We start from the raw sequence: 111,706 nt of genomic DNA, 5'->3' as shown, positions 1-111,706 counted from the left end.
GCCCATCCCGCCTATGACCAGTGCATCAAGGCCAGCCATATCTTCAACCTGCTCGACGCGCGCGGCGTGATCTCGGTCACCGAACGCCAGGCCTATATCGGCCGGGTGCGCGCGCTGGCGAAAGCCTGTGCCGATGCCTTCGTGCAGACCGAGGCGGGCGGATACGTGGTCGGGGCGGCCGGGTAAATGAACGGGAAACTCGTCGCAGGCTTCATCGTGGTTCTGGCTGTCGTATTCGGGGCGGGGCTCTATTATTTCCAGGTCTACGCCTATTACGACCGGCTCGACGCCGCCGCGCCCGCCGCGCAGATCCACGCCACGGGCTTCGCCGGCGCGTCCGAGGACATTCTCGCGGAGAATTTCGAGGGCATCGACGCCGACACCTCGCCGATCCGGTTCCGGGCCTGTTTCACCACGCCGCTGTCGCTTTCGATGATGACGGAGAGTTTCGTCCCCTATGAGCGTCCCGCGCCGCTCGTCGCGCCGAACTGGTTTTCGTGCTTCGACGCGAACCGGATCGGCGAGGACCTGGAGGCCGGGAAGGCCGTCGCCTTCATGGGCGAGGAGAATATTGAATATGGCATCGACCGCGTGATCGCCGTCTATCCCGACGGGCGCGGCTATGCCTGGAACCAGATCAACCATTGTGGCGAGGCGGTCTTCGACGGCGACCCGACCCCCGCCGACTGTCCGCCTGCTCCGCAAGGAAACTGACCCATGCCCGATTTGCTGATCGAACTCTTTTCCGAAGAAATCCCGGCCCGGATGCAGACCCGCGCCGCCGAGGATCTGAAGGCGCTGGTGACCAACGGTCTCGTGGAGGCGGGGCTGACCTATGCCTCCGCCGGCGCCTTCGCGACGCCGCGCCGTCTGGCGCTTTCGGTCGAGGGCCTTCTGGCGCAGAGCCCGACCACCGTCGAGGAGCGCAAGGGGCCGCGGGTGGACGCGCCCGAGAAGGCGCTCGAGGGGTTCCTGCGCGGGGCGGGGGTGACGAAGGACGCGCTCGAGATCCGCGACGAGAAGAAGGGCAGGGTCTATTTCGCGAAGATCACGAAGCCGGGCCGGCCCGCGGCGGAGATCGTGGCCGAGGTGCTCGAGGCGACGGTGCGCAACTTTCCCTGGCCGAAGTCGATGCGCTGGGGCGCGGGCAGCCTGCGCTGGGTGCGCCCGCTCCACGCGATCACCTGCATCCTGGTGCGGGAGGACGGGGCCGAGGTCGTGCCGCTCGAGATCGACGGGATCGCGGCGGACAACACCGTCCGGGGGCACCGCTTCATGTCGAAGGGCAGTTTCAGGGTGACCTCCTTCGAGGATTACACGGCGAAGCTCAAGCAGAATTTCGTTGTGCTGGACGCCGGGGAGCGGGCCGAGCACATCTGGCACGACGCCACCAACCAGGCCTTTGCCCAGGGGCTCGCGCTGGTCGAGGATCGCGGCCTTCTGGACGAGGTGGCGGGGCTCGTGGAATGGCCCGTGGTGCTGATGGGGGAGATCGGGGCGGAATTTCTCGACCTGCCGCCCGAGGTGCTCCAGACCTCGATGAGGGAGCATCAGAAATTCTTTTCGGTCCGCAATCCGAAGACCGGGCGGATCGAGAAATTCGTGACCGTCGCCAACCGGGAGACGGCGGACAACGGCGCGACCATCCTTGCGGGCAACCGCAAGGTGCTCTCCGCACGCCTGTCGGATGCGAAATTCTTCTGGGAGAATGACGTGCGGATGGTGGAGCGCGCGGGCCTTGCGGCCATGGCCGCGCCGCTCGAACATGTGACCTTCCACAACAGGCTCGGCTCGCAGGCCGCGCGCATCGCGCGGATCGCCGCGCTCGCGCGCCAGATCGCCCCCGTGGTCGGCGCCGATGCCGACGAGGCGGAACTGGCCGCAAAGGTGGCCAAGGCCGACCTGTCCTCCGAAATGGTCTATGAATTCCCGGAATTGCAGGGGATCATGGGCCGCTACTACGCGAAGAAGGCGGGGCTGTCCGATGCCGTGGCGGACGCCTGCCGCGACCATTACTCGCCGCTCGGCCCTTCCGACGCCGTGCCGACGGAGCCGGTCTCCGTCGCCGTCGCGCTTGCCGACAAGCTCGACACGCTGACGGGCTTCTGGGCGATCGACGAGAAACCGACGGGGAGCAAGGACCCCTTCGCCCTGCGCCGCGCGGCGCTGGGGGTGATCCGGCTGCTGCTGCTCAACGACGTGCGCGTGAAGCTGGACCGCTTCATCGACGCGCAGCTTCTTGCGCACAAGATCGCGGCAGTGGACGAGACGGACGGGATCGTCGACACGCTGAAGGAAATCCTCGACGAGATCGCCGGGCACGGCGTCTTCGGCGCGGCGTTCGACGCGATTGCCGACAGGCTCTCCGATGCGGAGAAATCGCGGGTGAAGGACGTGGCGGGCGGGCTGCCGGACGTGTCCGACGACCTCCTCTCCTTCTTCCACGACCGTCTCAAGGTCTTCCTGCGAGACGAGGGCATTCGCCACGACGTGATCGACGCCTGCCTTGTGATGGAGGGCGCCGATGATGTCACGCTCCTGGTCAAGCGCGCGCGCGCGTTGCAGGAGGTGCTCGAGACCGAGGACGGGGCGAATCTCATCCAGGGGTTCAAGCGCGCCAACAACATCCTCACCCAGGCGGAGGAGAAGGACGGCGTCGAATACAGCTTCGGCCCCGACATCAAATTCGCCGAGACCGGCGAGGAACGCGCGCTCTTTGCGGCGCTCGACGTGGCGGAGACGAAGATCGCCCCGGCGATGGCGGAGGAGGATTTCGCCGCCGCGATGGCCGCGATGGCGGTGCTGCGCCCGGCGGTCGATGCCTTTTTCGAGGCGGTGCAGGTCAATGCGGAGAACGAGGTGGTGCGGCGCAACCGGCTGAACCTGCTGAACCGCATTCGCGCGATCTGCCTTTCCGTCGCGGACCTGAGCCGGGTCGAAAGCTGACGCGCGTTCTGGCGCAGCGGACACGATTGCGGCGTCATCGGGACACCGCCGGACGATTGCGGTTGCGCGGCAAAGGGGCCGGGGCGTAACCTTTGCCGCGAAAGGGAGGTGCCGCAGTGCAGCAAGAGAGCGACATCCTCGGGTTCACCCGCATTCGCCGCGTCGCCCCGGTTTCGGTGGCGACCCATGGCGGGCGGGCGAAATGCCTCCAGCGGCTGATCCGCCTCGATCTGCCGGTGCCGGACACGGTTGCCCTGTCCTTTGACGCGGTGCATCGCCTTGCGGAGGGGCAGAGCTTCGACATGCAGGCGTTGCTGCGCGTCTTCGGGGACGCCCCGCTCCTGTCGGTGCGCCCCTCCTCGGAGGATCCCGACTGGGGCGGACCGGGGGCCGTGCTCAATATCGGCATGAACGACGCGCGCCACGCGGCGCTTGCCCGGACCCACGGCAAGGAGGCTGCGGATTCGCTCTACCTTCGGTTCGTGCAGACATTCTCGGTTCATGTGGAGCGTCTGGACCCGGAAGTGTTCGAATTCGACAAGTCCACGCCGGTCGCCGAGGCGCTGAAAGCGGCGCTCACGGCGCATGAGGACGAAACCGACGAACCGTTTCCGCAGGATCCGGCGGTGCAGCTCGGCCAGGTGCTGCGCTCCATGGCGCGGGCCTGGGAGGGGACCAGCGCGCGGCTCCTGCGCCAGGCGAAGGGCGCGCCCGCCGATGCCGGCCTCGGCCTCATCGTGCAGGCGATGGCGCTCGGTCTCGGGCCGGGGGAAAGCGGCGCGGGCGTGATCCAGCTCATCGACAGCGACACGGGCGAACCGATGATCAAGGGCCGCTACCTGCGGCAGGCGCAGGGACGGGAGGCGCTCACCGCCAACGGGGATGCCATGTACCTGACGCAGGACGAGCGCGGCTGCTCGCTCGAGGAGGCCGAGCCGGAGCTCTTCGCGCAGCTCGTCGCCACGTCCGGCCTCTGCCGCAGCCGGCTGCGCGAGGAGATGCAGGTCGAGTTCACCATCGAGAACGGGCGCCTCGCGATCCTCGACGCCGTGCGCGCGCCGCGCAGTTCCCGCGCCGCCCTGCGCGCTGCGGTGCAACTCGCCGAGGACGGGATCATTCCGAAGGAAGAGGCGATCTGCCGCGTGCCGGCGCGGTCGCTCACCGAGCTTCTGCACCCGCAGGTCGATCCTTCCGCCCCGCGCGAGGTGATCGCGAGGGGGATCGCCGCCTCGCCCGGCGGCGCGGTCGGGCGGATCGTCTTCAGCTCCTCCGCCGCGCAGAGCTTCGAGGCGCGGGGCGAACATTGCATCCTCGTGCGGCGCGAGACCACGCCCGACGACATCCGCGGCATGCACGCCTCCGTGGGCATCCTGACCGAACGCGGCGGGGTGACCTCCCACGCTGCGGTGATCGCGCGCGGCATGGGCGTGCCCTGCGTCGTCGGCGCCTCGATCCGCATCAACTCGCGTGAGCGCACCCTGACCTTCGAGGACGGCTATACCCTCTCCGAAGGGGAGATCCTGACGCTCGACGGGGCGAAGGGGGAGGTGATCCGCGGCGCGGTGGAGATGCTGCCGCCGGTGAAGGATCACTGGTATCTTCAGCTCATGGACTGGGCCGACGCGATCCGCGACATCGGCGTGCGCGCGAATGCCGACACCCCGGCGGATGCGGCGATGGCGCGCGACTTCAAGGCGCAGGGGATCGGCCTGTGCCGCACCGAACACATGTTCTTCGAGGGCGACCGCCTCACGGTGATGCGGGAGATGATCTTCGCCGCGACCAACGAGGACCGGATCGAGGCGATTTCGCGCCTGTTGCCGATGCAGAGATCTGATTTCATAGAGCTTTTCCGGATCATGGAGGGGTTGCCCGTCTGCATCCGCCTGTTCGATCCGCCGCTGCACGAATTCCTGCCCGCCGACCGCGAAGGGGCGAAGGAGCTTGCCGAGGCGCTCGACCTGCCGCTTTCGGACGTCACGCGCCGGATCGAATGGCTGTCGGAATTCAATCCGATGCTCGGCATGCGCGGCGTGCGCCTCGGCATCACCTTCCCGGAGATCTACGAGATGCAGGCGCGCGCGATCTTCGAGGCGACGATCGAGGCGAGCAAGCATGGCGCCCCGGTCGTCCCGGAAATCATGATTCCGCTCGTCTCCGCCAAGCGCGAGGTGGAACTCGTGAAGACGCAGATCGACGCGGTGGCGGCGGCGGTCAAGAACGCGACGCGCAGCGAATTCACCTATCGGCTCGGCGTAATGGTGGAGACGCCGCGCGCCGCCCTGCGCGCGGGCGAGATCGCGCAGCATGCGGCCTTCCTGTCCTTCGGCACCAACGATCTGACGCAGATGGCCTACGGCCTGTCGCGCGACGACGCGGGGCGGTTCATGAACGCCTATGTGCAGCAGGGCGTCTTTCCCGAGGACCCGTTCCACATGCTCGATTTCGACGGCGTGGGCGAGCTTTTGAAGATCGGCGCGGAACGCGGTCGCGCCGCACGGCCCGACCTGACCCTCGCGGTCTGCGGCGAGCATGGCGGCAACCCCGAATCTATCGCCTTCTGCCGCGACGCGGGCTTTGATTACGTGTCCTGTTCGCCCTTCCGCGTGCCCGTCGCCCGGCTTGCTGCAGCGCAGCTTGCCGCCGATGTGCCAAAATAGCGACAGGTTGTCGTCAAAACGCTGAAAACAAAGGCTCTGACAGGGTCATGACAGAGGTTTTCGGGCCCTTGTGCGCGGGATCTCTTGACAGGTCCGAAAGGACCTCCCGCCCCCTCGGGTGGACCTTCCCGACGAATTCGCCTATGTCCGCCGCCGGACACCGAACCGTGAAGCCCGATTTCCGGGCGCAATGGAAGGCAGAGACATATGCGATTTACGACGAGGCTCAGGGCGGTCGCGCTTTCGGCCGCGATTGGTTTATGCGCGGCTCCGGGCGCAGGTTTCGCGGATATCACCGTAAGCCATGCGAACGATCCCGCCCTTGCCCTGGGCAGCGAAGTCAACGCGCTTCTCGCGCGGGAACGCAGCGGATTGCAGAACCTGGACGAGGGCGCGATCGCGCGTCTTCTGGCCCATCTGAGGCCGAGGGCGGACGCCCCGGAGGGGACACTCGAATACACCGGGGATTTCCTTGCGCGTCAGCCGGCGGCGAGCGGTGGCGAAGAGTGGCAATGCCTCGCGGAGGCGCTCTATTTCGAGGCGCGCGGCGAGAGCGTGAAAGGCCAGTTCGCCGTGGCCGAGGTCATCCTCAACCGTGTCGCCTCCCCGGCCTTTCCAGGCACCGTCTGTGGCGTCGTCCACCAGGGGACGGGCCGCAAGTATCAGTGCCAGTTCAGCTATACCTGCGACGGCCATGCCGAGGTGATCGCGGAAAAGGGCGCATGGCAACGGGTCGCGAAGGTCGCGCGGCTGATGCTCGACGGCGCGCCGCGGCGGCTGACCGGCGGCGCCACCCATTACCACACCCGCGCGGTGACGCCCCGCTGGGCGCGCAGCTTTCCCCGCACCGCGCAGATCGGGGTGCATTTCTTCTACCGCATGCCGCGGGCGTGACGCCCGATCACGGATTTGTTTCAGGCCCCGCCGGGAAAACGGCGGGGTTTTGCTCTTTCCGGCAAAGCGCGGGCGGCGGGGGCATTTGATCTTGGAACGACCCGGCGAACGCGGTAGCTAGGCCCTTGTAACAGCAGGAAAGGGCGGGATTTGTCCGAGATATGTCAGGCCTTCGATCATCCCGAAGCCCGTGCCGCCGCCACGGCCGGCGAGGCGCCGCATGACCGGATCTCCCTGCGCGATCACGTCGTCGAGGTGGAGATCGGCGCCTTTCAGGCCGAGCGTGGCGTGCGCCAGCGCGTCTCCTTCAACATCGTGGTGGAGCTGACCCCGCTGGACGGGCCGATCGACGACGATGTGGACCGGATCCTGTCCTATGACCGGCTGACCGAGGCGATCCGCACCGAGCTCGAGGCGGAGCGGCTCAACCTTCTGGAAACCCTTGCCGAGCGCATCGCGGAGCGGATCCTGCTCGAACCGCGGGCGTTCCGGGTGTTCGTGCGGGTCGAGAAGCTCGATCGCGGGCCGGGCGCACTCGGCGTCGAGATCGTGCGCTCCTCCGGGCAGTTGGGGGAGCGTGCGGCGCAGATGGCCGCGCCGGTGCCGCACCCGCTCGTGGTGCATCTGGGGCCGGAGGCGCTCGCCCATCCGCGGCTGTCGGACTGGATCGACGCCTGCGAGGCCGACCCGCGGCCGGTGATCCTGACCGTCGGGCTGCCCGGAGGCGAGCGGCCGAAAGCCGACAATCCCGCGGTGCAACGGCGGATCGAACTGCTGGCGATCGAGCAGAACGCCTGGGTGCTCGCGGGGCGGGACGCACGCTGTGTCGTGCGCGCGACGCGGACCGAGCTCGACTGGGCGATGAAGCAGGGGCAGATCTCGGTCTGGGCCCCCTCGAAAATGGTGCTCGACGCGGTCCATGGTCCGAAAGGCGGGGTCGGGGACTGTGTCGCCTGGCTTGCCGCCGAGCTTTCCGCGATCGCGCTTTTGTCTCTCGGGGCGGCCGGGATCGCCGGCGCGACCCGTCTCGACCCGGACGGGCCGGTGGATCTGGGCTGACCCATGGCCGCGACGATGTATTACCGCCCGATCCCGTCGACCGATGCCGCGCGGCCCGAGGGTGCGCTGACGCTCGCCGGCGGCTGGACCTGGTTCGACCGGGTGGAGCTTCTGTCCCGCGACGCGGCGCCGAGGATCATTCCCGCGCGGGATCTGCCGGAGGAGATCCGCACCCGCCTCACCGCGCCGCGCGCGCCGGTGGCGGGGCTCGACCTGTCGCGGCCCGCGCTGATGGGCATCCTGAACGTCACGCCGGACAGCTTTTCCGACGGCGGGCTGTTCGCGACGCCCGAGGCGGCGCTCGAGCACGCCCTCGCGATGGTGGCGGACGGGGCCGACATCCTCGATATCGGCGGGGAGAGCACGCGGCCCGGTGCCGCCTATGTCGAGACCGGCGACGAGATCGCCCGCACCGCGCCGGTGATCGCGGCGATCCGCGGCGGCGCAAACGTGCCCGTCTCCATCGACACGCGCAAGGCGGCGGTGGCACAGGCGGCGCTCGCCGCGGGCGCGGTGCTCGTCAACGATGTCTATGCCTTCACCCATGACCCGGACCTCGCGCGCGTCGTCGCCGGGGCGGAGGTGCCCGTCTGCCTCATGCATGCGCAGGGCGATCCCGAGGTGATGCAGGCGGATCCGCGCTATGACGACGTGCTGCTCGATGTCTACGATTTCCTCGCGGCCCGTATCGCGGCGGCGGAGGCGGCGGGCATCCCGCGCGCGCGCATCCTCGTCGATCCGGGCATCGGGTTTGGCAAGACCGTGGCCCATAACCTCGCGCTGCTGCAACGGATCTCGCTGTTTCACAGCCTCGGCTGCGGCATCCTCCTCGGTGTGTCGCGCAAGGCGTTCATCGGCCGGATCGGAGCTGCGCCCGAACCGCGGGAGCGTGCGCCGGGCTCCGTCGCCGCGGCGCTCGCGGGTTTCGCGCAGGGCGTGCAGATTGCGCGGGTCCATGACATCAGGGAGACGCGCCAGGCGCTCAGGCTCTGGCGCGCAGTGACCACGGGGAGAGAGCCATGACACGTAAGCTTTTCGGCACCGACGGGGTGCGCGGGCGGGCGAACAGCGCGCCGATGACGGCGGAGATGGCGCTGAAGCTCGGTGCGGCGGCGGGGCGGTATTTTCGCCGCGACCGCTCCCGCGAACACCGCGTGGTGATCGGCAAGGACACGCGCCTGTCGGGGTACATGTTCGAGACGGCGATGACGGCGGGCTTCACCTCCACCGGCATGAACGTCTTCCTCCTCGGGCCGGTGCCGACGCCGGCGGTGGGGATGCTCACCACCTCGATGCGGGCCGATGTGGGGGTGATGATCTCAGCCTCGCACAATCCGGCGGAGGACAACGGGATCAAGTTCTTCGGTCCCGACGGGTTCAAGCTCTCCGACGAGGCCGAAAGCGAGATCGAGCGGCTGATGGAGGAGGGCGTCGAAGCGGCGCAGGCGGCCAATATCGGGCGCGCGAAGCGGATCGACGACGGCCGGTTCCGCTATAACGAGCGGGTGAAATCGACCCTGCCGCGCGGGATGACGCTCGCCGGGCTGAAGGTCGTGATCGACTGCGCCAACGGCGCGGCCTATCGTACCGCGCCCGAGGTGCTCTGGGAGCTCGGTGCAGAGGTGATCCCGGTGGGCACGGCGCCGAACGGGTTCAACATCAACGACTGCTGCGGCTCCACCCATCCCGCCACCGCCGCCGAGGCTGTGGTCGCCCATGGGGCGGATGTGGGCATCTGCCTCGACGGGGATGCGGACCGGGTGATGATCCTCGACGAGAACGGCATCGTGGCCGACGGCGATCAGCTCATGGCGCTGATGGCGCAGCGCTGGGCCGAGCAGGACAGGCTCGCGGGCGGGGCGCTCGTCGCCACCGTGATGTCCAATCTCGGGCTCGAGCGCTTTCTCGAGGGGCGGGGCCTCCGGCTCGAGCGGACGGCCGTGGGGGACCGCTACGTGGTGGAGCGGATGCGCGCGGGCGGCTTCAACCTCGGGGGGGAACAGTCGGGCCATATCGTGATGACCGATTACGCGACGACCGGCGACGGGCTTCTCGCCGGGCTCCAGTTCCTCGCGGCGATGGTGGAGACGGGGCGGCGGGCCTCCGAGATCGCGAAGGTCTTCGATCCTGTGCCGCAGCTTCTGAAGAACGTGCGATACGGCACGGGGCAAAAGCCGCTCGAGGCCGCGGGCGTCAGGGCGGCGATCGCCGATGCGGAGGCGAAGCTCGACGGCAACGGGCGGCTCCTGATCCGCAAGTCCGGCACCGAGCCCCTGATCCGGGTCATGGCCGAGAGCGTGAGCGAGGCGACGCTTTCCGAGGCTGTGGAGATGGTGGTGGCGGCGGTGCAATCCGCGACGCGCTGATGTTCGAACAGGACAGGACAGAGGCGCCGCGTTGCGGTGCCTCGGGTGCCGGCTGTCGTGAAAAGACAGGCGTCAGCGCCCGATGTCAAAGATCAGCCCGGTCGAGACGACGCCATAGACCCCGTCGTCATAGCCGGTGGCGGCATTGATGAAGAGATGCTTGTAGTTGACCTGAAGCGAGGGGGCGAAGCCGGTATAGCCCTCTCCGAAGGAGTGGAGATAGGCGCCGACGATCCCCGCCTCGGCATAGGGCCCGATCTGCCACATCTTCGCGGCCGACAGGTGCAGCGAGACGTCCGCCATGCTGTCGCGATAGGCCCCGAAGGTATAGTTCAGCCCGCCCGCGCGTTCCGCCCATGTGAACAGCAGGCCGGGGTTGAATTCGGTGAAATCGTCGCCGTCGTCCTCCCCCCAGTCGCCGTAGTGATGCGAGGCGAGCGGGATCAGCGCGTAATCCGGCGCGAGATCGGCGGCGGCGAGCGGCGTGGAGAGCGCGGCGGCGAGGGCGGCGCGGAGGGTCGTCTTGAGCATCGGAGTCCGGCGGTGTGGCGTTTCGGTCGCCTCCTGTTTAGCGCGGGCGCGGGAGGGGCGTAAGGCCTCCGGACGGCTTTTTCGTGTCACGCGCCGCCGCTGAACGGCGTCATCATCAGGCTCATGGCGGCGTTCATCAGCGTCCAGATCACCCCCGCGATCTTCCACCCGATGCCCGCGCCGCCCTTCGGCTTCGCAAGCCAGACCGCACGGGCCACGAACAGCAGGTAGATCCCGAACAGCGCGAAGACGACGGGGATCAGGACGTAGAACGGTGGGATCGCGAGCAGCAGGATATAGACCGGGATGAAGAACAGCGCGGCGAGGTAATTGCCCGCCCAGAAGGTGTCGCCAAGGCCCTCGCGGCCGGCGAGCAGGCTCTTCCAGAAGCCGAAGGTGAACATCCGCGCCCGTTCCGCGCGGATCTCGCCCTCGTTCTCGGGCGTGAGGTCTTCCGGCGTGTGCTCGTCGTGCTCGGGCATGGTCTGTCTCCTTTGCCTTATCCTGCGCAGGAAAGGGGACGCCCGGCAAGGCGCCCTTTCGCCGCGTCCCCGTCGCGGCCATGTCCGGCCCGACGCAGAAAGGGGCGCCCGATGGACGCCCCTTTCCCGCATCGCCCGCGGCGCAGGCTCAGTTGCGTTCCTTGTCCACCATCTTGCCGGCGGTGATCCAGGGCATCATGGCGCGGAGCTTCTCGCCGGTCTGTTCGATCAGGTGCTCGTCGTTCAGACGGCGCGTACCCTTGAAGAACGGCTGGCCGACGGCGTTTTCCTGCATGAAGTCACGCACGAACTTGCCGGTCTGGATGTCGGTCAGAACCTCTTTCATCGCCTTTTTCGTGGCTTCGTAAGGCACCACGCGCGGGCCGGAGACGTATTCGCCGTATTCCGCGGTGTTGGAGATGGAGTAGTTCATGTTCGCGATGCCGCCCTCGTAGATCAGGTCGACGATCAGCTTCACCTCGTGCAGGCATTCGAAATAGGCCATTTCCGGCGCATAGCCGGCTTCGACCAGGGTTTCGAACCCGGCGCGGATCAGCTCGACGAGGCCGCCGCAGAGCACGGCCTGTTCGCCGAACAGGTCGGTTTCGCATTCCTCGCGGAAATTGGTCTCGATGATGCCCGACCGGCCGCCGCCGATGGCGGAGCAATAGGACAGGCCGATCTCGAGCGCCTTGCCGGAGGCGTCGTTATGCACCGCCACCAGACAGGGCACGCCGCCGCCCTTGGTATATTCGCCGCGCACGGTATGGCCCGGACCTTTCGGCGCCATCATGATCACATCGACGCCCGGCTTCGGCTCGATCAGGCCGAAATGCACGTTGAGGCCGTGGGCAAAGGCGATCGCGGCGCCTTCGCGGAGGTTGTCGTGGACGTATTTCCGGTAGGTGTCGGCCTGGAGCTCGTCGGGCATGGTGAACATGATCACGTCGCACCAGGCGGCGGCTTCGGCGATGCCCATGACCTTCAGCCCTTCGGCTTCGGCCTTCCGCGCCGAGGGGGAGCCTTCGCGCAGCGCAACGACGAGGTTCTTCGCACCCGAATCGCGCAGGTTGAGCGCATGGGCATGGCCTTGCGAGCCGTAGCCGAGGATGGCGACTTTCTTGTCCTTGATGATGTTCACATCGCAATCGCGATCGTAATAAACGCGCATCGGGCGCTCCTTCTCGTTCGTTCCTTGGGCGACTTCGTGAGTCTGGGCGCACTATCGGGCGTTTCACGCTCCGGCGGCGTTCAAAATTTGACGGAAATTCGGAAATATGAGATAAGTAATTCTCGATTTTGGCAAATTATGAAGAATCCATGCAAGTCGATGACACCGACCGCCGCATCCTGCGCCAGTTGCAGGCAGAGCCCGATGCGTCCGTGGCGGACCTCGCCGACCGGGCGGGGGTGACGCCCGCGACCTTCGCCCGCCGCCTCGAGCGGATGCGGGCGGGCGGCGTGCTGCGCGCGATCCGGGAGGAGGTCGACTGGCGCGCCCTCGGCTATGGCGTCGAGGTGTCGCTGCGGATCACCCTCGACAAGACCGAGGCGCGGGCCTTCGACGAATTCATCGCCGCCGCGCGGGAGGTGCCGGAGGTGATCTCCATCGGCACCTTCCTCGGGCGTGTCGATGCGCGGCTTCTGGTGATCGCGCGCGACATGGCCGACTACCAGCACATCTATCGCGACAAGATCCTGACGCTTCCGCACATGACCGATATCGAGGCGCTGATGCAGGTCGCGACGATCAAGGACGCGCAATCGGTCCCGCTGTGAGGGGGAGGTGAGGGGGACGGCATGATAGAGCTCGACGAGATCGACCGCAGGCTCGTGCGCGCGCTCTGCGCCGATGCGACGCAATCGGCGGGGGCGCTCGGGCGGGAACTGGGGCTCAGCCAGCCCGCCACCTGGCGGCGGATCAGACGGCTGCGCGAGGCGGGGGTGTTCGGCCCGCGCCGCCGCGTCGATCTGGATCTGGAGGCGCTGGGCTTCGGCGTGATGGTGTTTCTTGGCGTGAAGCTCGCCACCAAGGGCCGTGTGTCGCTCGACGATTTCGAGCGCGCCGTGCGGGCGATCCCGGAGGTGCAGACCGTGCAGCACGTTCTGGGGCTTTTCGACTACCGCCTGCGCGTGGTGGCGCAGGACCTGCCGGATTTCGAGCGGATCCTGCGGCGGCGGATCATGACCCTGCCGGGGGTCGGCAATGTGGAGGCGAATGTGGTCCTGTCCGAGGAGCGGTTGCCGGGGCCGCTCTGAGCCTCATTCCGCCGCCGCGTCCGGCGCCTTTCGCCGCGGAAGCCGGGCGTAGCCCGTCACCATCGGCCAGACGAGATTCTCGCCCTTGCGCCAGCGGTACCAGACGATCGCGCCGATATGGCCGAGCACCATCACGAGCAGCAGCGTCGAGAGCGGTTCGTGCCAGGACAGCGCCCAGCGGGCGGTTTCCAGCGACACGTATTGCGCGAGCGGACCGACATTGATGTAATCCTCCGGGTCCGAGAACAGGCCGGAGAGCACCTGCATCACCAGCACGACCAGAACGCCGACGACGAAGATCGCGCCCACCGCGTTGTGGCCATGGCTGTGCGAGGGCCTGTCGGAGGGCAGGGTGCGCGCATAGGCGAGCACCCCTTTCGGCCCTTTGACGAAATTGGCGAACCGTGCCGTCGGCGTCCCGACGAAGCCCCAGAGGATCCGCAACACGACGATCGCTGCGACGGTGTAGCCCGCGTAGAAATGCAGCGTCATCTGGTCCGGGCCGAACTTGCCCAGCCCCCACGCGGTCGCGAAGGCAATCACCAGCGCCCAGTGCAGGACGCGGACGACGGGATCCCAGAGATAAGTTTTTTCAAGCACTTCGGACATCGGTTCGCCTTTGTTCACGTCGCTTCAGAAATCGGCAGCACGATAATCGTCGTGGCATGCCTTGCAAGTGCCGCCGAGCTTGCCGACCGCGGGTCGCAGCGCGTCGAGCCCGTCCCCGGCGACCGCATCGAGTTCCACGACCGCGTCATGGAGGGCCTTGCCCTTCTCCTGCACGCCGGGCATGTCCTCCCAGAGCGCGGGGCGCGCGCGGGTCTCGCCGGGCAGCTCCGAGGTCGAGGTGCCGGGGGCGAAGAGATCGGCGGTAGTATAGCCGAGAAGCGTCAGCATGTCCTGTGCGGACTGGCGCGCGGTCTCCGCGTCATACGCCGTCTTTCCCTGCGCCATCTCCGCGAGCGGGGCCATTTCGAAGCCCAGAAGCGTGTAGAAGGCCCGGCGCGCCTTGGCGGTCTCGGAGGGGGAGTCGGCATGGGCGCCGGTGGCACAGATCACGGCGGCGGCGCCGGCGAGCAACAGTTTCTTCATCGGTGGGGTATCCTTCCTGAAGCAGGGGTGATCGCGCGTTCTCCGCCAGTCTCCTCAAATATCAATGGAATTGAATGTGACAAAGGGACCGCACTCCCGCGGTGCGGCGGGAATGCGGTCACATTTTCGTCAAATCACTGAAACATATCCGGGTTTCAGTCTCCGAGGATGCGGGTCACCATCTCCGTCACGTCCCGCGACAGGCCGGTCTTTGCGCGGATGCGCTCCAGTGCGGCGCGGATCATCGCCTGGCGGTCGGCGTCGTAGCGCCGCCAGGTTTCGAAGGCTCCGGTCATTCGTGCGGCGGTTTGGGGGTTGAGCGCGTCGAGGGCGATGATCTGGTCGGCCAGAAGGGCGTAGGCAGCGCCCCCCGCGTGGTGGAAACCGGCGTGGTTGCCGGGGAGCGCGCCGAAGACGGCCCGGAAGCGGTTCGGATTTTTCATTGTGAAATCAGGATGATGAGACAGGTCGCGCGCGACATCGGCGGCGCGGGCGGGGGCGGCCAGGGCGACTTGGAGGGCGAACCATTTGTCCATCACGAGGCGGTCGTGGCGCCACATCTGGCCGAAGGCGGCGAGTTCCTCCTCGCCGAGGCCCGCGGCGAGCAGCGCGGCGAGGGCGCCGGCCTGTTCGGTCATGTTGTCGGCCTTTGAAAACAAGGCCTTGGCCTCTTTCCCCGCATCGAGGAGGGTCAGCAGCGAGAGCACCGACAGCCGCAGCGCGCGTTTGCCGGAGCCGTCGGCATCGGGCACGAAGGCGCCGGTTTCCATCTGTCGGAATACCGTCGGCAAAGCGTCGGACAGATGTCGGGCAAGACTTCCGCGCAGCGTCTCGCGCGCGTCGTGGATCTTTTGCGGATCGGGGGTGACGCCCGCGTCGAACAGGGTCTGGGCGAGATCGTCCTCGCCGGGCAGGCCGAGCACGAGGGCGCGGAAGGCCGGGTCGAGGCTGTCGTCGGTGAGCACCGCGCGGATCGCGTCGAGATAGTCGCGCGCCGGCGGGGTGTCCTCGAGGATCAGCGCGACGAGCGTGTCCTTCGCGAGCATCCGGCCCATTTCCCATTTCTGGAAGGGATCGGTGTCATGGGCCAGCAGGAAGGCGCGGGTGGCGGCGTCCATCTCGCGTTCGAGGATCACGGGGGCGGAGAAGTCGCGCAGGATCGAGGCGACGGGGCGCGCGCCGAGCCCGTCGAAGGTAAAGCTCTGCGTCGCCTCGGTCATCTCGAGCACCCTGGTTTCCACCACCTCGTCGCCGTTCGGGCCGATGAGGCCGACGGCGATCGGGAGCACCTGTGGCGCCTTGTCGGGCTGGCCGGGCGTCGGTGGGGTCGACTGGGCGAAGGTGAGGGTCAGCCTGCCCTCTGCGAAGCTCTCGGAGACCTTGAGGCGCGGCGTGCCCGCCTGGCTGTACCAGCGGGCGAATTGCGACAGGTCGCGCCCGGTCGCATCCTCGAAGGCCTTGAGCCAGTCCTCGATGGTCACCGCCTCGCCGTCGTGGCGTTCGAAATAGAGGTCGCAGCCCTTGCGATAGGCCTCGTCGCCGATCAGGCGGCGCAACATGCCGATGATCTCCGCGCCCTTCTCGTAGACGGTCGCGGTGTAGAAATTGTTGATCTCGACAAAGCTCTCGGGCCGCACCGGATGGGCCAGCGGGCCGTTGTCCTCGCGGAACTGGCGCGCGCGCAGGGCGAGCACTTCCTCGATCCGCTTCACGGCATGGGAGCGCATGTCGCCGGAGAACATCTGGTCGCGGTAGACCGTCAGCCCCTCCTTCAGGCAGAGCTGGAACCAGTCGCGGCAGGTGATGCGGTTGCCGGTCCAGTTGTGGAAATATTCATGGGCGATGATGCCCTCGATGCGCTCGAAATTCGCGTCGGTCGAGGTCTCCTTCGAGGCGAGCACACAGGAGGAGTTGAAGATGTTCAGCCCCTTGTTTTCCATCGCGCCCATGTTGAAATCGTCCACCGCGACGATGTTGAAGATGTCGAGATCGTATTCGCGCCCGTAGGTGTCTTCGTCCCATTTCATCGACTTCCTGAGCGCCTCCATCCCGAAGGCGCATTTGTCCTCGTCGCCGGGGCGGACCCAGATGTTGAGCTCCACATCGCGCCCGGAGGCCGTGGTGAACCGGCCGGGATGGTTGACGAGCTCGCCCGCGACGAGCGCGAAGAGATAGGCGGGCTTCGGCCAGGGGTCGTGCCAGACGGCGAAGCCGTCGCCGCGCTCCACCGGATTGCCGTTCGAGAGCAGCACGGGTAGGTCGCTTTCCACGCGCACGGTGAAGACGCCCATCACGTCGGGACGGTCGGGGTAATAGGTTATCTTGCGAAAGCCCTCGGCCTCGCATTGGGTGCAATACATGCCGTTCGACATGTAGAGCCCTTCGAGCGCGGTGTTGGTCTCGGGCGAGATCTCCACCTCGGCCTCGAAGACGAAGGGTTTTTGCGGCAGGTCGGCGGAGGCGATGCGCAGGTGGGTGTCGTCCACCTCCATGTTGACGATCGCCCCGTCCACGGTCGCGGCGATGAGCTGAAGCTCCTCGCCGTTCAGCACCAGATCGCCGCGGTTGAGCTCGTTTGGAACGAAGGTGATGCGGGAGATCACGCGGGTCGTGCGGGGCGCGAGGCGGAAGGTCAGCGCCACGTCACGGACCCAATGATGCGGCGCCTCGTAATCCCTGAGGAAGATCGTTTGCGGGGCGGGGGTGGCGTCTTTCATCGGATGGACCTTTCGCGGATGGAACCTGCTTTTCGAAAGAGACGTTAGTTTGCCAGTCGTGGGGCTTCAACTGCCGGTCCCGCGAAAGTGACGCCGGGCTTCGGCCCGGCCCTGGGCAAGGAGCGTATCATGTCCGCGCCAGACACCAATGCGAAACGCAAGAGGCGCCGCGCCTCGCTGATCGGAGCGAGCGTCGCGGTGCTGCTCGTCATCCTCGTGCTCTTCGGCGGCCTCGGCTTCGTCTACAACGAGGAGGGCCGGGACGAGGGCGGCGAGGTGGTGACCGAGCCGGTCGAGTGACCTGCGGGCCGCGGGGGCCGGCCTGCGGGATGGCATCGGGTTGTTTCCGATGGGAAACGGGGTAGGCTGGCCGCTCCTCCGAACCAAAGAAGTGATTCCCAGATGTCCCGCACAGAACGACTCGGCCTTCAGGTCGCCCCGGAACTTGCCCGTTTTATCGAAGAAGAGGCGCTGCCGGGAAGCGGTGTGTCGCCGGAGGCGTTCTGGGAGGGTCTGGCGGGGCTCGTGCGGGATTTCGCGCCGGAGAACCGCGCGCTTCTGGAGACGCGGGAGAGGATCCAGGCCCGGATCGATGACTGGCACCTCGCGCGCAGGGGGCAGCCGCACGATGCCGCCGCCTATCGCGCCTTTCTCTGGGAGATCGGCTATCTCGTCCCGGAGGGGCCGGATTTCGAGATCGACACGCGCGGGATCGACCCCGAATTCGCGCTGAAACCCGGCCCGCAACTCGTGGTGCCGGTCACCAATGCGCGCTACGCGCTGAACGCGGCGAATGCGCGCTGGGGCTCGCTTTACGACGCGCTCTATGGCACGGATGCGCTGGGCGATCTGCCCTCGGGCAAGGGCTATGACCCGGAGCGCGGGGCGCGGGTGATCGCCTGGGCGAAGGCGCATCTCGACAAGGTGGCGCCGCTGGCGGGCGGCTCCTGGGCGGAGGTCACGGGGCTTGCGGTGAAGGACGGCATGTTGCTGGTCACGGGCGCGGCGGGGGAGACCGGGCTTGCCGATCCGGCGCAGTTCGCGGGCCATGCCGGGGGGCATGTGCTGCTTTCGCGGAACGGGCTTTATATCGACATCGTGATCGACCCGGCGACGGACGTGGGCGCGCAGGATCCGGCGGGGATTTCCGACATCCTGCTCGAAGCGGCGGTCTCGGCGATCATGGATTGCGAGGATTCGGTCGCCACCGTGGATGCGGAGGAGAAGGTCGGGGCCTATCGCAACTGGCTCGGCCTGATGCGGGGCGATCTGAGCGAGGAAGTGACGAAGGGCGGGGAGACCTTTACGCGGCGGCTGTCGCCGGATCGGGACTTCCGCGACCCGGAGGGCGCGGCGCTGACGCTCAAGGGCCGGGCGATGATGCTGGTGCGCAACGTGGGGCATCTGATGACCAACCCGGCGATCCTCGACGTGGACGGCGCGGAGATCCCCGAGGGGCTGATGGATGCGCTCGTGACGGTGGCGATCGCGCTGCACGACCTGAAGAAGACCGGGGGGCCGCGCAACTCCGTGGAGGGGTCGGTCTATGTGGTGAAGCCGAAGATGCACGGGCCGGAGGAGGTCGCCTTTGCCGACCGGATCTTCGATCGGGTGGAGGAGATCCTCGGCCTGCCGCGGCACACGGTCAAGCTCGGGATCATGGACGAGGAGCGGCGCACCTCGGTGAACCTGAAGGAATGTATCCGCGCTGCGCGGCATCGCGTTGCCTTCATCAACACCGGCTTTCTCGACCGCACCGGCGACGAGATCCACACGAGCATGGAAGCCGGGCCGATGGTGCGCAAGGGCGAGATGAAGGACCAGCCGTGGATCCGCGCCTATGAGGAGCGCAATGTCGACATCGGGCTCGCCTGCGGGCTGAAGGGGCGGGCGCAGATCGGCAAGGGCATGTGGGCGATGCCCGACAGGATGGCGGCGATGCTCGAGGCGAAGATCGGCCATCCGCAGGCGGGCGCGACCTGTGCCTGGGTGCCCTCGCCGACGGCGGCGACGCTGCACGCGACGCATTATCACCTCGTGGACGTGTTTGCCGTGCAGGAAGGGATCGCGAAGGGCGGCGCGCGCGGTACGCTGGAGGATCTGCTGACGATCCCGGTGGCGCGCGGCGTGAACTGGTCGGAGGAGGAGATCGCCGCGGAGATCGAGAACAACGCGCAGGGCATCCTCGGCTATGTCGTGCGCTGGATCGACCAGGGGGTCGGCTGTTCGAAGGTGCCCGACATTCACGACGTCGGGCTGATGGAGGACCGCGCGACCTGCCGGATCTCCTCCCAGGGGCTCGCGAACTGGCTGCATCACGGCGTGGTGGACGAGGCGCGGGTCATGGCGGCGCTGCGCAAGATGGCGCAGGTCGTGGACCGGCAGAACGCGGGCGATCCCGGATATGTCCCGATGGCGCCGGGCTATGACGGCATCGCCTTCAGGGCGGCCTGCGACCTGGTGTTCGAGGGGCGGGTGCAGCCTTCGGGCTATACCGAGCCGGTGCTGCATGCCCGCCGGCTTGAGCTCAAGGCCAGAAACTGAGGCGAAAGGCGGCGGATGCCGCCTTTTTCGGGCAAATTTTACCGGGAATGGGCAAGATGCGCATTCATGCAGGGTGCTTGCGCGGGAGCAGGGGTTTTCTCCGGCCCCGCGGACGTTAATCTATATCCGGTAAGGAGACGCATTCCATGAAGAGACCTGTCGTCGGCATCATCGGCAATACCGACCTGATCAACGGGGAATATCCGGCCTTCACCGGCGGGCGGATGAATGCCGAGGCGGTGGCCGATGTCGCCGGGTGCATGCCGCTGCTGATCCCGCCGCATCCGAATTTCGTCTCCGTCGCCGAGCTCATGGAGGTCTGCGACGGCTTTCTGCTGACCGGAGGGCGGCCGAACGTCCACCCCTCGGAATATGGCGAGGAGGAGACAGCGGCCCATGGCGCCTTCGACCGCGCGCGGGACGCGGTGACCCTGCCGCTGGTGCGCGCCTGCGTCGAGGCGGGGCAGCCCTTCCTCGGCATCTGCCGCGGCTTTCAGGAGGTCAATGTCGCGATGGGCGGCACGCTCCATCCCGAGATCCGCGAATTGCCGGGACGGATGAACCACCGCATGCCGCCCGAGGGCACGCTCGAGGAGAAATTCGCGCTGCGCCATCCGGTGACGCTTTGCGAGGGCGGCGTATTCCACGCGCTGTTCGGCGCGCCCGAGGTGATGACCAACACGCTGCACGGGCAGGGGATCAAGGCGCCCGGCGCCCGCGTGGTGATCGACGGCCGCGCGCCCGACGGCACGCCGGAAGCGCTCTATGTGAAGGACGCGCCGGGCTTCACCCTCGCGGTGCAATGGCATCCGGAATATCGCGCGGGCGAGGACCCGGTGTCGCGCCCGCTGTTCGAGGCCTTCGGCGAGGCCGTGCGCCGTTTCGCCAGATCGCGCGGGAAGACGGTCGAGGCGGCGTGAGCCGTTGCATTCCATTTTCATGCGGAATGCCCGGTCTTCAGGCCGTGGCGGAACACCGTCTGACGGGCGGTGACGGGCCAACCCCTCGCTCGAAGACGCGCCGGGCGAGATGCGAGGCGGCGGTGTGTGGATGGGCGGTCTCCGGGCGTCCGTTTTGCAGGCCTCACGGAGCCTGAACGCGGGCGCCCCGGCCCATATCCCCGAGCGCGGCACAGGCAAGGGCGATGTGCCCGTGATGGCCCATGGTGAAGACGCCCACGATCCGCCCCCGGCGGGTGGCGCAGATCGCAAAGCCGCTGGCGAGGCGTTTCCACGAGGTTTCGGGCCCGGCTGCGTGCAGGCGCCCAGGCGCGCGCTTTCCGGCCCCTGTGAAACGCCGCCGATCCGCCGCGGATCGTGCGGAGGAAGGGCGCATGGCAGACCATCGCGCCGGCCGGTTTCAGGGAGCGCAACCTCATGCCCGCCCTTCGGGACTGCCGTTCGCGTTGTCGAGAGACACCGGATTTGTCCTTTTGGCCCGTGCCAACGCCTTGAAAACACGCGGACCGATTTCGGATCGGCAACGAAACTGCCCTTTTCTTCACGGGCCGTGTCCGGGACGGACACGGCCCGAGGGGCAACTATGCGGGACGAAGTTGCCGTTGGTCAGAGCGAGCGGAGTGCAGAGATGACAGCGCTCTTAATGGTTTCACGGGACTGACTGCTGTTAACCCGACAAACAGGTTTTGACTGTCGTGCAAGCCATTCTTCGTGTGCCGCCAGATTACGGCCCCGAAAACCGGGGTCGTCATAACCTTGCGCCCATCGGATGAAGTCTTTGTGGATTTCACACATGTCTCCACCTTCCTCGATCCGATTTCCAAAGCGAGCTTTTTCTCGCATTCTCAACCGCTCTATCCGCATCGGCGTCGGCAGAGTGACGAACACAATTAAGTCAGCCTGCTCAATCAGCCCATGGCCCCATCCATTGCATGCCCCGGTAAGCACCCAGCCTGCATTCCCGAGAGCACCAGACATTGACGCAACCCGTTCATGGGGCTCTCTTTTGACAGAGAATGGAGGCTCGACGGGAGCCCAGTAGTGGTCATCGCAATCGACATGAACCAACGACAATTCAGCCGCAATATTCTCACCAAGAGTCGTTGTCCCAGTACCGGACGCGCCGAAGATATATACACGATGTCGGGAAGGCTCAGGCATGACGGTTCAGCAGTCGTTTCTGTTTCCCACTGTCTAGTATGCAGCCGCAGAAAAACGCAAGTTGGGCTCCCAGCCGACCTTCAGGTTTTCATGAAGCGGCGCACCCGCGCGGCGGGTGCAGATAAGGTGTTTGCCCTCTAGCGGCGGGGGCAAACCGAGCCGAGGCGCGCAGCGGCACCCAAAGGGCATTTCGTGACCCGAAAGGGCAAATGCCCTGACGATCGACACGCGTCAGGCTCAGAGATGACAACATTCTGTTCATCCCCCCGGTCCGGCGTCTGGCGAAGGCTCTGGCGTCGCTCGCCCTTCGTCGCGCCGCCGCTCTGGCTGCGCTGGCGTGCCGGGCGCTCGTCGCGGGAGCGTCCTGCTCCTGCCCGGCAGCATGGCCGCGGTCGCGCATCTGTTCATCCGGGACGAGGAAACGGGGGGCCGTCCGCGGTTCGGCAAGGGGGCGGCAAGAGGGTGCGGACCGGGCGGAATGGAACGGGAGTGTCCGAGCCGCCAGGAACGTGATCAAGGGCGGGGCGCGTGTTGCGCTGGCGCCGGCGCGCGCGGTGCAGGTTCGGAAGCCGGGGCATGGGGGCCTCGCGGCGCGCGGTGCGGATGACGCCGCGGCGGTCACGGGAGCGCGCGGATCGTCTGCCCTTTCACCGGTTCGCCCCGCTCGACCCGCTGGCCGTCCGCGAGATAGTGCGTGAATTGCGCGGGAAGGCCCTCGCCCCGGCCGAGATCCGGCGTCGTCTGAAGATGGAAATGCAGATGCGGCTCCGAACTGTTGCCGCTGTTGCCGCAGAGGCCGATGTCCTGTCCCGCCGTCACCCGGTCCCCCTGCGCGACGCGGAGGCTGCCCTCTTGCAGATGGGCGAGGAACCCGTATTCGCCCTGGCCGAAGTCGATCACGACATGGTTTCCCGCGGGATGGGCCGGATCGAGGCGGCCGATCGGCTGGTCCGGGAGACCGTCGACGGCACGGACGACGACACCTTCCGCCGGGGCGAGGATCGGACGGCCCCAGCACTGGTAGCTTGCCGGTTCGGCCGGATCGCCGGAATGGCTTTGCCCCTCCTCGAGCACCAGAATGTCCAGCGCGAACCGCTGTCCCGGATCGGCGGCGTGGTAATTCTCCCCGATCTCCCGCCCGCCCCAGTAGACATGCCAGTCCCCCTCGACCGGCAGGCGCAGCCGTGCCTTCGTCTCGTATTCCAGATGCGGGCTCGGCGCGGCGACTGGCTGCGGCCGGACGAGGAACCCGGCGATCCGCCCGGTCCCGTCGAGCGCGACGACGAGTTCCACGGGGACCGCAGAACCGGACCAGCGCGACAGCCGGGTGAAGACCTCGTGGCCGGACTGCGTCTCCACGCTTTCGGAGAGGATCGTGTCCTCTGTTCCCAGATCGCGGCGCAGCCCCTCCCGCAGCCCCGCGAGATCGTCGACCGAACCGAAGGCCTCCCGCATCTGCGGGGTCGCGGCCTGCCAGACCGTCTCCACGTCGCCGCGCAGGAAGGCCTCCGCCATGCGCCGGGCGGTGGCGAGCGGATCGGCCCCGGCGGCGCCGGCAAGGCCGAGCAGGGCGAGCGCCGCAATGCGGATGCTCCAGCGTGTCATCCTGCGTCCTCTCCTCCGCGCGATCCCCGTTTCGCGCGTCTCCCGTGTCTCCCCGTCAGGATGACATGCGTCCCCGCCGGGGGGCAAGCTCTTCTCCATCCGGAAATTCTCGATCCCGACGGAGGCGCGGATCACGGTCTGGCGCGCCGTGACGCGCCAGCCGCGCTTTTCGAAGAAGCGGCGGGCGAGGTGGGAGGCGGCGGTGTCCATCTGCGGCAGTCCCAGGCGGCGCGCCTCCGCCTCGCAGGCGTCGTAGAGCCGCCCGGCCGTGCCCCGGCCCATTTCCTCGAGCGCGACATAGGCAAAGTCGATATGCCCGTCGTGGCCCATGGTGAAGAAGCCGACGATCCGCCCCCGGCGCGTGGCGCAGATCGCAAAGCCGCTGGTGAGGCGTTCCGGCCAGGTTTCGGGGGCCCGGTCGCGTGCAGGCGCCCAGGCGGCGCGCTGTTCGGCGGAATAGAAGGCCCCCGTTCCGCCATGGACGGTGCGGTGGAAGAGCGCGTAGCAGGCCGCGGCGTCGGCAGGTGTCAGCGGGCGCAGGTTCATTCCTCCGATGTAGCGCGCGCGGCGGGCGGGCGCCAGACAGGAGGGGGCGGTCATGGCGCGGGCCGGGATTTACAGATTTACGGGAGCGCCGATTCAAACGGGGCGATGTCTTTACTCCTTCAGGCTTTTCTTTACTGTGCGGCCAATCTGGCGGCGCGTCCGGCGGGGAGACATGCGATGCGGGGGGAACCGCTCGGAGGAGCGCGACAACCGCATCCGTGACGGGGCTGGCAGGCCGGAGGTCGATTTTTATGCGCAATAATGTTGCGTTTCGACAGGGGTATTGAATAGGACTGGTGCCAGCCAGTGATTTTGGACTGGGGAAGAGAAGGAAATCCAGGTGAGATTCGGTGTTCCGAGGGAAGTGATTGAGGGCGAGGCGCGTGTTGCGCTGACGCCTGCGAGCGCGGCGCAGGTTCAGAAGCTGGGCTATGAATGCCTTGTCGAGAGCGGCGCGGGTGTGCGTGCGGGGTTTGCGGATGCGGAGTATGCGGCTGCGGGTGTTGAGGTGGTGGAGAGCGCCTCGGACCTCTGGGCGCGGAGCGACGTCGTCGCGAAGGTGCGGGTGCCGACGGAGGCGGAGCTGGGGCTGCTGCGCGCGGGGCAGACGCTGATCTCCTTCTTCAACCCCGGCGGCAATGCGGCGGGTCTGGAGGCGGCGAAGGCGGCGGGCGCGACGGTGATCGCGATGGAGATGGTGCCGCGGATCAGCCGGGCGCAGAAGATGGACGCGCTGAGTTCCATGGCCAATATCGCGGGCTACCGGGCGGTGATCGAGGCGGGGAGCAATTTCGGTCGGTTCTTCACCGGGCAGGTGACGGCGGCGGGCAAGGTGCCGCCGGCGAAGGTGCTGGTGGTGGGCGCGGGCGTCGCGGGGCTTGCGGCGATCGGCACCTCGACCTCGCTGGGGGCGGTGACCCGTGCGTTCGACGTGCGGCCGGAGGTGGCCGAGCAGGTGGAGAGCATGGGGGCGGAATTCGTCTATCTCGACTTCGAGGAGGAGCAGGGCGACGGGGCGGCGACGGGGGGCTATGCCTCTGTGTCCTCGCCGGAATTCCGCGAGGCGCAGCTGAGGAAGTTCCGCGAGCTCGCGCCGGAGATGGACATCGTGATCACCACGGCGCTGATCCCGAACCGGGAGGCGCCGGAGCTCTGGACCGAGGAGATGGTGGCGGCGATGAAGCCGGGTTCGGTGATCGTGGACCTCGCCGCGGAGCGCGGCGGCAACTGCAAGCTGACGGTGCCGGACGAGAAGATCGTGACGCCCAACGGCGTGACGATCATCGGCTACACCGATTTCCCGAGCCGGATGGCGACCCAGGCCTCGACGCTCTATGCGACGAACATCCGCCACATGATGACCGACCTGACGCCCGGCAAGGACGGCCAGGTGGTGCAGGACATGGAGGACGACGTGATCCGGGGGGCGACGGTGACCCATGCGGGGGAGATCACCTTCCCGCCGCCGCCGCCGAAGGTGCAGGCGATCGCGGCGCAGAGGCGCGAGAAGCCGAAGGAGCCGACGGCGGAGGAGAAACGCGCGCAGGAGGCCGCGGCCTTCCGGCGGGAGACGCGGACGCAGGTCGGGCTGCTCGCGGCGGGGGCGGTGCTGCTGCTGGGTGTGGGGCTGGTGGCGCCGGCCTCCTTCATGCAGCATTTCATCGTCTTCGTGCTGGCGGTCTTCGTCGGCTTCCAGGTGATCTGGAACGTGAGCCACGCGCTGCACACGCCGCTGATGGCGGTGACGAACGCGATCAGCTCGATCATCATCCTGGGGGCGCTGATGCAGATCGGCTCGGGGAGCTGGCTCGTGGTGGTGCTGGCGGCGCTGTCGGTGTTCATGGCCGGGATCAACATCTTCGGCGGCTTCCTCGTCACCCGGCGCATGCTCGCCATGTTCCAGAAATCCTGAGGCGGGAGAGAGACAATGGACTTCGGATTCACGACGGCGGCCTATGTGGTCGCGGCAGTTCTCTTCATCCTCTCGCTCGGCGGCCTGTCGGGGCAGGAGAGCGCGAAACGCGCGGTGTGGTACGGGATCGCGGGCATGGCGCTGGCGGTGTTCGCGACGCTGATCGGGCCGGGCTCGGGCCTGTGGCTGCTCTCCGCGCTCCTGATCGCGGGCGGCGGGGTGATCGGCTGGTATGTGGCCGGGAAGGTCGAGATGACCGGGATGCCGCAGCTCGTGGCGGCGATGCATTCGCTGGTGGGGCTCGCGGCGGTGTTCGTGGGCTATAACGCGCATCTGGTGATGGGGCGCGTGGCCGGGATGGATGCGGCGGGGCTGGCCGATCTCGGCACGTTCGCGGCGCTGGTGGCGCACAAGGCGCCGGTCGAGCTGACGATCCTGAAGGTGGAGCTGTTCCTCGGGATCTTCATCGGGGCGGTGACCTTCACCGGCTCGGTGGTGGCCTTCGGCAAGCTCGCGGGCAAGGTGAGCTCGAAGGCGGAGAAGCTGCCGGGCGGGCACCTGCTGAACGCGGCGGCGGCGGTCCTCTCGGTGCTGTGCCTGGTGTGGTACGTCAACACCGGCGGGGTGGTGCCGCTGCTGCTGATGACGCTCTGCGCGCTGTTCATCGGCTATCACCTGATCATGGGGATCGGCGGGGCGGACATGCCGGTGGTGGTGTCGATGCTGAACAGCTATTCGGGCTGGGCGGCGGCGGCGATCGGGTTCTCGCTGTCCAACGACCTGCTGATCGTGGTGGGGGCGCTGGTGGGCTCCTCGGGGGCGATCCTGAGCTACATCATGTGCAAGGCGATGAACCGCAGCTTCGTCTCGGTGATCCTCGGCGGCTTCGGCGGCACCGCGGGTCCGGCGATGGCGGTGGAGGGCGAACAGGTGGCGATCGACGCCGACGGCGTGGCGGCGGCGCTGGAGGAGGCCGACAGCGTGGTGATCGTGCCGGGCTACGGCATGGCGGTGGCGCAGGCGCAGCAGAACGTGGCCGAGCTGACGCGCAAGCTGCGGGCGAAGGGCAAGCAGGTGCGCTTCGCGATCCACCCGGTCGCCGGCCGCCTTCCGGGGCACATGAACGTGCTGCTGGCGGAGGCGAAGGTGCCCTATGACATCGTGCTGGAGATGGACGAGATCAACGAGGACTTCCCGGAGACGGATGTGGTGATCGTGATCGGCTCGAACGACATCGTGAACCCGGCGGCACAGGACGACCCGAATTCCCCGATCGCGGGGATGCCGGTGCTCGAGGTGTGGAAGGCGAAACAGGTCTTCGTCAGCAAGCGCGGCCAGGGCACGGGCTATTCCGGCATCGAGAACCCGCTGTTCTACAAGGACAACACGCGCATGTATTACGGCGACGCGAAGCAGTCCGTCGGGGAGTTGCTCACCCGGATCTGATAAGCGTCCGGCATCGGGAGACGGAGGGGCGGCTTTCGGGCCGCCCTTTTTCGTGCTCCGGTGCAGGGACCCGGTGCGGATCTTCCGCGGTGGGTTTCCTTCGCCGCGCGGGCAGGGCATTCTGCCGCAAAACGGGAGAGACCATGCCGCATATCCGAGCCGATGACATCGCCGCCGACCATGACTTCGTCGGACGGATCACCGCGATCCGCCGCGACCTCCATGCCCATCCCGAAACCGCCTATGAGGAGCTTCGCACCAGCGACATCGTCGCGGCGTTTCTCGAGGATCTGGGGCTCGAGGTGCATCGCGGGCTCGGCGGGACCGGCGTGGTGGCGACGCTGGAGGGCCGCCGCCCCGGCCAGCGGGCGATCGGCCTGCGCGCCGACATGGATGCGCTGCATATCGCGGAGGAGACCGGACTGCCCCATGCCTCGACCGTGCCGGGAAAGATGCACGCCTGCGGCCATGACGGGCATACGGCGATGCTCCTGGGCGCGGCGGAGCGGCTGAGCCGGGCGCCGGATTTCGCGGGGCAGGTGCGCTTCGTCTTCCAGCCGGCGGAGGAGGCGGGTGGCGGCGCGGCCGCGATGATCCGCGACGGGCTGCTCGAGCGCTTCCCGATGGATGCGATCTACGGCCTGCACACCGGGCCGATGGACCCGCTGGGCCTGCTGACGACACGGGTCGGGCCCTATACCGCCGCCTCCGACGACTGGGAGGTGGTGTTCAGGGGCACCGGCGGGCACGGGGCGGCGCCGCACAAGGGCACGGATCCGACCGTCGCGGCGGGGCAGTTCATGGCGCAGCTCGGCAATATCGTCGCCCGCAAGGTCGCGCTCACCGACTGGGCCGTGGTCTCGGTCGGCCATGTGGCGGGCGGGGAGCGCGACAGTCCGAACATCATCCCGGCCACGGTTCTCGTGGCGGGCACCGCGCGCAGCTATCTGCCGGAGGTGCGCGACAGGCTCGAGCGGGAGATATCCCGCCTTGCCGGGGGCGTCGCGCTGGCGGCGGATGTGGTGGCGGAGGTCGACTACCGGCGCGGCTATCCCGCCCTGATCAACACCGCGGCCGAGGTCGGCGTGGCCGGCCGCGCGCATGCGGCGGGCACGGGGGCGGAGCTGACCCGCACCGCCGCCCCGGCCATCGGCGCGAGCGAGGATTTCGCCTATTACCTCGAACGGCTTCCCGGCGCCTATGTCTCCATCGGCAATGGCGACGGGCCCGGCGCGGCCTTCGTGCACACGCCGAAGTTCGACTTCAACGACGCGCTGATCCCGATCGGGGTCGCCTACTGGATGAACGTCGTCGCGGAGGAGCTTGGCGGCGCCGAGGTTCCGTATACCGTGGTATCCAGATAAGGCGCTGATAACGCATAAGAATATATTTGCCTCGCGGGCGTCCGGCAGGCTATAGCCGGGGGCGGAATTACGTGCCGCCCGGAGAGGACATGCCCCTGCTCGAAGACCATCCGCGCCGATACGACCTGGCGAACGAACTCCATGCCCGGCCCTTCCCGGAGGTGCCCTCCCAGGCGCGGGCGGCCTATCTCGCGGTGCGCGCGGCGGGCGATGCCGCGCGACGCGACCGCGATCTCGACCGCGCGCATCTTCTGGCGCTGCTCGACCGCCACGGCGCTGCGCATCCGGCACCGGGGGCGACGCATTACACTGGCGCGCTGGGGAAATACCGGCTGAAATGGGAAAGCCACACGGAATTCGTGACCTACACGATCTTTGCCGAGGGCGTGGCCGACCGGGCCTTCGACAGGGGGACGTTCGATCTCTTCCCGGAGGACTGGCTGGCGGCGGCGCCGGGGCAGCGGATCACCTCGGCGCTGATCCGGGTGGAGAGCGTGGGCGAGGAGGCCGAGATCCTCGGGCGGGTGGAGCAATGGTTCGACCGCGAGAGCCTTGCCGTGGCGCGGGTGCTCGACGGGGCGCTGGTCGTGGCGGCGGATTTCCGCATCGACGAGGCGGGCCATATGCGCTTTGCGCTCTTCCCGGCGCAGGGCTGCGGCCGGCGGCGGATCGGGCGGGTGGTGCAGCGGCTGTGCGAGATCGAGACCTACAAGGCGATGTCGATGCTGGGGCTGCTCCAGGCGCGGAAGGTCGTCGCGGAGCTGGCGGAGATCGAACAGGAGCTCGGGCATCTCATGGGGCGGCTGACCGGGGGCGACGGCACCGGCGCGGAGGAGGTGCTGGGCGAGATCCTGCACCTCTCGACGCGGATCGAGAAGATCGTGACGCGGTCGAATTTCCGCTTTGGCGCGACGGGGGCCTATGAGGCGATCGTGACCCAGCGGATCGAGGCGCTGCGGGAGACGCGCCTTGCCGGGCGGCAGCTTTTCGGGGAATTCATGATGCGCCGCTTCGATCCGGCGATGCGCACGGTGAGGGCGGCTGAACGGCAGCTCGAAAGCCTCGCGACGCGGGCGGCGCGGGCGGCGAACCTGCTCAGGACGAAGGTGGACGTGGCGCGGCAGGCGCAGAACCAGAAGCTCCTGGAGAGCATGGACCGGCGCGCGGACCTGCAACTGCGCCTCCAGGAGACGGTGGAGGGCCTGTCGGTCGTGGCGATCAGCTATTACGCGCTGGGGCTTGCGGGCTATCTCGTCCATCCCGTGCTCGGGCCGCTCGGCCTGTCGAAGGGGCTTGCGCTCGCCTGTCTCACGCCGCCGGTCGTGCTCGCGGTGTGGCTCGGCCTGCGGCGGATCCGGCGGCGTCACCTGGGGTAAGGAAGCGCGGCGGGGCCTCCCGTGGAGGCGCGGATCGGACGCGTCTTGGGTTTCCCGAGGGCGCGCGCGCGTCGCAGCGGGCCCGAGGGGCGCCGCGGGGGGGGGGGGTGTTCGGGAAACGGTGCCGGAAAACCTCCGGCCGGGGTTTGCCTCGGGTCCGGCGGTGCATTTTTTTACCGGCTGATAGATCCGGCGGCAGTCCGGCTTGACCTGCGCCCAATCCGCCATCACCTTGGCAGAAGCGACCCTTGCGGGCGCGTGCCACGGCGCGTCGCCCTTGCCCCCGGCCGCGGGCGGGCGTCCTCTGGGACCGACGCCCGCCCGGCCGTGCGGGACGGGCGCAGGAAACCGTCTCGGAGCCCATGATGCCGATCAAGAACCGCCTCGCCGAACTGCTGCCCGAAATCACCGCATGGCGGCGGGACATCCATGAGAATCCCGAACTGATGTTCGACCTGCCGCGCACCTCGCGGAAGGTCGCGGAGCTGCTGCGCGACTTCGGCTGCGACGAGGTCGTGGAGGGCATGGCGAAGACCGGTGTCGTCGGCGTGATCCGCGGCCGGACGGATACGAGGGGCCGCACGGTGGGGCTGCGCGCGGACATGGACGCGCTGCCGATCCTCGAGGAGACGGGGGCGGACTACGCCTCGAAGACGCCCGGCGTGATGCATGCCTGCGGCCATGACGGGCATACCTCCATGCTGCTCGGGGCGGCGAAATACCTCTGCGAGACGCGCAACTTCGACGGCACGGCGGTGGTGATCTTCCAGCCCGCCGAGGAGGGCGGCGGCGGCGGCCGGGTGATGTGCGAGGAGGGGCTCATGGAGCGTTTCGGCATCGACGAGGTCTATGGCATGCACAACTGGCCGAACCTGCCGACGGGCACATTCGCGATCCGCTCGGGCCCGTTCTTTGCCGCGGCCGACGAGTTCGAGATCTATGTGAAGGGCAGGGGCGGCCATGCCGCGAAGCCGCATGAGACCGTCGACAGCACGGTGACGGCGGCGCATCTCGTGCTCGCGCTCCAGACCATCGCCTCGCGCAACGTCGATCCGACGGAACAGGTGGTGGTGTCGGTCTGTTCCATGGAGAGCTCCTCGAAGGCCCATAACGTGCTGCCCGCCCAGGTGGTGCTCAAGGGCACGGTGCGCACGCTCGATGCCGGCGTGCGCGACCAGGCGGAGGCGCGGCTCAGGGAGATCTGCGCGGGCGTCGGTGCGACCCATGGCGCGGAGATCGTGGTGGACTTCCATCGCGGCTATCCGGTGATGGTGAACCACGACCGCGAGACCGACTATGCGCGCGAGGCGGCGCGCCGGGTGACGGGGGCGTGCGGGGAGTATCCGCTGGTGATGGGCGGGGAGGATTTCGCCTATATGCTCGAAGAACGTCCCGGCGCCTATATCATCCTCGGCAACGGGCCGGGCGCGCCGGTGCACCATCCGAAATACATGTTCAACGACGAGGCGCTGCCCGCCGGGTGTTCGTGGTATGCCGAGATGGTGGAAAGCCGCCTGCCCGCGGGATGACGTCGAGGGCGGGCCGGTGAGTATTTGAGGCAGCAAAAAGCGCAGGGCGGCTTGCGGTACCGGGACGTCTGTCCGCCTGGAAAGCGGTTGGCCGGAGCCTAGCCGCCGGTGTGGGACATGTGGCGGGAGACTTGGCCGTCCGGTTTCTGCCGCGAATAATCGAAGTCATGGCCTTCGGGCTTGCGCGCGATGGCGGCCTCGATGGCGCGGAGCAGCGGGCCGTCGTCTTCGGGATGGGCGCGCAGGATGTCGCGCAGGCTCGCCTTGTCCTCCTGTCCGAGGCACATGAAGAGATCGCCGGTGCAGGTCATGCGCACGCGATTGCAGCTTTCGCAGAAATTATGCGTGAGCGGGGTGATGAAGCCGATCTTCTGCCCGGTCTCCTCGAGCCGCACGTAGCGCGCCGGGCCGCCGGTGCTTTCCGGCAGGTCGGTGAGGGTGAAGCGGGTGGCGAGGCGGGCGCGCAGGTCGGTGATCGGCCAGTATTGCCCGATCCGGTCCTCGTTGCCGAGATCGCCCATCGGCATCACCTCGATGAAGGTGAGGTCCATGTCCTCGCGCGCGCACCAGGCCGCGAGGGGGAAAAGCTCGTCCTCGTTGAAGCCCTTGAGCGCGACGGTGTTGACCTTGACCCTGAGGCCGGCGTTGCGCGCGGCCTCGATGCCGGAGAGCACCTTGGCGAGGTGGCCCCAGCGCGTCACCTTCTGGAATTTCGCCGCGTCGAGCGTGTCGAGGGAGACGTTGATGCGCCGCACGCCGGCGGCGTAGAGGTCGGTGGCGAAACGGTCGAGCTGCGAGCCGTTGGTGGTGACAGTCAGTTCCTCCAGCGCGCCGCTGTCGAGATGGCGCGTCATGCCGTCGAAGAAGGTCATGATCCCGCGCCGCACCAGGGGCTCGCCGCCGGTGATGCGCAGCTTGCGGATGCCGCGGCCGATGAAGGCGGAGCACATGCGGTCGAGTTCCTCGAGGCTCAGCAGTTCCTTCTTCGGCAGGAAGGTCATGTTTTCCGACATGCAGTAGACGCAGCGGAAATCGCAGCGGTCGGTGACCGAGACCCGCAGATAGGTGATCGGGCGGGCGAACGGGTCGATGAGGCGCGGTGCGTTGGACATGAGGGACAACATAGGGCCGCGGCGGCGCGGATGCAAAGGTTATGCCTCGTCGCTCTCCGGGTTTTGAGCGGCGGCCTCCCGTGCGCGGCGGATCGCCTTCGCGCTTGCGGGGTCGTGTTTTGCCAGGGTGCGCAGCCAGCGTTCGGCGGGGCGGGCCACGTCCTTGTCCGGATCATCGAGCAGGTCGGGCAGCCAGCCGGTGACCGCCTCGCGCGCCGCGGTTTCGGCCTCCGAGGGATGTTCGGCCTTTGCGAGCGGGGCGGCGAGCAGGATCGCGGCGCGCCGGTCGAGCGCGCGGCCGGAGGCGGCGAGGGCGTGCACCTGCTCCATGCGCGACAGCTCCGCGCCGACCCGGCGGGCGCCGGCGGCGGCGAGCGCGTCGAGCTCGGCCCAGCTCGAGGCCTCGGAGAGCCAGTCGCAGATCTGGGTCCAGACCTCCCCGTCCTCTGCGATCCGGGCCTGGGTCAGCAGCTTAGCGGCCATGAGGCGGCCCTCGAAGACGCCGCTCGTCCAGAGGTGGCGGGCGAGTTCGAGCCGTTCGGGGAAGGGCACGGAGCGCCGCCATTCGCGTGCGAGGCTTTCGAGCCGGTCGGGCGCGACGCCCCAGAAGCGGCGGGTGCCGAAGCGACTTTCGAGATCGCGCACGCGCGCGGCGTCGCCTTCGCCTTCGAGGGTCCTGAGCGCATCGTCGAGCGTCATGTGCTGTCCTTCCTGCGGGGGCTGTCGGGGAACGCGCGGGGCGGGGAAACGGTTTCCCGCCCCGCCCGGCACGGCGTATCGCCGCCGGTCATTCCACCGTGACGGATTTGGCGAGGTTGCGCGGCTGGTCGACATCCGTGCCCTTGGCGACCGCCGTGTGATAGGCGATGAGCTGGGCGGGGATGGCGTAGAGGATCGGCGCGAAGAGATCGGGCACCTCCGGCATGGTGACGGTCTGCCAGACGCCGTCGGAGGCCAGGGCCAGCCCCTTGCGGTCGGAGACCAGCAGCACCCGGCCGCCGCGGGCCATCACCTCCTGCATGTTCGAGACGGTCTTGTCGAACAGCGTGTCATGGGGGGCGAAGACGATCACCGGCGTGTGGCTGTCGATCAGGGCGATGGGGCCGTGCTTCAGCTCGCCGGAGGCATAGCCCTCGGCGTGGATATAGCTGATTTCCTTGAGCTTCAGCGCGCCCTCGAGAGCGAGGGGATACATCATGCCGCGCCCGAGGAAGAGCACGTCGCGGCTTTCCGCGAGATCGTTCGACACGGCGTTGAGCCATTCGTCGAGGTCGAGCGCACGGGTCAGGAGCCCCGGCAGGCTGCGCAGTTCGGCGAGGCGGACGGCATGGCTGTCCGCCGTCATTTCGCCGCGCTGGAGCGCCGCCTCGAGCGCGAGCAGGGCGAGCACGGTGAGCTGGCAGGAGAAGGCCTTGGTCGAGGCCACGCCGACCTCCACGCCCGCGCGGATCGGCAGGGCGAGATCGCTTTCGCGCGCGATGGAGGATTCGGCCACGTTGACGACGGAGAGGATCGTCGCGGCCTTCCCGGCCATGTAGCGCAACGCGGCGAGCGTGTCGGCGGTCTCCCCGGACTGGGAGACGAAGATCGCGAGCGTGTTCGGCGCGACCGGCGGTTCGCGGTAGCGGAATTCGGAGGCCACGTCGATCTCGACCGGGATGCGCGCAACCTGTTCGAACCAGTATTTCGCCGTGTAGCAGGCGTAGAAGGCCGTGCCGCAGGCGACCATGACGATGCGGTCGTAGGCGGTGAAGTCGAGTCCCGGATCGGGCAGCACGATGCCGTTGCCGTCGGCGGAGAGATAGTAGCTCAGCGCCTCGGCGATGACGGTGGGCTGTTCGGCGATCTCCTTGGCCATGAAGTGCTTGTGCCCGGCCTTCTCGATGCGGGCGGCATCCATCGCGATGGTGCGGCGCTCGCGCTGGACCTGCGCGCCGGTGGCGTCGAAGATCGCGAGGCTCGTGCGGGTGATCACTGCGCGGTCGCCTTCGTCGAGATAGGTGATCTGGTCGGTCATGGGCGCGAGGGCGATGGCGTCGGAGCCGACGAACATCTCCCCGTCGCCATGGCCGATGGCCAGCGGCGAGCCCTTGCGCGCGGCGACGAGCAGGTCGTCCTGGCCGTCGAACAGGAAGCAGAGCGCGAAGGCGCCGTCGAGCGCGTCGATCGTGGCCATGGCCGCCTCGACCGGCGGTTTGCCGGCGTCCATGAAGCTCTGGCACAGCAGCGCCACGGTCTCCGTGTCGGTCTGGGTGACGAAATCGTAGCCCTTCGCGCCGAGCGCCTCGCGCAATTCGCGGAAATTCTCGATGATCCCGTTGTGGACGACCGCGACCGGCCCCGCGCGGTGCGGGTGGGCATTGGTGACGGTCGGCGCGCCATGGGTGGCCCAGCGGGTGTGGCCGATCCCGGCCTTGCCCGCGAGCGGTTCGTGCACGAGCAGGTCGGAGAGGTTCACGAGCTTGCCGACCGCGCGGCGGCGGTCGAGCTTTCCGTTCGACACGGTGGCGATACCGGCGCTGTCATAGCCGCGATATTCGAGCCGTTTCAGCGCCTCCACGAGGATCGGCGCGACTTCGTGGTTACCGAGAACCCCAACAATACCGCACATTTTACTGCCCTTTTTGCTTCTTTGCTTTCAAAGACTTCAACTTTTCGAACATCCGCACCGCCAGCATGGGCTTGTTGACCTGCCTGGCGCGCCCGATCGCGAGCGCGCCCGCCTCGACGTCGGAGGTGATGACGGAGCCCGAGGCGGTCATCGCCTCGTCGCCCACCGTGACGGGCGCCACGAGCATCGTGTTCGACCCGATGAAGGCGTTGCGCCCGACCACGGTGCGGTGCTTGAAGACGCCGTCGTAATTGCAGGTGATCGTGCCCGCGCCGACATTGGTGCCGTCGCCGATTTCCGCATCGCCGATATAGGTGAGGTGGTTGACCTTCGTGCCCTCGCCGATCTGGGCGTTCTTCACCTCGACGAAATTGCCGACATGCGCGTTGTTGGCGAGTTCCGCGCCGGGGCGCAGCCGGGCAAAGGGGCCGACCGTCGCGCCCATGGAGACGTGACAGCCCTCGAGATGGGAGAAGGCGCGGATGTGTGCCTCCGATTCCACCGTGACACCGGGGCCGAAGACGACATGCGGTTCCACCACCGCGTCGCGCCCCACATAGGTGTCGAGGGAGAAGAACACGGTCTCCGGCGCGGTCAGGGTGACGCCGGTCTCGAGCGCCTCGGCCCGTTTCGCGGTCTGAAAGATCGCCTCGGCACGGGCGAGTTCCGCGCGGGTGTTGACGCCCAGCGTCTCCGCCTCGTCGCAGGAGACGGCGGTGGCGCTGCGCCCGGTCTTCCACGCAATGTCCACGATGTCCGGCAGGTAGTATTCCCCCGCCGCATTGTCGTTGCCGACCTGTTCCAGAAGATCGAACAGCACGCCGGCATCGGCGGCGACGAGGCCGGAATTGCAGAGCGTGATCGCGCGTTCGGCCGGGCTCGCGTCCTTGTATTCCACGATGCGGGTGAGCCTGTCGCCCTCGGTCACGAGCCGTCCGTAGCGTGCGGGATCGGCGGCGTCGAAGCCCAGGACGACGACATCGGCCGTCCTGCGCGCCTCGGCCATGCGCAGCACCGTCTCCCCGGAGATGAAGGGTGTGTCGCCGTAGAGCACGAAGACGTCGCCCTCGAAATCGCCAAGCGTCTCACGGGCCTGGAGCACGGCATGGGCGGTGCCGAGCTGCTCCTCCTGCCGCGCGACGACGATCCCCTCGTCGATCTTCGCCGCCTCGGCGGCCACCCGGTCGCCGCCATGGCCGACCACGAGCACCGTGCGGACGGGGTCGAGCGCCGCGCCGGAGGCGAGCGCATGGGCGAAGAGCGGCGCATTGCCGATCTGGTGCAGCACCTTCGGCAGGTCGGAATTCATCCGCGTTCCCTGTCCGGCGGCGAGGAGAATGAGGGCGTTGGCCATGTCTGTCCCGATCTGCTCTTTTCTTTGTTCGCCTGCCGTTTTACCCATGTCGCGCGGGGTCGCAAGTGCCGCGGGCTTCACTAATTGCGACGTCAGGTTACAGCGAATGGGCGGCGATTTGCCTCTGGGGCGAGGGCCGGGCCGGAGAGGAAGGCGATGCGGACGGTGATTTTCGATCTCGACGGGACGCTCGCGGACACGTCCGCCGATCTCATCGCGGCGGCGAATGCCTGTTTTCGCGGGCTCGGCCATGGCGACCTGCTGAGCCCGGTCGCCGATGCGCATACCGCCTTCCGCGGCGGGCGGGCGATGCTGCGGCTCGGGTTCGAGCGGCTGGGCCACGGCGGGGAGGCGGAGATCGCGGAGCAATATCCGGTGCTCCTCGACTATTACGGCGAGCATATCGACGTGCACACGCGGCTCTACGACGGCGCGGCGGAGGCGGTGGAGGCGCTGCGCGCGGCGGGCTATGCGCTGGGCATCTGCACCAACAAGCCGGAGGATCTGGCCGACCGGCTGCTCATGCGGCTGGGCGTGCGCGATCTCTTCGGCGCGATGATCGGCGCGCGGACGGTCGGCGTCTCGAAACCCGATCCGAAGCCCTATGTGGCGGCGGTGGAGGGGGCGGGCGGCACCGTGGCGCGCAGTTTCCTCGTGGGCGACACGGAAACCGACCGCGCCACCGCGCGGGCGGCGGGGGTGCCCTGCGCGCTCGTGACCTTCGGGCCCGACGGCGACCGCGTCGCCGCGCTCGAACCGGAGGCGCTGCTCGGCCATTACGGCGATCTGGCGGATGTCACGCGGGAGTTGATCGGATGAAAGAGGTCTTCACCGGGAATTTCACCCAGCAGGAGCCGATCCCCGAAGCTGCGATCGAGGCGGCGGTGGCGGTGATGCGCAGCGGGCGGCTGCATCGCTACAACCTCCTGCCCGGCGAGGTGGGGGAGGTCGCGCGCCTCGAGGAGGAATTCGCGGCCTTCACCGGTGCGGCATACTGTCTCGCCGTGGCCTCGGGCGGCTATGCGCTCGGCTGTGCGCTGCGGGCGGTGGGGGTGAGGCCGGGCGAGCGGGTGCTGACCAACGCCTTCACGCTGGCGCCGGTGCCGGGGGCCATCGCCTCCGTCGGGGCCGAGCCGGTCTTCGTCGGCGTGACCGAGGGGCTGGTGATCGACCTCGACGATCTGCGGCTCCGCATCGCGGAGAGCGGCGCGCGGGTGCTGATGCTCAGCCACATGCGCGGCCATATCGTCGACATGGACGCGCTCATGCGGGTCTGTACCGGCGCGGGTGTGCTGGTGATCGAGGACTGCGCGCATACGATGGGCGCGAGCTGGAACGGTGTGCCTTCGGGGCGGCACGGGGCGGTCGGCTGCTATTCGACGCAGACCTACAAGCATATCAATTCGGGGGAGGGCGGCCTGCTCGTCACCGATGACCCGGAGATCGCGGCGCGGGCGGTGATGTTGTCGGGATCCTACATGCTTTACACAAAGCACACCGCCGCGCCGGGGCCTGAAGTGTTCGAAAAGGTCAAGTACGACACGCCGAACGTCTCCGGCCGCATGGATCAGCTTCGGGCGGCGATCCTGCGGGTGCAGCTCGCGGACCTGCCGCGCCAGGCGGAAAACTGGACCGCGCGCTATCGCGTGGTCGAGGCGGGGCTGCGCGGCACGCCGGGACTGACGCTGGTCGAGCGGCCGCCTCAGGAGCAGTTCGTCGGCTCCTCCCTCCAGTTTCTCCTGCTCGACTGGCCGGGGGAGCGGATCGCGGCGCTGGTGGAGGCCTGCCTCGCGCGCGGCGTCGAGCTGAAATGGTTCGGGGCGAAGGAGCCCGTGGGCTTCACCTCCCGCTACGACAGCTGGCGCTATGTCGCGCCGCAGAGCCTGCCCGGCAGCGACCGGGTGCTGTGCGCGATCGTGGACATGCGCCTGCCGCTCACCTTCAGCCTCGAGGATTGCGCGCTGATCGCGCGGATCATCGGCGAGGAGGTCCGTGCGCGCGCAGCATGATCCTGACCCGGACTCGGGGCGCGGCGGGCGGTATGCGAAGGCATACAGGGGTGAAAATCCGACAAAAAGCATAAGGATAGAGGCTCGAATCGCGCTTTCGGCGGTTTTTGGACCGCGCGGTGCAAAATCTTGCGGCGCCAGCGAAAAAACTTTTGAGAGCCCCTTGAAAACAAGGGCTTTGCGCCGCGCGCTTCGGTTGACCGCGCTGGCCGGTGGGGCTAAACCACGCAAAGCTAGCAAAGCAGCGCGCCCGAGGTTGCTCGACATCTGAGTTCCCCCGTGAGTGCGCGGATCAAGGAGCCGCTCGTGGAAGACTTGCTTCGGGAATATCTCCCCATCGTCATTTTCATCGGCCTCGCCATCGCGCTGGGTCTGGTGTTCATCTTCGCAGCCCTCATCCTCGCCGTCCGCAATCCCGATCCCGAAAAGGTCTCGGCCTATGAATGCGGGTTCAACGCCTTCGACGATGCGCGGATGAAGTTCGACGTGCGGTTCTACCTCGTGTCGATCCTGTTCATCATCTTCGATCTCGAAATCGCCTTCCTGTTTCCCTGGGCCGTCGCGTTCAAGGATCTGAGCATGACGGGCTTCTGGTCGATGATGGTGTTCCTCGGCGTGCTGACCGTGGGCTTTGCCTATGAATGGAAGAAAGGGGCTCTCGAATGGGCGTGATGACCGGAGCCAACACCGCGGGGGCGGACCGCGAGGTCGCCACCCAGACGCTGAACAGGGATCTCCAGGACAAGGGCTTCCTGCTCACCTCGACCGAGGACATCATCAACTGGGCGCGCACCGGCTCGCTGCACTGGATGACCTTCGGCCTCGCGTGCTGCGCGGTCGAGATGATGCAGACCTCGATGCCGCGCTACGATCTCGAACGCTACGGCACCGCGCCGCGCGCCTCTCCGCGCCAGTCCGACCTGATGATCGTCGCCGGCACGCTCACGAACAAGATGGCCCCGGCGCTGCGCAAGGTCTACGACCAGATGCCCGAACCGCGCTACGTGATCTCGATGGGCTCCTGCGCGAACGGCGGCGGCTACTACCACTACAGCTATTCCGTGGTGCGCGGCTGCGACCGCGTGGTGCCGGTGGATGTCTACGTGCCCGGCTGCCCCCCGACGGCGGAGGCGCTGATGTACGGTATCCTGCAACTGCAACGCAAGATCCGCCGCACCGGCACGATCGCACGCTAAGGAGTGGAGCAATGAGCGAAGCCCTCATCGAACTCGCCGCCCATATCGAGTTCAAGCGTCCCGGCGACGTGCTCGCCACGGCGATCGCCTATGACGAGCTGACGGTCACCGTCGCGGCGGCGGGGATCGTCGAGTTCATCGACTTCCTGAAGACCGACGGGAGCTGCAAGTTCTCCTCGCTCACCGACATCACCGCGGTGGACTATCCGGCGCGCGAGCAGAGGTTCGACGTCGTCTATCACCTCCTGTCGATGTACCAGAACCAGCGCATCCGCGTGATCGCGGCGGTGCGCGAGGAGGAGACGATCCCCTCGATCCTCTCCGTGCACCCCTCCGCCGGCTGGTTCGAGCGGGAGATCTTCGACATGTTCGGGATCATCTTCTCCGGTCACCCGGACCTGCGGCGCCTGCTGACGGATTACGGCTTCCGCGGCTTCCCGCTGCGCAAGGATTTCCCGACCACCGGCTATACCGAGGTGCGCTATGACGAGGAGCTCAAGCGCGTCGTCTACGAACCCGTGCGGCTGACCCAGGAATACCGGCAGTTCGACAGCCTCTCGCCCTGGGAGGGTGCGAAATACATCCTTCCCGGCGACGAAAAGGGGGCGTGATCCAGAGATGAGCGGGCATCCGGCCATCATGATCTGCGTGGGAGCGACGAAGGCGGGCACCAGCTCGCTCTACCGCTATCTGCACGATCATCCGGAGTGCCACATGCGCTCGGTCAAGGAGATCCACTATTTCGACACGGTGGATTTCGACGATTACACACATCAGTTCGATGTCTATGCCCGTCTGCGCGCCGATCTTGTCGGTCGCCAGAATATCGCCCGCAACAATGGCAACCTGTGGAAACTTGCCAATCTCGAACGTCAGATCATGGATGTGGACGAGATCGTGCGCATCCTCGAACTGGGCGAGGCGGGGGTGCCGGACTACCTGTTCTATCTCCTGGACGGGATCGGGGAGAAGAAGCTCGCGGGCGACATCACGCCGGGCTATGCCCTTCTGTCCGAGACGCGGCTGCGCGAGATGGCGGCGATGGCGCCCGACGTGCGCTTCGTCTTCCTGATGCGCGATCCGGTGGACCGGCTCTGGTCCCATGTGCGGATGCAGGCGACGCGCCAGCGCCGGGAGGGCGAGGAGGTGGCGGTGAAGGCGAGGCGGATCCTGAACCGGGTCGTGAACCGCGATCTGGAGACGCATATTCCGCCGCGCGGCGACTATGCCGCGATCATCGAGAAGCTGAACCGCGCGGTGCCGGACGAGAAGCTGATGATCGGCTTCACCGAAGAATTGCTGACGGGGGAAGGGCTTTCGCGCCTCTGCGCTTTCCTCGGGATCTCCCCAGGCAGGCGCGTCGAGGCGGAGCCGCGCGCCCACGAGGGGATCCGGCTCACGCTCAGCGACAGACAACGGCGGGAGGCGGCGGCATTTCTCGCCCCGCAATACGCCTATGTGGAAAAGACATTTGGCCGGCTGCCCGAGCGGTGGCAGGCGAATATGGCAAGGATCTGAATGATGGACGGCGACATCCGGCAAAACACCTATGACGACGGCTCGCGGGACGCCCGGACGGGCGAACAGCAGATCCGCAACTTCAACATCAACTTCGGCCCGCAGCACCCCGCCGCCCACGGCGTGCTGCGCATGGTGCTCGAGCTCGACGGCGAGGTGGTGGAACGCGCCGACCCGCATATCGGGCTGCTGCACCGCGGCACCGAAAAGCTGATGGAGAGCCGCACCTATCTCCAGAACCTGCCCTATCTCGACCGGCTCGACTACGTGGCGCCGATGAACCAGGAACATTCCTGGTGCCTCGCGATCGAGAAGCTCGCGGGTGTCACCGTGCCCCGCCGCGCCTCGCTCATCCGCGTGCTCTATTCGGAGATCGGCCGCGTTCTCAACCACCTGCTGAACGTGACGACGGGGGCGATGGACGTGGGCGCGCTCACCCCGCCGCTCTGGGGCTTCGAGGAACGCGAGAAGCTCATGATCTTCTACGAACGGGCCTGCGGCGCGCGCCTGCACTCGGCCTATTTCCGTCCCGGCGGCGTGCACCAGGATCTTCCGCCCGCGCTGCTCGACGATATCGACGCCTGGGCCGATCATTTCCCGAAGGTGCTCGACGATGTGCACGAGCTGCTGACGGAGAACCGCATCTTCAAGCAGCGCACCGTGGATATCGGCGTGGTCTCCGAGCAGGAGGTGCTCGACTGGAGCTTCTCGGGCGTGATGGCCCGCGGCTCCGGCCTCGCCTGGGACCTGCGCCGCGCGCAGCCCTACGAATGCTACGACGAGTTCGAGTTCGGGATCCCCGTCGGCACGAGGGGAGACTGCTACGACCGCTATCTCTGCCGGATGCAGGAGATGTACGAGTCGACAAAGATCATCCGGCAGGCGGTCGCCAAGCTGCGCGAGCCCGCGAACCAGGGCGACATCCTCGCCCGCGGCAAGCTCACCCCGCCGAAGCGCGGCGACATGAAGACGTCGATGGAAGCGCTCATCCACCATTTCAAGCTCTATACCGAGGGCTTCAAGCTGCCGGCGGGCGAGGTCTATGCCGCCGTCGAGGCGCCGAAGGGCGAGTTCGGCGTCTATCTCGTCTCCGACGGCACCAACAAGCCCTACCGCGCCAAGCTGCGCGCGCCGGGCTTCCTGCATTTGCAGGCGATGGATCACATGGCCAAGGGCCATCTGCTCGCGGATGTCTCCGCCCTCATCGCTACCATGGACATCGTTTTCGGGGAGGTCGACCGCTAATGCTCCGCCGTCTTTATCATGAACAGCCCGCCGCCTTCGCCTTTACCGAGGCGAACCGCGCCTGGGCCGAGGGCCAGATCGCGAAATACCCGGAAGGGCGCCAGCAATCGGCGATCATCCCGCTGCTGTGGCGCGCGCAGGAGCAGGAAGGCTGGCTGACCAAGCCGGCGATCGAACATGTCGCGGACATGCTGGGCCTGCCCTATATCCGGGCGCTCGAGGTGGCGACCTTCTACTTCATGTTCCAGCTTCAGCCGGTGGGGACGGTCGCGCATATCCAGGTCTGCGGCACCACGACCTGCATGATCTGCGGCTCGGGCGACATCATCGAGGTCTGCAAGCGCCGGATCGCGCCGACGCCGCACACGCTGTCGGCGGACGGGCGGTTTTCCTGGGAAGAGGTGGAATGCCTCGGCGCCTGCGCCAATGCGCCGATGGCGCAGATCGGCAAGGATTACTACGAGGACCTGACGGCGGAGAATTTCGAGCGTCTGCTCGACCGGATGGAGGCGGGCGAGGTGCCGCTGCCGGGATCGCAGCAGGGCCGCTATTCCTCCGAGCCGGCGGGCGGTCCCGTGGTCCTCGCGGATTACCGGGGCACGGGTGCGGACCATAACGGATCGGTGCAGCGCGCGGTCGATATCGGCGACACGCTCAAGCGCATCGACGGCACCGAGGTGCCGCTCCTGACCCCGTGGATCCACAGGGGCGCGGGCCATGGCGCGACGCCGAAGCCCGAGCCGATGGAGAAATCCGCGGTGCAGCAGGCGGCGGAAAGCGCGGCGCGGGAGCCGAAACCCGCGAAGGGGCATCCGGCGACGAAACTCGGCGTGACCGAGCAGGAGGCCGAGGCGGAATCGAAGGCCAAGCCGGATTCGAAGAGCGATCCGGCGGGCGAGGTGGCCGAAAGCAGCGGCCCGACGGAGCCCGTGCACGGCGAGGAGATCGTGCCCCGCACCGGCGCGGAGGCGGGACCGACCCTCGTCGCGCAGAAGAAGCCGCGCACGATGAAGGCGCCGCGCAAGGCCGGGGCGGACGATCTCAAGAAGCTCAAGGGCGTGGGTCCGAAGCTCGAGGCGACGCTCAACCAGCTCGGCTTCTGGCATTACGACCAGATCGCGAAATGGACGCCGGAGGAGATCGCCTGGGTCGACGAGCGTCTGCGCTTCAAGGGCCGGATCGAACGCGACGGCTGGACCGAACAGGCGAAGATCCTCGCGGAAGGCGGCGAAACCGACTTCTCGAAACGCGCGAAATACTGAGGACTGGCTGAGACGAGAGGGCGGATGCCCGCGACCGAAAGAAGGCGACGACATCCGGCAGGGATGGACAGAGGAGCGACGCGATGACTGACGGCACTACGGGAAAGACGGCGAAGATCTGGCTGATCGCGGCGATTTGCGGCGTGCTGGCCTTCATGGCGCTTCTGTGGATCGCGGATTACACGACCGCGGCCTCGCTGATCGTCGGGGTGCTCGTGGCGCTTCTGGTCGCGATCCTGCTCTGGATCGGCTGGCACGACGCGGGGGAGGCCACGCCGGCGGAGGGCCGTCCGGCCGCGGCGGCGCGCACCGAAGGGGTGATGGAGACGAGCGGGATCGGCGACCAGCCTGCCTCCGCCGCCACGGAGATCGCGACGGACCCGCACCCGGCGGACATCCGCGAGGAGCCGGTGCAGGGCAGCGCGGCGGTGGAGGCCGAAGAGGTCGCGGAAGAGGACGAGATCGCGGAGCCGATCGCGGATATCGCCGCCGAGCCGATCGTTCCCGCGGCACCCGTTCCGGTCGCGCCGGTGCCGACGCCGCTGCCGGTCGAGGGCAAGCCCGACAACCTCAGGGATGCGCCGCGCGAGGGCGGGCCGGACGATCTGCGCGTGATCCGCGGCGTCGGGCCGAAGCTCGAGGCGGTGCTGCACGAGATGGGCGTTTACCATTACGACCAGATCGCGGCCTGGGGGCCGGCGGATGTGGCGTATATGGACGAGAACCTGAAAGGCTTCAAAGGCCGGGTGACCCGCGACGACTGGGTCGGCCAGGCGACGCTCCTCGCGCAGGGCGGGGGGACGGAAGGTCAGGACCGCGCCGAAGAGGGCGGCGCCGACTGAGGGGTGAAGACGATGGTTCCCGACAAGGACCTCCAGCAGGCGAAGAAGGCGCGGATGGTCGCGCTCGTCATCGCCGCGACGATGGTGGTCTGGCTGGGGGCCCAGTGGGTCGGGGCGAAACTCGGATGGCCTGAGCGCTACGCGTTTCTCATCGACCTCTCGGCGCTCGCCGCATTCGTGTGGGCGTTCGTGGTGATTTATCAGATCTGGCGCGCGCGCCAGCAGGACTGAAGGGACAAGAGCGATGCTCAAGGATCAGGATCGGATCTTTACCAACCTCTACGGGATGAACGACCGTAGCCTCGCAGGTGCGCAGAAACGCGGCCATTGGGACGGCACCGCGGGCATTCTCGCCAACGGGCGCGACTGGATCATCGAGCAGGTGAAGGCCTCCGGCCTGCGCGGGCGCGGCGGCGCGGGCTTTCCGACGGGTCTGAAATGGTCCTTCATGCCCAAGGAAAGCGACGGGCGCCCGGCCTATCTGGTGATCAATGCCGACGAATCCGAGCCCGCGACCTGCAAGGACCGGGAGATCATGCGCCACGACCCGCACACGCTGGTCGAAGGGGCGCTGATCGCCGGCTTCGCCATGGGGGCGGTGGCCGCCTATATCTACATCCGGGGCGAATACATCCGGGAGAAGGAGGCGCTTCAGGCCGCGATCGACGAAGCCTATGAGGCCGGCCTGATCGGGCGCAACGCCTGCAAGTCCGGCTATGATTTCGACATCTACCTGCACCACGGGGCCGGCGCCTATATCTGCGGCGAGGAAACCGCGCTGATCGAGAGCCTCGAGGGCAAGAAGGGCATGCCGCGGATGAAGCCGCCGTTTCCCGCGGGTGCGGGGCTCTACGGCTGCCCGACCACGGTGAACAACGTGGAAAGCATTGCCGTCGTGCCGACGATCCTGCGGCGCGGACCCGAATGGTTCGCCTCCTTCGGGCGTCCGAACAACGCCGGGACGAAGCTCATGGCGCTGACCGGCCATGTCAACACGCCCTGCGTCTTCGAGGAGGAGATGTCGCTCTCCGTGCGCGAGATCATCGAGAAGCACGGCGGCGGCATCCGCGGCGGCTGGGACAATCTCAAGGCGATCATCCCCGGCGGGGCCTCCTGCCCGGTGCTGCCGAAATCCGCGCTCGAGGATGCGATCTTCGACTTCGACTGGATGCGGGAGAACAAGAGCTCCTTCGGCACCGGCTGCATGATCGTCATGGACAATTCGGTGGACGTGGTGAAGGCGATCTGGCGCCTCTCCTCCTTCTTCAAGCACGAGAGCTGCGGCCAGTGCACCCCCTGCCGCGAAGGCACGGGCTGGATGATGCGCGTGATGGAGCGGCTCGTGACGGGCGATGCGGAGATCGAGGAGATCGACATGCTGCTCGACGTGACCAAACAGGTCGAGGGCCACACGATCTGCGCCCTGGGCGATGCCGCGGCCTGGCCGATCCAGGGCCTGATCCGTCACTTCCGCGACGAGATCGAGGACCGCATCAAGGCGAAGCAGACCGGCCGCGTCACCGCGGCCTATGCGGCGGAGTAAACGGAGATCATGCCACGGGCCACGCCATATCTCGCGGATCTGAACGTCGGGCGACCTGTCGCACCGGGCGGCGATCCGCGCGTGGCCCTGCCGCATCCGGCGATGCGGCATGTCGAAAAAGGGCACAGGCCCGGCCTGGACGAGGCGCACGAACGTCTCGCCGTCACACGGGAACCATGGGGACAGCGACCGCGCCTTCGGCGGGCCGGATCTGAGGCAGGCGCGGCTTTTCCGGGAGGAATGCCGTCGCCCCATGGCAGCGGAGTGACCCCATGACGACCCTGAAACCCCTCCTTTTCGCGATGGGCCTCGGCGCCGGCGCCTCGGCGGCGGCGGCCGAACTGCCGCCGCTCAGGGAGGTCGAGGAGATCGACCGGAACATGCTCTGGGCGGCGATCGCGATCGAGGTGTCCGACGAATGCCCGACGCTCGAGGCGCGCAAGCTCAAGGGGCTGAATTTCCTCTGGGGGCTGAAGCGGCAGGCGTCGTCCATGGGCTACAGCGACGCGCAGATCCGCTCCTACGTCGAAAGCGACGCCGAGGAGGCGCGCATCCGGCGGCTCGGCGAGAGCTATGTGCGCCGGGCGGGCTTCGATCCGAAGACGGAGGCGGGGCTCTGCGCCTTCGGCCGGGCGGAGATCGCGCGCGGCTCGCTGATCGGGTCCTTCCTGAGGAGCACGCGATGATCCGGCACCTTGCATATCCCGCGCTGATCGCGTTGATGGCCGCACCGGCCTCCGCCGCGCCGATCACCGAAGATCCCGAAATCAAGTCCGTGATGATCGAGAACATGATCGTTACCGAACTGACCTCCCTCTGTCCGGGCCTCGCGCCGCGCACCCGGCAGGTGAACGCACAGGCGAAGTCCATGTTGGCCCGCATCACCGAAAAGGGATATGGCGCCGACGAGGTGCAGGCGCTCCAGGACCCGGCCTATCTGGCCGAGCTGTCGCGCGAGTCGGACGCATTCTTCGCCGCCAACGGCGTCGAGAAACGGAACACGGAGGCGATGTGCGCCTTCGGCAAAGCGCAGATTGCCGCGCGCTCCCCGCTCGGCAAACTCATGAAGAACAGGTGATCTCCTATGGCAGATACGCGCAAAATCATCATTGACGGGAACGAGATCGAGGTCGATCCGGCCATGACGATCCTCCAGGCCTGCGAAGTGGCCGGGATCGAGGTGCCGCGGTTCTGCTATCACGAACGGCTGTCCATCGCGGGCAACTGCCGCATGTGCCTCGTCGAGGTCGTGGGCGGACCGCCGAAGCCCGCCGCCTCCTGTGCGATGCAGATCAAGGACCTGCGTCCGGGACCGGAAGGCCAGCCGCCGGTGGTGAAGACCAATTCGCCGATGGTGAAGAAGGCGCGCGAGGGGGTGATGGAATTCCTGCTCATCAACCACCCGCTCGACTGCCCGATCTGCGACCAGGGCGGCGAATGCGACCTCCAGGACCAGGCGATGGCCTATGGCGTCGATTTCTCGCGCTACCGCGAGCCGAAGCGCGCGACCGAGGACCTGAACCTCGGGCCGCTCGTCGCGACGACGATGACGCGCTGCATCTCCTGCACCCGCTGCGTGCGCTTCACGACCGAGGTCGCGGGGATCACCCAGATGGGCCAGACGGGCCGGGGCGAGGACAGCGAGATCACGAGCTATCTCAACGAGACGCTGCATTCGAACCTTCAGGGCAACATCATCGACCTCTGTCCGGTCGGCGCGCTGACCTCGAAGCCCTATGCCTTCACCGCGCGTCCCTGGGAGCTGACGAAGACGGAGACGATCGACGTCATGGACGCGATGGGGGCGAATATCCGCGTGGACACGAAGGGGCGCGAGGTCATGCGCATCCTGCCGCGCAACCATGACGCGGTGAACGAGGAGTGGATCTCCGACAAGACGCGCTTCGTCTGGGACGGCCTGCGCCGCCAGCGCCTCGACCGGCCCTATGTGCGCCGCGACGGGAAGCTGAAGCCCGCCACCTGGGCGGAGGCGCTCGGGGCGGCCGCGGCCGCGATGAAGGGCAAGAAGGTCGCGGGGCTCGTCGGCGATCTCGCCCCCGTCGAGGCGGTCTATGCGCTCAAGGGGCTGGTCGAGGGGCTCGGCGGCTCGGTCGAATGCCGCACCGACGGTGCGCGCCTTCCGGCGGGCAACCGTGCGGCCTATGCCGGCACCGCCCGGATCGAGGATATCGACGACGCGCAGATGATCCTGATGATCGGCAGCAACCCGCGCGACGAGGCGCCGGTGCTCAACGCGCGGATCCGCAAGGCCTGGGCGAAGGGCGCGCAGGTCGGGCTGGTGGGCGAGGCGGTCGACCTGACCTATGGCTACGACCATATCGGCACCGACCGCGCGGCGCTGCAATCGCTTCTGGACGAGGAGATCTCCGAGGAGACGAAGGCGACGCAATCGCTGATCATCGTCGGCGCGGGCGCGATCGGCGAGGCCGATGGCGAGGCCGTTCTCTCCACCGCGATGCAGATCGCAGAGGCCACCAATTCGCGCCTGATGATCCTGCACACCGCCGCCTCCCGCGTGGGGGCGATGGATGTGGATGCGACGACCGAGGGCGGGCTGAGCGCGGCGCTCGACGGGGCCGAGGTGATCTACAACCTCGGCGCGGACGAGGTCGAGATCGGGGACGGCGCCTTCGTGATCTACCAGGGCTCGCATGGCGACCGCGGCGCACACCGCGCCGACGTGATCCTGCCGGGCGCGGCCTATACCGAGGAGAACGGGCTCTTCGTGAACCTCGAGGGCCGTCCGCAGCTCGCGCTGCGCGCCGCCTTCCCGCCGGGAGAGGCAAAGGAGAACTGGGCGATCCTGCGGGCGCTCTCGGCCGAGGCGGGGGCGCAACTGCCCTACGATTCGCTCGCGCAGCTGCGCAACGCGCTGATCGCGGAGGTGCCGCACCTGTCGCAGATCGACACGGTGGCGGAGAACGAATGGCTGCCGCTTCCGGCCGCGCCGCTCGGCAAGGCGAGCTTCCGCAACGCGGTGAAGGATTTCTACCTCACCAACCCGATCGCGCGCGCCTCGGTGCTGATGGCCGAACTCTCGGCCATGGCGAAGGCGCGCGACGCGGCGCCGGTGGCCGCCGAATGATGGCCGCGGCGCCCGCATATCCCGCGGCGACGGCCGCGCTCGCCCTGACGGCGCTGGCACAGGTCTCCGCCTGCGCCGCGCCGGAGGGTGCGGCCGATCCCGGCGTGCGGGCGCAGAGCGACTATCTGGGCGTGGAGACACGTCTTCTGGACGGCGATCTGGTGAATTTCTTCGTCGCGGCACGGGGCGAGGGCGCCAGGGAAAACGTGGTGGCCTATGCGGATTGCGCCGCCGCGCAATATGCGCTGATCCGGGGATACGGGTTTGCGCGTCATGTGCGCACGAATGTCGCACAAGAGGGTGGAATTTGGCGCGCGGATGCTGTTTACACCATCTCGCCAGCGCTCCCCGACGGTTTGCGCCAGCTCGACGCCGAAGTCGTCGTCGCGAACTGCCGGGACAACGGAATACCGACGGTGTGAAAGGCTAGGACGACATGGTCGAATTTTTCACGACAACAAATCTGGGGATCTTTCTGCTCACGCTCGGGCAGATCTTGCTGGTCCTCGTGCCGCTCTTCGTGGCCCTCGCCTTTCTGATGTACGGCGACCGCAAGATCTGGGCCGCGGTCCAGATGCGCAAGGGGCCGAATATCGTCGGTATCTTCGGCCTGTTGCAGTCCTTCGCGGACTTCATCAAGTACCTCGTCAAGGAGGTGGTGGTGCCGGCCGGGGCGGACAAGTTCGTCTTCTACCTCGCGCCGATGATCACCTTCGTCACCGCCTGCATCGCCTGGGTCGTGATTCCCTGGAACGACGGCTGGGTGGTCTCCGACATCAACGTCGCGATCCTCTACATCTTCGCGATCTCCTCGCTCGAGGTCTACGGCGTGATCATGGGCGGCTGGGCGTCGAACTCGAAATACCCGTTCCTGGGCTCGCTGCGCTCGGCGGCGCAGATGATCTCCTACGAGGTCTCCATCGGCCTCATCATCATCGGCGTGATCATCTCCACCGGGTCGCTCAACCTCGGCGACATCGTCATGGCGCAGAAGGGGAGCTATGGCCTCTTCTCCTGGTACTGGCTGCCGCATCTGCCGATGGTCGTGCTGTTCTTCGTCTCCGCCCTTGCGGAGACCAACCGCCCGCCCTTCGACCTGCCGGAGGCGGAATCCGAACTCGTCGCGGGCTACCAGGTCGAATATTCCTCGACGCCCTTCCTGCTGTTCATGATCGGCGAGCTGATGGCGGTGGTGCTGATGTGCGCGCTCGTCTCGCTCCTGTTCTTCGGCGGCTGGCTGTCGCCCATTCCGGGCCTGCCCGACGGCATCCTGTGGTTCGTTCTCAAGATGCTCGTGGCCTTCTTCATCTTCGCGATGGTGAAAGCCATCGTGCCGCGCTACCGCTACGACCAGCTGATGCGCATCGGCTGGAAGGTCTTCCTCCCGCTCTCGCTCTTCTGGGTCGTCCTGGTCGCGTTCCTTGCAAAATTCGAAGTCTTCGGCGGGGCCTATGCCCGCTGGGCGATTGGAGGCTGATCCATGGCGCTCGATTACACCCGCGCAGCCAAATACTTCCTGATGACCGACATCTGGACCGGTTTCAAAATCGGGCTGCGCTATTTCTTCGCCCCCAAGGCGACGATCAACTACCCGCATGAAAAGGGCCCGCTCTCGCCGCGCTTCCGCGGCGAGCACGCGCTGCGCCGCTATCCCAACGGAGAGGAACGCTGCATCGCCTGCAAGCTCTGCGAGGCGATCTGTCCGGCGCAGGCGATCACCATCGACGCCGAACCGCGCGAGGACGGCTCGCGCCGCACCACGCGCTACGACATCGACATGACGAAATGTATCTACTGCGGCTTCTGCCAGGAGGCCTGCCCGGTGGATGCGATCGTCGAAGGACCGAATTTCGAATTCTCGACCGAGACGCGGGAGGAGCTGTTCTACGACAAGCAGAAGCTTCTCGACAACGGTGCCCGCTGGGAGGCGGAGATCGCGCGCAATCTCGAGCTCGACGCTCCCTATCGCTGAGGATGTGACCCGCGCATGACCGATTTCGCCAAGATGTTCGGAGAGATGATGGAGCAGAGCCAGAAGATGGCCGCTGCCTTCAACCCGGCGCTCCAGAATTTTCAGGTGCCCGCGTTCGACAAGCTCTTCCCGACCATGACCAAGGCGCAGATGGACATGCTCTGGGGCAATGCCTTCAACCCCGACGGGCTCGACAGCAAGACGCGGCTCCTGGTGATCCTCGCGGGGCTCACCGCCCAGGGGGCGCAGGCGGAGATCCCGTTCAAGATGACGGTCCGCCACGCGCTCGAGGCGGGGGCGACGAAAAAAGAGATCGCGGAAGTGATCTATCAAATGTCAATGCTGGGCGGCGTCCCGGCGATGTCAAAGGCACTGGAGTTGGCGCAGGGCGTCTTCTCCGAGACGCAGGAGGACAGTGAATGACTGTCGCGGATTTCGCATTCTATTGTTTCGCCATCCTGATACTGGCGGCCGGCACCTTCACGGTGGTCGCGAAGAACCCGGTGCATTCGGTGCTCTGGCTCATCCTGACCTTCCTGTCGGCGGCCGGGCTCTTCGTGCTGCTGGGCGCGGAATTCGTCGCCATGCTCCTGATCATCGTCTATGTCGGCGCGGTCATGGTGCTGTTCCTCTTCGTCGTGATGATGCTCGACGTCGATTTCGCGGAGCTGAAGGCGGGGATGGCGAAATACCTGCCCTTCGCGCTGCTGATCGGGGCGGTCCTGCTGATGCAGCTGGGGCTGGCCTTCGGGGACTGGACCGTCGCGGAGGGCGCGGAGGGGCTGCGCCGCTCGGTGACGCCGGATACCGCGGAGGTGCACAACACCGCCGCGCTCGGGCTGCTGATGTACGACAAATACCTGATGCTCTTCCAGCTCGCGGGTCTCGTGCTCCTGGTCTCGATGATCGGGGCGATCGTGCTCACGCTGCGCCACCGCTCCGACGTGAAGCGCCAGAACGTGCTCGCGCAGATGTATCGCGATCCGGGCGAGGCGATGCAGATCAAGGACGTGAAGCCGGGGCAGGGGCTCTGAGCCCCGCCCGCAGCCAAGATTTCACGGGGCGACAGCCGGGCCGCCCCGCGACGAAGGCCGCCAGAGTGCGGCGAGAGAACAAGAACTGAGGGACGACATGGTCGGACTTGAACATTACCTGACAGTCGCGGGCGCGCTGTTTGTCATCGGCATCTTCGGTCTTTTCCTGAACCGCAAGAACGTCATCATCATCCTGATGTCCATCGAGATGATCCTGCTGTCGGTCAATATCAACCTGGTCGCCTTCTCCTCCTTCCTGGGGGATCTGACGGGACAGATCTTCACGATGCTCGTGCTCACCGTCGCGGCCGCCGAGGCGGCCATCGGCCTCGCGATCCTCGTGAGCTTCTTCCGCAACCGCGGCACGATCGACGTCCAGGACGTCAACGTGATGAAAGGGTAACAGGCATGGAAACGATCATCCTCTTCGCGCCGCTCGTCGGCGCCGTCATCGCGGGCTTCGGCTGGCGGCTGATCGGAGAGAAGGCGGCGCAATATCTGACGACCGGCCTTCTGTTCCTCGCCGCGATCCTGAGCTGGATCGTCTTCCTGACCTTCGACGGGACGACCGAACACGTCACCGTGCTGCGCTGGCTCGACAGCGGTTCGCTCACCGCGGACTGGGGCATCCGCCTCGACCGGCTGACCGCGATCATGCTGATCGTGGTGAACACGGTCTCCGCCCTCGTGCACATGTATTCGCTGGGCTACATGGCCCATGACGAGAACTTCGGCCATGACGAGCCCTACCGGGCGCGCTTCTTCGCCTACCTGTCGCTCTTCACCTTCGCCATGCTGATGCTGGTGACCGCCGACAACCTCATCCAGATGTTCTTCGGCTGGGAGGGCGTCGGCCTCGCCTCCTACCTGCTGATCGGATTCTATTTCAGGAAACCCTCGGCGGGCGCGGCCTCGATGAAGGCGTTCATCGTCAACCGGGTGGGCGATTTCGGCTTCATCCTCGGCATCGCGGCGCTGTTCTTCCTCACGGACAGCGTGCGCTTCGACGAAATCTTCGCCCAGGGGGCGGCGCTCGCGGACACGCAGCTGCACTTCCTCTGGACCGAATGGAACGCGGCGAACCTGATCGCCTTCCTGCTCTTCGTCGGCGCGATGGGAAAATCGGCGCAGCTCTTCCTGCACACCTGGCTTCCCGACGCGATGGAAGGCCCGACCCCGGTCTCCGCGCTCATCCACGCCGCCACCATGGTGACCGCGGGCGTCTTCCTCGTCTGCCGCATGTCGCCGATCTTTGAATATGCGCCGGCCGCGCAGACCTTCGTGATCTATATCGGCGCCTCGACCGCCTTCTTCGCGGCCACCGTCGGCCTCGTGCAGAACGACATCAAGCGCGTCATCGCCTATTCGACCTGTTCGCAGCTCGGCTACATGTTCGTTGCCGCGGGCGCCGGCGCCTACGGCCCGGCGATGTTCCACCTGCTGACCCACGCCTTCTTCAAGGCGATGCTCTTCCTCGGCGCGGGCTCGGTCATCACCGCGATGCACCACGAACAGGACATGCGCAACTACGGCGCGCTGCGCAAGAAGATCCCCTTCACCTTCTGGATGATGGTGATCGGCACGCTCGCCATCACCGGCGTCGGCATCCCGCTCACCCATATCGGCTTTGCCGGCTACCTGTCCAAGGACGCGATCGTCGAGAGCGCCTATGCCTCCGGCGTCGGCTATGCCTTCTGGATGCTGGTGATCGCGGCGCTCTTCACCTCCTTCTACTCCTGGCGCCTGATCTTCCTCACCTTCTTCGGCAAGGAACGCGGCGACCACCATGCCCATGAACACGCCCATGAAAGCCCGCTCGTGATGCTGATCCCGATCGGCGCGCTCTCGCTCGGCGCGATCTTCGGCGGGATGATCTGGTACAACGCCTTCTTCGGCGACCATGACCGGTTCACCGAATTCTTCGGCCTGCCGCACCACGCCGAGGAGACCGTCGCGGAAGGCGAGGGCGCCGGCGAAGGCGATCTCGAGCTTCTGCAAACGCAGGACGAGGACACGATCGTCGCCGAAGGCGTCGAGGCGGACCATTCCGCGGAGGCGGCGGTCACGGGCGCCATCTTCATCGGGCCGGAGAACACCGTGCTCGACGATGCGCACCATGTCCCGACCTGGGTCAAGGTCTCGCCCTTCATCGCCATGCTGATCGGCCTGATCACGGCGCTGTGGTTCTACATCTGGAGCCCCGCGACGCCGCGACGCCTCGCCGCGAGCCAGCCGGTCGCCTACCGCTTCCTGCTCAACAAGTGGTATTTCGACGAGGTCTATGACGTGATCTTCGTGCGTCCGGCGCTCGGCCTCGGCCGCGTCCTGTGGAAACGCGGCGACGAGCGCACCATCGACGGCGTGATCAACGGCGTCGCCATGGGCATCGTGCCCTTCTTCACGCGGCTCGCGGGCCGTGCGCAGTCGGGCTTCATCTTCACTTATGCGTTCAGCATGGTTCTGGGGATTGTGATCTTGATTACCTGGATGTCGATCGCGGGAGGGACGAACTGATGGATAACGTCCTCTCCTTCGTCACCTTCCTTCCGACGGTGGCCGCGCTCGTCCTCGCGCTCTTCCTGCGCGGCGACGACGAGACCGCCCAACTCAACGCCAAGCGCCTCGCCCTCTTCGCGACGATCATCACCTTCCTGGTGTCGCTCTTCATCCTCTTCGGCTTCGATCCCTCCGACACGGGCTTCCAGATGGTCGAGGAGGCCGACTGGATCATGGGCCTGCAATACAAGATGGGCGTGGACGGCATTTCCGTCCTGTTCATCATGCTCACCACCGCGCTCATGCCGCTGGTGATCTGGTCCGCCTGGGACGTGACGACGCGCGTCAAGGAATACATGATCGCCTTCCTGCTCCTGGAAACGCTCATGCTCGGCGTCTTCGCGGCGCTCGACCTGTTCCTCTTCTACCTCTTCTTCGAGGGCGGGCTCATTCCGATGTTCCTCATCATCGGGATCTGGGGCGGGGTGAACCGCATCTACGCGGCGTTCAAGTTCTTCCTCTACACCTTCCTCGGCTCGGTGCTGATGCTGGTGGCGATGATCGCGATGTATATCGACGCGGGCACCACCGACATCGTGCAACTGCTGCAACACGACTTCTCCTCCGACACGATCCAGGTGCTCGGCTTCTCGGTCTTCGGCGGGTTCCAGACGCTCGCCTTCCTCGCCTTCTTCGCCAGCTTCGCGGTGAAGATGCCGATGTGGCCGGTGCACACCTGGCTTCCCGACGCGCACGTCCAGGCGCCGACGGCGGGCTCGGTCGTGCTGGCGGCGATCCTGCTGAAGATGGGCGGCTACGGCTTCCTGCGCTTCTCCATTCCGATGTTCCCGGTCGCCTCCGAATACCTCTCGACCTTCGTGCTCTGGCTCTCGGTGATCGCCATCGTCTATGCCTCGCTCGTCGCGCTGGTCCAGAGCGACATGAAGAAGCTCATCGCCTATTCCTCCGTCGCCCACATGGGCTACGTGACGGCGGGGATCTTCGTGATGAACCAGCAGGGCGTCGAGGGTGCGATCTTCCAGATGCTCTCGCACGGCTTCGTCTCCGGCGCGCTCTTCCTCTGCGTCGGCGTGATCTACGACCGGATGCACACGCGCGAGATCGACGCCTTCGGCGGGCTCGTGAACCGGATGCCGGCCTATGCGGCGGTCTTCCTGTTCTTCACCATGGCGAATGTCGGCCTTCCGGGCACCTCCGGCTTCATCGGGGAATTCCTGACGCTCATGGGCATGTTCCAGGCGAACACCTGGATCGCCCTGGTCGCCGCGACCGGCGTGATCCTCTCGGCGGGCTATGCGCTCTGGCTCTACCGCCGCGTCGTCCTCGGCGATCTCATCAAGGAAAGCCTGAAGTCGATCTCCGACATGAGCGCGCGGGAGAAATGGATCTTCGCCCCGCTCGTCGCGATGACGATCCTGCTCGGGGTCTACCCGTCGCTGGTGACCGACATCATCGGCCCGTCCGTCGAGCTGCTCATCGACAATTACAACGCCGCGCTGCCGACCGAGATGGCCGCAGACGTCGCAAGCCACTGAGGGACAAGGGATATGACCTCTTCCGATTTCTCCATCGTCCTGCCGGAGTTCCTTCTGGTCACCTATGGCATGGTGGCGCTGCTCGTCGCCGTCTACACCGGCAAGGACAAGGTCGCGGGCGCCGTCACCTGGCTCACCGCGGCCGTCTTCGTCCTCATCGCGCTGATCATCGGGCTCGGCGCGGGCGGCACCCATCGCGCCTTCGACGGCATGTTCATCGACGACGCCTTCTCGCGCTTCGCCAAGGTCGGCGTGCTGCTCGCGGGGGCGGCGGTGCTGGTGATGTCCTTCGACTTCATGGTGAAGCGCGGCATCGCGAAATTCGAATACCCGATCCTCGTGCTGTTCTCGACGGTCGGGATGATGGTCATGGTCTCCGCCGGAGACCTCATGGCGCTCTATCTCGGGCTCGAGCTCATGTCGCTCTCGCTCTACGTCATCGCCTCCTTCCGCCGCGACAGCGTGAAATCCACCGAATCCGGCCTCAAGTATTTCGTGCTCGGTTCGCTCTCCTCGGGCCTGCTGCTCTATGGCGCCTCGCTCACCTACGGGTTCGCCGGCACGACCTCCTTCGAGGGCATCCTGACCGTGGTGCGCGACGACGTGCCGCTGGGCGTGCTCTTCGGCCTCGTCTTCATCATGACGGGGCTCGCGTTCAAGGTCTCCGCCGTGCCCTTCCACATGTGGACCCCGGACGTCTACGAGGGCGCGCCGACCCCCACCACCGCCTTCTTCGCCACCGCGCCGAAACTCGCGGCCATGGGCCTCTTCGCCCGCGTGCTCCACGACGCCTTCGGTGGCATTCCGGGTGACTGGCAGCAGGTGCTCACGGTGATCGCGGTCGCGACGATGTTCTGGGGCGCCTTCGCCGGCATCGGGCAGACGAACATCAAGCGCCTGATGGCCTATTCCTCGATCACCCACATGGGCTTCGCGCTCATGGGGCTCGCTGCCGCGAATGCCGCGGGCGTGCAATCGGCGCTGATCTACATGGCGATCTACATCGCGATGAACATCGGCACCTTCGCCTTCATCCTCACGATGGAACGGGACGGGCAGCCGGTGACGGATCTCTCCGCGCTCAACCTCTACTGGCGCAGCTCGCCGGTGAAGGCGCTGGCGCTCCTCATCCTCATGTTCTCGCTCGCCGGCGTGCCGCCGATGCTCGGCTTCTTCGGCAAGCTCGCCGTGCTCCAGGCGGCCTGGGGCGCGGGGCTCGGCTGGCTCGCGGTCCTGGGCGTGATCGCCTCGGTGATCGGCGCCTTCTACTACCTGCGCATCGTCTACTACATGTATTTCGGGGCGGAGACCGAACCGCTCGACACCGGGTCCAATCCGGTCGCCTTCGCAATGCTCACGGTGAGCGCGCTCATCATGCTCGTGGGGATCGTGAACATGTTCGGCGTCGAAACCATGGCGGCGATCGCGGCCGATGCACTTGTCAACTGACGCGCTGCGCTGGCCCGACGGCGTCGGGCGGCGCGTCCTGCCCACGGTGGACAGCACGATGTCGGAGGCCGCGCGCGTCGCGGCCTCTTCCGCATTGCCGCAATGGATCCTCGCCCTGTCGCAAAGCGCCGCGCATGGCCGGCGCGGCCGCCCCTGGTCGATGCCCGCCGGCAATTTCGCCGCCACCCTCCTCATGTTCCCCAAAGAGGCGCCCGCGGGCGTCGCCCTGCGCAGCTTCGTCGCCTCCCTCGCGCTCTACGACGCCTTCGTGACCGTGACCGGGCGCAGCGCGCCCTTCGCGCTGAAATGGCCCAACGACGTGCTGCTGAACGGCGGCAAGGTGGCGGGGATCCTGCTCGAACGGGGGCCGGCGCATCTCGCCATCGGCATCGGCATCAACCTCGCCGTCGCGCCCGGTGCCGCGGATGTCGAGCCGGGGGCGGTGCCGCCCGTGTCGCTCGTCCACGAGACCGGCGCGCGGGTCGCGCCCGAGGACTTCCTCGACATCCTCGCCCCCGCCTTCGCCCATTGGGAGGCGCAGTTCACCGCCTACGGCTTTGCTCCGATCCGGGAGGCCTGGCTCGCGCGGGCGGCGCGGCTCGGCGAACCGATCCGCGCGCGCACCCTGCGCGAGGAGCATCACGGCACGTTCGAGGGGATCGACAGCGCCGGAAATCTCGTCCTTGCCGCGCCGTCGGGCAGGCTTACCATTCCCGCCGCGGAGGTCTATTTCTGATGCTGCTCTGTATCGACACCGGGAACACCAACACCGTCTTCTCCATCTGGAACGGGTCCGAGATCGTCGCCACCTGGCGCACCTCGACCGAACACCAGCGCACGGCGGACCAGTATTACGTCTGGCTCTCCACCCTCATGAACGTGCGCCGGATCGAGGCGGAGATCACCGAGGTCATCGTCTCCTCGACCGTGCCGCGCGTGGTGTTCAACCTGCGCGTCCTCGCCAACCGCTATTTCGACTGCCGCCCGCTCGTCGTCGGCAAGCCCGAATGCCTGCTGCCCCATGTGCCGCGGGTGGATGTCGGCACGACGGTCGGCCCCGACCGCCTCGTCAATTCCGCGGGCGCCTTCGACCGCTATGGCGGCGACCTCATCGTCGTCGATTTCGGCACCGCGACGACCTTCGACGTGGTGGCCGGGGACGGGGCCTATGTAGGGGGGGTGATCTCGCCGGGGGTCAACACCTCGCTCGAGGGGCTGCACCACGCCGCCGCCGCCCTGCCGCATGTCGACGTGACCATGCCCGAGAAGGTGATCGGGACGAATACGGTCGCCTGCATGCAATCCGGCGTCTTCTGGGGCTATGTCGGCCTCGTGCGCGAAACCTGCAACCGGATCAAGGCGGAATACGGCCGCCCGATGCGGGTGATCGCGACCGGGGGGCTTGCCCCTCTCTTCAATCAGGGTCACAAACTCTTTGATGCCTTCGACGAGTTTCTGACCATTCATGGCCTCGTGGTCATCCACCAGTATAACAAGGAACAGGGTAACCTATGAGCGATCGTCTTCTCTACCTGCCTCTCGGGGGCGCCGGCGAGATCGGCATGAACTGCTACGCCTACGGCTACGGCCCGGTTGGCCAGGAGCGGTTCGTCGTCGTCGATCTCGGCGTGACCTTCCCCTCCATGGACGGCACGCCGGGGGTCGACCTGATCTTCGCCGACGTCCAGTGGCTCGAGGAGCGGAAGGACCGGATCGACGCGATCTTCATCACCCATGCCCACGAGGACCATGTGGGGGCCGTCGGCCATCTCTGGCCCCGGCTCGACGCGCCGATCTATGCGCGCGCCTTCACCGCCCATATCGCGCGGCTGAAGTTCGAGGAGCACGGCCATGACGAGTTGCAGATCAGGACCGTCGCCGCCTGGCCGGAGACGGTCGCGGCGGGGCCCTTCACCGTCGGGTTCCTGCCGGTGTCGCATTCGATCCCCGAAAGCTCCGCGCTGGTGATCGACAGCCCGGCGGGGCGGGTGATCCACACCGGCGACTTCAAGCTCGACGAAAACCCCGTGGTGGGCGAGCCGTTCGACCGCGAGCTGTGGGAAAGCGTCTCCGCGCAGGGCGTGAAGGCCCTGGTCTGCGACTCCACCAATGTCTTCTCGCCCCATCCCGGCCGCTCGGAATCCGAGGTGGTCGGCCCGATCACCGAACTCGTCGCCTCGCTCGACGGGCTGGTGGCGGCCACGACCTTCGCCTCCAATATCGCGCGGGTGCGCACGCTCGCGGAAGCGGGGACGAAGGCCGGGCGCTCCGTCGTCCTGCTCGGCCGGGCGATGCGGCGCATGATCACGGCGGCGATCGAGACGGGCATCATCAACGATTTCCCGAAGACGGTGGCGCCCGAGAACGCCGCGGACATCCCGCATGAGAACCTCATGCTGCTCACCACCGGATCGCAGGGCGAACACCGCGCCGCCACGGCGCAGCTCTCGCGCGGCAAGTATCTCGGGCTGAAGCTCGCGGAGGGAGACACGGTGATCTTCTCCTCGAAGACGATCCCCGGCAACGAGATCTCCGTCGCCCGCATCCTCAACAATTTCTCGGAGATGGGCGTCGACACGATCACCGGCCGCGACGAATACCATGTCTCCGGCCATGCGAACCGGCCCGACCTCGCGCTGCTGCACGAGATCGTCAGGCCGGATGTCGTGGTGCCGATGCACGGCGAGCACCGCCACCTGCGCGAACATGCCAAGCTCGCCGCGGAGGGCGGGTTCCGCGCCATCGTGGCGCCCAACGGCGTGGGCGTCGACCTGGCGGGAGAGGCGCCGCGCGTCAGCGAATATGTCGAGACCGGACGCACCTATCTCGACGGTTCGGTGCAGATCGGCGCGCTCGACGGGATCGTGCGCGACCGGGTGCGGATGTCGATGAACGGGCTCGTGGTCGCGACCGTGATCATCGAGGACGACGAGCCGCTGGGCGATTGCTGGTGCGAGCTGCGCGGGCTTCCCGAGGCGGGCCTGTCGCGCGCGCCGCTGGTCGATGTGCTCGAGGAGGATGTGAACCAGTTCCTGATGCGGGCGGGGAAAAAGACGCTCTCCGACGAGGACAGGCTCGAGGAGGAGATGCGCCGCATCATCCGCAAGACGGTGCAGGACGAGGTGGGCAAGAAGCCCGAGGTGCAGATCGTGATCTCGCGCCTGTCGAGCTGAGGCGAGGGGCGGCGCGCCGCCCCCCGGCCGAAACCGAAGACCGGCACCAAAGGAAAACCCGCGCGGGAGCGCGGGTTTCGTCTGTCTGCCTGACTGTATATCCGGCCGCCTGTCCCGGCAGCCGCGCCGGGGATCAGCCCGTCATGCGCTCGGCAAAGCTCAGCGCGATGAAGCTCGGCAGGTGATCGCCGAGGCCCACGACCTTGCCGTCGTCGTCGCGGCGTCCGCGCCCGCCGCTGCGCGACCTGCTCTCCGACGATTTCGGCGCGGCTTTCGGCTCGTCCTTCGCCTCGGCGCGCGGGGCAGGGGCCTCGGCCTCCGCCTCCGGCCTGTCGGTCTTGCGCTTGCGCGTCCGGCTGCGCTTGGGCTTCTCGGCGCTCTCCTCCTCGGCGGCGGGCGCGTCCGAGGGCGCGGTCCCGAGCGGGTTCTCGAGGCGCGGGATTTCCTTGTCGATCAGCCTTTCGACATCGACGAAATTCTTTTCGTCGCGCGGCTCGCAGATCATGATCGCCTTGCCATCGCGGCCCGCGCGCCCGGTGCGGCCGATCCGGTGCACGTAATCCTCGGCATGGCTCGGCACGTCGAAGTTGAACACATGGGTCACGGAGGGCACGTCGAGCCCGCGCGCCGCCACATCGGAGGCCACGAGGATCTTCAGCCGGCCCTCGCGGAAGTCCTCGAGCGTCGCATTGCGCTTGCTCTGGTCGAGGTCGCCATGGATGGGCGCCGCGTCATAGCCGTATTTCGCGAGCGATTTCGCGACGATATCCACATCCGTCTTGCGGTTGCAAAAGATGATCCCGTTGCGGAGCTTGTCGCCCTCCGCGTCGATCAGCGCCCGCAGGAGCGCGCGCTTCTCGGAGGCGGCGCGGTCGCGGCGCGAGCCCTTGAACATCACCACATGCTGTTCGATCCGTTCGGAGGCGGTCGCCTGGCGCGCCACCTCCACCTTCTCGGGGGCCGAGAGGAAGGTGTTGGTGATCCGCTCGATCTCCGGCGCCATCGTGGCCGAGAAGAACAGGGTCTGGCGGGTGAAGGGCGTGAGCGAGAAGATGCGTTCGATATCGGGGATGAAGCCCATGTCGAGCATCCGGTCCGCCTCGTCCACCACCATGATCTGCACGCCGGTGAGCAGGAGCTTGCCGCGCTCGAAATGGTCGAGCAGCCGGCCGGGCGTCGCGATCAGCACGTCCACGCCCCGGTCGATGAGCTGTTCCTGCTCCTTGAACGACACGCCGCCGATCAGCAGCGCCTTCGTCAGCTTCATGTATTTGGTGTATTGGTCGAAATTCTCGGCCACCTGCGCCGCGAGTTCCCGCGTCGGCGCGAGCACGAGCGAGCGCGGCATCCGCGCCCGCGCGCGGCCCCGGCCCAGCAGCGTGATCATCGGCAGGACGAAGGAGGCGGTCTTGCCGGTGCCGGTCTGGGCGATGCCCAGCACGTCGCGGCCCTGGAGGGCGGGCGGAATGGCCCCCGCCTGGATGGGGGTGGGGGTCTCATAGCCCGCGTCGGTGACGGCCTTGAGAACCTTGGGATCGAGATTGAGATCGGTGAACTTGGTCAAACTGTGCCTTTCGAGATGTGCGGCGGTGAAACGGCCGCGAAATCCCGTGCGGCCCGTCCGGCCATATTGCCGGAACGCTTGTTGCCCCGCGTCATACGCCGCAATCGCGAAAAGGTCAAGAATAGCTGCCCGCCGGCTGCCGTGGAACGTCGCGAGGGCGCCGTGCGTTGTCCGTTCGACGGGCTTTTGCAGCGAAAGGAGACATGCGATGATCAGGAAATACGGATCCGCGAAATGGAGCGGCGGGCTGAAGGACGGCCGCGGCACGCTCTCGACACAGAGCGGTGCGCTGGAGGATCAGCCCTACGGATTCAACACCCGTTTCGAGGAGGGCCGGGGCAGCAATCCCGAGGAGCTGATCGGGGCCGCCCATGCCGGATGTTTCTCCATGGCGCTGTCCAACATCCTCGGCCAGGACGGCATCGTGCCGGAGAGCGTCGAGACGCGCTCCACCATCCACCTGTCGACGGAGGGCGGGCCGAAGATCGTGAAAGCCCATCTCGACGTGACGATCCGCGCGGAGGGCGACCGCGGGACGATCGAGGCCGCCGCGAAGAAGGCAGAGACGGGATGCCCGGTGTCCCAGCTCCTCAATTGCGAGATCACGATGGACCTCCAGATCGCCTGAAGGTTCGAAAAGGGAAAGAATAACGCCGGTTTCTGCATGGAAGCCGGCGTTTTCGTTCGAAAAAGGCAGGTTCAGGAGGCGACGAGCACCGCGTTCTCGAGCACGGCGGCCTGCCAGGTCTCCGGGTCGAGCACCGGTTTCATGTCGCCGCGCAGCGTCACGCGCGCCCCCTCCTCGAGCCCGACGATCGGCTGGTCGAGGTTGACCTGCACCGAGGCGCCGTGATCGGCGCTGCCGCAGAAGGGGCAAAGGCCCATGTCGGAGACGAGGATCAGCTCGCGCACCTCCGCGCCGGGGGTGAGCGGGACGGCATAGCCCGTCAGCTCCATCCCCTCCACACCGTTCTTCAGGCGGTCGGGAAAGCCCTTGCGCACCTCATAGCTCGTCTCGGTGACGATCTCCTCGATGGAGATCCCCTTGAGCAACTCCCAGCCCGGCGCCTCCGCGAAGGTGGCGGTGGCGGTGGTGCAGAGACCTGCGGCGAGCGCGGTGCGGCTGACGAGCGACATTGCATAACCCATGGTGGTGTTTGGTTCGGCGCCATCTTACCCATCCTGCACGCGCTGAATATCCCTTTTCTCGCCGCAAGGCGGAAAATTGCGGACCGCCGGCGCGCCGCCGGGTCAGAGCACGAAGCGCGTGACCAGGATATAGGCCACCGGCGCCAGCAGCACGACCGCGGCGAGGATCCACGCCCCGTCATTGCCGCTCATGCCGATGCCGAGCACGATGAGCGGCACGGAAAGGGCGGGGGGCAGCCCCGGTATGAAGCCGATGACGACGAGCGCGACGCCGAAGATGGCGGTGATGAGCGCGATGAGCGATCGCTGGAACACCCCCTCGATCATGAAGGTCAGCCGCTCGCGCACGAAGGGGGCGATGCGCACCGCCGCCCTGCGCGCCCGGTCGCTCACGAGGTCGAGATTGTCAGCTGGCAATTTCAGCCGGGCGATCGGCCGCGGCAGCCAGATCCCGCGCGAACTGCGCACCATCTGGACCGAGACGAGGACGAGCAATATGCCCGCCACCGCCGGCAGTCCGGGGATGGAGCCGATCAGCAGGACCACCGCCCCCGTGAGCACATAGAGCGGCCCGACGCCGCGCGATTCGATGGTCTCGAGGACATGGCCGAGAGAGACTTTGTCGCGATCCTCGCTGATCTCCTCGAGATCGGCGAAGACGCCGGTGAGATTGTCGTCATCCTGTGGCATGAGCCCTCCTTTCCCAGACCAGACACGCCGGGCGGGAAAAGGTTCCGATCTTTCGGAGCTCAGACCATCATTTCCTTCGTCGCCGACAGTTTCAGCGCCGGATAGTCGCGTTCGATCCGGTCGATGTCCCATTGCAGGCGCGTCAGGAACACCGGGTCGCCGTCATGGTCGTAGGAGATATGCTGCTTGTTGGCGTTGATGAACTTGTCCATCTCCGCCTTCGGTCCCGTCACCCAGCGCGCGGAGGTGAACTGCGAGGCGTCGAAGCGCACGGGAAGCCCGTATTCGAGCTCGATGCGCGAGGCGAGCACCTCGAACTGGAGCGCCCCCACCACGCCGACGATGAAGCCGGAGCCGATGGCCGGCTTGAACACCTTCGCGGCGCCTTCCTCGGCGAATTGCATCAGCGCCTTCTCGAGGTGCTTGGCCTTCATCGGATCGCCCGCGCGCACGCCCTGCAAAAGCTCGGGGGCAAAGCTCGGGATCCCGGTCACGCGGATCTCCTCGCCTTCGGTGAGCGTGTCGCCGATGCGCAATTGCCCGTGGTTCGGAATGCCGATGATGTCGCCGGCCCAGGCCTCCTCGGCAAGCTCCCGGTCCGAGGCCAGAAACAGGACGGGGTTCGAAATCGCCATCGGCTTTTTCGAGCGCACATGGGTAAGCTTCATGCCGCGCCTGAAATGCCCCGACGCGAGGCGGACGAAGGCGACGCGGTCGCGGTGCTTCGGGTCCATGTTCGCCTGCACCTTGAAGACGAAGCCCATCACCTTGGTCTCGTCGGCGGAGATCGGGCGCGGGGAGGCGGCCTGCGGCTGCGGCACGGGTCCGTATTTGCCGATGCCGTCCATCAGCTCCTTCACCCCGAAGGAATTGATCGCGGAGCCGAACCAGATCGGCGTGAGCGTGCCGTCGAGGAAGGCCTGGCGGTCGAAGGGCGGCAACAGCTCGCGCGCCATTTCCAGCTCTTCCCTGAGCTGTTCCAGCAGATGCGCGGGCACATGCTCGGCAAGCTTCGGATCGTCCAGCCCCTCGATCTTGATGCTCTCCGCGACCTTGTTGCGGTCGGCGCGGTCCATCAGCTCGAGCCGGTCGTTGAGCACGTCGTAGCACCCGAGGAAATCGCGCCCGACCCCGATCGGCCAGCTCGCGGGCGTCACGTCGATGGCAAGGTTCTCCTGGATCTCGTCGATGATCTCGAGCGTGTCGCGGCTCTCCCGGTCCATCTTGTTGCAAAACGTCAGGATCGGCAGGTCGCGCAGGCGGCAGACCTCGAAGAGCTTGCGCGTCTGGCTCTCCACCCCCTTCGCCCCGTCGATCACCATGATCGCCGCGTCCACCGCGGTGAGCGTGCGATAGGTGTCCTCGGAGAAATCCGAGTGGCCGGGCGTGTCCACGAGGTTGAAACGATAGCCCGAGAAATCGAAGGACATGGCCGAGGCCGACACGGAGATCCCGCGATCCTTCTCCATCTGCATGAAGTCCGACCGCGTCCGCCGCGCCTCGCCCTTGGCGCGCACCTGCCCGGCCATCTGGATCGCGCCGCCGTGAAGCAGGAACTTCTCCGTCAGCGTCGTCTTCCCGGCGTCCGGGTGCGAGATGATGGCGAAGGTCCGGCGACGGGCGATCTCCGGCGGCAATTCGGGGGCGTTATGCAAGCGATCCAACATGCGCGCTCATATACGCGCGGGCGGGGGGCACGGCAAGCGGCGCCGTCGCGCGCGCGCCTGTTTCCTTTGCTGCAAAAAAACTCAGCTGCCCGAGGCCGCCCGCAGCAGGTCCGCCGCCACCGAAGGCTCCAGCATCCCGTCGCGCAGCTCGAAGGCGCGCGGCATCTCCGCACTCCGCCCGGTGTCGAGGCGGGCGCGGATCTCGGCCGGAAGATGGGGCGTCAGCCGGCCGTCCACGAACATGCTCTCGGCCGCGATGCCCTCGGCATAGATGATCTCGTGGCTGTCGAAGAGGATCTGGAAGTAATCGACGAAACCGCCTTCGGACTGGATCACCGAACTGCCGTTGACCAGCAGCTTCGCCTTGACCAGCACCTCGGCCCGGCCCGCGCGGACATGGTCCCGGCGCTGGTAGATGAAGATGCGGTGATTGGGCGACACGGTCAGGTCGTGCTCGTTGTTGAGCGCACCCTTGCGGATGACGATCGGGGCGAAGGCGCCGGTGGCGCGGATTGTCTGCTGGCCGATCCAGCGCACCTCCTGCGCGCCGTGGTCGCGGGTGAGGACGCGGTCGCCGACCCGGATCTCCTCGATCGGCTTCTGCGCCCCGTTCGCCAGCGTGATGCGCGTGCCGCGGGTGAAGGCGACGGAGGCGATCTCCGCCAGCCGGGTGCGGGCGGTCTCGCGGTCGAGGGTGACGAGCGCGTAATCCGTGTCTGGCCGGAGCGGCGCGAAGGGCAGCAGATAGGTGGCCTCGATCAGCCCCTCGGGATCGGTCTCCACGAGGACGAGCACTTCGACGGTGACGCCGGACCCGGCCATGAAGATCGCCACGCAGTCGAGATGCAGGGGCGCACCCGCTGTGCCGGCCTCGCTGTCCGCGGCGATGCGGAGCACGGCTTCGGCGCCGACCCGGAGCGCGAGGCGCAGGCGCGGGGCCTGCCGGCGCAGGCGGTAGACATCGGCAAGCTCCATCTCGCCGGCATGGCTGAGCGCGTCGCCGAGGTTGACGCCGCCTGTCACCCGGAAATCCTCCGCCCGGTAGACCGGTACCGTCTGCACCGGCAACCCGGCGTCCCGCTCCGCGCGCCAGCCCGGCGCGGAGAGGTCTTCGGGGCCGGAACCGCCGGCGTTGCGCATCCTGTCTGCCATCCGTCCCCCCGGACTGTCCTGCATGTGGTCTTCGCGGACCCCCTGTCCGCCGTTCGGCACGTCGCCATGGCCGCGGCGGGGTCCACGCTCCCGGAGCTTGTCCTGCCCTCGTTCCGCGCGCGTCCTGCCGCCTGCTGCAAAGCAGCATCCATTATGGCGTGAAACAAATCTACTGTATACAGGGCAGAGCGGAAACATTCCGTTTCCTTTTCCTCACATTTGCGCGAGAGGGAGCGCCCCTTTGGCCCCTCCGGCGCGCCTCGCGCGATGCCGCAGTCGCGGGGGGCAGTCGCGGGGGGAGGTGACAGGCGCGCGGGCGCGGGCTAGAACCGCGGGGAAAGCCGCAAAGGGAGAACAGGCATGGATCTCGGGATCAGGGGAAAGCGCGCGCTGGTCTGCGCCTCGTCGAAAGGGCTCGGACGCGGCTGCGCGCGGGCGCTTGCGGAGGCGGGCGTCGATCTGGTGATGAACGCCCGCGGGGCCGACGCGCTCGAGGCGGCGGCGAAGGAGATCGCGGCGGAATTCGGCGTCTCCGTGGAGACGGTCGCCGCGGATGTGAGCACGGAGGAGGGGCGCGCGGCCCTGATCGAGGCGGCCGGCCCCGTGGACATCCTCGTCAACAATGCCGGCGGCCCGCCGCCGGGGATGTGGACCGACTGGGAGCGGGAGGATTTCATCCGCGCGCTCGACGCCAACATGCTCGCCCCCATCGCGCTCATCAAGGCGCTGGTCCCCGGCATGATCGAACGCGGCTGGGGCCGGGTGGTGAACATCACCTCCGTGTCGGTGAAGGAACCGATCGCCGCGCTGGGCCTGTCGAATTCGGCGCGCGCGGGGCTGACCGGCTATGTCGCCGGCACGTCGCGCCAGGTCGCGGGGCAGGGCGTGATCATGAACAACCTGCTTCCGGGGATGCACGCGACCGACCGCACCGCCTTTCTCGACGAGGCGCGCGCGGCGCAGAGCGGCCGGTCCGTCGCCGAGATCCGGGCGGGCAAGGAGGCGAATATCCCGGTCGGCCGCTACGGCACGCCTGAGGACTTCGGCGCCACCTGTGCCTTCATGTGCTCGCAATACGCGGGATTCATGGTCGGGCAGAACATCCTGCTCGACGGCGGCGCGTTCAATTCGACGATGTGAGCGGGCGGGCGGCGGCTGTTGCTAAGGCCGGGGGCGGCTGCTAGGACAGCGTGGAATTCCTGTCAGACTGGGCGTGCCCGTGACCGATCCCCGCCTCGAAATCCGCAACATCACCCGTGTCTTTGCGGGACGGCCGGTGGTGTCCGACGTGTCGCTGAAGGTGATGCCGGGACAGGTGACCTGCCTGCTCGGCCCCTCGGGCTGCGGCAAGTCGACGACGCTGCGCATCATCGCGGGCGTCGACATGCAGGACCGCGGAGAGATCCATGTGGACGGCCGGCTGGTCTGCGACACGGTCTACCGCGTGCCGCCCGAGCGGCGGTCCATCGGGCTGATGTTCCAGGATTTCGCGCTCTTCCCGCATCTTTCCGTGCGTGACAACGTCGCCTTCGGCCTGCGTGGCGACAAGGCGGCCAGGCGGCGGCGGGTCGAGGAACTGCTCGACAGGGTGGGGCTCCTGTCCGCCCTCGCGAAATACCCGCACGAATTGTCAGGCGGCGAACAGCAGCGCGTCGCGCTCGCCCGTGCGCTCGCGCCACGCCCCTCGATCATGCTGATGGACGAACCCTTCTCCGGGCTCGACGAGCGGCTGAAGGACGAGATCCGCGACAGCACGCTCGACGTGCTGAAGGAAGAGGGCGCGGCGGTTCTGCTGGTCACCCATGAGCCGCATGAGGCGATGCGCATGGCCGACGAGATCGCGCTGATGCGGGACGGCCGGATCGTGCAGCAGGGCGCGCCCTACAATATCTACAACGCCCCCGTGGACCGGCAGGCCGCCGCCTTCTTCAGCGACATCAACGTCCTCCGCGGCACGGTGCGCAACATGTCGGTGACGACGCCCTTCGGGGAATTCCTCTGCCCGCCGCGCCCGGACGGGTCCGAGGTCGAGATTGTCATCCGGCCGCAGCATCTGCGCATCGACTTCGACCGTGCCGGACGGGGGCCGGATCCGACGCCCGAGGACGGCACGCCGGCCCGCGCCGTGGTCGAACGCGCGCGCTTCATGGGGCGCGAAAGCCTCGTCGAATTCCGCATGGACCATGACGGAAGCGTGCTGAAGGCGACGGTGCCCTCGGTCTTCCTGCCGAAACCCGGCCGGCCGATGTGGCTGATGATGCGCCGCGACCGCTGTTTCGTCTTTCCGGTGCCGGGACCGGGCAGCTAGCGCATCCGCTCCTGCGCCTTCGCGAAATCCGCGAGCGTCCTGCCCGGCTCGTCGCGGAACCGCGCGCCGGTGTCGATCAGGCTCTCGATCCGTTCGACGCGGAAGACGCGGAAGGCCTCGCGCAGCTCGCACCAGCCGCCCATCGTCCAGACCCGCCCCCAGTAGTCGAGTTGCAGCGGCCGCACGATGCGGTTCGTCCGCGTGCCGTCAGGGGCGAGATAGGCCAGGCGCAGCCGCTTCCTTTCCCGCACCGCCTCGCGCAGGAGCGGCATGTGCCGGAACCCGGCCTGCGCATCGGCAAAGGGAAAGACGCTCAGCCCCCAGCCCTCGTGCGGCGGCCCGGCATTCTCCGGCAGCACCGCGTCGATCTTCGCGGCGAGGCTCCGCGCGCTTTTCGCGAGTTCGGGGTCCGAGGCTTCGCCCAGGATCGCGACGGCGAGGTGCAGCGCCTCGAGCTCCTCCATCGAGAGGTTCATCGGCGGCAGGGTGACGGGGGCCGTGACCCTGTAGCCGAGGCCGCGCTCCCCCTCGACCGGAACGCCCGAGGCCATGAGCGTCGCCATGTCGCGCCAGATCGTGCGCTCGGAGACGCGGAGCCGGCGGGCGAGGTCGCGCCCGGTGTGGCGCCGGCCGTCGCGCAGGATGCCGATCAGGGCGAACAGGCGCTCGCTGCGCCGGGCCTGCGACTGCTTGCGGCCGCCGGCCATGGGTCAGGCTCCCGCCCGGCCGGGGCAGGGGCGGGTCTTGCGGAGATGCGTCATCCTCTTCCTCCGATTCGGGCCCCGGCGGTCCGGGGTAGGGCGCGTACAACAGACATAAACCTGTCAGTTGCATTTTTCCACCCGCCCCCGCCGCGCCAATGTTGTGCAACCGGCCCCTCGGGACGTTTTTGCCCTTTTCCTCGGCGGGACGGGCGCCTAATCCTAGGCCCTGAAAGATTTGGAAGACGGGCCCCGGCCCCTCTCAGACGGAGACTGTCATGCTCAACAACATCGGCCTTCCCGGCCTTCTGCTCATCGCCATCGTGGTGCTCGTCCTGTTCGGACGCGGCAAGATCTCGAGCCTCATGGGAGAGGTCGGCAAGGGCATCACCTCCTTCAAGAAAGGCATTTCCGAGGGCAACGAGGAAATCGAGAAGGAAAAGCTCGAGAACGCGCGCAACGTCACGCCCGAAGAGGAAAAGGACAAGGTCTGATCCCCTCCCGGCGGGGCGGATCCCGCCGCAGGTCCGGGCGCCGTGCTGGCGCCCTTCTCTTTCGGTCGTCGTGACAAAGGCTTAGCGCATGTTCTTCGCTCAGATGCCGCAGCTCAGGCTGTTCTTTGACATCGGCATGTCGGAAATGCTGGTGATCGGGGTGGTGGCCCTCATCGTGGTCGGTCCGAAGGATCTCCCGGCGATGTTCCGCACGCTCGGGCGCTTCACGGCACGGGCAAAGGCGATGGCGCGCGAATTTTCCCGCGCGATGGAGGCGGCGGCGGACGAGAGCGGCCTCAACGAAGCCTCGAGCGCGCTGAAGGCCGCCTCCAATCCGAAGAAATTCGGCCTCGACAAGCTCAACGAGGCGGCCGACCAGTTCGAGAAATGGGACCCGATGAAGGCGGCGGACGGAAAGCCGGCGCCGAAGACGACGCAGCTCGGCAAGGACGAGGCCGCGCCCGACCACGCGGATCCCGCCGCGGAGGCCGAGGCGGATGCGGCGGATGCGGCCACGGGCGCAGCGCAGGTGGCGACGAACCGTGCGGAGGCCGAGGCGGCGGCCGGGGCGGAGGTGCCCGCCGCCGCACCCGCGACCGGCAAGGCCGCGGCGAAGAAGACCGCCGCGAAGAAGAAGACCGCCGCGAAGACGGCGGATGCGAAAACATCCGATGCGAAGACGGCGGCGAAGGCCGCGACCGCGAAGACGGCGCCGGCCAGGAAGACCCCCGCGAAGACGGCGCAGGCCAGGGGCGCGGCAAAGAAGGCCACGGCGGACAAACCGGCGCCGAAGACGGAAGGTGAGGCATGAGCGACAGCGATATCGACGACAGCACGGCGCCGCTGATCGAGCATCTCGCGGAGCTGCGCACCCGGATCATCCGCTCGGCGCTCGCCTTCATCGTCGCGATGGTGCTCGTCTTCGCCGTCGGCGGGCAGGTGCTCGATTTCCTGCTGGCGCCCATCGAGCATACGATGCGCCAGCTCGGCAATCCGAACCCGGTGATGCAATACACCGCGCCGCAGGAATATTTCTTTACCCTCATCCGCATCTCGATGGTGGGCGGGCTCATGCTCGCCTTTCCGGTGATCGGCTACCAGATGTGGCGCTTCGTGGCGCCGGGGCTCTACCGCAACGAGAAGGACGCCTTCCTGCCCTTCCTGATCGCCTCGCCGCTGCTGTTCCTCGCCGGTGCCGCCTTTGCGCAATACGTGGTCGTGCCGCTGGCGATGACCTTCTTCCTCGGTTTCGCGGATCTTCCCTCCTTCGTCGGCGCGCTGGTGACGAACGGCGGCGACGTCGCGGAGGCGAGCACGGACACGGGCATCGACATCGTCTTCAACGGCAAGGTCAACGAGAGCCTCGACATCACGCTCAAGATGATCGTGGCCTTCGGCCTCTGCTTTCAGCTTCCGGTCCTGCTGACGCTGATGGGGAAGGCAGGGCTCGCCACCGCGCAGGGCCTGCGCGGCATGCGCAAATACGCGGTGGTCGGGATCCTGACCGTCGCCGCCCTCGTGACGCCGCCCGACGTGACGACGCAGCTCATCCTCTTCACCGTGGTCTACGGGCTCTACGAGGTGTCGATCTTCCTCGTCGCGCGGGTCGAGAGGAAACGCGACGCGGAGCTGCGGGCGCAGGGGCTCATGGATGACGATGACGTGACGGCGGAGTTCAAGGACGATGAGTGAGAAGAAATCCCTCAAGCGGATCGCGGAGGCGCTCGAACGCATGGCGCCCGCGCCCTTCGAAGCGCCGGATTTCGACGCGGCGGAGGCCTTCGTCTGGCACACCGCGCCCGATGCGCTGGTGCCGGTGGAGCGGGTCTCGCGCATCGACGTCTCGCTCCTCGTCGGCGTCGACCGGGCGCGGGACACGCTGATCGCGAACACCCGGCAGTTCGCCCGCGGGCTCTCGGCCAACAACGCGCTGCTCTGGGGCGCGCGGGGGATGGGGAAATCCTCCCTCGTGAAATCGGTCCATGCGGCGATCAACGCCGAAGGCACGCCGCTCAAGATCGTGGAGATGCAGCGCGAGGACCTGCCTTCGGTCGGGCGGCTGCTGCACCTGCTGCGCGCCTCCGGCCACCGTTTCGTGCTGTTCTGCGACGACCTGTCCTTCAGCCATGACGACCAGCATTACAAATCCCTCAAGGCGGTGCTCGACGGCGGGATCGAGGGGCGGCCCGAGAACGTGCTGTTCTACGCCACCTCGAACCGCCGCCACCTCATGCCGCGCGACATGATCGAGAACGAGCGCAGCACCGCGATCAGCCCCTCCGAGGCGACGGAGGAGAAAGTGTCGCTCTCCGACCGCTTCGGCCTCTGGCTCGGCTTCCACCCCTGTTCGCAGGACGAATATCTGGAGATGATCCGCGGCTATTGCGCGGAATACGGCGTGGAGATCGCGGAGGAGGAGATGCGCGCGGAGGCGATCGAATGGCAGGCCACGCGCGGCGCGCGCTCGGGCCGGGTCGCCTGGCAGTATTTCACCGACCTCGCCGGGCGCAAGGGCGTCAGGCTGGGCTGAGTATTTGCAGCAGCAAAAAGCCGGGGCGTTAACCGGATGGCAAGCGGAGGCTGACAGTCTCGGCATGCGGTACAGGCTGGAGAGCCGATGACCGCGCAGCGAAAAGCCGCCCCGTCCCGTGACGGACGCCGTCTTTCGGAACGGTCACAGCGCCGCTTCCGGCGGGCGGGGCGCACCCCGTCATGCTTCCGACCGGTTGTCCAGGGCGCCAGCCGCGGGCTTTTTGCTGCTGCAAATACTCGAATGGTCCGGTCAGTTGAGATAGGGCGACGGGTCGACCGTCTGCGTGCCCTTGAAGACCATGAACTGCAAGGCATTGAACTCGTTCGCCGTCACCTTGGCGATGGGCTGGCCGCGCTTGACCGATGCGCCCTTTGCCACGGTGACCTCGTCGATGAAGCTGTAGGCGGTCTGCAACCCGCCGCCATGGTCGATGACCATGATCCTCACCCCGTCGGCATTGGTCGAGACGAGCTTTACCGTGCCGTCCTTCGCGGCGTGGACCGGCGTGCCGGCGGGGGCGGCGAAGAGGATGAATTTCGACTTGTCCTTGTCGTAATCGCGGATGATCGCGCCGGAGACCGGCTTGGTCATTTCCGCGCTGGTGGTCTGGGTCGCACCGAGGTCGACGGCGGGCTCGCTCTGCTGCGGCGCGGGCTGTGCCGCGGCCGGGTCGGGCAGGGGCTCGGCGGCCGAGGGCGGGGTGGGGGCGAGGGTGCCCTGTCCCGGCTGGGTTTCGTCGGACGCCGGAACCTCGGAGGCCTTCACCGGGATCAGCAGGTAGCGGCCTTCCTGCACCGCCAGATCGGCGCCGAGGCCGTTCCAGTCGGCGAGCGCGCGCACGGAGATGCCGTATCTGCGGGCGATCGAATAGGCGGTCTCGCCGCGCTGGACCTGGTGGCGCACCGGCTCCATGCCGTCGATCGGCGCGGAGGGGGTCGCCTGGGTCATCGTGGTGCGCGGCGCGGCAGAGGCGGTGCCGGTGGCCGCGTCGTCCAGCGCCTCGTTGGCGAGGGTCGTCACGTCGATGCGCTCGCCGCTCGCGATCGTGCCGGAGCTGATCGGGGTCGAGGTGGTTTCGCCGACGCGGCGCGGCAGGGCGATGGTCTCGCCTTCGCGCAGGGTCACGCCCTCCTCGATCCCGTTGTAGCGGGCCAGTTCGGAGGGGGCGAGCCCCACCCGCGCGGCGACGGTGGAGATGGTGTCGCCGCGGCGCGCGACCGCGACCTGGTAATTCGGATAGGAAATCACGCCGTTCGCGTCGGGCGACGGCCGCGCCGCGGTCCGCGCCTCCGTGGCGGCGGGGGCGGTGGAGAACCCGTCGGTCACGCCGCGCAGGTCGAAATCGAGCGGCTTGTCGCAGGCGCTCAGCGCCAGGAGCGCGCCACCCATCATCATCGCGCGCAGGCAGGCTGTCTTACGGGGGTTCATGTGCATTGCTCTCTCGTCCTCACGTCCGGGGCGCGCGCGCGTCGTCAGACCGCGGCACCCGTGCTCCCTCTCTGTCGGAGGGTGTCTCACTCCTGACCCATCCCCTCGACGAGGGGCACGAACCTGACGGCCCTGAGCTCTTCGTAGTCGAAGCCCGTCTCATGCCGCGTCACCTTGATGAGGCTTTGCACCGCGTCCGACTGCCCCACCGGCAGGACCATGATACCGCCTGTTTTGAGCTGCGCCAAGAGCGGCCCCGGCGGATCCTCGGCGGCGGCGGTCACGATAATGCGGTCGAAGGGCGCCTGATCGGGCAGGCCGTAGCTGCCGTCGGTGGCCATCGCGGTGATGTTGACGATGCCGAGCCGGTTGAACACGCCCTGCGCCTCGCGCACGAGGCGGACATAGCGGTCGACGGTGTAGACCCGCCGCGCGAGCTGGCTCAGCACGGCGGCCTGATAGCCCGAGCCGGTGCCGACCTCGAGCACCTTGTCGCGCGGCTGCACGTCGAGCGCCTGGGTCATCAGCCCGACGACCGAGGGCTGGGAGATCGTCTGCCCGCAGGCGATGGGGAGCGGCATGTCCTCATAGGCGCGGCCGGCGAAGATGCCGCGGACGAAATCGCCGCGGTCGATCCGTTCCATCGCGTTCAGCGTGCGCATCTCCGTCACCCCCTTGGAGCGGAGGGTGAAGAGGAACTGCATCTTCGCTTCGGCGTCCATCATCCGGCGAAGGCCTCCTCGAGGGCTGTGAGCCGGTCGTGGGCGGTGAGATCGGCGCGCATCGGCGTGATGGAGATATGTCCGGCGAGGTTTGCGGTGACATCGGTTCCGGCACCGCATTCCACCGCCTGCTGCGCGCCCCGCACCCAGAGGAAGCGCCGCCCGGTCGGGGAGATCTGGCCTTCGATGCCGAAGCCCGAGGTGGGGCGCCGTCCCTGCCGCCCGATGCGCGGGGCTTTCGTCTCCGCGGCGGAGACGGGGGGGAAATTCACGTTGTAGAACAGCGCATATTCCGCGCCCTCGTCCCAGGGTGCGTGATCGAGAAGCCGGCGCACCACCGCGGCGCCATGGACGCGCGCGCTTTCGAACATGTCGGTGAGGCCGGTGGTGCCGTGGCCGAGGAACTGCGACAGGGCGATGGATCTCACGCCCTGGAGCGCGCCCTCCATCGCGCCGCCGACCGTGCCGGAATAGGCGGCGTTCTCGCCCGCGTTGTTGCCGCGGTTGACGCCGGAGAGCACGAGGTCGGGCAGGTCCGGGAGGATGTCGTGGAGCCCCGCGAGGACGCAATCGGCCGGCGATCCCTCCGCCGCCCAGCGGCGGGGGCCGAGTTCGGAGATCATCGTGGGATGGGCGTAGGAGATGCAATGGCCGACGCCGGATTGCTCGAAGGCGGGGGCGACGGTCCAGACCTCGCCATCGGGCCCCGCGATCTCATGCGCGATCGTCTCGAGCGTCTTCAGGCCGGGGGCGTTGATGCCATCGTCATTTGTGATGAGAATGCGCATGTGCCACCGTTGCCCCTTCGCCTGTTTCCCATCCTCCTTAAACGAGCCATGGAATCGCGGCAAGCGGTGCGCCCGGTTCGGGGCGAAGAAACCGCGGAAAACGCCGTGTCGGCGGGCAGGCCGCGGCGAAACGCGCGGCCGGCGGTCACAGCAGGCCCGCCTCCCGCAAGAGCCGCGGCGCCTCGTCGCGGGGAGGGGCCAGTTTCGCCTTGTCCTCGCCGGGGAAGAAGCGGGCGCGGGTCGCGGTCGGCATCGGGGCGGGGGTGAGGATGTGGATGCGCGGGGCGCGGGCGAGGTTTTCCGTCTCCGCCTGCCAGCTGCGTGCCATGGCGATCTGCGCGGCTTTCGACGCCCCGTAGGCGCCGAAGAACCTCTCGCCCGCATGCGGATCGTCGAAGAACAGCACATCGGCCGGTGTCTCCGCCATGTTCAGCAGCGGCGCGATCATCGGGATGAGCTTGCCCGTCGCGGTCACGTTCGTGCCGATGGTGCGGTCGAGATCCTTCGGGTCGATATGGTCGGCGGGCGACAGGAGCTGTGCGTAGACCGCCGTATGCGCCCAGAGGTCGAGATGGCCCCAGCGGTCGTAGATCCCGCGGCACAGATGCGCCATCGCGTCGGTATTGGTGACGTCCATCGGCGCGAGCGTGGCCTGGCCGCCCTTCGCCTTGATCCGGTCGTCGAGCTCCTCGAGCGCGCCGGTGGTCTTCGCCACCGCGACGATGTGATAGCGGGGCGCGAGCGCCTCGGCCAGGGCAAAGCCGAGGCCGCGCGAGGCGCCGGTGATGAGGGCGATTTTGGTGGTCTCTGTCATGGCGCGAGGAGTGCGGGGAAAACCCCGCGCGGTCAAGAGGGTTTGAGCGCGCTGCGCCCGAGTGTCCCGCTCGCCTCGTAGAGGTCGAGAAGCGCGTCGAAGGAGATCTCCGCAATGCCTTCGAGCGTCGCCGCCGGGCGTTCGGAGCCGTCGCCGAAGGCGAGGTGGACGGGCGCCCCCGCCATGGCCACCGGGGTGAGGTCGTTTGCGAGCGTGGCGAGGCTGTCCTCGGGCACCGGGCCGCCGTCGAGCAGGTCGACATAGGCGTAGAACACCGCCTGCGGCACCTCGGCCCAGAGTGCGACGCCGAGCGCGTCCTCCGCGCCGCGGATCGGCAGGGAGAGCGAGGCGCGCAGGAACCGGCGATCCCCCGTGCGGCACAGTTCGGAGGCGAGCTGGTCCGCCCCCGCCTTCACGAAGGGGGCCTCCTCACGCGGGGCGTGCGGCCAGTCGGACGGATGGTCGAAGCCAAGGTCGATCACGCCGCCCCGTTCCGTGAGCGCGCGCCAGCGCGGGTCGAGGTCGAGCGGGGAGGCCACCTATTCCGCTGCCGTCTTCAGTTCGAACCCCTTGTCGACCATGTCGGAGGGCACGACCGGATAGTCGCCGGAGAAACAGGCGTCGCAATATTGCGGCGCATCGTTGTTGCGTCCCTGCGCGATCCCGGCGGCACGATAGAGACCGTCGAGCGAGATGAACCTGAGGCTGTCGACGCCGAGATGGTCGCGCATTTCCTCGACCGACATCTGGGCTGCGAGCAGCTTGGCGCGGTCGGGCGTGTCGACGCCGTAGAAACAGGGCCACATGGTCGGCGGGGAGGCGATGCGGAAATGCACCTCGGCCGCGCCGGCATCGAGCAGCATGTCCTTGATCTTGCGCGAGGTCGTGCCGCGCACCACCGAATCGTCCACGAGGATGATGCGCTTGTCGCGGATGAGCGCGCGGTTCACGTTGAGCTTGAGACGCACGCCCATGTTGCGGATCTGCTCCGACGGCTCGATGAAGGTGCGGCCCATGTATTGATTGCGGATGATGCCCATGCCGTAGGGAATTCCGCTTTCAAAGGCATAGCCGATCGCCGCGGGCGTGCCCGAATCCGGCACGGGACAGACGAGATCCGCCTCGACGGGGGCTTCCTTCGCCAGTTCGATGCCGATCTGGCGGCGCGTCTCGTAGACCGAGCGGCCCTCGAGGATCGAATCGGGGCGGGAGAAATAGACATGTTCGAAGATGCAGAAGCGGGACGGCTTCGCCTCGAACGGTTTCGAGCTCGTCAGCTTGCCGTCCTGGGAGATGACGACCATCTCGCCCGGTTCGACCTCGCGCAGGAATTCCGCGCCGATGATGTCGAGCGCGCAGGTCTCCGACGACAGCACATAGCCCTTGTCCCCGAGCCGGCCGAGCACGAGCGGCCGCACCCCGCGCGGGTCGCGCACGCCGATGAGCTTGGTGCGGGTCATCGCGACGACGGAAAAGGCGCCCTCGACCCGGCGCAGCGCATCCTTCATCCGTTCGGGGATGTTGCGCTGGAGCGACCGGGCCATCAGGTGAATGATACATTCGCTGTCCGAGGAGGACTGGAAGATCGAGCCGCGGTCGATCAGCTCGCGGCGCAGCGCGTCGGCATTGGTGATGTTGCCGTTATGGGCCACCGCCGCGCCGCCCATGGAAAACTCGCCGAAGAAGGGCTGCACGTCGCGGATCGCGGTGTTGCCCTTCGATCCGGCGGTGGAATAGCGCACATGGCCGATGCCGATGGAGCCGGGCAGGGTTTCCATCACCTCCTGAGAGGTGAAGTTGTCGCGCACATAGCCGAAGCGGCGGGCGGAGTGGAAACCCGCCTCCGGGTCATAGGTGACGATGCCGCCCGCTTCCTGCCCGCGGTGTTGCAGCGCGTGCAGGCCGAGTGCGACGAAGGAGGCCGCGTCGGTCACGCCGATCGCGCCGAAGACGCCGCATTCCTCCTTGAGCTTGTCATCGTCGAAAGGGTGAGACGGGGGCATTGTGCGCATCAAGCCGGGCTCCGAATCCATTGAGGATGTTTCGCCCCCCCTTTAAGCGCTATCGGACCGAGTGTCACGAAAGGATCACAGGGGACGGGATCACAACCGCGCGGTCGGCGCGTGTGGGCGGCGGACAGAGGTGGTTTCGCCCGCTTCCGGTGCAGGCCGGCGCCGGGCCGGTCCCCCCGGCGGGTCTGTTACTGCTCGATCGCGCAGGTCGCCACGAGCGCCTCGTAGCGCTGGGTAACCCAGCCGGGCGCGTCGTCGGGCAGCGTCTCGTCGAGCTTGTCGGAGGAGCGGGCAAAGACCTTTGCGGTGCGGGAATTCTCCAGCACCGGGATCGGATCGCCGGTGGACACGCGGTCCACGATCACCAGGGCGATGGCGACGAGGACGATCCCGCGCAGCACGCCGAAGAGGAAGCCGAGGCCCTGGTCGATCCCGCCGAGCGCCGAACGCTGCACCGCCGAGGAAAACAGCGGGGTGAACAGCGACACGACGATGAGCGCGAGGGCGAAGACCGCGAAGAAGCCGGTGATCACCGAGAGTTCGCAGGAGCCGGAGATGTAATCGCCGAGATAGGGCACTTCCTTGACCAGCGGCACGGCCTGCGGGGCAAAGATATAGCCGAGGATCGCGGCGACGATCCATCCCGCGATCGCCATCCCCTCGCGCACGAAGCCGCGGGAATAGGCGAGAAGGGCCGAGACCACGATGACCAGCGCGACGATGCCGTCGATGAGTGTGAAACCTTCCATTGGCCCTCTGCCTCTCTCTTTTCCTCTTGGACCGGGCCTAGCCCGCGCCGAAAACCTCGCCGACGAACCCGATCAGATCGCCCATCTGGCGGATATCCACGCCGCTCTTTTCGCCCGCCTTCGAGCGCGCCGGCATGATGGCCGATGAAAAACCAAGTTTTTTCGCTTCTTTCAACCTGTTTTCGGTCTGACCCACGGGACGCAGGCTGCCGGAAAGGGAAAGTTCCCCGAAAACCACACAGTCCTTCGGAAGTGCCGCATCCTCGCGCGCCGACAGGAGCGCGGCGGCGACCGCGAGGTCGGCGGCGGGTTCGGAGACCTTCATCCCGCCCGCGACATTGAGATAGACGTCGAGCCCGGCAAAGGGGATGCCGCAGCGCGCCTCGAGCACGGCGAGGATCATGGCCAGCCGCGATCCGTCCCAGCCGACCACGGTGCGCCGCGCCTGGGCATGCGGGGAAGGGGCCACAAGCGCCTGGAATTCCACGAGAACCGGCCGCGTTCCCTCGATCCCGGCAAAGACGACGGAGCCCGGCGCGGGCGTGTCGCGCTCCGACAGGAACAGCGCCGAAGGGTTCGTCACCTCGCTGAGCCCGTCGCCCGTCATCTCGAACACACCGATCTCATGGGCGGGTCCGAAGCGGTTCTTCACCGCGCGCAACAGCCGGAACTGGTGCCCGCGCTCGCCCTCGAAATAGAGCACGGTGTCGACCATGTGCTCCACCACGCGCGGCCCGGCGAGCTGGCCCTCCTTGGTCACATGGCCGACGAGCATCACCGAAACGCCGCGCGATTTCGCGAAGGTCACAAGCTCGTGTGCCGCCGCGCGCACCTGGCTCACCGAGCCCGGCGCGCTCTCCACATTGTCCGCCCACATCGTCTGGATGGAATCGATGATGACGAGATCGGGCGCCTCCGCCTCGAGCGTCGTGAGGATGTCGCGCAGGTTGGTCTCCGCCCCGAGCTTCACCGCCGCCTCGCCGAGCCCGAGCCGCTGCGCACGCATCCTCACCTGCGCCGCCGCCTCCTCGCCGGAGATGTAGATCACCTTGAGCCCCGCGCCCGCGAACCGCGCCGCCGCCTGCAACAGCAGCGTCGACTTGCCGATCCCCGGATCGCCGCCCACGAGGATGGCCGAGGCCGGCACCAGCCCGCCGCCCAGCACCCGGTCGAATTCCCCGAGCCCCGAGGAGGTGCGCGGCGGCGGCGCGTCCCTGGCCGACAGGTTCGACAGCGTGATCTCCCGGCCGCGCAGGCCGCCCAGCGTCTTGCCCGCCGGACCCGCCTGCGACAGCGGCTTCTCCTCGGAGATCGTGTTCCATTCGCCGCAGCCGTCGCACCGGCCCGACCATTTCGTCGTCACCGCGCCGCAGGTCGAACAGACGAAATTCTTCTGTGCCCTTGCCATGCCCGCCTCTCTTTTCGTTCTTGCTTCGTTCTAATCCGCCGTACCGGTCCCGCGCAAGCCCCGCGGCTTTTTGCTGCTGAAAATACTCAATCCGAGGCTCGCCAGCACGCAGAAGGTGAACAGGTAGAGCCCCCAGCCCACCTCCAGCCGCCCGACGCCGAGCCCCTTCGCCACGGTGATGTAGATCGCGACGAGGAACACATCCGCCATGCCGAGCCGCCCGAGGTGGAAGAGCCAGGGCTTCGCGCCCGCGGGCAGGCGCCCGGCGAGCAGCGCGTCGAGCGCGAGCACCTTCGCGACCGGGGCGATCATCGCGAAGAGGATCACCACCAGCGCGAGCGGGATGTCCTTTTCCCACAGGCTCGCGATCCCCGAGAGGACCGAGATCTCCGACAGGCGGAACAGCGGCAACAGCCCCGCCTTGAGGAGCGGTGCGGCCCAGGCGACGGGAAAGAGGAGGAGGAGCGACAGGTTGGCGAGGCGCAGCGGGGTCATCTCCGACAGATGGGCCCGGCGAGGCGGCGGCGCAAGCGGCTATCGCACCGCCGCACAAGCGGCTGGCGCACCGCCGCGCAGGCGGCTATCGCACCGCCGCGCAGGCGGCTATCGCAAAGTCTCGATCGGCCCTTCCGCGGAGCCGGTGATGAACTGGTGCAGATAGGGATCTTCGGCCGTGTCCATCTGCGACACCGGTCCGTGCCAGCGGATCTTGCCCCGGTGCAGCATCGCCACCTTGTCGGCGATGGCCCGCACGGAGGTCATGTCATGGGTGATCGTCAGGGCGGTGGCGCCCATTTCCGTCACGATCTCGCGGATCAGGTCGTTGATCACGCCCGACATGATCGGGTCGAGCCCGGTGGTCGGCTCGTCGAAGAAGATGATTTCCGGATCGGCGGCGATGGCGCGGGCGAGGCCCACGCGCTTCTGCATCCCGCCCGAGAGTTCCGCCGGGAAGAGGTCGGCCACGTCGGGGCCGAGCCCGACGCGGCGCAGCTTTTCCACCGCGATTTCCCGCGCCTCCGCCCTGGGCCGCTTGAGCGAGCCGCGCAGCAGGCGGAAGGCGACGTTCTGCCAGACCGGCAGGCTGTCGAACAGCGCCGATCCCTGGAACAGCATGCCGAAGCGCGCGAGGAAGGCGTCGCGGTCGCCGGTCCGCGTCACGTCCTCGCCATCCACGAGGATCGTGCCGCTGTCGGGGGTGATCAGGCCGAGGATACATTTCAGCATCACCGATTTCCCGGTGCCCGATCCGCCGATGATGACACAGCTTTCGCCCTTGGCGACGCCGAGGTTGACGCCCCGCAGGATGTCCTTCGGACCGAAGGATTTATGCACGTCCCGGAGTTCGATCATGTCGCGAAGAAGGCCTGTGTGAGAAGGAAGTTCGCCGCGAGGATCAGCACGGCGGAGGCGACCACCGAGCTTTTCGTGGCCTGCCCGACACCCTGCGCCCCGCGGCCCGACTGCATGCCGTAATAGCAGCCCATGAGGGTCGCGATCGTGCCGAAGGCCGCGCCCTTCACGAGGGAGGAGACGATGTCGGAGCTCTCGAGGAAATTGATGGTGTTCTTGAGGTAGGTGGCGGAGTTGAAGCCGAGCGACTGGGTGGAGACGAACCAGCCGCCGAACACCCCGATCACGTCGCCCACCGCCACCAGCAGCGGCACGGTCACGAGGCCGGCGAAGACGCGCGGGGCGGTCAGGTATTTCATCGGATGGGTGGAGAGGGTCACGAGCGCGTCGATCTGTTCGGTGACCTTCATCGTCGCGATCTCCGCGGCGATGGAGGAGGTGACGCGCGCGGCCATCATCAGCCCGACCATCACCGGCCCGAGTTCGCGCACCACGCCGAGGGCCACGATCTGCGGCACGACCTGTTCGGCGGAAAAGCGCGAGCCGCCGGCATAGATCTGGAGCGCGAGCGCCCCGCCGGTGAAGACGGCGGTCAGGCCGACGACGGGGAGCGAGAGGTAGCCCACATGCAGGAGCGCATGGAGGATCTCGCGCATGTAGATCGGCGGGGTGAGGATATGGCGCAGCGTCGCCAGCGCAAAGATCGTCACCCGCCCCATCGACGCGAGAGCGGAGAGCACGGCCCGCCCGAGGGCGGCGAGGAGGCGCGCGAGGAGCTTCATCCGAGATACCGCCGCTGGTAGCGGCGCCCGAGGGAGGTGAGGATCTCGTAGCCGATCGTGCCCGCGATCTGGGCGAGATCGTCCACCGTCTGATGCGCGCAGAGCAGGTCGAGCGAGCGCGGGACATGGTCGAGATGGGTGATGTCCACCGTGATCAGGTCCATCGAGACCCGGCCGACCAGCGGGCAGGGGGTGGTGCCGTCGAACATCATCGCCTTGCCGGAGATATGCCGCGTGATGCCGTCGCCGTAGCCTGCCGAAACGGTGGCGATGCGCGCGGGCGCCTCGGCGGTCCAGGTGTTCCCGTAGCCCACGGTTTCGCCGGCGGCCACGTCGCGGGCCTGGATGACCGGACATTCCACGCGCACGACGGGCCTCGCCTCCTCGAAGGGCAGGCCGCCATACATGCCGATCCCGGCGCGGACCACGTCGAAGTGATAGGCCGGGCCGAGCAGCACGCCCCCCGTCGCCGCGAGCGAGCGGCGCACCGGCAGGCCGTCGGTCATCGCGCAAAAGGCCGTGCGCTGCTGTTCGTTCATCGGGTGGTCGGGCTCGTCGGCGCAGGCGAGATGGCTCATCAAGAGGTCCGGCTTGGCCTTCATCACCAGGTCGCGCACCGCGTCCCATTCGGAGGGCTCGAGCCCGAGCCGGTTCATCCCGCTGTCGAGCTGGATGCCGAAGCCCGCGCCGGGAAGCGCCTCGAAATGGCGGGTGATCTGGTCGAGGGAATTGAGCATCGGGACGAGCGCCATGTCGGCCATCATGTCGGTGTCGCCCGCCATGTGGCCGCCGAGCACGCCGATCCAGGGCGAGGGGCCGACGGCCTGGCGCAGTTCGACGCCTTCCTCGGCGGTGGCGACGAAGAAGCTGTTCGCCCCCGCCTTTTGCAGCGCGCGCGCCGCCTTGCCGAGGCCGAGCCCGTAGGCATTCGCCTTCACCACCGCGGCGGTTTCCGTCCCGGTGCCGGAGCGGCGGTCGAGGGCGCGCCAGTTGTCGGCGAGCGCGGTCAGGTCGATATGAAGAATGGATGTTCCCATGGCTGTCTTTTGACCCCGCAGGCGGCGCGGTGCAAGCCCAAAGCGCCGCACAGGTTTCGTTCCTTTTCCGGGGGTTGCCTTTCCGCGCCGGCGATCAGTAGTCGGGGCTGTAGCCCTGGTCCTCGCGGGCGAGGTTGCCGAAGCGGGTAAATTGCGCCTCGAAGGACAGCTCGACCGTGCCGATGGGGCCGTGGCGCTGCTTGCCGAGGATCACCTCGGCCTTGCCGTGCAGGCGTTCCATGTCCGCCATCCATTTCTCCATCGCCTCGAGATTGTCGTCGTCGGGTTTCTCCCGCTCTTTGTAATATTCGCCGCGGTAGACGAACATCACCACGTCCGCGTCCTGCTCGATCGAGCCGGATTCGCGCAGGTCGGAGAGCTGCGGGCGCTTGTCGTCGCGGCTTTCCACCGTCCGGGAGAGCTGTGACAGCGCAATCACCGGGATGTTGAGCTCCTTGGCGATGGCCTTCAGCCCCATGGAGATCTCGCCGATCTCCTGCACCCGGTTGCCCTCGGTGCGCGAGGTGCCGCGCACGAGCTGGAGATAGTCCACGATCAGAAGGTCGAGCCCGTGGGTCCGTTGCAGGCGCCGGGCGCGGGCGGCGAGTTGGGAGATCGGGATGGAGGGCGTGTCGTCGATATAGAGCGGGCAGCTTTCGAGCGCCTTCGCGGCATCGACGAAGCGACGGAATTCCGTCTCGTCCATGTCGCCCTGGCGGATCTTGTGCGAGGAGATTTCCGACGCCTCGGCAAGGATCCGGGCGGCGAGCTGTTCGGCGCTCATCTCGAGCGAGTAGAAGCCGACCACGCCGCCCTCCACCGCGCCCTGTCGCCCGTCGGGCAGGGTGCCCTTGCGATAGGCCTTCGCGATGTTGAAGGCGATGTTGGTCGCCAGCGAGGTCTTCCCCATCGAGGGACGGCCGGCGAGGATGATGAGGTCGGACTTGTGCAGCCCGCCCATCTTGCGGTCGAGGTCGATGAGCTGGGTCGCGATCCCGGCCATGCCGCCGCCGCGCTCGTAGGCGGCATTGGCATTCATCACCGCCTGGGTCACCGCCGAGAGGAAGGAGGTGAAGCCGGTCTCTCCCTTGCCCTGTTCGGCGAGCGCATAGAGCTTCTGTTCGGCGGCGACGATCTGTTCGGCCGGATCGCGGTCGTCCGCGCCCGAGGCGGCGGCCCCCGCGATCTCGTTGCCGACCTCGATGAGTTGGCGGCGCAGGTAGAGGTCATAGATCAGCTGCGCATAGTCGCGCACCGCATAGGTGGAGATCGCGGAGGCCGCGAGCCGGGCGAGATAGGCCGGTCCGCCCAGCTCCCTGAGCCCCTCGTGATCCTCCATATAGGCCTTCAGCGTCACGGGCGAGGCCAGCATGTTCTTCTGGATCCGCTCCTGCGCACGTTCGTAGATATCCTTGTGCACCGGATCGAAGAAATGATCCGGCGAGATGATCGAGGCGATCTTGTCGAACACGTCGTTATTGGTCAGGAGCGCGCCGAGAAGCTGCTGCTCGGCCTCGATGTTATGCGGCACCGCCCCCGCATAGGAGGCAATCAGGGATTGTCCCTCCGTCGCCTCGCCGGACTTGCCGTCGCGGGCGTTCTGCAATGTCGCGATATCGCTCATGGCTCGTCTGTCCTCACGTTTCACGCCGCGAGTCGCTGCCTGCCCGCGGACTTGCCTTCCATACCCCCCTCCGGGGCGCCTTTCAAAATGTATAACCTGTGGATAGTCCCGCCGCACCGCCGCACCGCGGGCTAAGCGATCGGGAAAAAAGGGAAAACGCCCCTCCGCGGACGGGCGCTGAAATTTTCGGCACGCGCGGGGGGGGGGCTCAGGTCCGGCGGTGCTTTTCCTGCCAGGCGCGCGGCGCGCCGAGGAACTCCTCGACCTCCGCGAGCGTCGCGGCGTCGAAGGTCTTCTGCCGCTTCGCCTCCGCGAGCACGTCCCACCAGGTGCAGAGCGAGACGAGCTTCACCCCGTGATCGCCGAGCACCTTCTCCGTCTCCGGGAAGATCCCGTAATAGAAGATCACCGCGGTCCAGCCGCAGCTCGCGCCCGTCTCCCGGATCGCGTCGACGAAGGAGAGTTTCGAGCCGCCGTCGGTCGTCAGATCCTCCACGAGGAGCACGCGCTCGCCCTCGTGCATCGCGCCCTCGATCCGCGCGTTGCGCCCGTAGCCCTTCGGCTTCTTGCGCACGTAGCTCATCGGCAGGCCGAGCCGTTCGGCCACGAGCGCGGCAAAGGGGATGCCCGCCGTCTCGCCGCCCGCGACGTTGTCGAAGGCCTCGAACCCCGCCTGCCGCATGATCTGCGCCGCCAGGAAATCCATCAGCGTGGAGCGGATGCGCGGGAAGGAGATCAGCTTGCGGCAGTCGATATAGGTCGGCGAGGGCAGGCCGGAGGCGAGGACATAGGGCTCCTCGGGGCGGAAATTCACCGCGCCGATCTCGAGCAGCATCCGTGCCGTCAGCCGCGCGATCTCGGTGTCGTCGGGAAAGGAGGAGGGGATCATCTTCTGGCTGTCCTTCGTCTTTGTCTGGCCGGGCCCTGTTGCTCAGGCCTCGACGCTCCAATGCAGCGGCATCTGCGGGTCGAATACGGTCACCGGCCCGTCCGCCGTCTCGATCTTCGCCGGGTAGGAAACCGGCGCGCCCTTTCTCAGCGTGATCGTGGCCTCGTTCACCGGCAGGCCGTAGAAGGCGGGCCCGTTGCGCGAGGTGAAGGATTCGAGCGCGTCGAGCCGGCCCTCCGCCTCGAACACCTCGGCGAGGATCGACAGGGTGTTGGTCGCGGTGAAACAGCCCGCACAGCCGCAGGCGCTTTCCTTCGCCCCGTCGGGATGCGGCGCCGAATCCGTGCCGAGGAAGAAGCGCCGGTCGCCCGAGGTCGCGGCCTCCACGAGCGCGCGGCGGTGTTCCTCGCGTTTCGCGACCGGAAGGCAGTAGTAATGCGGCCTGATCCCGCCCACGAGGATGTGGTTGCGGTTGATGACGAGGTGATGCGTGGTGATCGTCGCGCCGAGACCCGTCTCGACCGAGCGCGCGTACTCCACCCCGTCCTGCGTCGTGATATGTTCCATCACCACCCGCAGCCCCGGCGTCTTCTGCCGGATCGGGTCGAGAACCGTTTCGATGAACACCTTTTCGCGGTCGAAGATGTCGACCTCGGCGGCGACCACCTCCCCGTGCACGCAGAGCGGCAGGCCGATCTCGGCCATCTTATCGAGCACGCCGCGCACCTTGTCGAAATCGCGCACGCCCGAGGCGGAATTCGTCGTCGCCCCCGCGGGATAGAGCTTCACCGCCTTCACGAGGCCGGAGGCATGGGCGGCGGCGACGTCCTCGGGGTCCGTCTCCTCGGTGAGGTAGAGCGTCATCAGCGGCTCGAAGGTGCCGCGGCCCGGATTGGCCTTCAGGATGCGCTCGCGATAGGCCGCCGCATCCTCGCCCGTGACCACCGGGGGCACGAGATTCGGCATGACGATGGCGCGGGCGAAATGGCGCGCGGTTTCGGGCAGGACGGCTTCGAGCATGGCGCCGTCACGCAGATGCAGGTGCCAGTCGTCGGGGCGGAGGATCGTGAGTGTGTCGGTCATGCGCCTCAATTACCGCGTTCCCGTGCGACATGCCAGATCCCTGTTGCTGCATATTTTTTGAGCAAATGGTCGGATCTTCGCCGGCGATCGCCCCCAGGCCATTGAAGCCCCCGCCCGCTCGGGTCTAGCGTCGGACACGATCCGGAGGACCAGATGCTCGACGCCACCCGCACCGCCACACCGCCGCAGATGCAGCGTGTCAAGGGACACGCCGCGGTGGTCATGGGTGCGCGCGGGCTCGTGGATCTTGCGCAGTCGGGGTCCGCCAAGGCGATGCTGCCGAAGGTGCACGGCCCCGTGCCGGAGGTGGTTTTCCTCAATACATCCGGGGGGTTGACCTCCGGCGACCGGCTCGCCTACCGGCTCGAGGCGGGGGCGGGTACGGCGCTCACCGGCACGACCCAGACCGCCGAACGGGCGTATGCGGCGACCGCGGACGGGCCGGATGCGTCGGTACAGGTCGCGCTTTCCGCCGGGGCGGGGGCGCGGCTCGACTGGCTGCCGCAGGAGACGATCCTCTTCGACCGCGCCCGCCTGTCGCGCCGCACCACGGCGGAGATCGCGGGCGACGCGCGCTTCCTCTTCGTCGAGACGGTGGTGCTCGGACGTGCCGCGATGGGGGAGACGGTGCGGCGCCTGCATCTGCGCGACCGGCGGGAGGTGCGCCGGGCCGGGCGGCTCGAGTTTCTCGAACCGCTCGAGATCGACGCGGCCCTGCTTGCCCTCCGCGACCACCCGGTGACGCTGAACGGCGCGCGGGCGATCGCCACGATCGGCCTGTTCGAACGCGGCGCGGAGGCGCTGGCCGACCTGCTCAAGCCGCTGTCGCGGGACGGGGTTCGGACCGGCGTGTCCGGCTGGAACGGCAAGCTCGTGATCCGCGCCGAGGCCGCGGACGGCTATCCGCTGCGCCGCTATGTGGCAGAGGCGCTCACCACGATCCGGCGCGCGCCGCTGCCGCGCGTCTGGCAAATGTAAGAAGGAACGGACATGAACCTGACCCCGAGGGAAAAGGACAAGCTGCTGGTGTCGCTGGCTGCGATGGTGGCGCGCAACCGCCTGGAGCGGGGCGTGAAACTCAACCACCCCGAGGCGATCGCGCTGATCACCGATTTCGTCGTCGAGGGCGCGCGCGACGGCAGGATGGTGAGCGAGCTGATGCAGGCCGCCGCCCATGTCGTCACCAGGGCGCAATGTATGGAGGGCGTGCCGGACATGATCCACGAGGTCCAGGTCGAGGCGACCTTCCCCGACGGGACGAAGCTCGTCACCGTCCACCACCCGATCCGATGAGGAGGCCGAGATGATCCCCGGAGAATATTTCGTCGCGGACGGCGAGATCGAACTCAACCCCGGTGCCGAGGTCACCCGGCTCAGGGTCGCCAACACCGGCGACCGCCCGGTGCAGGTCGGCAGCCATTTCCATTTCTTCGAGACCAACCCGGCGCTCGATTTCGACCGGGAGGCGGCGCGCGGCAAGCGGCTCGACATCGCCGCCGGAACCGCGGTGCGGTTCGAGCCGGGCCAGACCCGCGAGGTGTCGCTCGTGCCGCTGGCCGGGGCGCGCGTCGTCTTCGGGTTCAACCGGAAGGTCATGGGCGCGCTATGAAGCCCGTGCATGTCCTTTTCGCGGCCTGGCTGCTGCCGGCGCCCGCTCTCGCCCAGGAGGTCGATTGCGCGTCGGCGATGACCCAGACCGACATGAACATCTGCGCCGCGCGGGCCCATGCCGCGGCCGATGCCGACCTGAACGAGACATACCGGGCGGCGATGGACAGCCTCTCCGCCGGGCGGCCGGAGGTGGCCGGCGCGCTCCGCGACGCGCAGCGCAAGTGGATCCCCTATCGCGACGCGGCCTGTGCGGCGGAAGGGGCGGTCTACGAGGGAGGCTCGATCCGGCCGCTGATCGTCTCCTCCTGCCTCGAGCGGCTGACGCGGGTGCGGACCGCCGATATCCGTGCCGCCTACGAGATGAAGTGAAAGGGTGAGACCATGCCTGCAAAGATTTCCCGCGCGACCTATGCCGACATGTTCGGTCCCACCACCGGCGACCGCGTCCGGCTCGCGGATACGGAACTGATCATCGAGGTCGAGCGCGACCTGACCGCCGAACGGGCGGGCGGGGGGCGCAACGCGCCGTTCCATGGCGAGGAGGTCAAGTTCGGCGGCGGCAAGGTGATCCGCGACGGCATGGGCCAGTCGCAGCGCTCCCGCGCCGAGGGCGCGGTGGACACGGTCATCACCAATGCGCTGATCGTCGACGTGACCGGGATCTACAAGGCCGATATCGGCCTCAGGGACGGGCATATCGCCGGGCTTGGCAAGGCCGGAAATCCCGACACCCAGCCGGGCGTCGATATCATCATCGGCCCCGGCACGGAGGTGATCGCGGGCGAGGGGCGGATCGTCACCGCGGGCGGCTTCGACAGCCATATCCATTTCATCTGCCCGCAGCAGATCGAGGACGCGCTCCATTCCGGGCTGACCTGCATGCTCGGCGGCGGCACGGGGCCCGCGCACGGGACGCTCGCGACGACCTGCACGCCGGGGCCCTGGCATATCGGGCGGATGCTCCAGGCGCTCGACGGCGTGCCGATGAACATCGCGCTGGCCGGCAAGGGCAACGCCAGCCGGCCGGCCGCGCTCGTCGAGATGATCACCGCCGGGGCGGCGGCGATGAAGCTGCATGAGGACTGGGGCACGACGCCCGGTGCCATCGACTGCTGCCTGTCGGTGGCCGACGACATGGACGTGCAGGTGATGATCCACACGGACACGCTCAACGAAAGCGGCTTCGTCGAGAACACGCTCGCCGCGATCGGGGGGCGCACGATCCACGCCTATCATACCGAGGGCGCCGGCGGCGGCCATGCGCCCGACATCATCAAGGTCGTGGGGCATGAAAACATCCTCCCCTCCTCGACCAATCCGACGCGGCCCTATACGGTCAACACGCTCGAGGAGCATCTCGACATGCTGATGGTCTGCCACCATCTCGACAAGTCGATCCCCGAGGACGTCGCCTTCGCCGAGAGCCGGATCCGCAAGGAGACCATCGCGGCGGAGGACATCCTGCACGACATGGGCGCGTTTTCGGTGATCTCCTCGGACAGTCAGGCGATGGGGCGCGTGGGCGAGGTGATCATCCGCACCTGGCAGACCGCCGACAAGATGAAGAAGCAGCGCGGCCGCCTTCCGGAGGAGACCGGCGACAACGACAACATGCGCGTGAAGCGCTATATCGCGAAATACACGATCAACCCGGCCATCGCGCATGGCATGTCGCGCCATATCGGCACGGTGGAGACCGGCAAGCGCGCCGATCTGGTGATCTGGTCGCCCGCCTTCTTCGGCGTGAAGCCGGAGATGGTGCTGCTCGGCGGCTCGATCGCGGTGGCGCAGATGGGCGATCCCAACGCCTCGATCCCGACGCCGCAGCCGGTCTATTCGCGCCCGATGTTCGGCGCGATGGGCCGCGCGGTGGAGCATTCGGCGGTGCTCTTCGTCTCCCAGGCGGCCGAAGCCGAGGGCGTGGGCCGCACGCTCGGCCTGTCGAAGCGGACGCTTCCGGTGGAGAACACGCGCCGGATCGGCAAATCCTCCATGGTGCTGAACAATGCCACGCCGGAGATCGAGGTGAACCCGGAGACCTACGAGGTTCGCGCGAATGGCGAGCTTCTGACCTGCGAACCGGCGACGGAATTGCCGATGGCGCAGCGCTATTTCCTGTTCTGACGGTGCCGGGCGCGGCGGGGCCGCCGGCGAAAGGGCGGCGGGATCATGACGGCGAGGCGAGGCGGAGACTGGGACGGATGCGGAATGTGCAGGAGACGGCGCGGGCGGCCCGGCGGGCCGGGGCGCGCCAGCCGTCGCGCGCGACAGCCCATGTCGCGTGCCGGGGATCGTGCCGGGTGAGGGGACGGAGAGATGTGCCATGCTCAGTCCCGTTCGATGAGGTCGAAATCGTCGCCGGGATCGGGCAGGGCCCAGGCCGGGGGGCGGGCGGGATCGCGCGCCTCGATGCGGACCGAGGTGACGTGCCTCGTGGTGCGATAGCGCGGATCGTCGACGATCCCCGCGGGGAGCTTCGAGACGTCGAGGATCTCGTGGCCGGTGCGCGACACGACGACGTCGCAGGTGAAGCCGGGGAAGCGGCCGGTCTCGTTCATCTCGAGAAACCGGGCCTCGAGCGCGGCCTCTCGGGCGCGCAGCACGGCGATCTGGGCGCGCAGGCGGGCGAGGTCGTCGGCGGGGGAACGGGGCATGAACATCTGGGATCTCCGGCTGAAGGTTTCCTTGCGTTACATTTTGACACGAACAGGTTAAGAAATTCCCAATTCAGCGAGCGGAGGGTCCAGTCATGAGTGCAGCGAAAGCCTATGAGATCGTGCCGGGAGGCGGCGCCGGGGCCGGCGACAGCGTGTCGCTGAGCTACGACCAGCGGCTCCTGCGGCGCAAGAAGCTGACGACCGGGCGCGGCGCGGTGATCTTCGTCGACCTGCCGCAGACCGTGTCGGTGGCGGAGGGCGACGCCTTCCGCACCGAGGCGGGCGCCCTGGTCGCGGTGCGCGCCGCCGAGGAGGCCCTGTTCGAGGTGACGGGGCCGGACGTGACGCGCTATGCCTGGCATATCGGCAACCGGCACACGCCCTGCGAGATCGCGCCCGACCGCCTGGTGATCCAGCGCGATCCGGTGCTGCGGGCGATGCTCGAACAGCTCGGCGCGACGGTGACGGAGATCGTCGCCCCCTTCAGCCCCGAAGGCGGCGCCTACGGGCACGGGCGCACGATGGGGCACGACCACGGGCCGGCGCACGGGCCTGACCACGGCCACGGCGGTCACGATCCCCACCATGACCATGACCACCCTCACGCTCACGACCATGATCCCGCCCATGGCCACAGCCATTCCCATGACGGAGGACGCACCTGGCACAGTCATGACTGACCGCGACCTGCTGACGCTCACGCAATGGCTGTCGCCCGCCTTCCCGCTCGGCGCCTTCGCCTATTCCCATGCGCTCGAACTCGCGGTGAGCGAGGGGCGGGTGCGGGAGGCCACGGAATTGCAGGACTGGCTCGCGGCGACGCTGCGCTTCGGCGCGGGGCGGGTGGACGCGGCGCTGCTGGCGATGACGCGCCAGGGCGCGGAGGCGGCGGAGATGGCGGCGCTGGCCGAGGCGCTGGCGGGGACGAGGGAGCGCTGGGCGGAGACCTTCGAGCAGGGCACGGCCTTCATGCGGACCGTGGCGCAGATGGGCGGGCCGGAGATCCCCGCCTCGGCGCTTCCGGTGGCGGTGGGCGTCGCCGCGCGGCCGCTGTCGCTGGCGACGCGGACGGTGGTGTCGCTCTATCTCCATGGCTTCACCTCGAACCTCGTGTCGGCGGGCGTGCGCTTCGTCCCGCTCGGGCAGGCGGCGGGACAGCGCGTCCTCGCCGCGCTTCACCCGGTGATCGCGGAGGTGGCGGAGGCCGCTCTCGACACGCGGGCGGAGACGCTCACCACCGGCAGTTTCGCCGCCGACCTGTCCTCGGCACGGCACGAGGACATGGATGTGCGGATTTTCAAGACCTGAGAGAAGGGAGACAGACATGGCATCACCGAACGGACCCCTGCGCGTCGGCATCGGCGGTCCGGTGGGGGCGGGCAAGACCACCCTGACCGGCGCGCTCGCAAAGATCCTGTCGGAGCGGTTCTCCGTCGCGGTCATCACCAACGACATCTATACGCGCGAGGATGCGGAGGCGCTGATGCGCCAGCAGATCCTGCCGATGGAGCGTATCCGCGGGGTGGAGACCGGCGGCTGTCCGCATACGGCGATCCGCGAGGACGCCTCCATCAACCTCGCGGCCGTGGCCGATCTCACGCAGGCGATTCCCGATCTCGACGTGATCCTGATCGAGAGCGGCGGCGACAATCTGGCCGCGACGTTTTCGCCGGAACTCGCGGACCTGACGATCTACGTGATCGACACCGCCGCCGGACAGGACATCCCGCGCAAGCGGGGGCCGGGCGTGACGCGGTCGGATCTCCTGATCGTCAACAAGGTGGATCTCGCGCCCCATGTCGGGGTCGATCCCGCCCTTCTGGAGGCGGATACGAAACGCGCGCGCGGCGATCTGGCCTATGTCATGGCCTCGCTGCGCAGCGGGCAGGGGGTCGCGGAGGCGGCGCGCTTCGTCGTGGAGGAGGGGGGGCTCGCCTGAGCCGGGCTCAGGCGGTCGCCTGCGTGCGGTCCGGGGGCATCTTGCTCCGGCCGGGCACGGGCCGGCCCTGCTCCTCGAGCATCGCGACCGCATGGTCATAGGCGCGGCGGAAGCGCGGCGCCCGCTTGCGCTGCGACAGCACATGGCCGCAGAGCAGCACGGTCTGGAACGGCCGGTTGCCGGTCCCGACTTCGCTCAGGAGGCGGCGGAGATAGCCGTTGTGCTCCCGCCGCGAGCGCAGGGCGCGGGTGATGTCCCGCCGGGTCAGCGCGCCGCGCATCGCCGCCTCGAGCAGCGGGGCGAGCGCGTCCATTTCCATCATCTCGAATTCGGGATCCGCGCCGAAGAGCCGGCAGGGCACGCGGGTCACATGCGGCCGGTGAAACAGCGCGGCGTGCATGGCGTCCGCCTCGACATGCGGATCGTAGAGGACGACGGCCTTTTCCGCGCCCTCGATCATGTCGGGGGCAAAGCCGTAGCGGGAGGAGAAATCCATCCGCCGCGTTTCGGGGAACCGGTGGTCCCAGGACGCGAGCCGTCCGTCGAGGGTGGCCTGCGGCGAGATCGCCACGACGGTCGCACCGGGGGCGGCGACGGAATAGGCGGCGGCGGCATAGCCGAAGGCACCCGCGCCGTAGAACACGACCTGGTCGAAATCCTCGAAGAAGCCCTCGTCCACGAGCCGGTCGAAATAACCGTAGACCTCGGGCGCGCGGAACCAGTCGGCGCTGCGGTCGGGCCCGTGGGAGAGCAGCGTGAGCGAGGACCAGCCCTGCTGCGCGGCGAGCGTCATGCCATGGGGATAGCCGTTGTCGGTGCGTTCCGTGGCGCGTTCGTGGCTGTCGAAGGTGACGAGCAGGCGCGGCGCGTCGTCGAGGAAGGCGGCGGCATAGCTGTCGCCCAGCGGCTGATAATAGCCGTGCTCCTCGGCCAGAACCTCCAGGCTGTCGCACCAGGCCTTGCGCGGCTGGTTCGAGATGTCCTCGAGCGTCCTCACGGCTGTCTGAAGCGCGCTGTCCATGTTCTGTCCCCCGGTCCTCTGCCTGTCTTCGCTCTGTCGGTTCATGTCGTCCATATCGGGGGCGTCCCCGCGCCGCACCGGACGACCGGGCGGCGCTGTCGCCGGTCCCGTCCTGTCCGTTGTCGCGCGGATTTGGTTAACGCCCTTTTATCCAATTAGGGTGTTTTCGCGGCAGGGAAAAGGAATTCCGCAGCCTTTGGGCAAACTGTCGCCGGACACGAAACGAAACGGGGTGTGCCGTCCGTTTTGGTGACGCTCATGCCGGAATGTGCCGCGAAACGAGGCAGGGCCCGGCCCGCTCGGGGCGGCGGAGGGCGCAGGCGAGTCGCGGCAGGTGCCCCGCTCAGCCGAGAATGATGCCGATCGTCACCGCGCCGAGGCCGATGGCGGAGATCAGCAGCGCCCCCATGTTGAGCGCCACGACCTTTTGCAGGCGCCCGCGGATCTCCTCCTCGGAGCCGCCGAGCCGTTTCGCCTTCATCGCCGCGACGATGCAGTAGACCAGCAGGCCGATGCCCGCGAGCGTGAGGACCGCGCCAAGCCAGATGAGCCACTCCATGAACCTCTCCCCCGTGTCACGTCGAATTCGTCTCCCGACCGCCTAGCCGCTTCGCCGCCGCGGCGCAAGCGCGCCGTGTCGCAGCGCGTGCCCGCACACCCCGTGCCGGGAGGCTTGCCTTGGCGCGGAGGGGCGGGTAGGGATCGGCTCCGAACGAAGACAACGACATGACGAGGACAGGTTCGACATGATGGACGACGAGAACGACACCGGCCCCGCCAGCTCCTATCGCGTGACCGCCGACGAGCTGCGCCAGTTCATCGAGCGCTACGAGCGTCTGGAGCTCGAGAAGAAGGACATCGCCGATCAGCAGAAAGAGGTGATGGCCGAGGCGAAGGGCCGCGGCTACGACACCAAGGCGATGCGCAAGATCATCGCCCTGCGCAAGAAATCGACCGACGAGATCGCGGAGGAAGAGGCCGTGCTCGAAATGTACAAGGAAGCGCTCGGCATGAGCTGAGCGCCGCCGCGCCTCAGACCGCCGCCCGATGGAGGCGGCGAAGGGGAGATCCGGCGCGCGCCGCGGTCTCCTTTGTGCCCCAAATACTCAAAGAAACATACGCAAGAAAGAAGCCCCGCCAAGGCGGGGCTTCAGAGTATCGGGGGGCAGGGAGAGCCCTGCCGCCCGATGGTTTCAGGATCCCGGTCCGGTCACACCGGTCACACCAGGGCGAGGTCGAAGCGGTCGGCGTTCATCACCTTCACCCAGCCCGAGACGAAGTCCTTCACGAACGTGTCGGCATTGTCGTCCATCGCGTAATATTCCGCATAGGAGCGCAGGATCGAGTTCGAGCCGAAGACGAGGTCCACGCGGGAGGCGGTGAATTTCACCTCGTCCGTCTTGCGGTCGCGGATCTCGTAGGCGCCGTCCTCGGTCGGGTTCCACTTGTAGGCCATGTCGGTCACGACCGAGAAGAAGTCCTGCGAGAGTGCGCCGACGCGGTCGGTGAAGACGCCGTGGCGGCTGCCGCCATGGTTCGCACCGAGCACCCGCATGCCGCCCAGAAGCGCGGTCATCTCCGCCGCCGACAGGCCCAGAAGCTGGGCACGGTCGATCAGAAGTTCCTCGGCGGCGACGTTGTAGTCTTCCTTCATCCAGTTGCGGAAGCCGTCGGCGAGCGGTTCGAGCACATCGAAGGACTCCGCATCCGTCATCTCCGCCGTGGCATCGCCGCGGCCCGGTTCGAAGGCGATGGAAACGTCATGCCCCGCGGCCTTCGCCGCCAGTTCGACGCCGACATTGCCCGCCAGCACGATCGTGTCGGCCAGCGACGCCCCGGCCTTCTCGGCCAGCGGTTCGAGCACGGCCAGCACGCGGGCCAGGCGTTCGGGCTCGTTGCCCGCCCAGTCCTTCTGCGGCGCGAGCCGGATCCGCGCACCATTGGCGCCGCCGCGCATGTCCGAGCCGCGATAGGTCCGGGCGCTGTCCCAGGCCGTCGCCACGAGTTCCGCGGCGGAAAGGCCGGAGGCTGCGATCTCGGCCTTCAGGTGGCCGATGTCGTAATGCGTCGGGCCGGCGGGGATCGGGTCCTGCCAGACCAGGTCTTCCTGGGGCACGTCCGGCCCGAGGTAGCGCGATTTCGGCCCCATGTCGCGGTGGGTGAGCTTGAACCAGGCCTTCGCGAAGGTCTCGTCGAAATAGGCCGGATCGGCGATGAACTTCTGGCAGATCTCGTTGTAGATCGGGTCCACCTTCATCGCCATGTCGGCGTCGGTCATGATCGGCTTGCGGTGGATCGACGGATCCTCCACGTCGACGGGCATGTCGTTCTCGTCGATGCTGACCGGTTCCCACTGCCATGCGCCGGCGGGCGATTTCTTCAGCTCCCATTCATGGCCGAAGAGCATCTCGAACCAGCCCATGTCCCATTTCGTCGGGTTCGTGGTCCAGGCGCCCTCGATGCCGGAGACGACGGTGTCGCGCCCGATGCCGCGGCCCTTCGTGTTGAGCCAGCCGATGCCCTGATATTCGACCGGAGCGGCCTCGGGATCGGGGCTGAGATTGGCGGCATCGCCGTTGCCGTGGCATTTGCCGATCGTGTGGCCGCCCGCGGTGAGCGCGGCGGTCTCCTCGTCGTTCATCCCCATGCGGGCGAAGGTCTCGCGCACATGCAGGGCGGTGCGCGCCGGATCCGGCTGGCCGTTCACGCCCTCGGGGTTCACGTAGATCAGGCCCATCTGCACGGCGGCGAGCGGCGTGTCCATGCTCGCCGGATCGTCGAGATCGCCATAGCGGCCGTCGGAGGGGGCGAGCCATTCCTTCTCGGAGCCCCAGTTCGTGTCGTTCTCCGGGTGCCAGATGTCCTCGCGGCCGAAGGCGAAGCCGTAGGTCTTCAGCCCGGCGACCTCGTAGGCGACGGTGCCCGCCAGGATCATCAGGTCGGCCCAGGAGACCTTCTTGCCGTATTTCTTCTTGATCGGCCACAGAAGGCGGCGGCCCTTGTCGGTGTTGACGTTGTCGGGCCAGGAGTTCAGCGGCGCGAAGCGCTGGTTGCCGGTGGAGGCGCCGCCACGCCCGTCGGAGGCGCGATAGGAGCCGGCCGCGTGCCAGGCGACGCGGGCGAACATGCCGACATAGCTGCCCCAGTCCGCGGGCCACCAGTCCTGGCTGTCGTTCATCAGCGCGCGCAGGTCGGCCTTCAGCGCCTCGACGTCGAGCTTCTTGAGCTCCTCACGATAGTTGAAGGCGACACCGCCGGGTTTCGTCTTCACGTCCTGTTGATGCAGGATGTCGAGGTTGAGCGCATTGGGCCACCAGTCCATCACTGCACTCGTCCGGGCGGTCATCCCGCCGTGCATCACCGGGCATTTGCCGGTAGGTTTCAGATCGTTGCCGTCCATGTCATCCTCCGCGTTGACTGCGCGCATGCGCGTGGCTTCCGACACCCGCCGGAGCGGCGGGCTCGCACAAGGGGTAGCGGGGCTACCCGATAAATTAAAATCGCTTTTTCTATGCTTACCGATAGTTTTTTCTTATCGACACTCCGTCGCGGCGCGGGGGCGGTCGGTCCCTATCCGCCCCATGCCTGCTTTTCGCGGTGAAACTCCCAGTGAAACTCCCGGTAAAACTCCGGTGAAACCTGCCCGTGGAGGCCGGCCGCAGGCGGTGCCGGGCGGTTCGTGCGGAGGTGTCGCAGGGCCGGGCGGGACGGGCAGGGCGGGGCGGATGAGCCAACAGGTCGCACCGACCGGGCGAAGACAGGCGGAGGAAACGTCGACGCGGCGCCGGGAGCGCCTTTTCCGTCGGCAAGATCGGCAAGGATACGCCACCGGGCGCCTGGATCGCGCCCGCCTCGCGCGGTCCTTTCGGGCAATTGCGGTGAAAACGCGCTTTCTCCGACTCGCGGAACGTCCGGGGCGCGGCGGGGGTGCGCCTCGGGAGGGGCGCCCCTATGGCGGGAGGAAGCGCACGCCCTCCATCCCCTCGATGCGCAGGAGGTCCTCCTCGTAGAGATCGGTGAGGCGGTCTACCAGCGCCGCGTCCCAGCCGGGCAGCGCGATCTCCGTCTCCAGCGCCTCCTCCTCGGCATATTTGTCGAGAAAGGCCATCAGGATCTTGCGCCGCTGCGCCTCGTTCTGCGGCCGATGGGTGTTGAGATAGGTGCGCAGCCGTTTCACCCCCTCGCGCGTCATGATCGTGGCGAGGATGTCGAGCCCGCCGGAGATCGGCACCGAGGGGCCGATGCCCGTCACCTCGCGCATGAGCTGCGCCCAGATGATCGGCGTGTCCTCATAGGCGAAACAGGTCAGCCCGGCATCCGGGCAGACCTGCCGGATCGTGTGCAGCAGGTCGGACCAGCGCAGCGCCTCCGGGTCGGTGCCCGCCATGAAGGTCTCGTAGGTCATCTTCGGCCCGCAGCGCGCGAAGACCTCGGGGATGAAGGTGGCGGGATTGCGCAGCCCGAGCACGAATTCGACCTCGTGGCCGGCAAAGACGTTCCTCAGCCAGGGCAGCTTGAAATCCGCCTTGCCGTAGAACACGCCTTTCTCGAAGACGAGCGGAGGCATGCAGATGACGTCCTCGTAGCTCAGAACCATCCGCTGCGGCTCCTCGAGCTCGAGCATGTGGTCGAGCAGCATCTCCTGCGTCTCCGGGCTGGCCCGGTCGCTCTTCACCTTCTTCATCACGTCGGGCAGGAGATCGCGGTAGCGGGAGGGCGGCGGCACGGCGACGCCCTGTTCCGCGAGGACCGCCTTGTTCTTGAGAAGCCCGCGCATGAGCTGCGCCCCGCCCGTGCAATGCGCTCCGATATGGATGGAGATGATCATGGATCGCCGTGGTCTCCCGGCTCTTCGGCCTGTCTGCTCTCGCGGTTTTGTTCTGTTTGTCTTCTGTTCGTCTTCGGCTTGTCTTCCTCGGGCCGCCCTCCGCGCGGAGACGGGGCGGCCGGCTTCACTATAGGGGCTTTTCTGGACAGGGAAACCGAATTCGCCTATGCGGGATGGAATGAGCGACCAGATGTCCGAGCCTCCCGTCCCGCCGCTGCCGCGCGCCCGCATGCGCCTGCGCAGGGTCCGGGTTTCGCCCTGGTCGGCCGGGGCGTTCCTCGTCGCGCTCCTCGTGCTGATGCCGCTGGTCGCGGTGGTCTGGATCGCCTTCAATCCCAGCGAGAACATCTGGCCGCACCTGATGGCCACGACCCTGCCGCGCTACCTGTCCGCGACCTTCCGGCTCGGCTTCGGCGTCGCGCTGATCGCCGGGGCGGCGGGGACGGGCGCGGCCTGGCTCGTCGCGATGTACCGCTTCCCGCTGTCGCGCGCGCTCGAATGGCTGCTGCTCCTGCCGCTCGCGATCCCGGCCTATGTGGGCGCCTATGCGCTCGTCGATTTCCTCGAATATGCCGGCCCCGTGCAGCGGCTCCTGCGCGGGCTCTTCGGCTGGCAGAGCGCGCGGGACTACTGGTTTCCGGAGATCCGCTCCCTCGGCTCCTCCGTCGTCGTGCTGTCGGCGGCGCTGACGCCCTATGTCTTCCTGATGGCGCGCGCCGCCTTCCGCGAACAGTCCGGTTCGGTCTACGAGACCGCCCGCGCGCTGGGCGCCGGGCCCTTCGCGCGGTTCTGGCGCGTCGGCCTGCCGATGGCGCGCCCGGCCATCGCCGCCGGTGTCGCGATCGTGCTGATGGAGACCGTCTCCGATTACGGCACGGTGGCCTATTTCTCGGTGCAGACACTGACGACCGGGATCTTCTCCACCTGGCTCGAGGGCGGCAACGCGGGCGGCGCGGCACAGATCGCCTCCGTCGTGCTCGCCGTCGTGCTCCTGCTCGTGGCGGTGGAGAAAAGCTCGCGCGGGCGGGCGCGCTTCCATTCCGGCGCGCGTCACCCGCGCCCGATCTCCCCGATCCGCCTCACCGGCTGGCGCGGCGGCGTCGCCACCGCCGCCTGCCTCGTGCCCTTCGCCCTTGGCTTCGTCCTGCCGGTGGGGGTCATCGCCCATCATGCGCTGGGCGAGCCGGAGCAATGGACCGCGCCGGGCCTGCTCGAGGCGCTCGCGAACACGCTCACCGTGGCGGGCAGCGCCGCCGTGCTCACCGTGCTCGCGGCGCTCTTCATGGTCTATGGCGTGCGCCTGACCGGGCGGAAGCTGCCGCGGCTGATCCTGCCGGTGACGACGCTCGGCTATGCCGCGCCGGGGGCGGTGCTGGGCATCGGCATCCTCATTCCGCTCGCGGCGGTCGACCACCTGCTCGCGGACTGGATCGAGGCGGCGACGGGCCGCGATGTGGGGCTTCTGCTCACCGGCTCCGCCTTTGCCATCGTTATGGCCTATGTCGTGCGCTTCTTCGCCATCGCCCAGGGCGCGACCGATGCCGCGATGGGCCGCGTGGCGCCGTCGCTGCCGATGGCCGCGCGCTCGCTCGGGCAGACGCTCGGCGGCACGCTGCGCCGGATCTACGTGCCGCTGATCCGCGGCTCGGTGGGCACGGCGCTGCTCCTCGTCTTCGTGGACTGCGTGAAGGAACTGCCCGCGACGCTGCTGCTGCGCCCGTTCAACTACAACACGCTGGCGACCCGCACCTTCGAGAAGGCCTCCCTCGAACAGCTCGAACAGGCCTCCCCCGCCGCGCTCCTCGTGATCGGCGTGGGCCTCTGCGCCGTGCTGCTCATGGCCCGTGCGGAGAACGCCGCCGACCTGTCGTGAGGGAGGCGCAAGCGTTAACCGATCATTAACGCGGCCCTTGTCTTTCCCGCCGCCGTGCCGCAGACAGGCCGGGTGAGGTTGGGAAATTTGCTCCATGTCGCGGCCCTGTCGGGCACGCTCGCGGCTGTCGTCGCCTGTCTGCCCGTGCAGGACGCGCGGGCGGCGGAGCAGCTGGCGAGCGCACGGGCGCCGCGGGTGATCGACGGCGATACGCTCGCGCTCGGGGAGACGCGGGTGCGCCTCCACGGCATCGACGCGCCGGAGCTGTCGCAGAGCTGCCGGGACGCGGAGGGCGCGCGCTGGGACTGCGGCCAGTGGTCGAAACTCGTGCTCGCAAAGCTCGTCTCCGGCGGGGTGAGCTGCGAGGCGCGCGATGTCGACCGGTACGGACGGATCGTCGCGGTCTGCACCGGCGCGGCGGGCGATGTGAATGCGGCGATGGTCGCCGCCGGCGCCGCCTATGCCTATGCGAGATACGCCACCGATTACGTCCCTGCCGAACGCGCCGCCCGCGCTGCCGGCCGCGGTGTCTGGCGCGGCACGGGCGAACGGCCGGCGGATTACCGCGCCGCAGGCCGCGGCGACAGCGGCGCAGAGGCCGCGCCGGAGGGCTGTGCGATCAAGGGCAACATCTCCACCTCCGGGCGGATCTATCACATGCCCGGCAGCCGCTGGTACGCGCAGACCCGCATCGACCCGCGCCGCGGGGAGCGCTGGTTCTGTTCGGCGCGGGCGGCGGAGGCCGCCGGATGGCGCCGCGCGGACGGCTGACACACCCTTGCGCGGCCGCCGCTTTTCCCCTAAATCCCTGCCCACCGGGTGATTAGCTCAGTTGGTAGAGCGCTTCGTTTACACCGAAGATGTCGGGAGTTCGAGTCTCTCATCACCCACCATTTTGCAATCCCTTGGCGGTTTTCCGTTTTCGTGTTTCCCAAACTCTGCGGCACGTTTCCCCAAGTCAGGCAGTAGACGCACGGGGTTCCGAGTCATGTGCTCCATATCCGCGCGTCTGAAAAGGCCGCAGATCGCGGCCCCTTCCGTCATGCAGCTTCGGTGTCTCGGATCTTTTCCTTTGCCGCCATCGCGAGGAAGGCAGAGCGGTTTAATCCGACACGATCTGCGGCGCTGTCGATGGCTGACAGGAGCCCCTGATCAAAGCTGAGATTCACGCGCACGGATTTCGTTGTGCGCGGGATCAGCGGGACCTGGATGAGATAGGCCCCTTCCAAGAGATCTTCCCTGTATGTCTCCCGAACTGCATCCAGAGACATTGCGCCGGGAATTTCCGCCATATCCTCGAAATACAGATCGAGAGCTTCGATTGCTGCCGGCATGACTTTTTCCTGATCGTCAGAGGCGGCAAAGCACCCGTCCAGATCCGGGAAGGTCACGCCGTATGCGCTTCCTTCGTCGTGATGGACAATCGCCCAGTAGTACATTGCATTTTGCCTTTCCTTCATTAAGCCGATCCCCTCGGGGAGGCCGGGGCCGGATCATTCGATCCAGCCCGCAGCCTTTGCGATTTGGCGGGCCGTGCCTCTCGGCAAATCCCGCTTGGGGTGTGGAACGATCACTGTCCGGGTGCCCTTCCTCAGTTTCACATGTGACCCCTTCTGTGAGACCTTTTCGAAACCTTCGGAAAGAAGCCGCTTGATGATCTCTCGGCTGTCCGTTTCCATGTGTATTTATATACACAACTTGAACTTGCAATGCAAGTATCTTGTGTAAATAAGTGCGCAACATTTTCGATGTTGAGCCGCGGTTTGCGTGTGGGCGTCCCACTTTCCCGCTTTGTTTGCGATGTCCGCCGTGTTCCCGTCTTGGTGTGGGAAACGGTTTTAACTTAATATCAGATCGGTGTGGGCTATTTAGTGTCGCCTGCACCGAAGATGTCGGGAGTTCGAGTCTCTCATCACCCACCATTTCCCCCGTCCTCGATCCCCAGTCAGCCGGCCGGAAACGGGCGCAGAAGTTTTTTCGCCCGCCCGTCCGTTTTTCGCGATTCCCGGCTTGACGAGGGTCCGCGCTCACCATAGAACGCCCCTCACGTTTCGGAGCATACGCCCCGGACCGGCAGCGAGCGGTTGTAGCTCAGTTGGTTAGAGTACCGGCCTGTCACGCCGGGGGTCGCGGGTTCGAGCCCCGTCAACCGCGCCATCGCTGCCCATATACCCCGGAAGGGGACGCCTTTCGAAGGCCCTGCGCGGTTGTAGCTCAGTTGGTTAGAGTACCGGCCTGTCACGCCGGGGGTCGCGGGTTCGAGCCCCGTCAACCGCGCCATTTTTTTCCTGAAGACATCAGAAGACATCAGATGCGCCTTGCGCGCGGCGCCCATGCCGCGACGGGATCAGTCGATCCGGTAGGGCAGGATGCCCCGGCTGTTCGGGTCGATGGTGAGCCGGCGTTCGAGCGGCGGGATGGAGCGTTGATGACAGTCGCGCCGTTCGCAGATCCGGCAGGAGATGCCGATCGGTTCGAAGGCGGCGGGCTGGGTCACGTCGAGATCGTCGGCATAGACGAGCTCGGAGGCGTGGGTCACCTCGCAGCCGAGCCCGATGGCATAGCGCCGCACCGGCGCGTGGAAGGCGCCGCCGGGTTTCGACACGTCGCGCGAAATCGACAGGTAGCGGACCCCGTCGGGCGTCTCGCAGAGCTGGCGCAGGAAATGCCCCGGCCGCTCGAAGGCCTGGTGCACGTTCCAGAGCGGGCAGGCGCCGCCGTAGCGGGCGAACTGGAGGCGGGTGGCGGAGTGGCGCTTGGTGATCGTGCCGGCCTGGTCGACGCGCACGAAATAGAAGGGAATGCCCTTTGCGCCCGGCCGCTGGAGCGTGGAGAGCCGGTGCGCCACCTGTTCGATCGACGCGCCGAACCGTTCGGCCAGCATCTCGAGGTCGTGGCGGGTTTCCTGCGCGGCGGCGAGGAAGGCGGTATAGGGCAGGAGCGCCGCACCGGCGAAATAGTTCGCCAGCCCGATCCGCGCGATCTGGCGCGCCTCCTCGGACTGGAACCGCGCGAGGTCGAGTGTCGCGTCGAGCAGCTTGCCCTGGGTGAGCAGCGCGAGCTGGTGCAGGATCTGGAAGCGCCGCGTGGCGGAGGCGGCGCGGTGGGAAATCGTCAACTCCCGGCTTTCCGGGTCGAAGCTGCGCAGGCTGCCCTTTCCGGCGCGCAGGGTGATGCCCTGCCGGCCGAACGCCTCGACGGCGGCTTTCTCGACGTCGCGCGGCTGGCCGTGGGGCTGGGAGAAATTCTCTGCCGCACGGTCGACGGCGTCGATGTAATTGTCGCAATAGTGAAAGAAGTCGCGCACCTCTTCCCAGGGGGAGGGGCGCGCCGGGCTGTCCTCGCGGTCGAGCGCCTCGTCGATGGAGGCGAGGCGTTCCGTGGTCTGCCGGTAGGCGCGGTGCAGTTCGAGGAAGGCGCGCGCGAGCGCCGGGGCGTTGGAGGCGGCGAGGCGCAGGTCGGCCAGCGGCGGCGCGCCGTCGGCAAAGACCGGATCGGCCAGCGCCTCGCGCATGTCCGTCACCATCCGTTCGGCATCGCCGGAGCTCAGCTCGGTGACGTCGAAGCCGAACTCCTGTGCCAGCGCCAGCACGACGCCGGTGGAGACCGGGCGGTTGTTGTTTTCCATCTGGTTGAGATAGGGCAGGGAGACGCCCAGCTTTTCCGCGAAGGCACGCTGCGTCAGGCCGAGCCGCGTGCGCGTCTCGCGCAGTTTCGCGCCGGCGTAGAGCTTCTGCTGGGCCATGTCCCGTTTCCCCGTGTTCGTTTGCAAAGCAAGATTTGCCACTGCAAACCCGTTTTCGCAAGCGGAGAATGGGCCGGCGGCGCGGCTCAGGCTGCGGCGACCTGACGCGCGCGCAGGATGACCCAGATCGCGGCCAGGACGGAGGAGACGGCGGCGGCGAGCATGATGTAGAGCAGCGGCGTCGCGCCGCTCTCGGGGGTGAGGACGGAGCCGGCGAGGGCGGAGAGGGCGGCGCCGCCACTGATATACATGGCGCCGCCGAGCCCGGAGGCCGTGCCCGAAAGTCCGGGGCGCACGGAGAGCGAGCCGGCGATCGCGTTGGGAAGCTGCATCCCGTTGCCGAGGCCGACGAAGGTGATGAAGGCGAAGAAGCTCTGCACCGTCGCGCCGCCGGCGAGGAAGAGGAGCAGCGAGCAGAAGATGCCGGCGGCGCTCACGATCGCGCCGATCAGCATCATGCGGTTCATGCCGACCCGGTCGGAGAAGCGCCCGGCGAGGAAATTGCCGAAGAAATAGCCAAGCGCCGGGGCGGCCATGTAGAGGCCGAGGCGATCCTCGGTGAGGTCGAAGATTTCCGATCCGACGAAGGGGGCGCCGCCGAGAAAGGCGAAATAGGCGCCGGAGGCGGTCGCCGCCGAGATCGCGTAGCCGAGAAACCGCTGGGAGCGCAGCAGGGTGGGGAAGCCGCGCAGCGCATCCCCCATGGAGCCGTTCGCGCGCGGTGCCGTCTCCCCGGTGTCGAACCACACGAGCGCGAGCAGCGCGAGGCCGGCGCCGAACAGCAGCCAGAAGTTGCTCTGCCAGCCGAAGGCGGCGGTCAGGAGCCCGCCGAGCGTGGGGGCGGCCATGGGCGCGAGCGACATGCCCATGGTGACATAGGCGATCATCTTCGCGGCCTGTTCGCCGGGGACGATGTCGCGCACGATGGCGCGCGAGAGCACCAGCCCGGTGACGATCCCCGCCTGGGCGGCGCGCATCGCGAGGAAAAGCCCGACCGAGGGGGCATGGATCGCCCCGAGCGTCGCGACCAGGAAGGTGACGATGCCGACGAGGAGCACGGGGCGGCGGCCGTAGCGGTCCGACAGCGGGCCGATCGCCAGTTGCAGCGCGGCGTTGACGATGAGGAACACCGCCACGGAAAGCTGCATCACCCGGTATTCGGTCTCGAAATGACGCGCCATTTCCGGCAGCGCAGGCAGGAAGACGTTGATCGTGATCGCCGGCAGGGCCGCCATCATGACGAGCGTGGCGATATGGGGCGGAGTGGTGCGGTCGAGGAAGCGGATGACGGGTTTGCGCTGCATGCGGCCAACATAGAGGCGCCGCGGGGCCTGTCCACGCAAATCGCCCTTCATCCGCGCACAGGCCGAACCGCAGTTTCGTGCATGAATTCGCGGCAGCGTGCCGCGGAATTTTGCGGTTTTGCGATATGCACCCGCGGGGTTTTGCATCTTTTGCAAATCTGCCATGTTCTTCTTTGAAAGAATATTTCCCCGGCCTATGGTGCGCGCGACATGACGAGGAGGCATATCCGTGAAAGACATCATCAGGGAACTTCACGATCGCCGCGACGACGCCCGGCTCGGCGGCGGGCAGGCGCGGATCGACAGCCAGCACGCCAAGGGCAAGCTGACCGCCCGCGAGCGGGTCGAACTCCTGCTCGACGAGGGCAGTTTCGAGGAATTCGACATGTTCAAGACGCACCGTTGCGCGGATTTCGGCATGGAGGGCACGAAATACTACGGCGACGGCGTGATCACCGGCTGGGGTACGATCAACGGCCGGATGGTGTATGTCTTCTCGCAGGATTTCACCGTCTTCGGCGGCTCCCTGTCGGAGGCGCATGCCGAGAAGATCTGCAAGATCATGGATATGGCGGTGCAGAACGGCGCGCCGGTGATCGGGCTGAACGACTCGGGCGGCGCCCGCATCCAGGAAGGGGTCGCCTCGCTCGCGGGCTATGCCGAGGTGTTCCAGCGCAATATCGAGGCCTCGGGCGTGATCCCGCAGATTTCCGTCATCATGGGCCCCTGCGCGGGCGGGGCGGTCTATTCGCCGGCGATGACCGACTTCATCTTCATGGTGAAGGACACGTCCTACATGTTCGTGACCGGCCCCGACGTGGTGAAGACGGTGACGAACGAGGTGGTGACGGCCGAGGAACTCGGCGGCGCCTCCACCCATACGAGGAAGTCCTCGGTCGCCGACGGCGCGTTCGACAATGACATCGAGGCGCTGTCCGAAGTGCGCCGGCTGGTCGATTTCCTGCCGCTCAACAACCGCGAGAAGCCGCCGGTGCGCCCGTTCTTCGACGATCCCGACCGGATCGAGGCCTCTCTCGACACGATCATCCCGGACAATGCGAATACGCCCTACGACATGAAGGAAGTGATCACGAAGATCGGGGATGAGGGCGATTTCTACGAGATCCAGGAGGATTTCGCGAAGAACATCATCACCGGATTCATCCGGGTCGAGGGCCGGACCGTCGGCGTCGTGGCGAACCAGCCGATGGTGCTGGCGGGCTGCCTCGACATCGATTCGAGCCGCAAGGCCGCGCGGTTCGTGCGCTTCTGCGACTGTTTCGAGATCCCGATCCTGACGCTCGTCGACGTGCCGGGCTTCCTGCCGGGGACGGGCCAGGAATACGGCGGCGTCATCAAGCACGGGGCGAAGCTGCTGTTCGCCTATGGCGAGGCGACGGTGCCGAAGGTGACGGTCATCACCCGCAAGGCCTATGGCGGCGCCTATGACGTCATGGCCTCCAAGCACCTGCGCGGCGATTTCAACTATGCCTGGCCCTCCGCAGAGATCGCGGTGATGGGCGCGAAGGGGGCGACGGAAATCCTCTACCGCTCCGAACTGGGCGATCCGGCGAAGATCGCCGCGCGCACGAAGGACTACGAGGACCGCTTCGCCAATCCCTTCGTCGCCGCCGAACGCGGCTTCATCGACGAGGTGATCCAGCCGCGCTCCACGCGCAAGCGGGTGGCACGGGCTTTTGCGAGCCTGCGCAACAAGAAGCTCACGACCCCGTGGAAGAAACACGACAACATCCCGCTCTGAGGGACGCATCGCCGCGATGGGACGCAGGGGCTGGCATATCGTCGAGACGGAGGGCGCGCTGAGGCTGGCGCGCCGACATCCGGCGCGGTTCGACTTCGCCGCGACGACCGTGCTGCCGGGCGGGGCGGAACTGTCGCGCCGCCGGATCGCCCATCAGGTCCGCCAGGACATGTGGCGCGCGCTGCGCGATCTGCGGGGCTTCTCCCCGGTGGTCGAGGTGGTGCCGCGGGACGGCGGGATGAAGATCACCGCCGGCGGCAGCGTCGCCGGACGGTTCCCGAAAGACGCCAGCACGGCCCGCGTGGCCGCGCTTCTCGAGGCCCCCGACCTGCGCGCGCGCTGGGTCGCCTTTGCAAGGAGACGGTGACATGACGATCCGCCTGAGCGCGCTCGCGCTCCTGCTTCCGGGCCTTGGCGTCAGCGCCTCCGCCGGGCTTTCGCCCGCCCTGGCCGAGGATCTCGCCGTGCCCTCCGGGCAGCCGGTGCGCTTTCTCGAACGCCTGACCGACCGGCCCGCGACCGGGCCCACCGCGCGTTTCCGCTTTGTCGCGCCCGATCTCGCCGCGATGTTGGACCGTCTCGGCTATGCGCAGGTCGAGGCGGATCTGTCCTACCTGTGCGAGAGCTACGCGCTGCCCCGCCTCGGGGAGCCGCGCCCGTCGCTCGTCGTGATCTCGCTTTCGGCCGAACCGACCGAGTTCGCAGACCCCGCCCCCGAGGTCGCGCAGGTCTTCGAGGCCTACCGCCCGGTGGAAACCGGCTGTGAGTGGGAGGCGTTCTGATGGCCCCGACATTCCACAGGATCGCCGCCGGCCCGCGCCCCGTCGCGCCGTTTTCCCATGCGGTCGAGGAGGAGGGCTGGGTCTTCCTCACCGGGCAGATGCCGACCGATCCCGAGGCGCCCGACGCGGCCCTGCCCGAGGGGATCGAGGCACAGACGCGGCGGGTGATGGACAATCTCCTGCTGATCCTCGGGGAGCTGGGGCTGGGGGCGGAGCATATCCTCCAGTGCCGCTGTTTCCTCACGGCGTTCGAACGTGACTACGCCCTGTTCAACGAGACCTACAAAAGCTACTTCGCCCCGGACAGGCTTCCGGCACGCACCACGGTGGGCGTGACCGCGCTGGCCGTCGGCGCGCTGGTGGAAATCGACCTGATCGCGCGCCGGCCGCAAGAAGGAGACAGTTGATGGCGCGCGATTACATGACGAAGCACAAGGGCTTTCCGGGCCGTTTGCCGGGCACGGATTTCCAGTTCACGATCCGGCGGGCGAATCCGAAGGGGGTCACGCCGCTCAAGGCGCTCGAACGCTACAAGGACCGCAAGAGCGCCGACCGGCGCGCCGACGCGGCCTTCATGAAGGCGCTCTGGGACTATTTCGGCGAGGAGCCGTTCGAGCGCGGCAATCTCGATGCCGGGCGGCTTTCATGGGTGTTCGGGCGCGAGGTCGTGCCCGCGGAGCCGGAGGGGTTCGACCCGGCCTCCTACGAGGCGCTTCTGAAGATCGACGTCGCGAAGGCGATGATCACCTTTCCCGAGGTGTTCACCGACGGGGCGGAGGACGAGGAGATGCCGGACTGGGACGCGATGTGGACCGATGAGGACGAGGCGTGATGCGCGGATTCCTGCTTGACCCAGCGTCATCTGCGCAGGTTGCCGCCGCCTTTCGCGCGGTGCAACGCGCGGCGCTTGTGCGTCCGGTTCCTGCATCGCATGGTTGTGCCAGGTCGATGACGGCCAGCAACGTCTCGACCCGTTCTGAAAACCGTTACCCTTCCCCTCTGGCGAGGTCCGCGCTCCCCCCGTGCGGCCCTCGCCATTCTTCTTTGCAGGGTGCGCCCCGTTGGCCGGGTTCCGCCGATGGCAGACGGGTGGCGGTAATTTGCGCAATTTCGGTCTATGCGCGCGCGGGAGAGCACGTTACTCTCTCCGGAGTCATAACCAGATCAAGAGCAGAACCATGCGTAAATCCATCCTCGTCCTTGCCGCCCTGTCCGCGTCCGTCCTCGCCGGCTGCATGCAAACCGACGGTGAGCGTGCCCTCGCGGGCGCCGCTGCCGGCGCGGTGGTTGCGGACGCGACCGACAACAACGCGCTCACCGGCGCGGCCCTCGGCGCGCTTGCGGGCACCTATTGCGACGACGCAGGCGTCTGCCGCTGATCATCCTATCCGTCGCCTGACCTGCGCCACGGCGCGGGGCGACGCATTCGCGACAAGAGGCTCCCCGGACCGTTCCGTCCGGGGGGCCTTTTTCGTGACCGCAATCCAAGAGCCGGCTCCCGGCCCCGCGACTGGCGCGGCGGCGCGGAGCATACCGATTTGAGAAAGGGAGAGGGGCAGGACATGTTCGACAAGATCCTGATTGCCAACCGGGGCGAGATCGCCTGTCGGGTCATCAAGACCGCGAAGAAGATGGGGATCGAGACCGTCGCCATCTATTCGGACGCCGACAGGCATGCGCTGCACGTCCAGATGGCCGACGAGGCGGTGCATATCGGCCCGCCGCCGGCAAACCAGTCCTATATCGTCATCGACAAGGTGATGGACGCGATCCGGCAGACCGGCGCGCAGGCGGTGCATCCGGGCTATGGCTTCCTCTCCGAAAACGCGAAATTCGCCGATGCGCTGGCGCAGGAAGGCATCGCCTTCGTCGGACCGCCGAAGGGGGCGATCGAGGCGATGGGGGACAAGATCACCTCGAAGAAGATCGCCAAGGACGCCGGGGTGAACACGGTTCCCGGCTACATGGGGCTGATCGAGGATGCCGACGAGGCGGTGAAGATCTCGAGGGAAATCGGCTATCCGGTGATGATCAAGGCCTCCGCGGGGGGCGGTGGCAAGGGGATGCGGATCGCCTGGACCGACCAGGAGGCGCGCGAGGGCTTCCAGAGCTCGAAGAACGAGGCGGCCTCCTCCTTTGGCGACGACCGCATCTTCATCGAGAAATTCGTGACCCAGCCGCGCCATATCGAGATCCAGGTGCTTTGCGATGCCCATGGCAACGGGCTCTGGCTCAATGAGCGCGAATGCTCGATCCAGCGCCGCAACCAGAAGGTGATCGAGGAGGCGCCGTCGCCCTTCCTCGATGCAGC

At 67.4% G+C, this 111,706-nt stretch carries 111 protein-coding genes and 3 tRNA genes (2 of these 114 cut by a window edge); 72 read left to right on the top strand and 42 right to left on the bottom strand.

The features are described 5' to 3' along the window. From P73_RS17545 to glmM, 8 genes are all read left to right on the top strand, one after another. A protein-coding gene (locus tag P73_RS17545) for a glycine--tRNA ligase subunit alpha (protein WP_043870568.1) crosses the window boundary here: on the top strand, positions 1-186 show its 3' end. Its footprint begins 756 nt before the window's first position; 186 of the gene's 942 nt are visible here — the last part of the coding sequence; its start codon lies off the left edge, out of view; the stop codon is at positions 184-186. Then, on the top strand, positions 187-714 hold the full coding sequence (locus P73_RS17540) for a DUF6446 family protein (RefSeq protein WP_043870567.1): 528 nt from the start codon (positions 187-189) through the stop codon (positions 712-714). Positions 715-717: 3 nt separating this feature from the next. Then, positions 718-2,946, top strand: coding sequence for a glycine--tRNA ligase subunit beta (gene glyS / locus P73_RS17535; RefSeq protein ID WP_043870566.1), 2,229 nt, complete (start codon positions 718-720; stop codon positions 2,944-2,946). Between the two features lie 116 nt (positions 2,947-3,062). Then, on the top strand, positions 3,063-5,606 hold the full coding sequence (locus P73_RS17530) for a putative PEP-binding protein (RefSeq protein ID WP_082033286.1): 2,544 nt from the start codon (positions 3,063-3,065) through the stop codon (positions 5,604-5,606). A gap of 207 nt (positions 5,607-5,813) precedes the next feature. Continuing rightward, positions 5,814-6,500: a cell wall hydrolase gene (locus P73_RS17525; protein WP_043870565.1), complete on the top strand. Its 687-nt coding sequence runs from the start codon at positions 5,814-5,816 to the stop codon at positions 6,498-6,500. 150 nt (positions 6,501-6,650) lie between these two features. After that, entirely contained in the window at positions 6,651-7,559 is a 909-nt protein-coding gene (locus P73_RS17520; protein ID WP_043870564.1) for a dihydroneopterin aldolase, read from the top strand. A 3-nt stretch (positions 7,560-7,562) separates the two neighbouring features. Then, on the top strand, positions 7,563-8,582 hold the full coding sequence (folP, locus tag P73_RS17515) for a dihydropteroate synthase (protein WP_139267115.1): 1,020 nt from the start codon (positions 7,563-7,565) through the stop codon (positions 8,580-8,582). Then, complete coding sequence (gene glmM / locus P73_RS17510; RefSeq protein ID WP_043870563.1) at positions 8,579-9,925, top strand: phosphoglucosamine mutase; 1,347 nt, start codon at positions 8,579-8,581, stop codon at positions 9,923-9,925. The genes folP and glmM overlap by 4 nt, the downstream gene beginning before the upstream one ends. 72 nt (positions 9,926-9,997) lie before the next feature. Here the strand turns inward: glmM and P73_RS17505 are convergent, their stop codons facing one another. The 3 genes from P73_RS17505 to ilvC form a co-directional block, all read right to left on the bottom strand. After that, positions 9,998-10,456, bottom strand: a complete 459-nt coding sequence (locus P73_RS17505; protein WP_043870562.1) for a hypothetical protein — start codon at positions 10,454-10,456, stop codon at positions 9,998-10,000. A gap of 86 nt (positions 10,457-10,542) precedes the next feature. Next, positions 10,543-10,938, bottom strand: coding sequence for a hypothetical protein (locus P73_RS17500; protein WP_043870561.1), 396 nt, complete (start codon positions 10,936-10,938; stop codon positions 10,543-10,545). Positions 10,939-11,086: 148 nt separating this feature from the next. Further along, complete coding sequence (gene ilvC, locus P73_RS17495; RefSeq protein WP_043870560.1) at positions 11,087-12,109, bottom strand: ketol-acid reductoisomerase; 1,023 nt, start codon at positions 12,107-12,109, stop codon at positions 11,087-11,089. 149 nt (positions 12,110-12,258) lie between these two features. Between ilvC and P73_RS17490 the strand changes: the two genes are divergently transcribed. Both P73_RS17490 and P73_RS17485 read left to right on the top strand, forming a co-directional pair. Next, complete coding sequence (locus tag P73_RS17490) at positions 12,259-12,717, top strand: Lrp/AsnC family transcriptional regulator (protein ID WP_043870559.1); 459 nt, start codon at positions 12,259-12,261, stop codon at positions 12,715-12,717. A 21-nt stretch (positions 12,718-12,738) separates the two neighbouring features. Beyond that, positions 12,739-13,197: an Lrp/AsnC family transcriptional regulator gene (locus tag P73_RS17485; protein ID WP_043870558.1), complete on the top strand. Its 459-nt coding sequence runs from the start codon at positions 12,739-12,741 to the stop codon at positions 13,195-13,197. 3 nt (positions 13,198-13,200) lie between these two features. Here the strand turns inward: P73_RS17485 and P73_RS17480 are convergent, their stop codons facing one another. The 3 genes from P73_RS17480 to pepN all read right to left on the bottom strand — a co-directional run bounded on the left by P73_RS17480 (position 13,201) and on the right by pepN (position 17,006). After that, positions 13,201-13,806, bottom strand: a complete 606-nt coding sequence (locus P73_RS17480; protein ID WP_052453386.1) for a cytochrome b/b6 domain-containing protein — start codon at positions 13,804-13,806, stop codon at positions 13,201-13,203. A gap of 24 nt (positions 13,807-13,830) precedes the next feature. Next, on the bottom strand, positions 13,831-14,289 hold the full coding sequence (locus P73_RS17475) for a c-type cytochrome (protein ID WP_043870557.1): 459 nt from the start codon (positions 14,287-14,289) through the stop codon (positions 13,831-13,833). Between the two features lie 155 nt (positions 14,290-14,444). Next, positions 14,445-17,006 carry an aminopeptidase N gene (gene pepN, locus P73_RS17470; protein ID WP_043870556.1) on the bottom strand — a complete coding sequence of 854 codons (2,562 nt, stop codon included), beginning with the start codon at positions 17,004-17,006 and terminating at the stop codon, positions 14,445-14,447. A 129-nt stretch (positions 17,007-17,135) separates the two neighbouring features. Between pepN and P73_RS26020 the strand changes: the two genes are divergently transcribed. The 3 genes from P73_RS26020 (at position 17,136) to P73_RS17460 (ending at position 20,470) form a co-directional block, all read left to right on the top strand. Beyond that, a complete protein-coding gene (locus P73_RS26020; protein WP_158401954.1) occupies positions 17,136-17,306 on the top strand; it encodes a hypothetical protein in 171 nt (56 codons plus the stop codon). Between the two features lie 102 nt (positions 17,307-17,408). Further along, positions 17,409-19,550 (top strand): malate synthase G, encoded by a 2,142-nt coding sequence (locus P73_RS17465; RefSeq protein ID WP_043870555.1) that lies wholly within the window; start codon positions 17,409-17,411, stop codon positions 19,548-19,550. 146 nt (positions 19,551-19,696) lie between these two features. Then, positions 19,697-20,470 (top strand): gamma-glutamyl-gamma-aminobutyrate hydrolase family protein, encoded by a 774-nt coding sequence (locus P73_RS17460; RefSeq protein ID WP_043870554.1) that lies wholly within the window; start codon positions 19,697-19,699, stop codon positions 20,468-20,470. A gap of 645 nt (positions 20,471-21,115) precedes the next feature. On the opposite strand, the gene P73_RS25150 is transcribed toward P73_RS17460, so the two are convergent. Together P73_RS25150 and P73_RS24540 are read right to left on the bottom strand one after the other, a co-directional pair. After that, the gene (locus P73_RS25150; protein WP_074743179.1) at positions 21,116-21,670 is read right to left on the bottom strand and encodes a P-loop NTPase family protein; all 555 of its coding nucleotides are present in this window, start codon (positions 21,668-21,670) and stop codon (positions 21,116-21,118) included. Positions 21,671-22,288: 618 nt separating this feature from the next. Continuing rightward, positions 22,289-23,875, bottom strand: coding sequence for a GNAT family N-acetyltransferase (locus P73_RS24540; RefSeq protein ID WP_082033285.1), 1,587 nt, complete (start codon positions 23,873-23,875; stop codon positions 22,289-22,291). Between the two features lie 286 nt (positions 23,876-24,161). Between P73_RS24540 and P73_RS17450 the strand changes: the two genes are divergently transcribed. The 5 genes from P73_RS17450 to P73_RS17430 all read left to right on the top strand — a co-directional run bounded on the left by P73_RS17450 (position 24,162) and on the right by P73_RS17430 (position 31,448). Further along, a complete protein-coding gene (locus tag P73_RS17450; protein WP_043870553.1) occupies positions 24,162-25,733 on the top strand; it encodes a Re/Si-specific NAD(P)(+) transhydrogenase subunit alpha in 1,572 nt (523 codons plus the stop codon). 15 nt (positions 25,734-25,748) lie between these two features. After that, the gene (locus P73_RS17445) at positions 25,749-27,179 is read left to right on the top strand and encodes an NAD(P)(+) transhydrogenase (Re/Si-specific) subunit beta (RefSeq protein ID WP_043870552.1); all 1,431 of its coding nucleotides are present in this window, start codon (positions 25,749-25,751) and stop codon (positions 27,177-27,179) included. 143 nt (positions 27,180-27,322) lie between these two features. Beyond that, the gene (locus tag P73_RS17440) at positions 27,323-28,543 is read left to right on the top strand and encodes an amidohydrolase (RefSeq protein WP_052453384.1); all 1,221 of its coding nucleotides are present in this window, start codon (positions 27,323-27,325) and stop codon (positions 28,541-28,543) included. An 89-nt stretch (positions 28,544-28,632) separates the two neighbouring features. Then, entirely contained in the window at positions 28,633-29,919 is a 1,287-nt protein-coding gene (locus tag P73_RS17435) for a DUF3422 family protein (RefSeq protein ID WP_043870551.1), read from the top strand. Positions 29,920-30,284: 365 nt separating this feature from the next. After that, positions 30,285-31,448 (top strand): M20 aminoacylase family protein, encoded by a 1,164-nt coding sequence (locus P73_RS17430; RefSeq protein WP_043871903.1) that lies wholly within the window; start codon positions 30,285-30,287, stop codon positions 31,446-31,448. A gap of 98 nt (positions 31,449-31,546) precedes the next feature. Here the strand turns inward: P73_RS17430 and moaA are convergent, their stop codons facing one another. The 4 genes from moaA to glmU form a co-directional block, all read right to left on the bottom strand. Further along, positions 31,547-32,560 carry a GTP 3',8-cyclase MoaA gene (moaA, locus tag P73_RS17425; protein ID WP_043871902.1) on the bottom strand — a complete coding sequence of 338 codons (1,014 nt, stop codon included), beginning with the start codon at positions 32,558-32,560 and terminating at the stop codon, positions 31,547-31,549. 39 nt (positions 32,561-32,599) lie between these two features. Beyond that, complete coding sequence (locus P73_RS17420) at positions 32,600-33,259, bottom strand: DNA alkylation repair protein (RefSeq protein ID WP_052453383.1); 660 nt, start codon at positions 33,257-33,259, stop codon at positions 32,600-32,602. A gap of 88 nt (positions 33,260-33,347) precedes the next feature. Then, complete coding sequence (gene glmS, locus P73_RS17415; RefSeq protein WP_043870550.1) at positions 33,348-35,171, bottom strand: glutamine--fructose-6-phosphate transaminase (isomerizing); 1,824 nt, start codon at positions 35,169-35,171, stop codon at positions 33,348-33,350. Position 35,172: 1 nt separating this feature from the next. Next, positions 35,173-36,525, bottom strand: coding sequence for a bifunctional UDP-N-acetylglucosamine diphosphorylase/glucosamine-1-phosphate N-acetyltransferase GlmU (gene glmU, locus P73_RS17410; protein ID WP_043870549.1), 1,353 nt, complete (start codon positions 36,523-36,525; stop codon positions 35,173-35,175). A 156-nt stretch (positions 36,526-36,681) separates the two neighbouring features. On the opposite strand from glmU, the gene P73_RS17405 reads away from it, so the two are divergent. From P73_RS17405 to P73_RS17280, 26 genes are all read left to right on the top strand, one after another. Next, complete coding sequence (locus P73_RS17405; protein ID WP_043870548.1) at positions 36,682-37,344, top strand: HAD-IA family hydrolase; 663 nt, start codon at positions 36,682-36,684, stop codon at positions 37,342-37,344. After that, positions 37,341-38,534, top strand: coding sequence for a DegT/DnrJ/EryC1/StrS family aminotransferase (locus tag P73_RS17400; protein ID WP_043870547.1), 1,194 nt, complete (start codon positions 37,341-37,343; stop codon positions 38,532-38,534). The genes P73_RS17405 and P73_RS17400 overlap by 4 nt, the downstream gene beginning before the upstream one ends. A gap of 306 nt (positions 38,535-38,840) precedes the next feature. Continuing rightward, positions 38,841-39,206, top strand: a complete 366-nt coding sequence (locus P73_RS17395) for an NADH-quinone oxidoreductase subunit A (protein WP_043870546.1) — start codon at positions 38,841-38,843, stop codon at positions 39,204-39,206. Then, positions 39,206-39,730, top strand: coding sequence for a NuoB/complex I 20 kDa subunit family protein (locus tag P73_RS17390; protein ID WP_043871900.1), 525 nt, complete (start codon positions 39,206-39,208; stop codon positions 39,728-39,730). Before P73_RS17395 ends, P73_RS17390 begins: the two co-directional genes overlap by 1 nt. 11 nt (positions 39,731-39,741) lie before the next feature. Then, a complete protein-coding gene (locus tag P73_RS17385; protein WP_043870545.1) occupies positions 39,742-40,341 on the top strand; it encodes an NADH-quinone oxidoreductase subunit C in 600 nt (199 codons plus the stop codon). Between the two features lie 7 nt (positions 40,342-40,348). Continuing rightward, a complete protein-coding gene (locus tag P73_RS17380; protein WP_043870544.1) occupies positions 40,349-41,248 on the top strand; it encodes a sulfotransferase in 900 nt (299 codons plus the stop codon). After that, complete coding sequence (locus P73_RS17375) at positions 41,249-42,493, top strand: NADH-quinone oxidoreductase subunit D (protein ID WP_043870543.1); 1,245 nt, start codon at positions 41,249-41,251, stop codon at positions 42,491-42,493. It begins immediately after the preceding gene. Next, complete coding sequence (locus P73_RS17370) at positions 42,493-43,755, top strand: NADH-quinone oxidoreductase subunit E (protein ID WP_043870542.1); 1,263 nt, start codon at positions 42,493-42,495, stop codon at positions 43,753-43,755. The genes P73_RS17375 and P73_RS17370 overlap by 1 nt, the downstream gene beginning before the upstream one ends. An 83-nt stretch (positions 43,756-43,838) precedes the next feature. Next, the gene (locus P73_RS24535; RefSeq protein WP_052453382.1) at positions 43,839-44,597 is read left to right on the top strand and encodes a hypothetical protein; all 759 of its coding nucleotides are present in this window, start codon (positions 43,839-43,841) and stop codon (positions 44,595-44,597) included. A 12-nt stretch (positions 44,598-44,609) separates the two neighbouring features. Next, positions 44,610-44,828 (top strand): DUF5337 domain-containing protein, encoded by a 219-nt coding sequence (locus P73_RS17360; RefSeq protein WP_043871898.1) that lies wholly within the window; start codon positions 44,610-44,612, stop codon positions 44,826-44,828. A 13-nt stretch (positions 44,829-44,841) separates the two neighbouring features. Beyond that, a complete protein-coding gene (nuoF, locus tag P73_RS17355; RefSeq protein ID WP_043870541.1) occupies positions 44,842-46,140 on the top strand; it encodes an NADH-quinone oxidoreductase subunit NuoF in 1,299 nt (432 codons plus the stop codon). Between the two features lie 272 nt (positions 46,141-46,412). After that, a complete protein-coding gene (locus tag P73_RS17350) occupies positions 46,413-46,826 on the top strand; it encodes a DUF5333 domain-containing protein (protein WP_043870540.1) in 414 nt (137 codons plus the stop codon). Beyond that, on the top strand, positions 46,823-47,218 hold the full coding sequence (locus P73_RS17345; protein WP_043870539.1) for a DUF5333 domain-containing protein: 396 nt from the start codon (positions 46,823-46,825) through the stop codon (positions 47,216-47,218). Before P73_RS17350 ends, P73_RS17345 begins: the two co-directional genes overlap by 4 nt. Before the next feature lie 6 nt (positions 47,219-47,224). Beyond that, positions 47,225-49,246, top strand: coding sequence for an NADH-quinone oxidoreductase subunit NuoG (gene nuoG, locus P73_RS17340; RefSeq protein ID WP_043870538.1), 2,022 nt, complete (start codon positions 47,225-47,227; stop codon positions 49,244-49,246). Next, entirely contained in the window at positions 49,246-49,668 is a 423-nt protein-coding gene (locus tag P73_RS17335; RefSeq protein WP_052453595.1) for a hypothetical protein, read from the top strand. Before nuoG ends, P73_RS17335 begins: the two co-directional genes overlap by 1 nt. Before the next feature lie 14 nt (positions 49,669-49,682). Beyond that, positions 49,683-50,723 carry an NADH-quinone oxidoreductase subunit NuoH gene (gene nuoH, locus P73_RS17330; protein ID WP_043870537.1) on the top strand — a complete coding sequence of 347 codons (1,041 nt, stop codon included), beginning with the start codon at positions 49,683-49,685 and terminating at the stop codon, positions 50,721-50,723. A 3-nt stretch (positions 50,724-50,726) separates the two neighbouring features. Next, the gene (nuoI, locus tag P73_RS17325) at positions 50,727-51,218 is read left to right on the top strand and encodes an NADH-quinone oxidoreductase subunit NuoI (protein ID WP_043870536.1); all 492 of its coding nucleotides are present in this window, start codon (positions 50,727-50,729) and stop codon (positions 51,216-51,218) included. Positions 51,219-51,233: 15 nt separating this feature from the next. Next, on the top strand, positions 51,234-51,641 hold the full coding sequence (locus P73_RS17320) for a carboxymuconolactone decarboxylase family protein (RefSeq protein ID WP_043870535.1): 408 nt from the start codon (positions 51,234-51,236) through the stop codon (positions 51,639-51,641). Next, positions 51,638-52,252, top strand: coding sequence for an NADH-quinone oxidoreductase subunit J (locus P73_RS17315; protein WP_043870534.1), 615 nt, complete (start codon positions 51,638-51,640; stop codon positions 52,250-52,252). The genes P73_RS17320 and P73_RS17315 overlap by 4 nt, the downstream gene beginning before the upstream one ends. Positions 52,253-52,349: 97 nt before the next feature. Continuing rightward, positions 52,350-52,655: an NADH-quinone oxidoreductase subunit NuoK gene (gene nuoK, locus P73_RS17310; protein ID WP_043870533.1), complete on the top strand. Its 306-nt coding sequence runs from the start codon at positions 52,350-52,352 to the stop codon at positions 52,653-52,655. Positions 52,656-52,660: 5 nt separating this feature from the next. Continuing rightward, on the top strand, positions 52,661-54,766 hold the full coding sequence (gene nuoL / locus P73_RS17305; protein ID WP_043870532.1) for an NADH-quinone oxidoreductase subunit L: 2,106 nt from the start codon (positions 52,661-52,663) through the stop codon (positions 54,764-54,766). Beyond that, a complete protein-coding gene (locus P73_RS17300; protein WP_043870531.1) occupies positions 54,766-56,304 on the top strand; it encodes an NADH-quinone oxidoreductase subunit M in 1,539 nt (512 codons plus the stop codon). Before nuoL ends, P73_RS17300 begins: the two co-directional genes overlap by 1 nt. 12 nt (positions 56,305-56,316) lie before the next feature. Then, positions 56,317-57,753 (top strand): NADH-quinone oxidoreductase subunit NuoN, encoded by a 1,437-nt coding sequence (gene nuoN / locus P73_RS17295; RefSeq protein WP_043870530.1) that lies wholly within the window; start codon positions 56,317-56,319, stop codon positions 57,751-57,753. Beyond that, on the top strand, positions 57,737-58,489 hold the full coding sequence (locus tag P73_RS17290; RefSeq protein WP_043870529.1) for a biotin--[acetyl-CoA-carboxylase] ligase: 753 nt from the start codon (positions 57,737-57,739) through the stop codon (positions 58,487-58,489). The genes nuoN and P73_RS17290 overlap by 17 nt, the downstream gene beginning before the upstream one ends. After that, positions 58,489-59,268: a type III pantothenate kinase gene (locus P73_RS17285; RefSeq protein WP_043870528.1), complete on the top strand. Its 780-nt coding sequence runs from the start codon at positions 58,489-58,491 to the stop codon at positions 59,266-59,268. The genes P73_RS17290 and P73_RS17285 overlap by 1 nt, the downstream gene beginning before the upstream one ends. Continuing rightward, positions 59,265-60,926 (top strand): ribonuclease J, encoded by a 1,662-nt coding sequence (locus tag P73_RS17280; protein WP_043870527.1) that lies wholly within the window; start codon positions 59,265-59,267, stop codon positions 60,924-60,926. Before P73_RS17285 ends, P73_RS17280 begins: the two co-directional genes overlap by 4 nt. A gap of 133 nt (positions 60,927-61,059) precedes the next feature. On the opposite strand, the gene P73_RS17275 is transcribed toward P73_RS17280, so the two are convergent. Then, positions 61,060-62,490: a DEAD/DEAH box helicase gene (locus P73_RS17275; RefSeq protein WP_043870526.1), complete on the bottom strand. Its 1,431-nt coding sequence runs from the start codon at positions 62,488-62,490 to the stop codon at positions 61,060-61,062. 208 nt (positions 62,491-62,698) lie between these two features. Here P73_RS17275 and P73_RS17270 point away from each other — a divergent pair, with 208 nt between their 5' ends. Continuing rightward, entirely contained in the window at positions 62,699-63,118 is a 420-nt protein-coding gene (locus P73_RS17270) for an OsmC family protein (protein ID WP_074743076.1), read from the top strand. A gap of 71 nt (positions 63,119-63,189) precedes the next feature. Here P73_RS17270 and P73_RS17265 read toward each other — a convergent pair whose 3' ends face one another. The 4 genes from P73_RS17265 to P73_RS17250 form a co-directional block, all read right to left on the bottom strand. After that, positions 63,190-63,639 (bottom strand): hypothetical protein, encoded by a 450-nt coding sequence (locus P73_RS17265; RefSeq protein ID WP_245629193.1) that lies wholly within the window; start codon positions 63,637-63,639, stop codon positions 63,190-63,192. A gap of 102 nt (positions 63,640-63,741) precedes the next feature. After that, positions 63,742-64,329 (bottom strand): exopolysaccharide biosynthesis protein, encoded by a 588-nt coding sequence (locus tag P73_RS17260; protein ID WP_043870525.1) that lies wholly within the window; start codon positions 64,327-64,329, stop codon positions 63,742-63,744. A 59-nt stretch (positions 64,330-64,388) separates the two neighbouring features. Further along, positions 64,389-65,996: a peptide chain release factor 3 gene (locus P73_RS17255; protein WP_043870524.1), complete on the bottom strand. Its 1,608-nt coding sequence runs from the start codon at positions 65,994-65,996 to the stop codon at positions 64,389-64,391. A gap of 81 nt (positions 65,997-66,077) precedes the next feature. Continuing rightward, positions 66,078-67,148, bottom strand: coding sequence for a Hint domain-containing protein (locus P73_RS17250; RefSeq protein WP_245629192.1), 1,071 nt, complete (start codon positions 67,146-67,148; stop codon positions 66,078-66,080). Between the two features lie 360 nt (positions 67,149-67,508). Between P73_RS17250 and P73_RS17245 the strand changes: the two genes are divergently transcribed. Beyond that, positions 67,509-68,288 (top strand): SDR family oxidoreductase, encoded by a 780-nt coding sequence (locus P73_RS17245; RefSeq protein WP_043870523.1) that lies wholly within the window; start codon positions 67,509-67,511, stop codon positions 68,286-68,288. A gap of 79 nt (positions 68,289-68,367) precedes the next feature. Then, positions 68,368-69,456, top strand: coding sequence for an ABC transporter ATP-binding protein (locus P73_RS17240; RefSeq protein WP_082033380.1), 1,089 nt, complete (start codon positions 68,368-68,370; stop codon positions 69,454-69,456). Here P73_RS17240 and P73_RS17235 read toward each other — a convergent pair. Then, positions 69,453-70,163 (bottom strand): helix-turn-helix transcriptional regulator, encoded by a 711-nt coding sequence (locus tag P73_RS17235; RefSeq protein ID WP_043870521.1) that lies wholly within the window; start codon positions 70,161-70,163, stop codon positions 69,453-69,455. The two genes, P73_RS17240 and P73_RS17235, sit on opposite strands and share 4 nt — an antisense overlap. Before the next feature lie 272 nt (positions 70,164-70,435). Between P73_RS17235 and P73_RS17230 the strand changes: the two genes are divergently transcribed. The 4 genes from P73_RS17230 to P73_RS17215 all read left to right on the top strand — a co-directional run bounded on the left by P73_RS17230 (position 70,436) and on the right by P73_RS17215 (position 73,181). Next, the gene (locus P73_RS17230) at positions 70,436-70,651 is read left to right on the top strand and encodes a twin-arginine translocase TatA/TatE family subunit (protein ID WP_043870520.1); all 216 of its coding nucleotides are present in this window, start codon (positions 70,436-70,438) and stop codon (positions 70,649-70,651) included. Positions 70,652-70,739: 88 nt separating this feature from the next. Further along, the gene (gene tatB, locus P73_RS17225; protein WP_074743074.1) at positions 70,740-71,462 is read left to right on the top strand and encodes a Sec-independent protein translocase protein TatB; all 723 of its coding nucleotides are present in this window, start codon (positions 70,740-70,742) and stop codon (positions 71,460-71,462) included. Further along, a complete protein-coding gene (gene tatC / locus P73_RS17220; RefSeq protein WP_043870519.1) occupies positions 71,459-72,343 on the top strand; it encodes a twin-arginine translocase subunit TatC in 885 nt (294 codons plus the stop codon). Before tatB ends, tatC begins: the two co-directional genes overlap by 4 nt. Next, positions 72,336-73,181, top strand: coding sequence for an ATP-binding protein (locus P73_RS17215; protein WP_043870518.1), 846 nt, complete (start codon positions 72,336-72,338; stop codon positions 73,179-73,181). The genes tatC and P73_RS17215 overlap by 8 nt, the downstream gene beginning before the upstream one ends. A 252-nt stretch (positions 73,182-73,433) precedes the next feature. Here the strand turns inward: P73_RS17215 and P73_RS17210 are convergent, their stop codons facing one another. The 15 genes from P73_RS17210 to pyrC form a co-directional block, all read right to left on the bottom strand. Beyond that, positions 73,434-74,618: a LysM peptidoglycan-binding domain-containing protein gene (locus tag P73_RS17210; protein ID WP_052453381.1), complete on the bottom strand. Its 1,185-nt coding sequence runs from the start codon at positions 74,616-74,618 to the stop codon at positions 73,434-73,436. A gap of 80 nt (positions 74,619-74,698) precedes the next feature. Then, positions 74,699-75,337, bottom strand: a complete 639-nt coding sequence (locus tag P73_RS17205; RefSeq protein ID WP_043870517.1) for a protein-L-isoaspartate(D-aspartate) O-methyltransferase — start codon at positions 75,335-75,337, stop codon at positions 74,699-74,701. Next, positions 75,334-76,122, bottom strand: a complete 789-nt coding sequence (surE, locus tag P73_RS17200; protein ID WP_043870516.1) for a 5'/3'-nucleotidase SurE — start codon at positions 76,120-76,122, stop codon at positions 75,334-75,336. Before surE ends, P73_RS17205 begins: the two co-directional genes overlap by 4 nt. Before the next feature lie 145 nt (positions 76,123-76,267). Beyond that, the gene (locus P73_RS17195) at positions 76,268-76,936 is read right to left on the bottom strand and encodes an SDR family NAD(P)-dependent oxidoreductase (RefSeq protein ID WP_043870515.1); all 669 of its coding nucleotides are present in this window, start codon (positions 76,934-76,936) and stop codon (positions 76,268-76,270) included. Positions 76,937-76,968: 32 nt separating this feature from the next. Next, positions 76,969-77,475: a DUF2199 domain-containing protein gene (locus P73_RS24530; RefSeq protein ID WP_052453380.1), complete on the bottom strand. Its 507-nt coding sequence runs from the start codon at positions 77,473-77,475 to the stop codon at positions 76,969-76,971. Next, positions 77,476-78,948: an amidophosphoribosyltransferase gene (purF, locus tag P73_RS17185; RefSeq protein WP_043871890.1), complete on the bottom strand. Its 1,473-nt coding sequence runs from the start codon at positions 78,946-78,948 to the stop codon at positions 77,476-77,478. A gap of 188 nt (positions 78,949-79,136) precedes the next feature. Further along, positions 79,137-79,697 (bottom strand): CvpA family protein, encoded by a 561-nt coding sequence (locus P73_RS17180; RefSeq protein WP_043870514.1) that lies wholly within the window; start codon positions 79,695-79,697, stop codon positions 79,137-79,139. 37 nt (positions 79,698-79,734) lie between these two features. After that, a complete protein-coding gene (gene radA / locus P73_RS17175; protein ID WP_043870513.1) occupies positions 79,735-81,105 on the bottom strand; it encodes a DNA repair protein RadA in 1,371 nt (456 codons plus the stop codon). Positions 81,106-81,135: 30 nt separating this feature from the next. Next, a complete protein-coding gene (locus tag P73_RS17170; protein ID WP_052453379.1) occupies positions 81,136-81,600 on the bottom strand; it encodes a paraquat-inducible protein A in 465 nt (154 codons plus the stop codon). Between the two features lie 108 nt (positions 81,601-81,708). Beyond that, positions 81,709-82,458, bottom strand: coding sequence for an ABC transporter ATP-binding protein (locus P73_RS17165; protein WP_043870512.1), 750 nt, complete (start codon positions 82,456-82,458; stop codon positions 81,709-81,711). After that, a complete protein-coding gene (locus tag P73_RS17160; RefSeq protein ID WP_043870511.1) occupies positions 82,455-83,240 on the bottom strand; it encodes an MlaE family ABC transporter permease in 786 nt (261 codons plus the stop codon). The genes P73_RS17165 and P73_RS17160 overlap by 4 nt, the downstream gene beginning before the upstream one ends. Next, a complete protein-coding gene (gene alr, locus P73_RS17155; RefSeq protein WP_043870510.1) occupies positions 83,237-84,277 on the bottom strand; it encodes an alanine racemase in 1,041 nt (346 codons plus the stop codon). The genes P73_RS17160 and alr overlap by 4 nt, the downstream gene beginning before the upstream one ends. Before the next feature lie 94 nt (positions 84,278-84,371). Next, a complete protein-coding gene (locus P73_RS17150) occupies positions 84,372-85,901 on the bottom strand; it encodes a replicative DNA helicase (RefSeq protein WP_082033282.1) in 1,530 nt (509 codons plus the stop codon). A 208-nt stretch (positions 85,902-86,109) separates the two neighbouring features. Then, the gene (locus P73_RS17145) at positions 86,110-86,790 is read right to left on the bottom strand and encodes an orotate phosphoribosyltransferase (RefSeq protein ID WP_043870509.1); all 681 of its coding nucleotides are present in this window, start codon (positions 86,788-86,790) and stop codon (positions 86,110-86,112) included. Positions 86,791-86,832: 42 nt separating this feature from the next. Next, on the bottom strand, positions 86,833-87,873 hold the full coding sequence (gene pyrC, locus P73_RS17140; RefSeq protein ID WP_043870508.1) for a dihydroorotase: 1,041 nt from the start codon (positions 87,871-87,873) through the stop codon (positions 86,833-86,835). 153 nt (positions 87,874-88,026) lie between these two features. Between pyrC and P73_RS17135 the strand changes: the two genes are divergently transcribed. Genes P73_RS17135 through ureC form a run of 5 tightly spaced genes read left to right on the top strand, consistent with a single transcriptional unit; the run spans position 88,027 to position 91,608 of the window. Further along, positions 88,027-88,851 carry an urease accessory protein UreD gene (locus tag P73_RS17135; protein ID WP_043870507.1) on the top strand — a complete coding sequence of 275 codons (825 nt, stop codon included), beginning with the start codon at positions 88,027-88,029 and terminating at the stop codon, positions 88,849-88,851. A gap of 12 nt (positions 88,852-88,863) precedes the next feature. Beyond that, the gene (locus P73_RS17130; protein ID WP_043870506.1) at positions 88,864-89,166 is read left to right on the top strand and encodes an urease subunit gamma; all 303 of its coding nucleotides are present in this window, start codon (positions 88,864-88,866) and stop codon (positions 89,164-89,166) included. Positions 89,167-89,176: 10 nt separating this feature from the next. Then, the gene (locus P73_RS17125) at positions 89,177-89,482 is read left to right on the top strand and encodes an urease subunit beta (protein ID WP_043870505.1); all 306 of its coding nucleotides are present in this window, start codon (positions 89,177-89,179) and stop codon (positions 89,480-89,482) included. Further along, on the top strand, positions 89,479-89,853 hold the full coding sequence (locus P73_RS17120) for a lysozyme inhibitor LprI family protein (RefSeq protein WP_052453378.1): 375 nt from the start codon (positions 89,479-89,481) through the stop codon (positions 89,851-89,853). The genes P73_RS17125 and P73_RS17120 overlap by 4 nt, the downstream gene beginning before the upstream one ends. A gap of 12 nt (positions 89,854-89,865) precedes the next feature. After that, complete coding sequence (gene ureC, locus P73_RS17115) at positions 89,866-91,608, top strand: urease subunit alpha (RefSeq protein ID WP_043870504.1); 1,743 nt, start codon at positions 89,866-89,868, stop codon at positions 91,606-91,608. Positions 91,609-91,811: 203 nt separating this feature from the next. On the opposite strand, the gene P73_RS17110 is transcribed toward ureC, so the two are convergent. Continuing rightward, a complete protein-coding gene (locus P73_RS17110; RefSeq protein ID WP_158401953.1) occupies positions 91,812-92,138 on the bottom strand; it encodes a hypothetical protein in 327 nt (108 codons plus the stop codon). A 95-nt stretch (positions 92,139-92,233) separates the two neighbouring features. Here P73_RS17110 and P73_RS17105 point away from each other — a divergent pair, with 95 nt between their 5' ends. The 3 genes from P73_RS17105 to ureG are packed head-to-tail and all read left to right on the top strand — an operon-like array spanning position 92,234 to position 94,080. Further along, positions 92,234-92,821 (top strand): urease accessory protein UreE, encoded by a 588-nt coding sequence (locus tag P73_RS17105; protein ID WP_052453377.1) that lies wholly within the window; start codon positions 92,234-92,236, stop codon positions 92,819-92,821. Continuing rightward, positions 92,814-93,449 (top strand): urease accessory protein UreF, encoded by a 636-nt coding sequence (locus P73_RS17100; RefSeq protein WP_043870502.1) that lies wholly within the window; start codon positions 92,814-92,816, stop codon positions 93,447-93,449. The genes P73_RS17105 and P73_RS17100 overlap by 8 nt, the downstream gene beginning before the upstream one ends. Positions 93,450-93,465: 16 nt before the next feature. After that, positions 93,466-94,080: an urease accessory protein UreG gene (gene ureG / locus P73_RS17095; protein WP_043870501.1), complete on the top strand. Its 615-nt coding sequence runs from the start codon at positions 93,466-93,468 to the stop codon at positions 94,078-94,080. Positions 94,081-94,087: 7 nt separating this feature from the next. Here ureG and P73_RS17090 read toward each other — a convergent pair whose 3' ends face one another. Together P73_RS17090 and P73_RS17085 are read right to left on the bottom strand one after the other, a co-directional pair. Then, a complete protein-coding gene (locus P73_RS17090; protein WP_043870500.1) occupies positions 94,088-95,101 on the bottom strand; it encodes a hypothetical protein in 1,014 nt (337 codons plus the stop codon). Between the two features lie 343 nt (positions 95,102-95,444). Further along, positions 95,445-95,660, bottom strand: a complete 216-nt coding sequence (locus P73_RS17085) for a hypothetical protein (RefSeq protein ID WP_043870499.1) — start codon at positions 95,658-95,660, stop codon at positions 95,445-95,447. A 187-nt stretch (positions 95,661-95,847) separates the two neighbouring features. Between P73_RS17085 and P73_RS17080 the strand changes: the two genes are divergently transcribed. Then, positions 95,848-96,120 (top strand): DUF2312 domain-containing protein, encoded by a 273-nt coding sequence (locus P73_RS17080; protein ID WP_139267067.1) that lies wholly within the window; start codon positions 95,848-95,850, stop codon positions 96,118-96,120. 200 nt (positions 96,121-96,320) lie between these two features. Here P73_RS17080 and katG read toward each other — a convergent pair whose 3' ends face one another. Together katG and P73_RS17070 are read right to left on the bottom strand one after the other, a co-directional pair. After that, complete coding sequence (gene katG, locus P73_RS17075) at positions 96,321-98,501, bottom strand: catalase/peroxidase HPI (protein WP_043871884.1); 2,181 nt, start codon at positions 98,499-98,501, stop codon at positions 96,321-96,323. Positions 98,502-99,050: 549 nt separating this feature from the next. After that, positions 99,051-99,929 (bottom strand): hypothetical protein, encoded by an 879-nt coding sequence (locus P73_RS17070; RefSeq protein WP_043870498.1) that lies wholly within the window; start codon positions 99,927-99,929, stop codon positions 99,051-99,053. Between the two features lie 190 nt (positions 99,930-100,119). Here P73_RS17070 and P73_RS17065 point away from each other — a divergent pair, with 190 nt between their 5' ends. The 3 genes from P73_RS17065 to P73_RS17055 all read left to right on the top strand — a co-directional run bounded on the left by P73_RS17065 (position 100,120) and on the right by P73_RS17055 (position 102,695). Further along, a complete protein-coding gene (locus P73_RS17065) occupies positions 100,120-101,802 on the top strand; it encodes an ABC transporter permease (protein ID WP_082033379.1) in 1,683 nt (560 codons plus the stop codon). Between the two features lie 72 nt (positions 101,803-101,874). Beyond that, complete coding sequence (locus tag P73_RS17060; protein ID WP_420836120.1) at positions 101,875-102,573, top strand: thermonuclease family protein; 699 nt, start codon at positions 101,875-101,877, stop codon at positions 102,571-102,573. A gap of 46 nt (positions 102,574-102,619) precedes the next feature. Further along, positions 102,620-102,695: transfer RNA gene (locus P73_RS17055), tRNA-Val, on the top strand. 147 nt (positions 102,696-102,842) lie between these two features. On the opposite strand, the gene P73_RS17050 is transcribed toward P73_RS17055, so the two are convergent. Together P73_RS17050 and P73_RS25145 are read right to left on the bottom strand one after the other, a co-directional pair. Continuing rightward, on the bottom strand, positions 102,843-103,262 hold the full coding sequence (locus tag P73_RS17050; protein WP_245629191.1) for a type II toxin-antitoxin system HicB family antitoxin: 420 nt from the start codon (positions 103,260-103,262) through the stop codon (positions 102,843-102,845). Between the two features lie 33 nt (positions 103,263-103,295). Continuing rightward, on the bottom strand, positions 103,296-103,481 hold the full coding sequence (locus P73_RS25145) for a type II toxin-antitoxin system HicA family toxin (RefSeq protein WP_074743072.1): 186 nt from the start codon (positions 103,479-103,481) through the stop codon (positions 103,296-103,298). A gap of 401 nt (positions 103,482-103,882) precedes the next feature. On the opposite strand from P73_RS25145, the gene P73_RS17045 reads away from it, so the two are divergent. Together P73_RS17045 and P73_RS17040 are read left to right on the top strand one after the other, a co-directional pair. After that, positions 103,883-103,959: transfer RNA gene (locus tag P73_RS17045), tRNA-Asp, on the top strand. A 46-nt stretch (positions 103,960-104,005) separates the two neighbouring features. Beyond that, positions 104,006-104,082 (top strand) — tRNA-Asp (locus P73_RS17040). A 67-nt stretch (positions 104,083-104,149) separates the two neighbouring features. Here P73_RS17040 and P73_RS17035 read toward each other — a convergent pair. Together P73_RS17035 and P73_RS17030 are read right to left on the bottom strand one after the other, a co-directional pair. Then, complete coding sequence (locus P73_RS17035) at positions 104,150-105,547, bottom strand: helix-turn-helix domain-containing protein (protein ID WP_043870496.1); 1,398 nt, start codon at positions 105,545-105,547, stop codon at positions 104,150-104,152. 86 nt (positions 105,548-105,633) lie between these two features. Beyond that, positions 105,634-106,851, bottom strand: coding sequence for a multidrug effflux MFS transporter (locus P73_RS17030; protein WP_043871881.1), 1,218 nt, complete (start codon positions 106,849-106,851; stop codon positions 105,634-105,636). Positions 106,852-107,080: 229 nt separating this feature from the next. Here P73_RS17030 and P73_RS17025 point away from each other — a divergent pair, with 229 nt between their 5' ends. The 7 genes from P73_RS17025 to P73_RS16995 all read left to right on the top strand — a co-directional run. Then, a complete protein-coding gene (locus P73_RS17025; protein ID WP_043870495.1) occupies positions 107,081-108,613 on the top strand; it encodes an acyl-CoA carboxylase subunit beta in 1,533 nt (510 codons plus the stop codon). A gap of 16 nt (positions 108,614-108,629) precedes the next feature. Next, positions 108,630-108,980 (top strand): hypothetical protein, encoded by a 351-nt coding sequence (locus P73_RS17020; protein WP_043870494.1) that lies wholly within the window; start codon positions 108,630-108,632, stop codon positions 108,978-108,980. 1 nt (position 108,981) lies between these two features. Then, a complete protein-coding gene (locus P73_RS17015) occupies positions 108,982-109,395 on the top strand; it encodes a DUF6497 family protein (protein ID WP_043870493.1) in 414 nt (137 codons plus the stop codon). Further along, the gene (locus P73_RS17010) at positions 109,395-109,802 is read left to right on the top strand and encodes a RidA family protein (RefSeq protein ID WP_043870492.1); all 408 of its coding nucleotides are present in this window, start codon (positions 109,395-109,397) and stop codon (positions 109,800-109,802) included. Before P73_RS17015 ends, P73_RS17010 begins: the two co-directional genes overlap by 1 nt. A gap of 14 nt (positions 109,803-109,816) precedes the next feature. After that, complete coding sequence (locus P73_RS17005; protein WP_052453593.1) at positions 109,817-110,227, top strand: hypothetical protein; 411 nt, start codon at positions 109,817-109,819, stop codon at positions 110,225-110,227. Positions 110,228-110,573: 346 nt separating this feature from the next. Beyond that, on the top strand, positions 110,574-110,774 hold the full coding sequence (locus P73_RS17000; protein ID WP_043870491.1) for a glycine zipper 2TM domain-containing protein: 201 nt from the start codon (positions 110,574-110,576) through the stop codon (positions 110,772-110,774). Positions 110,775-110,957: 183 nt separating this feature from the next. Continuing rightward, positions 110,958-111,706, top strand: partial view of an acetyl-CoA carboxylase biotin carboxylase subunit gene (locus tag P73_RS16995; protein WP_043870490.1) — the 5' portion only. It continues 1,261 nt past the right edge of the window; the window shows 749 of its 2,010 coding nt (coding positions 1-749); its start codon is at positions 110,958-110,960; its stop codon lies beyond the right edge, outside the window.

Source organism: Celeribacter indicus (genome assembly GCF_000819565.1).
Classification (GTDB): domain Bacteria; phylum Pseudomonadota; class Alphaproteobacteria; order Rhodobacterales; family Rhodobacteraceae; genus Celeribacter; species Celeribacter indicus.
This window is presented reverse-complemented; position numbering and strand designations above follow the sequence as displayed.

What these genes read in the sequence shown, in the direction of transcription:
- P73_RS17245 (WP_043870523.1), top strand. Translation starts at nt 67,509, where the DNA reads ATGGATCTCGGGATCAGGGGAAAGCGCGCGCTGGTCTGCGCCTCGTCG.
- nuoI (WP_043870536.1), top strand. Translation starts at nt 50,727, where the DNA reads ATGGCGCTCGATTACACCCGCGCAGCCAAATACTTCCTGATGACCGAC.
- katG (WP_043871884.1), bottom strand. Translation starts at nt 98,501, where the DNA reads ATGGACGGCAACGATCTGAAACCTACCGGCAAATGCCCGGTGATGCAC.
- nuoH (WP_043870537.1), top strand. Translation starts at nt 49,683, where the DNA reads ATGGTCGAATTTTTCACGACAACAAATCTGGGGATCTTTCTGCTCACG.
- P73_RS17260 (WP_043870525.1), bottom strand. Translation starts at nt 64,329, where the DNA reads ATGCCACAGGATGACGACAATCTCACCGGCGTCTTCGCCGATCTCGAG.
- P73_RS17105 (WP_052453377.1), top strand. Translation starts at nt 92,234, where the DNA reads ATGAGTGCAGCGAAAGCCTATGAGATCGTGCCGGGAGGCGGCGCCGGG.
- P73_RS17070 (WP_043870498.1), bottom strand. Translation starts at nt 99,929, where the DNA reads ATGATCATCTCCATCCATATCGGAGCGCATTGCACGGGCGGGGCGCAG.
- glmM (WP_043870563.1), top strand. Translation starts at nt 8,579, where the DNA reads ATGACACGTAAGCTTTTCGGCACCGACGGGGTGCGCGGGCGGGCGAAC.
- P73_RS17080 (WP_139267067.1), top strand. Translation starts at nt 95,848, where the DNA reads ATGATGGACGACGAGAACGACACCGGCCCCGCCAGCTCCTATCGCGTG.
- P73_RS17160 (WP_043870511.1), bottom strand. Translation starts at nt 83,240, where the DNA reads ATGAAGCTCCTCGCGCGCCTCCTCGCCGCCCTCGGGCGGGCCGTGCTC.
- tatB (WP_074743074.1), top strand. Translation starts at nt 70,740, where the DNA reads ATGTTCTTCGCTCAGATGCCGCAGCTCAGGCTGTTCTTTGACATCGGC.
- P73_RS17170 (WP_052453379.1), bottom strand. Translation starts at nt 81,600, where the DNA reads ATGACCCCGCTGCGCCTCGCCAACCTGTCGCTCCTCCTCCTCTTTCCC.
- P73_RS17350 (WP_043870540.1), top strand. Translation starts at nt 46,413, where the DNA reads ATGACGACCCTGAAACCCCTCCTTTTCGCGATGGGCCTCGGCGCCGGC.
- nuoF (WP_043870541.1), top strand. Translation starts at nt 44,842, where the DNA reads ATGCTCAAGGATCAGGATCGGATCTTTACCAACCTCTACGGGATGAAC.
- P73_RS17500 (WP_043870561.1), bottom strand. Translation starts at nt 10,938, where the DNA reads ATGCCCGAGCACGACGAGCACACGCCGGAAGACCTCACGCCCGAGAAC.
- P73_RS17130 (WP_043870506.1), top strand. Translation starts at nt 88,864, where the DNA reads ATGAACCTGACCCCGAGGGAAAAGGACAAGCTGCTGGTGTCGCTGGCT.
- P73_RS17480 (WP_052453386.1), bottom strand. Translation starts at nt 13,806, where the DNA reads ATGTCCGAAGTGCTTGAAAAAACTTATCTCTGGGATCCCGTCGTCCGC.
- P73_RS17235 (WP_043870521.1), bottom strand. Translation starts at nt 70,163, where the DNA reads ATGGCCGGCGGCCGCAAGCAGTCGCAGGCCCGGCGCAGCGAGCGCCTG.
- nuoK (WP_043870533.1), top strand. Translation starts at nt 52,350, where the DNA reads ATGGTCGGACTTGAACATTACCTGACAGTCGCGGGCGCGCTGTTTGTC.
- P73_RS17475 (WP_043870557.1), bottom strand. Translation starts at nt 14,289, where the DNA reads ATGAAGAAACTGTTGCTCGCCGGCGCCGCCGCCGTGATCTGTGCCACC.
- moaA (WP_043871902.1), bottom strand. Translation starts at nt 32,560, where the DNA reads ATGTCCAACGCACCGCGCCTCATCGACCCGTTCGCCCGCCCGATCACC.
- P73_RS17320 (WP_043870535.1), top strand. Translation starts at nt 51,234, where the DNA reads ATGACCGATTTCGCCAAGATGTTCGGAGAGATGATGGAGCAGAGCCAG.
- surE (WP_043870516.1), bottom strand. Translation starts at nt 76,122, where the DNA reads ATGCGCATTCTCATCACAAATGACGATGGCATCAACGCCCCCGGCCTG.
- P73_RS17525 (WP_043870565.1), top strand. Translation starts at nt 5,814, where the DNA reads ATGCGATTTACGACGAGGCTCAGGGCGGTCGCGCTTTCGGCCGCGATT.
- P73_RS17145 (WP_043870509.1), bottom strand. Translation starts at nt 86,790, where the DNA reads ATGATCCCCTCCTCCTTTCCCGACGACACCGAGATCGCGCGGCTGACG.
- P73_RS17290 (WP_043870529.1), top strand. Translation starts at nt 57,737, where the DNA reads ATGCACTTGTCAACTGACGCGCTGCGCTGGCCCGACGGCGTCGGGCGG.
- P73_RS24535 (WP_052453382.1), top strand. Translation starts at nt 43,839, where the DNA reads ATGACTGACGGCACTACGGGAAAGACGGCGAAGATCTGGCTGATCGCG.
- P73_RS17485 (WP_043870558.1), top strand. Translation starts at nt 12,739, where the DNA reads ATGATAGAGCTCGACGAGATCGACCGCAGGCTCGTGCGCGCGCTCTGC.
- P73_RS17345 (WP_043870539.1), top strand. Translation starts at nt 46,823, where the DNA reads ATGATCCGGCACCTTGCATATCCCGCGCTGATCGCGTTGATGGCCGCA.
- P73_RS17265 (WP_245629193.1), bottom strand. Translation starts at nt 63,639, where the DNA reads ATGGGTTATGCAATGTCGCTCGTCAGCCGCACCGCGCTCGCCGCAGGT.
- P73_RS17120 (WP_052453378.1), top strand. Translation starts at nt 89,479, where the DNA reads ATGAAGCCCGTGCATGTCCTTTTCGCGGCCTGGCTGCTGCCGGCGCCC.
- P73_RS17370 (WP_043870542.1), top strand. Translation starts at nt 42,493, where the DNA reads ATGCTCCGCCGTCTTTATCATGAACAGCCCGCCGCCTTCGCCTTTACC.
- P73_RS17430 (WP_043871903.1), top strand. Translation starts at nt 30,285, where the DNA reads ATGCCGATCAAGAACCGCCTCGCCGAACTGCTGCCCGAAATCACCGCA.
- P73_RS17250 (WP_245629192.1), bottom strand. Translation starts at nt 67,148, where the DNA reads ATGGCAGACAGGATGCGCAACGCCGGCGGTTCCGGCCCCGAAGACCTC.
- P73_RS17165 (WP_043870512.1), bottom strand. Translation starts at nt 82,458, where the DNA reads ATGATCGAACTCCGGGACGTGCATAAATCCTTCGGTCCGAAGGACATC.
- P73_RS17280 (WP_043870527.1), top strand. Translation starts at nt 59,265, where the DNA reads ATGAGCGATCGTCTTCTCTACCTGCCTCTCGGGGGCGCCGGCGAGATC.
- P73_RS17050 (WP_245629191.1), bottom strand. Translation starts at nt 103,262, where the DNA reads ATGAAGGAAAGGCAAAATGCAATGTACTACTGGGCGATTGTCCATCAC.
- P73_RS17270 (WP_074743076.1), top strand. Translation starts at nt 62,699, where the DNA reads ATGATCAGGAAATACGGATCCGCGAAATGGAGCGGCGGGCTGAAGGAC.
- P73_RS17110 (WP_158401953.1), bottom strand. Translation starts at nt 92,138, where the DNA reads ATGCCCCGTTCCCCCGCCGACGACCTCGCCCGCCTGCGCGCCCAGATC.
- P73_RS24540 (WP_082033285.1), bottom strand. Translation starts at nt 23,875, where the DNA reads ATGACCGCCCCCTCCTGTCTGGCGCCCGCCCGCCGCGCGCGCTACATC.
- P73_RS17375 (WP_043870543.1), top strand. Translation starts at nt 41,249, where the DNA reads ATGATGGACGGCGACATCCGGCAAAACACCTATGACGACGGCTCGCGG.
- P73_RS17150 (WP_082033282.1), bottom strand. Translation starts at nt 85,901, where the DNA reads ATGAGCGATATCGCGACATTGCAGAACGCCCGCGACGGCAAGTCCGGC.
- P73_RS17400 (WP_043870547.1), top strand. Translation starts at nt 37,341, where the DNA reads ATGAAAGAGGTCTTCACCGGGAATTTCACCCAGCAGGAGCCGATCCCC.
- P73_RS17540 (WP_043870567.1), top strand. Translation starts at nt 187, where the DNA reads ATGAACGGGAAACTCGTCGCAGGCTTCATCGTGGTTCTGGCTGTCGTA.
- P73_RS17335 (WP_052453595.1), top strand. Translation starts at nt 49,246, where the DNA reads ATGGCCGCGGCGCCCGCATATCCCGCGGCGACGGCCGCGCTCGCCCTG.
- P73_RS17135 (WP_043870507.1), top strand. Translation starts at nt 88,027, where the DNA reads ATGCTCGACGCCACCCGCACCGCCACACCGCCGCAGATGCAGCGTGTC.
- P73_RS17505 (WP_043870562.1), bottom strand. Translation starts at nt 10,456, where the DNA reads ATGCTCAAGACGACCCTCCGCGCCGCCCTCGCCGCCGCGCTCTCCACG.
- P73_RS17315 (WP_043870534.1), top strand. Translation starts at nt 51,638, where the DNA reads ATGACTGTCGCGGATTTCGCATTCTATTGTTTCGCCATCCTGATACTG.
- pepN (WP_043870556.1), bottom strand. Translation starts at nt 17,006, where the DNA reads ATGAAAGACGCCACCCCCGCCCCGCAAACGATCTTCCTCAGGGATTAC.
- tatC (WP_043870519.1), top strand. Translation starts at nt 71,459, where the DNA reads ATGAGCGACAGCGATATCGACGACAGCACGGCGCCGCTGATCGAGCAT.
- P73_RS25150 (WP_074743179.1), bottom strand. Translation starts at nt 21,670, where the DNA reads ATGCCTGAGCCTTCCCGACATCGTGTATATATCTTCGGCGCGTCCGGT.
- P73_RS17380 (WP_043870544.1), top strand. Translation starts at nt 40,349, where the DNA reads ATGAGCGGGCATCCGGCCATCATGATCTGCGTGGGAGCGACGAAGGCG.
- P73_RS17405 (WP_043870548.1), top strand. Translation starts at nt 36,682, where the DNA reads ATGCGGACGGTGATTTTCGATCTCGACGGGACGCTCGCGGACACGTCC.
- P73_RS17440 (WP_052453384.1), top strand. Translation starts at nt 27,323, where the DNA reads ATGCCGCATATCCGAGCCGATGACATCGCCGCCGACCATGACTTCGTC.
- P73_RS17035 (WP_043870496.1), bottom strand. Translation starts at nt 105,547, where the DNA reads ATGGCCCAGCAGAAGCTCTACGCCGGCGCGAAACTGCGCGAGACGCGC.
- P73_RS17285 (WP_043870528.1), top strand. Translation starts at nt 58,489, where the DNA reads ATGCTGCTCTGTATCGACACCGGGAACACCAACACCGTCTTCTCCATC.
- purF (WP_043871890.1), bottom strand. Translation starts at nt 78,948, where the DNA reads ATGCGCACAATGCCCCCGTCTCACCCTTTCGACGATGACAAGCTCAAG.
- P73_RS17005 (WP_052453593.1), top strand. Translation starts at nt 109,817, where the DNA reads ATGACGAAGCACAAGGGCTTTCCGGGCCGTTTGCCGGGCACGGATTTC.
- folP (WP_139267115.1), top strand. Translation starts at nt 7,563, where the DNA reads ATGGCCGCGACGATGTATTACCGCCCGATCCCGTCGACCGATGCCGCG.
- nuoL (WP_043870532.1), top strand. Translation starts at nt 52,661, where the DNA reads ATGGAAACGATCATCCTCTTCGCGCCGCTCGTCGGCGCCGTCATCGCG.
- P73_RS17100 (WP_043870502.1), top strand. Translation starts at nt 92,814, where the DNA reads ATGACTGACCGCGACCTGCTGACGCTCACGCAATGGCTGTCGCCCGCC.
- P73_RS17300 (WP_043870531.1), top strand. Translation starts at nt 54,766, where the DNA reads ATGGATAACGTCCTCTCCTTCGTCACCTTCCTTCCGACGGTGGCCGCG.
- P73_RS17015 (WP_043870493.1), top strand. Translation starts at nt 108,982, where the DNA reads ATGACGATCCGCCTGAGCGCGCTCGCGCTCCTGCTTCCGGGCCTTGGC.
- radA (WP_043870513.1), bottom strand. Translation starts at nt 81,105, where the DNA reads ATGGCAAGGGCACAGAAGAATTTCGTCTGTTCGACCTGCGGCGCGGTG.
- alr (WP_043870510.1), bottom strand. Translation starts at nt 84,277, where the DNA reads ATGGGAACATCCATTCTTCATATCGACCTGACCGCGCTCGCCGACAAC.
- P73_RS17465 (WP_043870555.1), top strand. Translation starts at nt 17,409, where the DNA reads ATGTCCCGCACAGAACGACTCGGCCTTCAGGTCGCCCCGGAACTTGCC.
- P73_RS17435 (WP_043870551.1), top strand. Translation starts at nt 28,633, where the DNA reads ATGCCCCTGCTCGAAGACCATCCGCGCCGATACGACCTGGCGAACGAA.
- P73_RS26020 (WP_158401954.1), top strand. Translation starts at nt 17,136, where the DNA reads ATGTCCGCGCCAGACACCAATGCGAAACGCAAGAGGCGCCGCGCCTCG.
- P73_RS17205 (WP_043870517.1), bottom strand. Translation starts at nt 75,337, where the DNA reads ATGATGGACGCCGAAGCGAAGATGCAGTTCCTCTTCACCCTCCGCTCC.
- P73_RS25145 (WP_074743072.1), bottom strand. Translation starts at nt 103,481, where the DNA reads ATGGAAACGGACAGCCGAGAGATCATCAAGCGGCTTCTTTCCGAAGGT.
- P73_RS17360 (WP_043871898.1), top strand. Translation starts at nt 44,610, where the DNA reads ATGGTTCCCGACAAGGACCTCCAGCAGGCGAAGAAGGCGCGGATGGTC.
- P73_RS17215 (WP_043870518.1), top strand. Translation starts at nt 72,336, where the DNA reads ATGAGTGAGAAGAAATCCCTCAAGCGGATCGCGGAGGCGCTCGAACGC.
- pyrC (WP_043870508.1), bottom strand. Translation starts at nt 87,873, where the DNA reads ATGACCGACACACTCACGATCCTCCGCCCCGACGACTGGCACCTGCAT.
- P73_RS17385 (WP_043870545.1), top strand. Translation starts at nt 39,742, where the DNA reads ATGAGCGAAGCCCTCATCGAACTCGCCGCCCATATCGAGTTCAAGCGT.
- ilvC (WP_043870560.1), bottom strand. Translation starts at nt 12,109, where the DNA reads ATGCGCGTTTATTACGATCGCGATTGCGATGTGAACATCATCAAGGAC.
- P73_RS17460 (WP_043870554.1), top strand. Translation starts at nt 19,697, where the DNA reads ATGAAGAGACCTGTCGTCGGCATCATCGGCAATACCGACCTGATCAAC.
- glmS (WP_043870550.1), bottom strand. Translation starts at nt 35,171, where the DNA reads ATGTGCGGTATTGTTGGGGTTCTCGGTAACCACGAAGTCGCGCCGATC.
- P73_RS17195 (WP_043870515.1), bottom strand. Translation starts at nt 76,936, where the DNA reads ATGACAGAGACCACCAAAATCGCCCTCATCACCGGCGCCTCGCGCGGC.
- ureC (WP_043870504.1), top strand. Translation starts at nt 89,866, where the DNA reads ATGCCTGCAAAGATTTCCCGCGCGACCTATGCCGACATGTTCGGTCCC.
- P73_RS17490 (WP_043870559.1), top strand. Translation starts at nt 12,259, where the DNA reads ATGCAAGTCGATGACACCGACCGCCGCATCCTGCGCCAGTTGCAGGCA.
- P73_RS17010 (WP_043870492.1), top strand. Translation starts at nt 109,395, where the DNA reads ATGGCCCCGACATTCCACAGGATCGCCGCCGGCCCGCGCCCCGTCGCG.
- P73_RS17445 (WP_043870552.1), top strand. Translation starts at nt 25,749, where the DNA reads ATGGACTTCGGATTCACGACGGCGGCCTATGTGGTCGCGGCAGTTCTC.
- P73_RS17065 (WP_082033379.1), top strand. Translation starts at nt 100,120, where the DNA reads ATGTCCGAGCCTCCCGTCCCGCCGCTGCCGCGCGCCCGCATGCGCCTG.
- ureG (WP_043870501.1), top strand. Translation starts at nt 93,466, where the DNA reads ATGGCATCACCGAACGGACCCCTGCGCGTCGGCATCGGCGGTCCGGTG.
- P73_RS17125 (WP_043870505.1), top strand. Translation starts at nt 89,177, where the DNA reads ATGATCCCCGGAGAATATTTCGTCGCGGACGGCGAGATCGAACTCAAC.
- P73_RS17180 (WP_043870514.1), bottom strand. Translation starts at nt 79,697, where the DNA reads ATGGAAGGTTTCACACTCATCGACGGCATCGTCGCGCTGGTCATCGTG.
- P73_RS17000 (WP_043870491.1), top strand. Translation starts at nt 110,574, where the DNA reads ATGCGTAAATCCATCCTCGTCCTTGCCGCCCTGTCCGCGTCCGTCCTC.
- P73_RS17230 (WP_043870520.1), top strand. Translation starts at nt 70,436, where the DNA reads ATGCTCAACAACATCGGCCTTCCCGGCCTTCTGCTCATCGCCATCGTG.
- P73_RS17420 (WP_052453383.1), bottom strand. Translation starts at nt 33,259, where the DNA reads ATGACGCTCGACGATGCGCTCAGGACCCTCGAAGGCGAAGGCGACGCC.
- P73_RS17020 (WP_043870494.1), top strand. Translation starts at nt 108,630, where the DNA reads ATGGGACGCAGGGGCTGGCATATCGTCGAGACGGAGGGCGCGCTGAGG.
- nuoN (WP_043870530.1), top strand. Translation starts at nt 56,317, where the DNA reads ATGACCTCTTCCGATTTCTCCATCGTCCTGCCGGAGTTCCTTCTGGTC.
- glmU (WP_043870549.1), bottom strand. Translation starts at nt 36,525, where the DNA reads ATGGCCAACGCCCTCATTCTCCTCGCCGCCGGACAGGGAACGCGGATG.
- P73_RS17090 (WP_043870500.1), bottom strand. Translation starts at nt 95,101, where the DNA reads ATGGACAGCGCGCTTCAGACAGCCGTGAGGACGCTCGAGGACATCTCG.
- P73_RS17210 (WP_052453381.1), bottom strand. Translation starts at nt 74,618, where the DNA reads ATGCACATGAACCCCCGTAAGACAGCCTGCCTGCGCGCGATGATGATG.
- glyS (WP_043870566.1), top strand. Translation starts at nt 718, where the DNA reads ATGCCCGATTTGCTGATCGAACTCTTTTCCGAAGAAATCCCGGCCCGG.
- P73_RS17085 (WP_043870499.1), bottom strand. Translation starts at nt 95,660, where the DNA reads ATGGAGTGGCTCATCTGGCTTGGCGCGGTCCTCACGCTCGCGGGCATC.
- P73_RS17390 (WP_043871900.1), top strand. Translation starts at nt 39,206, where the DNA reads ATGACCGGAGCCAACACCGCGGGGGCGGACCGCGAGGTCGCCACCCAG.
- P73_RS17030 (WP_043871881.1), bottom strand. Translation starts at nt 106,851, where the DNA reads ATGCAGCGCAAACCCGTCATCCGCTTCCTCGACCGCACCACTCCGCCC.
- P73_RS17255 (WP_043870524.1), bottom strand. Translation starts at nt 65,996, where the DNA reads ATGTTGGATCGCTTGCATAACGCCCCCGAATTGCCGCCGGAGATCGCC.
- nuoG (WP_043870538.1), top strand. Translation starts at nt 47,225, where the DNA reads ATGGCAGATACGCGCAAAATCATCATTGACGGGAACGAGATCGAGGTC.